105 protein-coding genes and 2 tRNA genes (2 of these 107 running past the window's edge) are annotated in these 110,928 nt (G+C 69.6%); 32 read left to right on the top strand and 75 right to left on the bottom strand.

All coding sequences use genetic code 11. The annotated features are described in order from the left end of the window. The 4 genes in view from tilS to cysS are tightly spaced (at most 2 nt apart) and all read right to left on the bottom strand, a layout consistent with a single transcriptional unit that may run on beyond the window. Positions 1-6, bottom strand: the beginning of a protein-coding gene (tilS, locus tag EOE66_RS15930) for a tRNA lysidine(34) synthetase TilS (RefSeq protein WP_128229682.1). Its footprint begins 1,305 nt before the window's first position; 6 of the gene's 1,311 nt are visible here — the first part of the coding sequence; its start codon is at positions 4-6; the stop codon falls past the left edge of the window. Further along, positions 3-974, bottom strand: coding sequence for an acetyl-CoA carboxylase carboxyltransferase subunit alpha (locus EOE66_RS15925; protein WP_128229681.1), 972 nt, complete (start codon positions 972-974; stop codon positions 3-5). Before EOE66_RS15925 ends, tilS begins: the two co-directional genes overlap by 4 nt. 2 nt (positions 975-976) lie before the next feature. Next, positions 977-1,636: a DNA-3-methyladenine glycosylase family protein gene (locus tag EOE66_RS15920; protein WP_128229680.1), complete on the bottom strand. Its 660-nt coding sequence runs from the start codon at positions 1,634-1,636 to the stop codon at positions 977-979. Between the two features lie 2 nt (positions 1,637-1,638). Then, entirely contained in the window at positions 1,639-3,015 is a 1,377-nt protein-coding gene (gene cysS / locus EOE66_RS15915; RefSeq protein ID WP_128229679.1) for a cysteine--tRNA ligase, read from the bottom strand. 295 nt (positions 3,016-3,310) lie between these two features. Here cysS and EOE66_RS15910 point away from each other — a divergent pair, with 295 nt between their 5' ends. Genes EOE66_RS15910 through EOE66_RS15890 form a run of 5 tightly spaced genes read left to right on the top strand, consistent with a single transcriptional unit; the run spans position 3,311 to position 6,608 of the window. Next, positions 3,311-3,865, top strand: coding sequence for a tetratricopeptide repeat protein (locus EOE66_RS15910; RefSeq protein ID WP_128229678.1), 555 nt, complete (start codon positions 3,311-3,313; stop codon positions 3,863-3,865). Positions 3,866-3,922: 57 nt separating this feature from the next. Continuing rightward, on the top strand, positions 3,923-4,468 hold the full coding sequence (locus EOE66_RS15905) for a peptidylprolyl isomerase (RefSeq protein WP_375137484.1): 546 nt from the start codon (positions 3,923-3,925) through the stop codon (positions 4,466-4,468). Position 4,469: 1 nt separating this feature from the next. After that, positions 4,470-4,973: a peptidylprolyl isomerase gene (locus EOE66_RS15900; protein WP_128229677.1), complete on the top strand. Its 504-nt coding sequence runs from the start codon at positions 4,470-4,472 to the stop codon at positions 4,971-4,973. 14 nt (positions 4,974-4,987) lie between these two features. Beyond that, positions 4,988-5,779, top strand: a complete 792-nt coding sequence (locus EOE66_RS15895) for a UDP-2,3-diacylglucosamine diphosphatase (RefSeq protein WP_128229676.1) — start codon at positions 4,988-4,990, stop codon at positions 5,777-5,779. Between the two features lie 7 nt (positions 5,780-5,786). Continuing rightward, complete coding sequence (locus tag EOE66_RS15890; protein WP_128229675.1) at positions 5,787-6,608, top strand: M90 family metallopeptidase; 822 nt, start codon at positions 5,787-5,789, stop codon at positions 6,606-6,608. Positions 6,609-6,614: 6 nt separating this feature from the next. Here EOE66_RS15890 and clpA read toward each other — a convergent pair whose 3' ends face one another. Then, the gene (clpA, locus tag EOE66_RS15885; protein ID WP_128229674.1) at positions 6,615-8,927 is read right to left on the bottom strand and encodes an ATP-dependent Clp protease ATP-binding subunit ClpA; all 2,313 of its coding nucleotides are present in this window, start codon (positions 8,925-8,927) and stop codon (positions 6,615-6,617) included. Further along, on the bottom strand, positions 8,924-9,286 hold the full coding sequence (gene clpS / locus EOE66_RS15880) for an ATP-dependent Clp protease adapter ClpS (RefSeq protein WP_128229673.1): 363 nt from the start codon (positions 9,284-9,286) through the stop codon (positions 8,924-8,926). Before clpS ends, clpA begins: the two co-directional genes overlap by 4 nt. Positions 9,287-9,563: 277 nt before the next feature. Here clpS and EOE66_RS15875 point away from each other — a divergent pair, with 277 nt between their 5' ends. Continuing rightward, entirely contained in the window at positions 9,564-9,824 is a 261-nt protein-coding gene (locus EOE66_RS15875; protein WP_128229672.1) for a cold-shock protein, read from the top strand. Between the two features lie 26 nt (positions 9,825-9,850). On the opposite strand, the gene EOE66_RS15870 is transcribed toward EOE66_RS15875, so the two are convergent. Next, positions 9,851-10,564 carry a response regulator gene (locus tag EOE66_RS15870; RefSeq protein ID WP_245479059.1) on the bottom strand — a complete coding sequence of 238 codons (714 nt, stop codon included), beginning with the start codon at positions 10,562-10,564 and terminating at the stop codon, positions 9,851-9,853. Next, positions 10,557-11,954, bottom strand: a complete 1,398-nt coding sequence (locus EOE66_RS15865) for an ATP-binding protein (RefSeq protein WP_128229671.1) — start codon at positions 11,952-11,954, stop codon at positions 10,557-10,559. The genes EOE66_RS15870 and EOE66_RS15865 overlap by 8 nt, the downstream gene beginning before the upstream one ends. A 113-nt stretch (positions 11,955-12,067) precedes the next feature. Between EOE66_RS15865 and EOE66_RS15860 the strand changes: the two genes are divergently transcribed. The 6 genes from EOE66_RS15860 to EOE66_RS15835 all read left to right on the top strand — a co-directional run bounded on the left by EOE66_RS15860 (position 12,068) and on the right by EOE66_RS15835 (position 25,119). Then, the gene (locus EOE66_RS15860; protein WP_128229670.1) at positions 12,068-13,324 is read left to right on the top strand and encodes an efflux RND transporter periplasmic adaptor subunit; all 1,257 of its coding nucleotides are present in this window, start codon (positions 12,068-12,070) and stop codon (positions 13,322-13,324) included. Between the two features lie 20 nt (positions 13,325-13,344). Continuing rightward, a complete protein-coding gene (locus EOE66_RS15855; RefSeq protein ID WP_128229669.1) occupies positions 13,345-16,500 on the top strand; it encodes an efflux RND transporter permease subunit in 3,156 nt (1,051 codons plus the stop codon). Then, positions 16,497-17,912 (top strand): efflux transporter outer membrane subunit, encoded by a 1,416-nt coding sequence (locus tag EOE66_RS15850; RefSeq protein WP_128229668.1) that lies wholly within the window; start codon positions 16,497-16,499, stop codon positions 17,910-17,912. The genes EOE66_RS15855 and EOE66_RS15850 overlap by 4 nt, the downstream gene beginning before the upstream one ends. Positions 17,913-18,179: 267 nt before the next feature. Further along, positions 18,180-18,731 (top strand): SCO family protein, encoded by a 552-nt coding sequence (locus tag EOE66_RS15845; RefSeq protein WP_164885125.1) that lies wholly within the window; start codon positions 18,180-18,182, stop codon positions 18,729-18,731. Continuing rightward, complete coding sequence (locus EOE66_RS15840; RefSeq protein ID WP_128229666.1) at positions 18,728-23,536, top strand: AbfB domain-containing protein; 4,809 nt, start codon at positions 18,728-18,730, stop codon at positions 23,534-23,536. Before EOE66_RS15845 ends, EOE66_RS15840 begins: the two co-directional genes overlap by 4 nt. A 56-nt stretch (positions 23,537-23,592) precedes the next feature. Next, on the top strand, positions 23,593-25,119 hold the full coding sequence (locus tag EOE66_RS15835; RefSeq protein ID WP_128229665.1) for a peptide MFS transporter: 1,527 nt from the start codon (positions 23,593-23,595) through the stop codon (positions 25,117-25,119). A gap of 87 nt (positions 25,120-25,206) precedes the next feature. Here EOE66_RS15835 and icd read toward each other — a convergent pair whose 3' ends face one another. The 3 genes from icd to hemN form a co-directional block, all read right to left on the bottom strand. Further along, on the bottom strand, positions 25,207-26,460 hold the full coding sequence (gene icd / locus EOE66_RS15830) for an NADP-dependent isocitrate dehydrogenase (protein ID WP_128229664.1): 1,254 nt from the start codon (positions 26,458-26,460) through the stop codon (positions 25,207-25,209). Between the two features lie 106 nt (positions 26,461-26,566). Beyond that, a complete protein-coding gene (locus tag EOE66_RS15825) occupies positions 26,567-27,289 on the bottom strand; it encodes a sulfite exporter TauE/SafE family protein (protein ID WP_128229663.1) in 723 nt (240 codons plus the stop codon). A gap of 2 nt (positions 27,290-27,291) precedes the next feature. Continuing rightward, positions 27,292-28,704, bottom strand: coding sequence for an oxygen-independent coproporphyrinogen III oxidase (gene hemN, locus EOE66_RS15820; protein WP_128229662.1), 1,413 nt, complete (start codon positions 28,702-28,704; stop codon positions 27,292-27,294). 142 nt (positions 28,705-28,846) lie between these two features. Here hemN and fnr point away from each other — a divergent pair, with 142 nt between their 5' ends. After that, a complete protein-coding gene (gene fnr, locus EOE66_RS15815; protein WP_128229661.1) occupies positions 28,847-29,584 on the top strand; it encodes a fumarate/nitrate reduction transcriptional regulator Fnr in 738 nt (245 codons plus the stop codon). A 12-nt stretch (positions 29,585-29,596) separates the two neighbouring features. Here fnr and EOE66_RS15810 read toward each other — a convergent pair whose 3' ends face one another. Genes EOE66_RS15810 through EOE66_RS15775 form a run of 8 tightly spaced genes read right to left on the bottom strand, consistent with a single transcriptional unit; the run spans position 29,597 to position 37,123 of the window. Next, positions 29,597-29,845: a hypothetical protein gene (locus EOE66_RS15810; RefSeq protein WP_128229660.1), complete on the bottom strand. Its 249-nt coding sequence runs from the start codon at positions 29,843-29,845 to the stop codon at positions 29,597-29,599. Between the two features lie 20 nt (positions 29,846-29,865). Then, complete coding sequence (ccoG, locus tag EOE66_RS15805; protein ID WP_375137483.1) at positions 29,866-31,395, bottom strand: cytochrome c oxidase accessory protein CcoG; 1,530 nt, start codon at positions 31,393-31,395, stop codon at positions 29,866-29,868. Further along, positions 31,337-32,251: a cytochrome-c oxidase, cbb3-type subunit III gene (gene ccoP / locus EOE66_RS15800; RefSeq protein WP_128229659.1), complete on the bottom strand. Its 915-nt coding sequence runs from the start codon at positions 32,249-32,251 to the stop codon at positions 31,337-31,339. Before ccoP ends, ccoG begins: the two co-directional genes overlap by 59 nt. Then, on the bottom strand, positions 32,248-32,433 hold the full coding sequence (locus EOE66_RS15795; protein ID WP_128229658.1) for a cbb3-type cytochrome oxidase subunit 3: 186 nt from the start codon (positions 32,431-32,433) through the stop codon (positions 32,248-32,250). The genes ccoP and EOE66_RS15795 overlap by 4 nt, the downstream gene beginning before the upstream one ends. Positions 32,434-32,454: 21 nt before the next feature. After that, positions 32,455-33,075 (bottom strand): cytochrome-c oxidase, cbb3-type subunit II, encoded by a 621-nt coding sequence (gene ccoO, locus EOE66_RS15790; RefSeq protein ID WP_128229657.1) that lies wholly within the window; start codon positions 33,073-33,075, stop codon positions 32,455-32,457. A gap of 23 nt (positions 33,076-33,098) precedes the next feature. After that, positions 33,099-34,550: a cytochrome-c oxidase, cbb3-type subunit I gene (gene ccoN / locus EOE66_RS15785; protein WP_128229656.1), complete on the bottom strand. Its 1,452-nt coding sequence runs from the start codon at positions 34,548-34,550 to the stop codon at positions 33,099-33,101. A gap of 35 nt (positions 34,551-34,585) precedes the next feature. Next, a complete protein-coding gene (gene ccoS, locus EOE66_RS15780; protein ID WP_128229655.1) occupies positions 34,586-34,777 on the bottom strand; it encodes a cbb3-type cytochrome oxidase assembly protein CcoS in 192 nt (63 codons plus the stop codon). A gap of 24 nt (positions 34,778-34,801) precedes the next feature. Then, positions 34,802-37,123 (bottom strand): heavy metal translocating P-type ATPase, encoded by a 2,322-nt coding sequence (locus EOE66_RS15775; protein ID WP_128229654.1) that lies wholly within the window; start codon positions 37,121-37,123, stop codon positions 34,802-34,804. A gap of 53 nt (positions 37,124-37,176) precedes the next feature. On the opposite strand from EOE66_RS15775, the gene EOE66_RS15770 reads away from it, so the two are divergent. Further along, entirely contained in the window at positions 37,177-37,638 is a 462-nt protein-coding gene (locus EOE66_RS15770; RefSeq protein ID WP_128229653.1) for a DUF192 domain-containing protein, read from the top strand. A gap of 72 nt (positions 37,639-37,710) precedes the next feature. On the opposite strand, the gene EOE66_RS15765 is transcribed toward EOE66_RS15770, so the two are convergent. Further along, positions 37,711-38,292, bottom strand: coding sequence for a superoxide dismutase (locus EOE66_RS15765; RefSeq protein ID WP_128229652.1), 582 nt, complete (start codon positions 38,290-38,292; stop codon positions 37,711-37,713). Between the two features lie 71 nt (positions 38,293-38,363). Further along, positions 38,364-39,659, bottom strand: a complete 1,296-nt coding sequence (gene xseA / locus EOE66_RS15760; RefSeq protein WP_245479058.1) for an exodeoxyribonuclease VII large subunit — start codon at positions 39,657-39,659, stop codon at positions 38,364-38,366. Between the two features lie 433 nt (positions 39,660-40,092). On the opposite strand from xseA, the gene EOE66_RS15755 reads away from it, so the two are divergent. From EOE66_RS15755 to EOE66_RS15725, 7 genes are all read left to right on the top strand, one after another. Next, complete coding sequence (locus tag EOE66_RS15755) at positions 40,093-40,734, top strand: MotA/TolQ/ExbB proton channel family protein (RefSeq protein WP_128229651.1); 642 nt, start codon at positions 40,093-40,095, stop codon at positions 40,732-40,734. Positions 40,735-40,747: 13 nt separating this feature from the next. Next, positions 40,748-41,173: an ExbD/TolR family protein gene (locus EOE66_RS15750; RefSeq protein WP_128229650.1), complete on the top strand. Its 426-nt coding sequence runs from the start codon at positions 40,748-40,750 to the stop codon at positions 41,171-41,173. Beyond that, positions 41,170-42,228: a tetraacyldisaccharide 4'-kinase gene (lpxK, locus tag EOE66_RS15745; protein ID WP_128229649.1), complete on the top strand. Its 1,059-nt coding sequence runs from the start codon at positions 41,170-41,172 to the stop codon at positions 42,226-42,228. Before EOE66_RS15750 ends, lpxK begins: the two co-directional genes overlap by 4 nt. A gap of 2 nt (positions 42,229-42,230) precedes the next feature. Beyond that, entirely contained in the window at positions 42,231-42,422 is a 192-nt protein-coding gene (locus EOE66_RS15740; RefSeq protein WP_205702720.1) for a Trm112 family protein, read from the top strand. After that, positions 42,419-43,195, top strand: a complete 777-nt coding sequence (gene kdsB / locus EOE66_RS15735; RefSeq protein ID WP_128229647.1) for a 3-deoxy-manno-octulosonate cytidylyltransferase — start codon at positions 42,419-42,421, stop codon at positions 43,193-43,195. Before EOE66_RS15740 ends, kdsB begins: the two co-directional genes overlap by 4 nt. Positions 43,196-43,329: 134 nt before the next feature. After that, positions 43,330-43,986 carry an adenylate kinase gene (gene adk / locus EOE66_RS15730; protein ID WP_128229646.1) on the top strand — a complete coding sequence of 219 codons (657 nt, stop codon included), beginning with the start codon at positions 43,330-43,332 and terminating at the stop codon, positions 43,984-43,986. Positions 43,987-44,053: 67 nt separating this feature from the next. Beyond that, entirely contained in the window at positions 44,054-44,812 is a 759-nt protein-coding gene (locus EOE66_RS15725; protein ID WP_128229645.1) for a 3-hydroxyacyl-CoA dehydrogenase, read from the top strand. 137 nt (positions 44,813-44,949) lie between these two features. Here the strand turns inward: EOE66_RS15725 and EOE66_RS15720 are convergent, their stop codons facing one another. Next, positions 44,950-47,952, bottom strand: coding sequence for a TonB-dependent receptor (locus EOE66_RS15720; RefSeq protein ID WP_164885124.1), 3,003 nt, complete (start codon positions 47,950-47,952; stop codon positions 44,950-44,952). Between the two features lie 386 nt (positions 47,953-48,338). After that, positions 48,339-48,414: transfer RNA gene (locus EOE66_RS15715), tRNA-Thr, on the bottom strand. Between the two features lie 222 nt (positions 48,415-48,636). Here EOE66_RS15715 and EOE66_RS21835 point away from each other — a divergent pair. Then, complete coding sequence (locus tag EOE66_RS21835) at positions 48,637-48,894, top strand: VanZ family protein (RefSeq protein ID WP_164885123.1); 258 nt, start codon at positions 48,637-48,639, stop codon at positions 48,892-48,894. A 109-nt stretch (positions 48,895-49,003) separates the two neighbouring features. Next, positions 49,004-50,134 (top strand): hypothetical protein, encoded by a 1,131-nt coding sequence (locus EOE66_RS15705; RefSeq protein ID WP_128229642.1) that lies wholly within the window; start codon positions 49,004-49,006, stop codon positions 50,132-50,134. An 11-nt stretch (positions 50,135-50,145) separates the two neighbouring features. Here the strand turns inward: EOE66_RS15705 and EOE66_RS15700 are convergent, their stop codons facing one another. Genes EOE66_RS15700 through EOE66_RS15660 form a run of 9 tightly spaced genes read right to left on the bottom strand, consistent with a single transcriptional unit; the run spans position 50,146 to position 57,116 of the window. Further along, positions 50,146-50,751 (bottom strand): TetR/AcrR family transcriptional regulator, encoded by a 606-nt coding sequence (locus tag EOE66_RS15700; RefSeq protein ID WP_128229641.1) that lies wholly within the window; start codon positions 50,749-50,751, stop codon positions 50,146-50,148. Beyond that, complete coding sequence (locus EOE66_RS15695) at positions 50,751-51,812, bottom strand: 2Fe-2S iron-sulfur cluster-binding protein (protein WP_128229640.1); 1,062 nt, start codon at positions 51,810-51,812, stop codon at positions 50,751-50,753. The genes EOE66_RS15700 and EOE66_RS15695 overlap by 1 nt, the downstream gene beginning before the upstream one ends. Positions 51,813-51,822: 10 nt before the next feature. Next, positions 51,823-52,359 (bottom strand): 1,2-phenylacetyl-CoA epoxidase subunit PaaD, encoded by a 537-nt coding sequence (paaD, locus tag EOE66_RS15690; RefSeq protein WP_245479057.1) that lies wholly within the window; start codon positions 52,357-52,359, stop codon positions 51,823-51,825. After that, positions 52,356-53,168, bottom strand: a complete 813-nt coding sequence (gene paaC / locus EOE66_RS15685; protein ID WP_128229638.1) for a 1,2-phenylacetyl-CoA epoxidase subunit PaaC — start codon at positions 53,166-53,168, stop codon at positions 52,356-52,358. Before paaC ends, paaD begins: the two co-directional genes overlap by 4 nt. Continuing rightward, positions 53,168-53,476 carry a 1,2-phenylacetyl-CoA epoxidase subunit PaaB gene (paaB, locus tag EOE66_RS15680; protein ID WP_128229637.1) on the bottom strand — a complete coding sequence of 103 codons (309 nt, stop codon included), beginning with the start codon at positions 53,474-53,476 and terminating at the stop codon, positions 53,168-53,170. The genes paaC and paaB overlap by 1 nt, the downstream gene beginning before the upstream one ends. Further along, complete coding sequence (paaA, locus tag EOE66_RS15675) at positions 53,473-54,486, bottom strand: 1,2-phenylacetyl-CoA epoxidase subunit PaaA (RefSeq protein WP_128229636.1); 1,014 nt, start codon at positions 54,484-54,486, stop codon at positions 53,473-53,475. Before paaA ends, paaB begins: the two co-directional genes overlap by 4 nt. Before the next feature lie 18 nt (positions 54,487-54,504). Then, positions 54,505-55,812 carry a phenylacetate--CoA ligase PaaK gene (gene paaK / locus EOE66_RS15670; RefSeq protein WP_128229635.1) on the bottom strand — a complete coding sequence of 436 codons (1,308 nt, stop codon included), beginning with the start codon at positions 55,810-55,812 and terminating at the stop codon, positions 54,505-54,507. Between the two features lie 30 nt (positions 55,813-55,842). After that, a complete protein-coding gene (gene paaI, locus EOE66_RS15665) occupies positions 55,843-56,322 on the bottom strand; it encodes a hydroxyphenylacetyl-CoA thioesterase PaaI (protein ID WP_128229634.1) in 480 nt (159 codons plus the stop codon). A gap of 8 nt (positions 56,323-56,330) precedes the next feature. Next, positions 56,331-57,116 carry an enoyl-CoA hydratase-related protein gene (locus EOE66_RS15660; protein ID WP_128229633.1) on the bottom strand — a complete coding sequence of 262 codons (786 nt, stop codon included), beginning with the start codon at positions 57,114-57,116 and terminating at the stop codon, positions 56,331-56,333. Positions 57,117-57,313: 197 nt separating this feature from the next. Between EOE66_RS15660 and EOE66_RS15655 the strand changes: the two genes are divergently transcribed. Continuing rightward, positions 57,314-58,258 (top strand): tRNA dihydrouridine synthase, encoded by a 945-nt coding sequence (locus EOE66_RS15655; RefSeq protein ID WP_128229752.1) that lies wholly within the window; start codon positions 57,314-57,316, stop codon positions 58,256-58,258. Positions 58,259-58,458: 200 nt separating this feature from the next. On the opposite strand, the gene EOE66_RS15650 is transcribed toward EOE66_RS15655, so the two are convergent. Next, positions 58,459-59,844, bottom strand: coding sequence for a leucyl aminopeptidase family protein (locus EOE66_RS15650; RefSeq protein WP_128229632.1), 1,386 nt, complete (start codon positions 59,842-59,844; stop codon positions 58,459-58,461). 192 nt (positions 59,845-60,036) lie between these two features. Between EOE66_RS15650 and EOE66_RS15645 the strand changes: the two genes are divergently transcribed. Next, positions 60,037-60,408 carry a 2TM domain-containing protein gene (locus EOE66_RS15645; protein WP_128229631.1) on the top strand — a complete coding sequence of 124 codons (372 nt, stop codon included), beginning with the start codon at positions 60,037-60,039 and terminating at the stop codon, positions 60,406-60,408. A 73-nt stretch (positions 60,409-60,481) separates the two neighbouring features. Here EOE66_RS15645 and EOE66_RS15640 read toward each other — a convergent pair whose 3' ends face one another. After that, positions 60,482-61,237 carry a SapC family protein gene (locus EOE66_RS15640; protein WP_128229630.1) on the bottom strand — a complete coding sequence of 252 codons (756 nt, stop codon included), beginning with the start codon at positions 61,235-61,237 and terminating at the stop codon, positions 60,482-60,484. Continuing rightward, a complete protein-coding gene (locus EOE66_RS15635) occupies positions 61,234-62,535 on the bottom strand; it encodes a hemolysin family protein (RefSeq protein WP_128229629.1) in 1,302 nt (433 codons plus the stop codon). Before EOE66_RS15635 ends, EOE66_RS15640 begins: the two co-directional genes overlap by 4 nt. 63 nt (positions 62,536-62,598) lie before the next feature. On the opposite strand from EOE66_RS15635, the gene EOE66_RS15630 reads away from it, so the two are divergent. Beyond that, a complete protein-coding gene (locus EOE66_RS15630) occupies positions 62,599-63,420 on the top strand; it encodes a symmetrical bis(5'-nucleosyl)-tetraphosphatase (RefSeq protein ID WP_128229628.1) in 822 nt (273 codons plus the stop codon). 71 nt (positions 63,421-63,491) lie between these two features. After that, positions 63,492-63,579: transfer RNA gene (locus tag EOE66_RS15625), tRNA-Ser, on the top strand. A 59-nt stretch (positions 63,580-63,638) separates the two neighbouring features. On the opposite strand, the gene cysC is transcribed toward EOE66_RS15625, so the two are convergent. The 6 genes from cysC to EOE66_RS15595 form a co-directional block, all read right to left on the bottom strand. Beyond that, a complete protein-coding gene (gene cysC, locus EOE66_RS15620; protein WP_310733110.1) occupies positions 63,639-64,172 on the bottom strand; it encodes an adenylyl-sulfate kinase in 534 nt (177 codons plus the stop codon). A gap of 156 nt (positions 64,173-64,328) precedes the next feature. Then, entirely contained in the window at positions 64,329-64,976 is a 648-nt protein-coding gene (locus EOE66_RS15615; protein ID WP_205702710.1) for a PEP-CTERM sorting domain-containing protein, read from the bottom strand. Between the two features lie 218 nt (positions 64,977-65,194). Then, on the bottom strand, positions 65,195-65,887 hold the full coding sequence (locus tag EOE66_RS15610) for a hypothetical protein (protein WP_128229626.1): 693 nt from the start codon (positions 65,885-65,887) through the stop codon (positions 65,195-65,197). A 156-nt stretch (positions 65,888-66,043) separates the two neighbouring features. Then, on the bottom strand, positions 66,044-67,720 hold the full coding sequence (locus EOE66_RS15605; protein ID WP_128229625.1) for a GGDEF domain-containing protein: 1,677 nt from the start codon (positions 67,718-67,720) through the stop codon (positions 66,044-66,046). Continuing rightward, a complete protein-coding gene (locus EOE66_RS15600) occupies positions 67,720-69,960 on the bottom strand; it encodes a putative bifunctional diguanylate cyclase/phosphodiesterase (RefSeq protein ID WP_128229624.1) in 2,241 nt (746 codons plus the stop codon). Before EOE66_RS15600 ends, EOE66_RS15605 begins: the two co-directional genes overlap by 1 nt. A 13-nt stretch (positions 69,961-69,973) precedes the next feature. Beyond that, positions 69,974-70,375, bottom strand: a complete 402-nt coding sequence (locus tag EOE66_RS15595) for an Hpt domain-containing protein (RefSeq protein ID WP_128229623.1) — start codon at positions 70,373-70,375, stop codon at positions 69,974-69,976. A 264-nt stretch (positions 70,376-70,639) separates the two neighbouring features. On the opposite strand from EOE66_RS15595, the gene EOE66_RS15590 reads away from it, so the two are divergent. Further along, positions 70,640-72,196 (top strand): sensor histidine kinase, encoded by a 1,557-nt coding sequence (locus EOE66_RS15590; protein WP_205702709.1) that lies wholly within the window; start codon positions 70,640-70,642, stop codon positions 72,194-72,196. 14 nt (positions 72,197-72,210) lie between these two features. On the opposite strand, the gene EOE66_RS15585 is transcribed toward EOE66_RS15590, so the two are convergent. From EOE66_RS15585 to flgB, 14 genes are all read right to left on the bottom strand, one after another. Next, complete coding sequence (locus EOE66_RS15585; RefSeq protein WP_128229621.1) at positions 72,211-72,837, bottom strand: response regulator; 627 nt, start codon at positions 72,835-72,837, stop codon at positions 72,211-72,213. Between the two features lie 18 nt (positions 72,838-72,855). Further along, positions 72,856-76,233 carry a PAS domain-containing sensor histidine kinase gene (locus EOE66_RS15580; protein WP_128229620.1) on the bottom strand — a complete coding sequence of 1,126 codons (3,378 nt, stop codon included), beginning with the start codon at positions 76,231-76,233 and terminating at the stop codon, positions 72,856-72,858. Continuing rightward, on the bottom strand, positions 76,223-77,503 hold the full coding sequence (locus tag EOE66_RS15575) for an EAL and HDOD domain-containing protein (RefSeq protein ID WP_128229619.1): 1,281 nt from the start codon (positions 77,501-77,503) through the stop codon (positions 76,223-76,225). Before EOE66_RS15575 ends, EOE66_RS15580 begins: the two co-directional genes overlap by 11 nt. Before the next feature lie 18 nt (positions 77,504-77,521). Continuing rightward, entirely contained in the window at positions 77,522-78,451 is a 930-nt protein-coding gene (flgL, locus tag EOE66_RS15570; protein ID WP_128229618.1) for a flagellar hook-associated protein FlgL, read from the bottom strand. Positions 78,452-78,474: 23 nt separating this feature from the next. Beyond that, the gene (gene flgK / locus EOE66_RS15565) at positions 78,475-80,424 is read right to left on the bottom strand and encodes a flagellar hook-associated protein FlgK (RefSeq protein ID WP_128229617.1); all 1,950 of its coding nucleotides are present in this window, start codon (positions 80,422-80,424) and stop codon (positions 78,475-78,477) included. Between the two features lie 19 nt (positions 80,425-80,443). After that, positions 80,444-81,364, bottom strand: a complete 921-nt coding sequence (flgJ, locus tag EOE66_RS15560) for a flagellar assembly peptidoglycan hydrolase FlgJ (RefSeq protein ID WP_128229616.1) — start codon at positions 81,362-81,364, stop codon at positions 80,444-80,446. Between the two features lie 5 nt (positions 81,365-81,369). Next, complete coding sequence (locus EOE66_RS15555) at positions 81,370-82,518, bottom strand: flagellar basal body P-ring protein FlgI (protein ID WP_128229750.1); 1,149 nt, start codon at positions 82,516-82,518, stop codon at positions 81,370-81,372. A 44-nt stretch (positions 82,519-82,562) separates the two neighbouring features. Next, on the bottom strand, positions 82,563-83,237 hold the full coding sequence (locus EOE66_RS15550; protein WP_128229615.1) for a flagellar basal body L-ring protein FlgH: 675 nt from the start codon (positions 83,235-83,237) through the stop codon (positions 82,563-82,565). Continuing rightward, positions 83,237-84,019 (bottom strand): flagellar basal-body rod protein FlgG, encoded by a 783-nt coding sequence (gene flgG / locus EOE66_RS15545; protein ID WP_128229614.1) that lies wholly within the window; start codon positions 84,017-84,019, stop codon positions 83,237-83,239. The genes EOE66_RS15550 and flgG overlap by 1 nt, the downstream gene beginning before the upstream one ends. Before the next feature lie 154 nt (positions 84,020-84,173). After that, on the bottom strand, positions 84,174-84,902 hold the full coding sequence (gene flgF / locus EOE66_RS15540) for a flagellar basal-body rod protein FlgF (RefSeq protein WP_128229613.1): 729 nt from the start codon (positions 84,900-84,902) through the stop codon (positions 84,174-84,176). Positions 84,903-84,936: 34 nt separating this feature from the next. Beyond that, on the bottom strand, positions 84,937-86,199 hold the full coding sequence (gene flgE, locus EOE66_RS15535; RefSeq protein WP_128229612.1) for a flagellar hook protein FlgE: 1,263 nt from the start codon (positions 86,197-86,199) through the stop codon (positions 84,937-84,939). Between the two features lie 22 nt (positions 86,200-86,221). Beyond that, positions 86,222-86,881 (bottom strand): flagellar hook assembly protein FlgD, encoded by a 660-nt coding sequence (locus EOE66_RS15530; RefSeq protein WP_128229611.1) that lies wholly within the window; start codon positions 86,879-86,881, stop codon positions 86,222-86,224. Between the two features lie 49 nt (positions 86,882-86,930). Further along, positions 86,931-87,347: a flagellar basal body rod protein FlgC gene (flgC, locus tag EOE66_RS15525; RefSeq protein ID WP_128229610.1), complete on the bottom strand. Its 417-nt coding sequence runs from the start codon at positions 87,345-87,347 to the stop codon at positions 86,931-86,933. Between the two features lie 25 nt (positions 87,348-87,372). Beyond that, complete coding sequence (flgB, locus tag EOE66_RS15520; RefSeq protein ID WP_128229609.1) at positions 87,373-87,771, bottom strand: flagellar basal body rod protein FlgB; 399 nt, start codon at positions 87,769-87,771, stop codon at positions 87,373-87,375. A gap of 218 nt (positions 87,772-87,989) precedes the next feature. Here flgB and flgA point away from each other — a divergent pair, with 218 nt between their 5' ends. The 3 genes from flgA to EOE66_RS15505 all read left to right on the top strand — a co-directional run bounded on the left by flgA (position 87,990) and on the right by EOE66_RS15505 (position 89,613). Further along, positions 87,990-88,757 carry a flagellar basal body P-ring formation chaperone FlgA gene (gene flgA, locus EOE66_RS15515; protein WP_128229608.1) on the top strand — a complete coding sequence of 256 codons (768 nt, stop codon included), beginning with the start codon at positions 87,990-87,992 and terminating at the stop codon, positions 88,755-88,757. 148 nt (positions 88,758-88,905) lie between these two features. Beyond that, on the top strand, positions 88,906-89,193 hold the full coding sequence (gene flgM / locus EOE66_RS15510; RefSeq protein ID WP_128229607.1) for a flagellar biosynthesis anti-sigma factor FlgM: 288 nt from the start codon (positions 88,906-88,908) through the stop codon (positions 89,191-89,193). 9 nt (positions 89,194-89,202) lie between these two features. Continuing rightward, positions 89,203-89,613, top strand: coding sequence for a hypothetical protein (locus EOE66_RS15505; RefSeq protein ID WP_128229606.1), 411 nt, complete (start codon positions 89,203-89,205; stop codon positions 89,611-89,613). Between the two features lie 90 nt (positions 89,614-89,703). On the opposite strand, the gene EOE66_RS15500 is transcribed toward EOE66_RS15505, so the two are convergent. The 9 genes from EOE66_RS15500 to ppsA form a co-directional block, all read right to left on the bottom strand. Further along, on the bottom strand, positions 89,704-90,576 hold the full coding sequence (locus EOE66_RS15500) for a hypothetical protein (protein ID WP_128229605.1): 873 nt from the start codon (positions 90,574-90,576) through the stop codon (positions 89,704-89,706). A gap of 232 nt (positions 90,577-90,808) precedes the next feature. Beyond that, the gene (gene dnaB, locus EOE66_RS15495) at positions 90,809-92,224 is read right to left on the bottom strand and encodes a replicative DNA helicase (protein WP_128229604.1); all 1,416 of its coding nucleotides are present in this window, start codon (positions 92,222-92,224) and stop codon (positions 90,809-90,811) included. 178 nt (positions 92,225-92,402) lie between these two features. Then, complete coding sequence (rplI, locus tag EOE66_RS15490) at positions 92,403-92,855, bottom strand: 50S ribosomal protein L9 (RefSeq protein ID WP_128229603.1); 453 nt, start codon at positions 92,853-92,855, stop codon at positions 92,403-92,405. Between the two features lie 11 nt (positions 92,856-92,866). Continuing rightward, positions 92,867-93,157, bottom strand: a complete 291-nt coding sequence (gene rpsR, locus EOE66_RS15485) for a 30S ribosomal protein S18 (RefSeq protein WP_128229602.1) — start codon at positions 93,155-93,157, stop codon at positions 92,867-92,869. A gap of 19 nt (positions 93,158-93,176) precedes the next feature. Further along, positions 93,177-93,500: a primosomal replication protein N gene (gene priB / locus EOE66_RS15480; protein ID WP_128229601.1), complete on the bottom strand. Its 324-nt coding sequence runs from the start codon at positions 93,498-93,500 to the stop codon at positions 93,177-93,179. A gap of 46 nt (positions 93,501-93,546) precedes the next feature. Further along, positions 93,547-93,909: a 30S ribosomal protein S6 gene (gene rpsF, locus EOE66_RS15475; RefSeq protein WP_128229600.1), complete on the bottom strand. Its 363-nt coding sequence runs from the start codon at positions 93,907-93,909 to the stop codon at positions 93,547-93,549. Between the two features lie 120 nt (positions 93,910-94,029). Next, on the bottom strand, positions 94,030-96,144 hold the full coding sequence (locus EOE66_RS15470) for a VC_2705 family sodium/solute symporter (protein WP_128229599.1): 2,115 nt from the start codon (positions 96,142-96,144) through the stop codon (positions 94,030-94,032). After that, a complete protein-coding gene (locus EOE66_RS15465) occupies positions 96,134-96,427 on the bottom strand; it encodes a DUF4212 domain-containing protein (RefSeq protein ID WP_128229598.1) in 294 nt (97 codons plus the stop codon). The genes EOE66_RS15470 and EOE66_RS15465 overlap by 11 nt, the downstream gene beginning before the upstream one ends. 75 nt (positions 96,428-96,502) lie before the next feature. Next, positions 96,503-98,920, bottom strand: a complete 2,418-nt coding sequence (gene ppsA, locus EOE66_RS15460) for a phosphoenolpyruvate synthase (RefSeq protein ID WP_128229597.1) — start codon at positions 98,918-98,920, stop codon at positions 96,503-96,505. 216 nt (positions 98,921-99,136) lie between these two features. Here ppsA and ppsR point away from each other — a divergent pair, with 216 nt between their 5' ends. After that, complete coding sequence (ppsR, locus tag EOE66_RS15455; protein WP_128229596.1) at positions 99,137-99,961, top strand: posphoenolpyruvate synthetase regulatory kinase/phosphorylase PpsR; 825 nt, start codon at positions 99,137-99,139, stop codon at positions 99,959-99,961. On the opposite strand, the gene EOE66_RS15450 is transcribed toward ppsR, so the two are convergent. The 11 genes in view from EOE66_RS15450 to EOE66_RS15400 are tightly spaced (at most 12 nt apart) and all read right to left on the bottom strand, a layout consistent with a single transcriptional unit that may run on beyond the window. Then, positions 99,955-100,734, bottom strand: coding sequence for a TrmH family RNA methyltransferase (locus tag EOE66_RS15450; protein WP_128229595.1), 780 nt, complete (start codon positions 100,732-100,734; stop codon positions 99,955-99,957). The genes ppsR and EOE66_RS15450 overlap by 7 nt on opposite strands. Further along, a complete protein-coding gene (gene rnhB, locus EOE66_RS15445) occupies positions 100,731-101,354 on the bottom strand; it encodes a ribonuclease HII (protein WP_128229594.1) in 624 nt (207 codons plus the stop codon). Before rnhB ends, EOE66_RS15450 begins: the two co-directional genes overlap by 4 nt. Further along, on the bottom strand, positions 101,326-102,456 hold the full coding sequence (lpxB, locus tag EOE66_RS15440; RefSeq protein WP_128229593.1) for a lipid-A-disaccharide synthase: 1,131 nt from the start codon (positions 102,454-102,456) through the stop codon (positions 101,326-101,328). Before lpxB ends, rnhB begins: the two co-directional genes overlap by 29 nt. 11 nt (positions 102,457-102,467) lie before the next feature. Then, positions 102,468-103,256 carry an acyl-ACP--UDP-N-acetylglucosamine O-acyltransferase gene (gene lpxA / locus EOE66_RS15435; protein WP_128229592.1) on the bottom strand — a complete coding sequence of 263 codons (789 nt, stop codon included), beginning with the start codon at positions 103,254-103,256 and terminating at the stop codon, positions 102,468-102,470. An 8-nt stretch (positions 103,257-103,264) separates the two neighbouring features. Beyond that, a complete protein-coding gene (fabZ, locus tag EOE66_RS15430) occupies positions 103,265-103,708 on the bottom strand; it encodes a 3-hydroxyacyl-ACP dehydratase FabZ (RefSeq protein WP_128229591.1) in 444 nt (147 codons plus the stop codon). Between the two features lie 5 nt (positions 103,709-103,713). After that, on the bottom strand, positions 103,714-104,769 hold the full coding sequence (lpxD, locus tag EOE66_RS15425) for a UDP-3-O-(3-hydroxymyristoyl)glucosamine N-acyltransferase (protein ID WP_245479070.1): 1,056 nt from the start codon (positions 104,767-104,769) through the stop codon (positions 103,714-103,716). A 12-nt stretch (positions 104,770-104,781) separates the two neighbouring features. Next, positions 104,782-105,345 carry an OmpH/Skp family outer membrane protein gene (locus EOE66_RS15420; RefSeq protein WP_375137482.1) on the bottom strand — a complete coding sequence of 188 codons (564 nt, stop codon included), beginning with the start codon at positions 105,343-105,345 and terminating at the stop codon, positions 104,782-104,784. Then, a complete protein-coding gene (bamA, locus tag EOE66_RS15415; RefSeq protein ID WP_128229590.1) occupies positions 105,345-107,663 on the bottom strand; it encodes an outer membrane protein assembly factor BamA in 2,319 nt (772 codons plus the stop codon). Before bamA ends, EOE66_RS15420 begins: the two co-directional genes overlap by 1 nt. Positions 107,664-107,671: 8 nt before the next feature. Then, positions 107,672-109,042: an RIP metalloprotease RseP gene (gene rseP / locus EOE66_RS15410; protein ID WP_128229589.1), complete on the bottom strand. Its 1,371-nt coding sequence runs from the start codon at positions 109,040-109,042 to the stop codon at positions 107,672-107,674. Beyond that, positions 109,039-110,232, bottom strand: coding sequence for a 1-deoxy-D-xylulose-5-phosphate reductoisomerase (ispC, locus tag EOE66_RS15405; RefSeq protein ID WP_128229588.1), 1,194 nt, complete (start codon positions 110,230-110,232; stop codon positions 109,039-109,041). Before ispC ends, rseP begins: the two co-directional genes overlap by 4 nt. Further along, positions 110,229-110,928 carry the 3' portion of a phosphatidate cytidylyltransferase gene (locus EOE66_RS15400; RefSeq protein ID WP_128229587.1) on the bottom strand. It continues 149 nt past the right edge of the window, so only the last 700 of its 849 coding nucleotides appear in the window; its start codon lies beyond the right edge, outside the window; its stop codon occupies positions 110,229-110,231. Before EOE66_RS15400 ends, ispC begins: the two co-directional genes overlap by 4 nt.

Raw genomic sequence — 110,928 nt, 5'->3', positions numbered from 1 at the left:
GTTCAACGTTCCTTGGTGTCGGTGTAGCGGCCGTAGCTGCGCAGGCGCTCGTAGCGCTGCTGCAGCAGGGCGGCGGGCTTGAGGTCGGCGGTGTGGCGCAGCGCATCGGCCAGCGCGCGCTTGAGCTGCGCGGCCATCCAGGGCACGTCGCGGTGGGCACCGCCCACGGGCTCGTTGACGATCTTGTCGATCACGCCCAGCGCCTTCAGGCGGTGCGCGGTGATGCCCAGGGCCTCGGCCGCCTCGGAGGCCCGCTCGGCCGTCTTCCAGAGAATGGACGCACAGCCCTCGGGCGAGATCACCGAGTACACGCTGAACTGCAGCATCAGCACCTGGTCGGCCACGCTGATGGCCAGCGCACCGCCGCTGCCACCCTCGCCGATGATGGTGCTGATGATGGGCACCTCCAGTTGCGCCATCTCGAAGATGTTGCGGCCGATGGCCTCGCTCTGGCCCCGCTCTTCGGCGCCGATGCCGGGGTAGGCGCCGGGGGTGTCGACGAAGGTGAAGACCGGCATGCCGAACTTCTCGGCCAGCTTCATGAGGCGCAGCGCCTTGCGGTAGCCCTCGGGGCGGCTCATGCCGAAGTTGCGCAGCGTGCGCTCCTTCGTGTCGCGGCCCTTCTGGTGGCCTAGCACCATGCAGGCCTGGCCGTTGAAGCGCGCCAGGCCGCCGACGATGCTGAGGTCGTCGGCGTAGTGCCGGTCGCCGTGCAGTTCCTGGAAGTCGGTGAAGATCTCGTTGACGTAGTCCAGCGTGTAGGGCCGCTGCGGGTGGCGCGCGATCTGCGTCACCTGCCAGGGCGTGAGCTGGCTGTAGATGTCGCGCGTCAGCTGCTGGCTCTTCGCGGCCAGGCGTTCGATCTCGTCGCTGATGTCGACGGCCGACTCGTTGTGCACGTAGCGCAGCTCGTCGATCTTCGACTCCAGGTCGGCGATCGGCTGCTCAAACTCCAGAAAGTGCCTTTTGCTCAAGGTCAGTACTCCACGGGGAGAGGGTCCAGGCTGCGCCAAATGTACCAAGTGGCGACCGAGCGGAACGGCGCCCAGGCTTCACCCACCTCGCGCGCCTCGGCGCGGGAGACGGGCTCGCCGCTGAAATAGTTCAGGCTGATGCCCTTGAGGAGGCCCAGGTCGTCCAGCGGCAGCACGTTCGGGCGCAGCAGGTGGAAGATGAGGAACATCTCCGCCGTCCAGCGCCCGATGCCGCGGATGGCCACCAGCTCGGTGATGATGGTCTCGTCGTCCATGCCTTCCCACTGCGCGGGATGAACCTGGCCGTCACGGAAGTGGCGCGCGAGGTCGAGCAGGTACTCGCACTTTCGCGCAGAGAGGCCGGCCTCGCGCAAGCGGGGCGTGTCCACCGCCAGCACTTCGGCGGGCTGCAGCCGCGTGGCGGGGCTGCCGACGGCCAGCGCGAAGCGCTCCCAGACGCTCTGCGCGGCCTTCACGCTGATCTGCTGACCGACGATGCTGCGCGCCAGCGTGGTGAAGGCGTCGCCGCGGCTTTGCAGGCAGGCCTCGCCGAACTTCGGGATCAGCTTCTTCATCACCCGGTCGCGCTTGGCCAGGTGCTTGCGCGCCTCTTCCCAGTAAGCCGGCAGCATGGCAGCCGGCACCGCGGCGGTCTGGGCCATGCTCAAGCCTTGACCCAGGTCGTGCCTTGCGGCCCGTCCTTGAGCTCGATGCCTTGCGCCAGCAGTTCGGCGCGGATGCGATCGGCCAGCGCGAAATCGCGGGCCTGTTTGGCCGCGGCGCGCGCGGCAATGCGTTCGGTGATGGCCGCTTCATCCAGCCCGCTGCCGCCCTGCAGGTAGGCCTGCGGCGCCTGCTGCAGCAGGCCCAGCACACCGCCCAGGGCCTGCAGCAGCGGCGCGTCGGCATGCTCGCCACGGTTCACGCTGCCTGCCAGGTCGAAGAGCACGGCCACGGCGCCGGGGGTGTTGAAGTCGTCGTCCATGGCCGCCTTGAAGGCGGCGGCGCGCGGCTCGGCCCAGTCGATGGCGGCCAGCGCCGGCTGCGGCCCGGCCGCCTGCAGCGCGGTGTACAGGCGCTTGAGCGCCGTACGCGTTTCGTCCAGCAGCTGGTCGCTGAAGTTGAAGGGGCTGCGGTAATGCGTGCGCAGCATGAAAAAGCGCAGCGTCTCGCCGTCGTAGCGCTTCAGCACGTCGGCGATGGTGAAGAAGTTGCCCAGCGACTTCGACATCTTGGTGTCGTCGACGTTGAGGAAGCCGTTGTGCATCCATGTGCGCACGAAGGGCTGGCCGCTGGCCCCTTCGCTCTGCGCGATCTCGTTCTCGTGGTGCGGGAACTGCAGGTCCATGCCACCGCCGTGGATGTCGAAGGGCTCGCCCAGCAGCGCGCAGCTCATCGCCGAGCACTCGATGTGCCAGCCTGGCCGGCCCGGGCCCCAGGGGCTGGGCCAGACGGCATCGGCCGGCTCGTCGGGCTTGGCGTGCTTCCAGAGCACGAAATCCAGCGGGTCTTCCTTGTCGTCCTGCACGGCCACGCGCTCGCCCGCACGAAGTTCGTCCAGGCTCTTGCCACTGAGCTTGCCGTAGCCTGGAAAGCGGCGCACCGCATAGTTCACATCACCGCCCTGGGCCTGGTAGGCAAGACCGCGTTGCTGCAACTGGCCGATGATCGACAGCATCTGCGGCACGTAGTCGGTGGCACGCGGCTCGTGCGTGGGCGGCAGCGCGCCCAGTGCGGCGAAATCGCTGTGCATGGCCGCGATCATCTCGTCGGTGAGCTGGCGGATGCCGATGCCGCGCTCGAGTGCGCGGCGGATGATCTTGTCCTCGATGTCGGTGATGTTGCGCACGTAGGTGACGCGCCAGCCGCTGGCCAGCAGCCAGCGGTAGGCCGTGTCGAAAGACAGGATCATGCGGGCGTGGCCCAGGTGGCACAGGTCGTAGACCGTGATGCCGCAGACGTACATCCGCACGTGGCCGGGCTCGATCGGCTCGAAGGCTTCGAGCTGGCGTGTCAGGGTGTTGTGGATGTGCAGGGTCATGGACGCGGATGGGGCCGAGGGGCTGGGCGGCCGGCTTCCCCAGGTCACCGGCCCAGGTCGCCGGTGCGACCTGCGCCCGTGCACCGCGGGCCGCCCGTTCGCCTTGCAGAGGCAGCACGGCCCGCGTGAAGCGGGCCGGCGCAAGGTGAGAACGGGGTGGAAACGGGGTGGAAGCGGGTCGATAGAATCCATTTCAGTATAGCGGCCATGCCCGGCGCCCCGCCCCGCCCCCGCAACCCCAGACGGAGGCTCGGTGCCCGCCTTGAACGACCTGCCCATGCTGCCCGCGCCCCTGATGTCGCCAAGCCCTCTGCGCCGTCGCCGCCTGCTGCGCCCATGGGCCGGCGGCGTCTGGCTGTTCGCCTGGGTGGTCTGTGCCCCGTTTGCGTGGGCCGACGAGCAGGCAGAGGTGCGCAGCCTGCTGGCGCGTGGCGAACCGGCGGCCGCGCTGAAGCGCGCGGAAGCCGGCGTGGCCGCGCAGCCGCGCGATGCACAGTTGCGCTTTCTGCTGGGCGTGGCCTTGATGGACCTCGGGCGCGACGACGAAGCGCTGGCGCACTTCACGCGCATGGCGCAGGACTACCCAGAACTGCCCGACCCCCACAACAACATCGCGCTGCTCCACGCCCGCGCGGGCCGCCTGGAGGTGGCGCGCCAGTCGCTCGAGACCGCGCTGCGCAACGACCCCGGGCACCGCACGGCACGCATCAACCTCGGCCAGGTGCACCTGATGCTGGCAGTGCAGGCCTTCGAGGCCGCCAGTGCTGACGGTCCGCTGGACGCGCGCCTGCTGCGCCGCCTGGAAGCCGTGCGGGCCCTGTTGGCAGAAGCCCTGCCTGGGGCCCGCTAGACTCGCGCGCCGTCGGCTTCCCGAACTTCCCTTGCCCCCTCGTGTGGAGACATCGCCTTGAAACTGTTGCTGCGCCTGTTCGTCCTTGCCCTGCTGGCCTTCGGCCTCTCGGCCCACGCCCAGAAGGTGCGCCTGGCCACCTCTGAAGGCGACATCGTGGTCGTGCTCGACGCCGAGAAGGCCCCGAAGACCGTGGCCAACTTCGTGCAGTACGTGAAGGCCGGCCACTACGACGGCGTGATCTTCCACCGCATCATCGACGGCTTCATGGTGCAGACCGGTGGCTACAAGCGCGACCTGAGCGAGAAGCCCACGCGCAAGGCCATCCCGCTGGAAGCCGGCAATGGCCTGTCCAACGTGCGCGGCAGCCTGGCGATGGCGCGCACCAGCGACCCCAACTCCGCCACCTCGCAGTTTTTCATCAACGTCGTCGACAACCCGCGCCTGGACACCGCCGGCGGCGGCTACGCCGTCTTCGGCCAGGTCGTCGAGGGCATGGAAGTCGTCGACAAGATCAAGGCCGTGCCCACCCAGGAGCAAGGCGTTTTCAAGAACCTGCCGGTCACGCCCGTGACCATCCGCAAAGCCACGATGGAGAAATGACATGAGCAAATTCGTACAGATGGACACCAGCGCCGGCACCCTGCGCATCGAACTCGACGACGAGAAGGCGCCGCTGTCCACCGCCAACTTCCTGGAGTACGTGAAGGCCGGCCACTACGACGGCACCGTCTTCCACCGCGTCATCAAGGGCTTCATGGTGCAGGGCGGCGGCTTTGAAGTGGGCATGAAGCAGAAGGGCACGCTCGCGCCCATCCGCAACGAAGCCAACAACGGCCTGAAGAACAAGAAGTACACGCTGGCCATGGCACGCACCAACGACCCGCACTCGGCCACCGCACAGTTCTTCATCAACGCCACCGACAACGGCTTCCTCGACTTCACGGCCGAGAACGGCAGCGGCTGGGGCTACGCCGTCTTCGGCCGCGTTGTGGAAGGCACCGAGGTGGTGGACGCCATCGAGAAGGTGCGCACCGGCCGCAAGGGCTTCCACGACGACGTGCCGCTGGAAGACGTGGTGATCACGCGCGCCGTCGCGGTCGACTGAGCCCCGCACTGGCGATGAACGACGAGGCGCGGAACGGCGCGTTCCCGCCCTTCTATGAATTCCCCGTGCCGCCCGCGTGGCGCGCGGTGGACTTCATCTCCGACCTGCACCTGTGCGAGACCATGCCCGCCACCTTCGAGGCGTGGGCCCACCACCTGCAGCACACCACCGCCGACGCCGTGTTCATGCTCGGTGACCTGTTCGAGGTGTGGGTGGGCGACGATGCGCGCCACCGTGCCTTCGAACGCCGATGCGTCGAGACCATGGCCGAGGCGGCCAGCCACCGGCTGCTGGGCTTCATGGCCGGCAACCGCGATTTCCTGGTCGGGCCCGCACTGCTGAAGGACGCCGGCCTGCTGGCCTTGCCCGACCCCACCGTGCTGCTGGCCTGGGGTCAGCCCGTGCTGCTGACGCACGGCGACGCGCTGTGCCTGTCCGACAAGCCCTACCAGGCCTTCCGCGAGCAGGTGCGCGGCGCCGCCTGGCAGGCGGATTTCCTCGCGCGGCCGCTGGCCGAACGCCTGGCCCTGGCTGCCGAGATGCGCCGCGCCAGCGCCGCGCGCTGGCAGATGGATGGCGACGCCAGCACCGATGTCGACCCGGCCGCCGCCGTACGCTGGATGCACGCACTGGGATCCGCCGAGATGGTGCACGGCCACACCCACCGGCCCGGCAGCAACGCACTGGCACCCGGCTTCAAGCGCCACGTGCTCAGCGACTGGGATCTCGATGGCAGAGCCCCCCGCGCCGAGGTGCTGCGCCTGAGCCGCCGCGGCTTCGAGCGCCTGCCGCCGGCCGGCCGCTGAGGCCGCCGTGCTGGCACGGCTGTGGCGGCAATGGCAGCGCCGGCGCGAAGACGCCGCCGTGCAGCGCCGCGCCATCCCTGACGACCTGTGGAAGCGCACGCTGGTGCGCTACCCCTTCCTGCAGCGGCGCGACCCGCAAGACGCCGCCGAGTTGCGCCGGCTGAGCAGCCTCTTCCTCGACCGCAAGGAGTTCCACGCCGCCGGCGGCCTGAAGCTCACCGACGCGGTGGTGGTCTCCATCGCCGCGCAGGCCGTGCTGCCGGTGCTGCGCCTGGGGTTGTCGGCCTACGACGGCTTTGTCGGCATCGTGGTGCACCCCGACCAGGTGCTGGCCCGCCGCGAGGTGGCCGACGAAGATGGCATCGTGCACGCCTACGACGAGCCGCTGGCCGGCGAGGCCATGGACGGTGGCCCGGTGATGCTTTCGTGGCGGGACGTGCGCGCGGCCGGTGTGGTGCCGGGCCCGGGCGGCGAGGCGGGCGGTGCCTACAACGTCGTCATCCACGAATTCGCGCATGTGCTGGACATGGCCGACGGCGTGGCCGATGGCGTGCCGCTGCTGCCGCCCGACCTGCCGCGCGCCGAATGGCTGAACGCGCTGCAATCCGAGTTCGAGGCCTTCGTGCAGCGCGTGGAAGCCGATGATCCCACCACGCTGGACCCCTACGGCGCCAACGGCGAAGAAGAGTTCTTCGCGGTCGCCAGCGAGGCCTTCTTCGTCAACGCCGAGCCCATGAAAAAAGAGCACCCCGTGCTCTACGGGATGCTCTCTCGCTTCTACCGCCAGGACCCGGCGGTGCAGGTGCCGCCAGCGCGCCGGGCGCGCTGAGGTCACTCAGGCCGGGGTGGCCTCGGCGCGCGGCTTGTCGCCGCTCTTGCGCGCGGGCTGGATGTCGAGCTGCACCTCGTCCTTGTCGTCGATGTCCACGCTCAGGCGGCCGCCATCCACCAGGCGGCCGAACAGCAGTTCGTCGGCCAACGCGCGGCGGATGGTGTCCTGGATCAGGCGCTGCATCGGGCGTGCGCCCATCAGCGGGTCGAAGCCCTTCTTCGCCAGGTGCTTGCGCAGCGCGTCGCTGAAGGTGACCTCGACCTTCTTCTCGGTGAGCTGGCTTTCCAGCTGCAGCAGGAACTTGTCCACCACGCGCAGGATGATGTCTTCGTCGAGCGCGCGGAAGTTGACGATGGCGTCCAGGCGGTTGCGGAACTCGGGCGTGAACAGGCGCTTGATGTCGCCCATCTCGTCACCCTGCTCGCGCTTGTTGGTGAAGCCGATGGTCGCCTTGTTCATGGTCTCGGCACCCGCGTTGGTCGTCATGATGATCATGACGTTGCGGAAGTCGGCCTTGCGCCCGTTGTTGTCGGTGAGTGAACCGTGGTCCATCACCTGCAGCAGCACGTTGAAGACATCGGGGTGCGCCTTCTCGATTTCGTCGAGCAGCAGCACCGAATGCGGCTTCTTCGTCACGGCCTCGGTAAGCAGGCCACCCTGGTCGAAGCCCACGTAGCCCGGGGGCGCGCCGATCAGGCGGCTCACGGCATGGCGCTCCATGTACTCGCTCATGTCGAAGCGGATGAGGTCGATGCCGAGCACATAGGCCAGTTGCTTGGCGACCTCGGTCTTGCCCACGCCCGTGGGGCCGCTGAACAGGAAGCTGCCGATGGGCTTGTCGGCCTTGCCCAGGCCGCTGCGCGCCATCTTGATGCTGGCGGCCAGCGCGTCGATGGCGGGGTCTTGCCCGAAGACCACGCTCTTCAAATCGCGGTCCAGCGTCTTGAGCTTGCTGCGGTCGTCACTGCTCACGGTGGCCGGCGGGATCCGTGCGATCTTCGCGACGATCTCTTCCACCTCGTTGCGCGTGATGGTCTTCTTGCGCTTGCTCGGCGGCAGGATGCGCTGCGCGGCACCGGCTTCGTCGATGACGTCGATGGCCTTGTCGGGCAGGTGGCGGTCGTTGATGAACTTGGCCGAGAGTTCGGCGGCCGCCTGCAGCGCGCCCACGGCGTACTTCACGCTGTGGTGCTCTTCGAAGCGGCTCTTCAGGCCCTTCAGGATCTCGACGGTCTGCTCGACGCTGGGCTCGACTACATCCACCTTCTGGAAGCGCCGCGACAGCGCGGCGTCCTTCTCGAAGATGCCGCGGTACTCGGTGAAGGTGGTGGCGCCGATGCACTTCATCGCACCGCTGCTCAGCGCGGGCTTGAGCAGGTTGCTCGCGTCCAGCGTGCCGCCCGAAGCCGCACCAGCGCCGATCAGCGTGTGGATCTCGTCGATGAACAGGATGGCGTTGGGCTGGTCCTTCAGCTGCTTGAGCACGCCCTTCAGGCGCTGCTCGAAATCGCCGCGGTACTTGGTGCCGGCCAGCAGCGCGCCCATGTCCAGGCTGTAGACGGTGGCGTCGGCCAGCACTTCGGGCACGTCTTTTTCGGTGATGCGCCAGGCCAGGCCTTCGGCAATCGCGGTCTTGCCGACCCCGGCTTCACCCACCAGCAGCGGGTTGTTCTTGCGGCGGCGGCACAGCACCTGGATCACGCGCTCGACTTCGTGCTCGCGCCCGATCAATGGGTCGATCTTGCCCTGCAGCGCGTGCTGGTTCAGGTTCTGCGTGAACTGCTCCAGCGGCGAGCCCTTGCCGTCGCCACCGCCCTCTTCCTTCTCGGCTTCGTTGCCTTGCGGGCCCTCGTTGCCCTTGGCAGGCTCGGGCGGGTCGCTCTTCTTGATGCCGTGGGCGATGAAGTTGACGACGTCCAGGCGCGTCACGCCCTGCTGGTGCAGGTAGTAGACGGCGTGGCTGTCCTTCTCGCCGAAGATGGCCACGAGCACGTTGGCGCCGGTCACTTCCTTCTTGCCGCTGCCCGTGCTCTGCACGTGCATGATGGCGCGCTGGATCACGCGCTGGAAGCCCAGCGTGGGTTGCGTGTCCACCTCTTCGGTACCGCCCACGGTGGGCGTGTTTTCCTTGATGAAGGTGGCCAGGCTCTTGCGCAGATCGTCGATGTTGGCGGCGCAGGCCCGCAGCACTTCAGCAGCGCTGGGGTTGTCCAACAGCGCCATCAGCAGGTGCTCCACCGTGATGAATTCGTGCCGCTGCTGGCGCGCCTCGACGAACGCCATGTGCAGGCTGACTTCCAGTTCTTGCGCAATCATGCGGCCTCCATAATGCATTGCAGCGGGTGCCCCTCGCGGCGGGCCGCGGTGAGCACCAGTTCGACTTTCGTCGCGGCGACGTCTTTCGTGTAGACGCCGCAGATGCCGCGCCCTTCGTGGTGAATCTTCAGCATGATCAACGTGGCCGAATCGGGATCACGCTGAAAGTAGTGTTGCAGCACCATCACGACGAACTCCATCGGGGTGTAGTCGTCGTTGAGCATCACCACTTGGTAGAGCTGGGGCGGCTTCGTGCGGGCCGCCTTGCGCTCTGCCACCACGGCACCCTGCCCACCCTCACGGCGCGCGGGCGCGGGCGGCTTCGGTGGCGGTGCTGGCGGCGGCGTTTCGTCGGGCATGAGCCATTCTATCGAGTTGGTCTTGCTTGGCAGCGGGCGCTCGGACACCCCTGCCAGCTTGTCTCATATTGACCGAAGTGGCCGCGATTCAAGGGCCAAGCTGTGCCGGAAATCGGGCTTTCCTCTTTCGGACGACAGCCAGCCAGCCTGCCTGCCTCGCGCGCGGGGTTCTGGCGATGTGTCATCTTTTATTGACAACTCAAGTGAAAACTTAACTTGACACTTTGACCGCCCGAGCGCAAGAATTTCCCCGTAGCAGCCCCCAAGGGGAAAGTCCATGGCGTACGGTACGGTCAAATGGTTCAACGACGCCAAGGGCTTTGGCTTCATAGAACCCGAAGGAGGTGGTGCGGACGTCTTCGCCCATTTCTCCGCAGTGCAGATCGAGGGCTTCCGCACCCTCAAGCAGGGTGGTCGCGTCCGATACGAACTGGTGCAGGGCCCGAAGGGCGACCTCGCGCAGGACATCCATCCGGTGGATGCCGAGGGCCGGCCCAGCAGCCCCGTGCCCGAAGCGCAGCACGCCAACGCTGGCTGAGGCCGCGCCAGCACCCGCTGCGGTGCTCAGGCGTCGTAGTGGTAACCGACGCCGTAAACCGAGCGGATGCGTTCACTGCCGGCGCCCGCCTGTTCCAGCTTGCGCCTGAGGTTCTTCACGTGGCTGTCCACGGCCCGCTCGGTGGCTGCACGCGCGTCACCGTGCAACAGTTCGAGCAACTGCGCCCTCGGGTACACGCGCCCGGGCTGTGAGGCCAGCGTCCGCAGCAGGCGGAACTCGATGGGCGTGAGATCCAGCGCATGCCCCAGCCACCATGCCCGCTGGCTGTCCTCGTCCACCCGCAGGGCCGGTGCCGCCACGGCGCTGGCCGTGCTGACGCGGCTGCGCCGCAAGACGGCCTTCACGCGGGCCATCACCTCGCGCGGGCTGAAGGGGTTCTTGGCAATGTAGTCGTCGGCGCCGAGTTCCAGGCCGGCCAAGCGGTCGCTCTCGTCGGCACGCGCCGTGAGCATCACGATGGGCACCGCACTCTGCGCACGCAACTGCCGGCACAGTTGCAGACCGTCCAGACCCGGCAGCATCAGATCCAGCAGCACGAGGTCGTGCCGACGAGCCTGCCATGCCTGCCAGGCCAGCAGCCCATCGGCGACGCACTCGGCTTCGTGGCCGGCGGCGCGCAGGTAGTCGGCCAGCAGCGCCGCGAGCTTGGGTTCGTCCTCCACCACGAGCACGCGGGCCGGGCCGGGCTCCAGGCTCAGCGGGGGCACCGGCTCAGCCAAGGGCCGGCAACTCCACGCGCAGCCACAGGCCGCCCAGCGGCGACGGCCGGGCCTCGATGCGCCCCTCGTGCGCCTGCACGATGCGCTGGCAGATCGACAACCCCAGCCCGGCGCCTCCGCTGGCGCGGCTGCGCGATGCCTCTGCGCGGAAGAAACGCTCGAACAGGCGCGGCAACTGGTCGCTGCGCACGCCCGGGGCGCTGTCGTGCAGGTCGATCAGCATCTGGCGGCCCTCGAGCCGGGCCTGCAGGCGCAGGGCACCCCCGGCATCGGTGTAGCGGCAGCTGTTCTCCAGCAGGTTGGCGAAAAGCTGGCGCAGGCGGCGCGCGTCGCCGAAGGCGGGCAGAGGCCCGGGCGGCAATTCCAGCTGCAGCGCCAGGCCGCTGCTGCGCAAGCGCTCGCCGAAGGCCCCGGCGGTGTCGTCGATGATCTCGCGCAGATCGAGCTCGGCCTTGCGGTAGGACAGGGCCCCCACGTCGGCCAACGAGAGCTCGTAGAGATCGTCCACCAGCTTGTGCAGCGTGGTCACCTCGGCCTTCAACGAGCGCAAGGCTTGCGCGTCGAGTTGCCTGACGCCGTCTTCCAGTGCCTCCAGTTCGCCGTGCAGCACCCCGAGCGGCGTGCGCAGTTCGTGCGAGACGTCGGCCATGAACTCGCGCCGCATGGCCTCGTTGCGCTGCAGCGTCAGGGCGAGCTGGTTGAAATCGCGCGCCAGGCGGCCGATCTCGTCGTCCTTGTCACTTTCGGGCACGCGGGTGGCGTGGTCGCCGGCGGCCAGGCGGTGGGTGGCATCGGCCACCTGGCGCACAGGCTTGAGCAAACGGCGCGAAGCCCACAAGGCCACGGCCGCCGCCAGCAGCACGGCAGCGCCGCCCACCACCCAACCGGTGCGCGCCTGCGCGTCCGCGAAGCGCTTCTCGGCGCCGTAGCTCACCGATTCGAAGGGCGTCAGGACCAGCCAGCCGACCGTGAGCCCGTCGACGACGATGGCACGCTCGACGGCGTTGTCGGCCGGGCTCGAGAAACCGACGATGCGGCGGCGCTCGGCGTCCAGCAGCGTGAAGCGGCGCGACGCGCCGGTCAGCTCGGCCGGCGTGGCCGATGCGGGCGCGCGCTCGGTCAGGGGCACGCGGCTGTCGTCGGGCGCTGGGCGCAGCAGTCGGAACCAGAGGTCGGGCCGCTCCCGCAGGAAGTCCCAACTGCCCTGCTGCCGGTAGCCGGCGGTGACGCTGGGCACGGCCAGGTCGAGCCGGCTGACGGCCTGCTCGTTGAGATAGCCGAGGAAGTCCCGGTTCAGGTTGAGGTGCGCGCCCACGCCCATGGCCACGGCCACCACCACCGCGGTGCTGAGCACGGCAGCGAACAGGCGCGTGGCGAGGTTCAGTTTCATTGCGGCCCCGGGTGTACACCAACTTGCGCGGCCTTGGCAGCGGCAACGCCTCGTGGCCATCAAGGCCACAGGCTCTTCAAGTTCTCTCCACATTGTGTGGGCAGCATCAGCGCGTGCAGAAATCCGCCCCCACCCCCCGCCTCACCTCGAACACTTTCTCGGCCGCGGCCACCGCGCTGCTGTGCGCGGCACTGCTGGCTGGCTGCCAGGACAAGCCGGCCGCCACGCCCGCCGCGCGGCCAGCGCCCGAGGTGGGTGTGATCACCGTCAGCGCCCAGGACGCTCCGCTGGGCCTGGAACTGCCCGGCCGCCTGAGCGCGAGCCAGCGCGCCGAGATCCGCCCGCAGGTGGGCGGCCTGGTGCAGAAGCGGCTGTTCACCGAAGGCGGCCGTGTGGCTGCTGGCCAGCCGCTTTACCAGCTGGATGCCGCCAGCTTCGAGGCCGAGCGGGCCCGCACCGCCGCCGCGCTGCAGCGTGCCGAGGCCACGCTGGGCGCCGCCCGCGTGAAGGCCGCACGCGACGCCGAGCTGCTCAAGGCCGACGCCATCAGCCGCCAGGCCGCCGACGACAGTGCCGCCGCACTCAAGCAGGCCGAGGCCGACGTGGCCGTGGCCAAGGCCGCCCTGGACGCCGCCCAGGTGCAACTTCAGCGCGCGCGCATCGTGGCGCCGATCAGCGGTCGTATCGAGGTGTCCACCGTCACTCCGGGCGCGCTGGTCACGGCCAACCAGACCCAGGCGCTCACCACCATCCAGCAGCTCGACCCGATGCACGTGGACATCGTGCAGAGCAGCGCCGAACTGCTCTCGCTGCGCAAGCAGTTGCAGGGCCAGAGCGGCAGCCGCCAGGTGCAGCTGGTGCTTGAAGACGGCAGCGTGCACCCGCAGCCCGCCACGCTGCAGTTCAGCGGCGTGACGGTCGACCCCGCCACCGGCAGCGTGACGCTGCGCGCGGTGGTGCCCAACCCGCAGGGCACTTTGCTGCCCGGCATGGTGGTGCAGGCCCGCCTGGTGGCGGGTGTGGACCGTGGCGTGCTGCTGGTGCCGCAGCAAGGCGTGAGCCGCACCGCGACGGGCGACGCCACCGCGCTGGTGGTGGGTGAAGGCAACAAGGTTGAACGCCGCAGGCTCACGCTGGAGCGCGCCGTGGGCAACCAGTGGCTGGTGACCAGTGGCCTGAAGGTGGGCGACAAGCTGATCGTCGAAGGCCTGCAGCGCGCACGCCCCGAGATGGTGGTGACGCCCGTGGCCGCGGGCTCGAAGCCCGCCGGCGGCAAGGGCGGCGGCAAAGGCGGTGGCAAGCCGGAAGGCACGGCCTCTGCGCCTGCAGGCGGCGGCAGCGCCGCCCGCAGCGCCTCGGCCCCGCGCTGAGCGCCGGCAGGAGCCCCGCCATGGCCTCTTTCTTCATCGACCGCCCCATCTTCGCGTGGGTGCTGGCCATCGTCATCATGCTGGCCGGCGGCGCCGCCACGCTGACGCTGCCGCTGGAGCGCTACCCCGACATCGCGCCCACCCGCGTGAGCATCAACACCAGCTACCCGGGCGCCTCGGCGCAGACCATCGAAGACTCGGTGACGCAGATCATCGAGCAGAGCCTCAAGGGCATCGACGGCCTGCTGTCCATCGAAAGCACCAGCAGCGCCGCCGGCAACGCCAGCACGCAGCTCACCTTCGAGGCCGGCACCAACCCCGACACCGCGCAGGTGCAGGTGCAGAACAAGGTGCAGAGCGTCATCAGCCGGCTGCCACAGGCGGTGCAGGCCCAGGGCGTGCGCGTCACCAAGGCGAGCACCGAGTTCCTGATGGTGGCGATGCTCACCAGCGACGACCCGAACGTCACCTCGGGCGACCTGGGCGATTACCTCAACAGCACCCTGATCGACATCATCAGCCGCGTCGAGGGCGTGGGCGACGTCAACGCCTTCGGCTCGGGCTATGCCATGCGCATCTGGCTCGACCCGGCCAAGCTGCAGCGCTACAACCTCGTGCCCGCCGACATCCGCACCGCGCTGCTGCAGCAGAACACCGAGGTCTCGGCCGGCCAGATCGGCGCGCTGCCCGCGCCCGAGGGCCAGCGCCTGTCGGCCATCATCACCGCGCGTTCGCGCCTGACCACGGCCGAGCAGTTCCGCAACGTGGTGCTGCGCGTGCAGGCCGACGGCTCCTCGCTGCGCCTGGGCGACGTGGCCCGCGTGGAACTGGGCCGCGACAGCTACACCACCAACGTGCGCAGCAGCGGCCGCACGGCCGCGGGCATGGCCATCTTCCCGGCCAGCGGCGCCAACGCGCTGACCACGGGTGATGCCATCAAGGCCAAGCTGAAAGAACTGGAGCCCTTCTTCCCGGCCGGCTACAAGGTGACCATCACCTACGACACCACGCCTTTCGTGCGCGTGTCGATCAACGGCGTGGTGAAGACGCTGATCGAGGCCATGGTGCTGGTCGTGGTGATCATGTACCTGTTCATGCAGAACCTGCGCGCCACGCTGGTGCCGGCGATTGCCGTGCCGGTGGTGATGCTGGGCACCATGGGCATCCTGGCGGTGGCGGGTTTCTCGATCAACACGCTGACGATGTTCGGCCTGGTGCTGGCCATCGGCCTGCTGGTGGACGACGCCATCGTGGTGGTGGAGAACGTCGAACGCCTGATGCGCGAAGAGGGCCTGAGCCCCTACGACGCCACCAGGAAGAGCATGCAGGAGATCAGCGGCGCGCTGGTCGGCATTGCCGTGGTGCTGAGCGCGGTGTTCATCCCCATGGCCTTTTTCGGCGGCAGCACGGGCGTGATCTACCGGCAGTTCAGCATCACGGTGGTGAGCGCGATGGTGCTGTCGGTGTTGGTGGCGATGACGCTCTCGCCGGCGCTGTGCGCCACGCTGCTCAAGCCCGTGAAACCCGGTGAACACGCCAGCCACGGCGGGCCTTTCGGCAAGCTGCTCGACCGCTTCTTCGGCGGTTTCAACCGCGGCTTCGACCGCTTCACCGAGCGTTATGTGCGCGGCGTGGGCTGGATGGGCCGACGCGGCGCGCGCAGCTTCATCGTCTTCCTGCTGCTGGTGGGCGCCACGGCCTGGCTCTACAAGGACTTGCCCACCTCCTTCCTGCCCGATGAAGACCAGGGCGGCCTGCAACTGCAGGTGCGCATGGCCCCGGGTGCCACGGCCGAGCGCATGGAACTCGTGGCCACGCAGGTGGAGGCCTACCTCGCCGACCAGCCCGAGGTGCTGTACTACAACGTGGTGCGTGGCGCCGGCGGCGACCAGGGCTCGGGCCAGGGTTTCATCCGCCTGATCGACTGGTCGCAGCGCCCGGCCGCCAACCAGGGCGCGGGCGCGCTGGCCGAGCGCTTCAGCCGCGAACTGGGCCGCCGTGTGCGCGACGCGCAGGTCTTCGTGGTGCAGCCGCCCACGGTGCGCGGCCTGGGCGGCAGCTCGGGCATCCAGCTCTTCCTGCAGGACTTGGGCGGCCTGGGCCAGCAGCAGCTGATCGCGGCGCGCGAGCAGCTCATCAGCCTGGGCAACCAGCGCCCTGAGCTGGCACGCACGCGCACACAAAGCCTGGCCGAGACGCCGCAGCTCAAGATCACCATCGACGACCAGAAGGCCGGCGTGCTGGGCGTGCAGCCGAGTGTCATCAACGACACGCTGTCCATCGCCCTGGGCAGCAGCTATGTCAACGACTTCATAGACCGCGGCCGCGTCAAGCGTGTGCTGGTGCAGGGCGAGGCGGCCTACCGCGCCAGCCCCGACAACCTGAAGCATTGGTACGTGCGCAGCACCAACGGGCAGATGGTCTCGATGGCCGCCTTCGCCACCAGCAGCTGGAGCACCGCGCCGCGCCAGCTGGTGCGCTACAACGGCAGCCCGGCCTTCGAGATCCAGGCCGACGTGCCGCCGGGCGTGAGCTCGGGCGCCGCGATGGCGGCGATGGAAGCGGCGCTGAAGGAGATGCCCCCGGGCATCGGCTACGAGTGGTCTGGCCGCAGCTACCAGGAGCGGCTCTCGGGCTCGCAGGCGCCGCTGCTGTACGCCGTGTCGGTGCTCTTCATCTTCCTGTGCCTGGCAGCGCTGTACGAGAGCTGGAGCGTGCCCTTCAGCGTGATGCTGGTGGTGCCGCTGGGCATCCTGGGCGCGCTCATCGCCAGCCACCTGGGCGGGCAGAACAACGACGTGTTCTTCCAGGTCGGCCTGCTCACCACCGTGGGCTTGAGCGCGAAGAACGCCATCCTCATCGTCGAGTTCGCGGAGACGCTGCGCCTGCAGGGCCTGGGCCTGATGGACGCCGTGCTCAAGGCCTGCCGGCAGCGCCTGCGCCCCATCCTGATGACCTCGCTGGCCTTCGGCATGGGCGTGCTGCCCCTGGCCCTGGCCAGCGGCGCCGGTTCGGGCTCGCAGAAGGCCATCGGTTTCGGCGTGCTGGGCGGGATGATCAGCGCCACCGTGCTGGGCATCTTCTTCGTGCCGCTGTTCTACCTGTGGGTGAAGTCGCTGTTCTCGCGCAAGGGGCCCGCACACGCGGCCGCCGTGAAGCCGGAGGTGTCGGCATGAAGCGCCTGACACGCACACCGCTGGCACCCGCCACGCTGGCCACGCTGCTGCTGGGCGGCTGCGGCAGCCTGGTGCCGCCGGCGGGCCAGCCCGAAGCCCCGCTGCGCGACAGTTTCCGCGTCAGCGCGCCCACGGCCGACGCGCCGCTGAGCGCCGAAGCCTCGGCCGAGGCCGCCCGCGAGTGGGACGGCTTCTTCGTCGACGAACGCCTGCGCCGCGTGGTGGCGCTGGCTTTGGCCGGCAACCGCAGCCTGCGCGCCAGCGTGGCCGCGGTGGAGCGCTCGCGCGCGCAACTCGGCATCACCGAATCGAACCGTTTCCCCGACCTGCGCGCCGGCGTCTCGGCCAACGAACAAGGCAATGACAACGGCGGCCGCAGCAGCACCTACACGGCCAGCCTGGGCATCAGCGCCTGGGAGATCGACCTCTTCAACCGCGTCGGCAGCCTGCAGGGCGCGGCGCTGGCGCGTTACCTTGCGCAGCAGGAAACCCAGCGCAGCGCACGCCTGAGCCTGGTGGCGCAGGTGGCGGACGCCTGGCTCACGCTCTCGGCCGAAGGCCAGCGCCAGCAGCTGGCCGAGGCACTGCACGAAAGCCAGCAGAAGACGCTGGACCTGAACGAACGCCAGTACCGCCTGGGCGCCGCCTCGGGCCTGCAGCGCGCACGCGCGCAGACGGCCTTCGAGGCCGCGCGGGGCGAAGCCGCGCGCAGCGCCGCGGCCGTGCGCCAGGCCCGCCTGGCGCTGGAACTGCTGGCCGGCCAGCCCCTGCCCGATGCGTTGCTGCCGCTGGGCCAGGCGGCGCAAGCCACGGCCCTGCCTGAGCTGCCCGCCGGCCTGCCGGCCACGGTGCTGCTGCAGCGGCCTGACCTTCGAGCGGCCGAACAGCAGCTGCAGGCCGCCGCCTTCGACGTGGGCGCCACCCGCGCCGCGCGCTTTCCGCGGCTGACGCTGACGGCCAGCGCCGGCCTGCGCAGCCCCGAGCTCGACGGCCTGTTCCGCAGCGGCAGCGGCTTCTGGAGCCTGCTGCCCAGCCTGGACATTCCGCTGCTGGACGCGGGCGCGCGCAAGGCCCAGGTCGCGGTGAGCGAGGCCACGCAGCGCGAGGTGCTGGCCAACTACGAGGCGGCGCTGCAAGCTGCCTTCCGCGAGGTGGCCGACGCCCTGGCCGTGCGCGACAGCCTGGCCGAACGCCTGGCCGCGCAGCAAGCCCAGGTGGCCGCGGCCGAGCGCAGCCTGCAGCTGGCCGAGCAGAGCTACCGGCTGGGCGCCTCCAGCCAGCTGGAGCTGCTGGACGCCCAGCGCCAGCTCGCCACCGCCCAGCAGGGGCTGGTGACGCTGCGGCAGACCGAGCAGGCCAACCGCGTGGTGCTGCTGCGCGCGCTCGGCGGGCGCTGGCAAGCCGCCAGCTGACCGGCCCGCGCGCACCGCCGGCGCGCGCTTTGGCGACATCCGTCACGCACTCGCGCGCCACGCGCGCCCGCCCCCCGAAGCGCGGGCTGGGCGCCTGCGGGCGCCACCGACCACACTGTCACAAAACGTAAACAGGTGGCCGTTGGGTGAGGGTGGAACAGGGTTCTGCACCGCGTCAGGGGCTGCTGTCCTGCCGCACCCCCCTGCCCCTGCACTGTGCCTGCGTTCTTCCCCCTGCTGCTGCGCTGCGCTGGTCTTGCTCTTGGTTTGCTGGCCCTCCTCGGTCTCGGCCTGCCGCTGAAGGCCGCGGCCCAGCCGGCCCCGCTGCAAGGCCTGCAGCTGCAAGACCACCGCGGCCAGGCGCTGGCCGCGCAGCAGTTCACCGGCCGCCCGGTGCTGCTGCACTTCGTGTTCGCCGGCTGCTCGCGCGTTTGCCCCGTGCAGGTGCAGGAACTCAAGCAACTGCACGCCGCCTTGCCGGGCCCGGTGCGCGAGCGTGTGGTCTTCCTGTCGGTGACCGTGGACCCGCTGAGCGACACCCCCGCCGCGCTGGCCGCCTATGCCCAACGCCAGGACGCTGACCGCCCCGGCTGGCGCTTCGTCAGCGGCGCGCCGGCGCAGGTCCACCGCCTGCTCGACCGGCTGCAGGTCTTCGACCCCCGCGTGGCGCAGCCCGTGCCCGACGACCACCGCAACGCGATCTATCTCTACGCCCCTGACGGCCAGCTGCTGCAGCGTTTCCGCGGTGAACCCGTGGACCGCAACCGCCTCGCCGACGAACTGACGCGCCTCACACGCACCGACCGCACCGCCTCATGAAGACGCCGCACGCCACCCCCCGTACCGCCCGCCAGCCCCAACAGCGCCCGGCCGCCACCGCCGTGGCGGTGACGCTCGCTGCCCTGCTGCTGGCCAGCTGCGGCGGCCAGGGCGACGAACCCTCGGCCGAGAAACCAGCACCGGCCGTGATGGACCGCGCCCGCATGCTGGCGGCCACCACGCGCCTGGCCGTGGCCCTGCCCAACCCGGCCGACCCGCTGATGAGCGGCCTGACCATCCCCGCCGACGCGGCCACGCGCGGCATGTGGGGCGCGGTACAGAACTGGCCCATGAACGCCATCCACGCCGCGCTGCTGCCCGACGGCAAGGTGCTGAGCTACGGCGCCCCGCAGAACGCCGACGCGCAGGACGGCCGCACCTTCAGCGTCTGGACCCCCGCGCTCGGCTTTGGCACCAACGCCCACGCCGTCTCTTTCGAGGAAGGCCGCGTCAACAGCTTCTGCAGCACCGCCGCCTGGCTGGGCACCGGGCAGTTGCTGATCAGCGGCGGCAACACACCGCGCGGCAGCTCGCTCTTCACCACGGCCACGCTCACCGGCGTGAACGACACCGCGCAGCTGGCCGACGACCGCTGGTACGCCACCATGCTGACCCTGCCCGACGGCCGCGCCGTGATGCTGGGCGGCATCGACCCCTACACCGAGGGCATGTACCAGAACCCCGATGCCGCGATTGCAGCCGGGCAGGTGTCGATGACGCCCGAGGTCTACACCCCGGGCACCGGCTGGCGCAGCCTGAGCGGTGCCAGCAGCCGCCTGGCTTTCGGCCCCGACAACCTGCGCGCCAGCTACCCGCGCGCCTGGGTGGCGCCGAACGGCGAGGTCTTCGGCATCAGCGCCGACCAGATGTGGTGGCTCGACATCAACGCCAACGGCGGCAACGGTGCCCTGCGCTCGGCCGGCAACTTCAAGACCGGCCCCAGCGCCACCGCCCCGGTGAACACCGGCGCCACCAACAGCGCGGTGATGTTCGCGCCCGGGCGCATCCTGCAACTGGGCGGCAATGGCGGCTTCAACGGCGACGGTTTCCCGGCCAGCGACATGGCCACCATCGTCGACATCAACGGCGCTTCGCCGGTGCTCAGCGAAACCGCCCGCATGGCAGCGCCGCGCCGCTTCCCCAGCGCCACCGTGCTGCCCGACGGGCAGGTGCTCGTGACCGGCGGCACACGCCGCGGCAACAACGGCGGTGCCGACGCCGTCTATGCCGCCGAGCGTTGGAACCCGGCCACGGGCACCTGGTCGACGTTGGCCAGCGCCGCGCGCATCCGCGTCTACCACTCGGGCGCGCTGCTGCTGCCCAACGCGGCGGTGCTGTCGCTCGGCGGTGGCACGCCGGGCCCGGTGTTCAACCAGAACGTCGAGGTCTACTACCCGCCCTACCTCTTCCGCAGCACGGGCACGGCCTCGGTGCTGGCAACGCGGCCGGTGATGACGGGCGTGAACGCGCTCACGCACCGCCCCGGTGGCACGCTGCTCGTGGAAATGCAGGACAGCAATGCCATCAGCCGGCTGGTGCTGGTCAAGGGCGGCACCGTCACGCACTCGTTCAACAACGGCCAGCGTTTCGTGGAGCTGGCCTTCACGCAGAACGCCGACCTGCTGAGCGCCACGCTGCCGGCCAGCGGCAACACGCTGCCGCCGGGGGTGTGGCAGCTGTTCGCGCTGGATGCCAACGGCGTGCCTTCTCAAGCCGCGCTGCTGCGCATCAACCCCGCCGACGCCACGCTGCCGCAGAACCTGCCGCTGGCCCTGGCCGCCACGCACGTGGCCGATGCCGCGCTGGCCGTGGATGGCGCCAACCTCGGCGTGCTGGGCGCCCTGCCCGGCCTGCCCAGCGAAGCGCAGCGCAATGCCGCACGCTGGCTGGTGCGCCCGGGCCTCGCCGACGCGGCCTGTGTCTCGCTGGAGCATGCCGCCAACCCTGGCCGCTGGCTGCGCCACGCCGGCTACCGCCTGCAGACGGCCGTCAACGACGGCACCGCACTCTTCGCCGGCGACGCCACCTTCTGCCCCGAGCCAGGGCTGGCCGGGCATTCGCTGACGCTGCGCTCGAAGAACTTCCCCACCTACGTGGTGCGTGAACGCGAAGGCCAGCTGTGGATCGACCCCCAGGCCGACGACACCCGCTTCCGCAACAGCGCCACCTTCACCGTGCGGCAGCTGCCGCTGGTGGCGGCCACGCCGCTGCCCGCCCTGCCGGCCCTGCCAGCGGCTCCGCAGGCCGTGGGCGCGGGCGCCATCGCCTACACGCCGGGCCTGGATGCGCCGGGCCTGAGCTTCAGCTGGAGCTTCGGCGACGGCAGCGCCGCCACCGCCTTCGGCCCGGCCAGCGCCACCAGCAAGACCTGGGATCAGGCCGGCGTCTACACCGTCACGCTGACCGTGCGCAACGAAGCCGGCGAGACACGCAGCACGAGCTTCGTGCAGGCCGTCTACAACGCCCCCACGGCCAACGCACCGCGCAGTTCGTCGATGCTGATGCTGGAGCCGCGCAGCGGCCAAAGCGCGCGCCTGTGGGTGCTGAACCCCGACCAGGACAGCGTGGCCGTCTTCGACACCGCCACCATGGCCCGCACCGCGCTCATCGACGTGGGCGTGGCGCCGCGCAGCATCGCGCAAGCGCCCGACGGCAGCGTGTGGGTGCTCAACCGCGACAGCGCCAGCCTCAGCGTCATCAGCCCCACCACGCTGGCCGTCACGCGCACCGTGGCGCTGCCGCGCGCCTCGCAGCCGCAGGGCCTGGTGTTCGCGCCCAACGGCAGCGCGGCCTGGGTCACGCTGGGCGCGGCGCAGCGCCTGCTGAGGCTGGACGCTGGCACCGGCGCGCAGACCGGCGCCTGGGCCACCGGCGCCGAGCCGCGCGGCCTGGCCATCAGCGGTGATTCGGCACGCCTGCTGGTCTCGCGCTTCATCACGGGCGCACTGCCGGGCGAAGGCACGGCCAGCGTCACCACCACGGGCAACGTGGGCGGCGAGGTCTGGGTCTACAACACCGCCACGATGGCCGCGCCGGCCACCACCTGGCTGCGCCACAGCGACAAGACCGACACCGAGATCCAGGGCAGCGGCATCCCCAACTACCTGGGAGCTGCCGCCATCTCGCCCGACGGCCGCTCGGCCTGGGTGCCCTCGAAGCAGGACAACGTCAAGCGCGGCACGCTGCGCAATGGCGTGAACCTCGACTTCCAGAACACCGTGCGCGCCATCAGCTCGCGCATCGACCTCACCGCGGCCACGCCGGCCGAGGTGGCCGCGCAGCGTGTCGACCACGACAACAGCAGCCTGGCCACCGCCGCCGTGCACCACCCGACCGGCGCCTACCTCTTCGTGGCGCTGGAAACCTCGCGCCAGGTGGCAGTGCTGGATGCCGCGCGCGGCACCGAGCTCGTGCGGCTGGAAACGCAGCTGGCGCCGCAGGCGTTGCTGATGTCGGCCGACGGCCGGCGGCTCTATGTGCTGAACTTCATGTCGCGCAGCGTCAGCGCCATCGACCTCGGCCCGCTGCTGGACAACGGCAGCTTCGCGCTGCCCGCACCGAGCGTAGCCGCCACCATCGCCACCGAAAAGCTCAGCGCCACCGTGCTGCGCGGCAAGCAGTTCTTCTACGACGCGCGTGATCCGCGCCTGGCCCGCGACGCCTACATGAGCTGCGCCACCTGCCATGCCGACGGCACGCACGACGGCCGCACCTGGGACCTGACGGGCCACGGTGAAGGCCTGCGCAACACCGCCAGCCTGCGCGGCCGCGCCGGGCTGGGCCAGGGCCGCCTGCACTGGACGCAGAACTTCGACGAAGTACAAGACTTCGAGACCCAGATCCGCACCCTGGCCGGCGGCACCGGGCTGATGGCCGACGCCGCCTACTTCAGCGGCACACGCGCGCAGCCCCTGGGCACGGCCAAGGCTGGCCAGAGCGCCGACCTCGACGCGCTGGCGGCCTACGTCGGCTCGCTCAACGCCTTCGCGCCCAGCGCAGCCCGTACCAGCACCGGCGCGCTGAGCAGCGTGGCTGCGGCGGGCCGCACGGTCTTCATCAACCAGCAGTGCGCCGCGTGCCACAGCGGCACGGCCTACACCGGCAGTGCGGCCGACAACCGCTTCGACATCGGCACGCTCAAGGCCAGCAGCGGCCGCCGCCTGAACGGCACGCTGGACGGCATCGACGTCCCCACGCTGCGCGACGTGGCGCTCACCGGGCCCTACCTGCACGACGGCTCGGCGGCCACGCTGGAGGCGGCCATCACGGCCCACGCCGGCCTGGCCATCGCGGCGGCCGACCTCACCAACCTGGCGCAGTACCTGCGCGAGATCGGCAACGAAGAAGCCAGCGCCCCGGCCCTGGCCACCAGCGGTGCCGGCCTGCGCGGCGACTACCACCTGGGCGCGGCCAGCTTCAGCGGCCGGCTGCTCGTGTCACGCACCGAGGCGGTCGACTTCGACTGGGGCACCAACCGCCCCGCGGTGGGCGTGCCGGCCGACGGCTACTCCGTGCGCTGGAGCGGCACCGTCACCGTGCCGACCACGGGCAGCTACACCTTCCGCACCGTCTCCGACGACGGCGTGCGCTTGTGGGTGGGCGGCACCCAGCGCATCAACAACTGGACCGACCACGGCACCACCACCAACACCAGCGGCAGCTTCCGCCTCACCGCCGGCCAGCGCGTGGCCGTGGTGCTGGAGTACTACGACCGCAGTGGCGGCGCCACCATGCGCCTGCAGTGGCGCGTGCCGGGCAGCAGCAGCTTCGTGGCGGTGCCCGCCAGCCGCCTGAACCACCCCTGAACCCAGGGCCCGGCATCTCCACGGCGGCCGGGGGTGGGCCGCCACAATGGGCCGCGATGAACACCACCCCCCTGCCCACGGCGCCTGCCCCCACCGCCCCACCCGGCGGCACCTGGTTCGGCCACCCCAAGGGCCTGGCCGTGCTCTTCATGGCCGAGATGTGGGAGCGCACCAGCTACTACGGCATGCGCGCCCTGCTCGTGCTGTACATGGTGGACCACCTCTTCAAGCGCCCGGACGCCGACACCGCGGTGCTGGGCCTGGAGCCGCTGAGCGGCCTGCTCACCGCGGCCCACGGGCCCATGCAGGTGCAGGCGCTGGCCTCGCTGGTGTATGGCCTCTACACCGGCTTCGTCTACCTCTCGCCGCTGTTCGGCGGCCTGCTGGCCGACCGCGTGCTGGGCCGGCGCCGCACCGTCATCGTCGGCGGCCTGCTGATGGCGCTGGGCCACTTCCTCATGGCCAGCGAGGCGATGTTCTTCGTCGCCCTGCTCTTCCTCATCGCCGGCAACGGCTGCTTCAAGCCCAACCTCTGCGCGCAGGTGGGCGAGCTCTACGCGCCGGGCGACCCGCGGCGCGACCGCGCCTACTCCGTCTACTACCTTGGCGTGAACGTGGGCGCCTTCATCGCACCGCTGATCTGCGGCACGCTGGGGCAGACGGTGGGCTGGCATGCCGGCTTCGGCGCCGCCGGCGTGGGCATGCTGCTGGGGCTGGTGTTCTACGTGCTGAACATGGACAAGCTGCCGCCCGAAGCCGAGCGCCCGCCTTCGGTGCTGGCTGCAAAACCCGGCCTCGGCGTGCTGGCCTATGTGCTGGCCATCCCGGCCTGCGTGGGCCTGATGCTGGGCCTGCTGGCGCTGCCGGGCTGGCTGCAGGCCGGCCTGGCCGTGGGCGTGGCGGTGGCCGCCGTGGCCTGGCTGCGCGGCCTGCCCGGCGACGAGCGCCCGCGGGTGATGGCGCTGTGCGCCGCCTGCGCGGTGACGGCACTGTTCTGGGCCGTCTACGAACAGCAGGGCAATACCTTGCAGCTCTGGGCCGACCAGCAGACGGTGTGGCCCACCATCGCCGGCTTCACCATCCCTTCGAGCTGGTACCAGAGCTTCAACCCTTTCATGATCTTTCTCTTCGTGCCGCTGCTGAACTTCTGGTGGGCACGACAGGCCGCGCGCGGCACCGAGCCCGGCAGCCTGGCCAAGCTGGCCATCGGCTGCGCGCTCTGCGGGCTGGGCTTCGCGGTGATGATCGCCGGCGAGCTGAGCGCCACGCCGGGCCAGAAGCAGAGCCTGCTGTGGCTCACCGCCGCCACGGCGGTCTTCACGCTGGGCGAGCTCTACCTCTCGCCCATCGGCTTGTCTTTCGTCTCGAAGGTGGCGCCGCTGCGCCTGGTGTCCACGTTGATGGGCGTGTGGTTCCTCGCGAACTTCTTTGGCAACTACGGCGCCGGCTGGCTGGGCACCTTCTACGAGAAGCTGCCGCGCGAAGGCTTCTTCGGCCTGATGCTGGCCATCGGCCTGGCCGGTGGCGCGCTGCTGTGGGCGCTGCACCGGCCGCTGCAGCGGGCGCTGGGGCAGCGGGTCTAGCGCCGCCATGAAAAACCCCCGGGCTCTGGGGCAGAGGCCGGGGGCAGGTTATCGCAGCGCGCCCGCGCGGGGCGCGATGCACAGGCTTCACATGTGGTCGATCATCACCTGACCGAAACCGCTGCAGCTGACCTGCGTGGCACCTTCCATCAGGCGCGCGAAGTCGTAGGTCACCTTCTTGCTGGCGATCGACTTCTCCATGCTGCTGATGATGAGGTCGGCGGCCTCGAACCAGCCCATGTGGCGCAGCATCATCTCGGCGCTGAGGATCTCGGAACCCGGGTTCACGTAGTCCTTGCCGGCGTACTTGGGCGCGGTGCCGTGCGTGGCTTCGAACATGGCCACGCTGTCGCTCAGGTTGGCGCCCGGGGCGATGCCGATGCCACCCACCTGGGCGGCCAGCGCGTCAGAGACGTAGTCGCCGTTCAGGTTCAGCGTGGCAATGACGCTGTACTCGGCCGGGCGCAGCAGGATCTGCTGCAGGAAGGCGTCGGCGATGCTGTCCTTGACGACGATGTCCTTGCCCGTCTTCGGGTTCTTGAACTTGCACCACGGGCCGCCGTCGATGAGCTGCGCGCCGAATTCCTTCTGCGCCAGCGCGTAGGCCCAGTCACGGAAGCCACCTTCGGTGAACTTCATGATGTTGCCCTTGTGCACGATGGTCACGCTGGGCTTGTCGTTGTCGATGGCGTACTGCAGCGCCTTGCGCACCAGGCGTTCGGTGCCTTCGCGGCTGACCGGCTTGACGCCGATGCCCGAGGTGTTCGGGAAGCGGATCTTCTTCACGCCCATCTCGTCCTGCAGGAACTTGATGAGCTTCTTGGCCTTGTCGCTCTCGGCCTCGAACTCGATGCCGGCGTAGATGTCTTCCGAGTTCTCGCGGAAGATGACCATGTTGGTCTTCTCGGGCTCCTTCACGGGGCTGGGCACGCCCTTGAAGTACTGGATGGGCCGCAGGCAGACGTAGAGGTCGAGTTCCTGGCGCAGCGCCACGTTCAGGCTGCGGATGCCGCCGCCCACGGGCGTGGTCAGCGGGCCCTTGATGCTGACGACGTACTCGCGCACCACGTCCAGGGTCTCTTGCGGCAGCCACACGTCGGGCCCGTAGACCTTGGTGCTCTTCTCGCCGGCATAGACCTCCATCCAGTGGATCTTCTTCTTGCCGCCGTAGGCCTTGGCCACCGCGGCATCCACCACCTTCAGCATCACCGGCGTGATGTCCAGACCGGTGCCGTCGCCCTCGATGTACGGAATGATCGGCTGATCGGGAACGTTGAGCGAGAAGTCCGCATTGACGGTGATCTTCTGGCCACCTTCGGGCACCTTGATGTGCTGGTACATGTGTGGGGGTCTCCGCAGGGCCGGCGCAACACTGCCGGCATAGGTGTAAGTGACTCTCAAATTCTAAGGCACGGGCCCTGTCGGGCCCCTGACGTCCAGCCCTGGTTCAGGCCAGGCCGCAGAAGGCCGCCACCTCGTGCCAGACGCCGTGGCCCAGCGCCCAGGCCGCTGCCGCCACCAGCATGAGGCCGGCTGCGCGCACGGCGAGGCGCTCACGCGCCGCCGCGTTCTGGCCGCGCAGCAGGCGCTGCAAGAGCCAGGGGCCGAAGAGGAGGCCCGGCGCTGAAGCCAGCGCAAAACCGGCCATGGCGGCTGCGCCCGTGGCCGCGCTGCTGCCCAGGGCGGCCACCAGCAGCGCCGACTGCAGCAAGCCGCACGGCCAGGCCACCCACAGCGCGCCAGCAGCGCCGGCTTGGGCCGGGCCTTGCAGGCGCTGCCAGCCGGGGGCCGGCGCAGCGCCGCCCGATGGGCCCGCCGCCACGGTCAGGCCGCCCTCGGCCGCGGGCACGCGCCCCAGGCGCTCCATCCAGGCCGGCTGGCGGGCCTGGATCAACAGCCACAGGCCCAGCGCCAGGGCGCCGGCGTGCAGCAGCACCCACAGCGGGCGCAGTGCCGGGCTCAGTGCCGACCACGCCGCCAGCGCGGCCACGCTCGAAGCCACCACGGCGCCGCCGAGCGCATAGCTGCCCACGCGGGCGAGATGGAACACGAGGCTGTGCCGCGGCTGCCGGCCGGTGGCGGCGGCGCAGGGCGCGCTGCACATCGCGGCGCAGTGCGGCGCGCCGGCCAGACCCAGCAGCGTGGCGCTGACGACGAGGGGGACTTCCACCCTCAGATGATGCGCGAGAAACGCTCGCGCACGCGGTCGGCCTGCAGGTGGCGGTCGAAGACCATGGCCACCGCCCGCACGAAGAACCAGCCGGTGGCCGTGACCTGGATCTCGCGCTCGCCCAGCTCCACCAGGCCCAGGGCCTGCAGCGGCTGCAGCTGCTCGAGCTCGGGGGCGAACACCTCGCGCATCTTCACCAGGTGCGCGAGCTCGATGCTCTCGAACTCCACGCGCCCCTGGCACATCAGCGCCATGATGACGGCGCGGCGGATGAGGTCGTCGCGCGTCAGCGCCAGTCCGCGCACGATGGGGAAGTTGCCCTGGGCCAACGCGTCGTGGTACTCGGGCAGGGTCTTGGCGTTCTGGCTGTAGGTGGCGCCGATGCGGCCGATGGCCGAGACGCCCAGGCTCACCAGGTCGCAGTCGGGCTGCGTGGTGTAGCCCTGGAAGTTGCGGTGCAGGCGCCCCTGGCGCTTGGCGATGGCCAGCGCGTCGCCCGGCAGCGCGAAGTGGTCCATGCCGATGTAGGTGTAGCCGTTGGCCACGAAGCCGGCGAGGCCGGCGCGCAGCATCTGGATGCGCTGCTCGGCCGTGGGCAGCGCGTGGTCGTCGATGCGGCGCTGCGGCTTGAAGCGCTGCGGCAGGTGGGCATAGGCGTACATGGCCACGCGCGTGGGGCGCAGCTCGGCCACCTGTGCGATGGTGCGGCGGAAGGATTCCGGCGTCTGCTTGGGCAGGCCGTAGATGAGGTCGGCGTTGATCGACTCGAAGCGCAGCGCCCGCGCCTCGGCCACCAGCTCGCGCACGCTGTCGAAGCTCTGCACGCGGTGCACGGCCACCTGCACCTCGGGGTCGAAGTCCTGGATGCCGAAGCTCACGCGGTTGAAGCCCATCGCAGCCAGGTTGCGCAGGCGCTCGCGCGTGGCGGTGCGCGGGTCGACCTCGATGCTGATCTCGGCTTCGGGCTGCAGCTTGAAGGCGGCGCGCAGCATCGCCATCAGCTGAGCGAGTTCTTCGTCGCTCAGGAAGGTGGGCGAACCGCCCCCCAGGTGCAGCTGCGAGACCGGCTGGCCGCGCCCCAGCTCGGCCGCGTGCAGCTCGATCTCGCGCTGCAGGTCGAGCAGGTACTCCGCCCCGCGGCTCTTGTGCTTGGTGATGATCTTGTTGCAGGCGCAGTAGTAGCAGAGCTGCTCGCAGAACGGGATGTGCACGTAGATCGACAGCGGCTGCGCGCCGCCGACCACGGCCCCCTGCGCGCGCTGGCGCAGCGCCTGGCGGTAGGCCTCGGCGCCGAAGGCCTCGACGAAGCGGTCGGCCGTGGGGTAGCTGGTGTAGCGCGGCCCGGGCACGTCCAGCCTGCGCAGCAGGTCGTCGGTCAGCAGCGTGTCCACGGGGGCGGTGTCCAGGATGTTCATGAACCCACTGTGCCAAAGCGCCAGCCGGCCGCATTGATCCTGCTCAAGCCCGGGGCTCGGCAGCGCCCGCGGCGCGCCGCTGCGTTGCGGGCGGGGTTTTGGCATGCGCCATACTGGTGGCTCACCAGCTGTACGCCCTGCCATGCAAACCACCCTGCCGCCTGTCCGCCTGGAGCCTTTCAAGGTCGCCTGTTCCAGCTGCAACCTGCGCGAACTGTGTCTGCCCGTGGGCATCGGCGAGGCGCAGATGGAGCGGCTGGACGCCATCGTCGCCACCCGCCGCAGCGTGCCGCGCGGCGACGCGCTGTTCCGCAGCGGCGAGGCCTTCACTTCGCTCTACGCGGTACGCACGGGCTTCTTCAAGACCTGCCTCTCGTCGGAAGACGGGCGCGATCAGGTCACGGGCTTCCAGATGGCCGGCGAGTTGCTGGGCCTGGATGGCATCGGCACCGACCGCCACACCTGCGACGCCGTGGCGCTGGAAGACTCGCAGGTCTGCGTGATCCCGTACCACCAGCTCGAAGACCTCTCGCGCGAGATCAGCGACCTGCAGCGCCACTTCCACAAGATCATGAGCCGCGAGATCGTGCGCGACCACGGCGTGATGCTGCTGCTGGGCAGCATGCGCGCCGAAGAGCGACTGGCGGCTTTCCTGCTGAACCTGACGCAGCGGCTGCGCACGCGCGGCTTCTCGGCCAGCAGCCTGGTGCTGCGCATGACGCGCGAGGAAATCGGCAGCTATCTCGGCCTGAAGCTGGAGACCGTGAGCCGGGCGTTCAGCAAGTTCCAGGACGAGGGCATCCTCGACGTGAAACAGCGCCAGATCACGGTGCTCAACCCCGAGGCGCTGCAGGCGCTGGTCAACGGCAGCCCCTGCTGAGGGGCCGGGCGCTCAGCGCTCCGGCGTGGCCGCGTGGTTGCGGCCCTGCACGGCCGGTTGTTCGGCCTTGCTGTGGGCCTTGGGCGTGGCCAGCACCGGGTCGGGGTGGCGGAGGGCCAGCGCCAGCGTGATGAAGCTGGCCACCACCACGAGCAGCGGCCCGCCGATCACCAGCCACATCATCGGTTCGCGCCACCAGCGGCGCGTGGTGGCACCGCCCGGGGGCAGTGGGTGGCCGGTCTGCAATGTGCTTGTGGTCATGGTGGTCTCCTGCGGTGCCGTCAACGCGGCACCATGAAAGTGGATTTTTCGACGAGCAGGTGGGCACCCTCGCCGGCCTCGGGCAGGCGCTCGATGCTGAACCTCAGCCCGTGCGCGCCCGTGCCGACCTGCTGCGCCACCTCGGGCGGCACGCGCACGGCCACCGGCACCCAACGGGCCTGGGCGGGTTGCACCATCAGTTCAGCCGGCACCTCGATCTTCAACTGTGCCAGGCCTTCGGCACTGACGCGGTAGCGCTGCGTGCGCTCGGTGGCGTTCATGATCTGCAGGCGGTAGACGTTCTCGACCCAGCCGTCGTCCACCATGCGCGCCAACGCGCCGCGGTCGCGCACCACGTCCACGCGGAAAGGCGCGCGCATCAGCAGGCTGGCGAACAGCGCCACACAGATCAAAAGCAACACCGCCGAGTAGCCCAGCACACGCGGCCGCAGCACGCGCTTCAGCACCTGGCTGCGCGTCAGGTGCTGCTGCAGCCCGTTCTGCGTGTCGTAGCGGATCAGCCCGCGCGGCGTGTGCATCTTGTCCATCACACCGTTGCACACGTCGATGCAGGCCGCGCAGCCGATGCACTCGTACTGCAGGCCCTGGCGGATGTCGATGCCGGTGGGGCACACCTGCACGCACAGGCCGCAGTCGATGCAGTCGCCCTGCTTCTTCGCGGCCTGGGCGGCGGCCTCGCTGCCGCGTTTGGCGCGCACGCCGCCGCGCGGTTCGCCTCGCGCCTCGTCGTAGCTGATGATGAGCGTGTCCTTGTCGAACATCACGCTCTGGAAGCGCGCGTAGGGGCACATGTACTTGCACACCTGCTCGCGCATCCAGCCGGCGTTGCCGTAGGTGGCGAAACCGTAGAACAGCACCCAGAAGGTCTCCCACGGCCCGAGGTTGAAGCTCAACACCTCGCTGCCCAGCAGCTGGATGGGCGTGAAGTAGCCGACGAAGGTGAAACCCGTCCACAGGCCGATGGCGATCCAGGCCGCCTGTTTGGCGCTCTTGCGCCAGAGCTTCTCGAAGGTCCACGGGCCCTGGTCGAGCTTCATGCGGCGCATGCGGTCGCCTTCGATGCGGCGCTCCACCCACATGAAGATCTCGGTGTACACCGTCTGCGGGCAGGCGTAGCCGCACCACAGCCGCCCGGCCACGGTGGTGAAGAGGAAGAGCGCGTAGGCGCTGACGATGAGCAAGCCCGTCAGGTAAATGAAGTCCTGCGGGTAGAGCACCAGCTCGAAGATGTAGAAGCGGCGCGCGCCCAGGTCGAAGAGCACGGCCTGGCGGCCGTTCCAGTTCAACCAGGGCAGGCCGTAGAAGAGCAGCTGCGTGGCCCACACCAGGGCCCAGCGCCAGCGCACGAACCAGCCCGAGACGGCGCGGGCGTAGATCTTGTCCTGCGCCTTGTACAGCGAGACGATCTGTTCCTTCATGTCGCCCGAGGGGGCCTCGGGCGACGTGCCTGGCGATGCGCCGGCCGGCAACTCACTGGGCAGCGACACGGGTGCCTTGCGAGAGGCTCCAGACGTAGGCGCCGAGCACATGCACCTGTTCCGGCGTCAGCAGCCGGCCCTGGGCGGGCATGGCGTTGTTCTTGCCGTTGGTGATGATGTTGACGATAGCCTGCTCGCCCCAGCCGTGCAGCCAGATCTTGTCGGTGAGGTTGGGCGCACCGAGCGCAGCGTTGCCCTTGCCATCGGCGCCGTGGCAGCCGGCACAGGTGCCGAACTTGGCCTTGCCCATCTCCGCCGCGATGTTGTTGTGGGCGCTGCCCGAGAGGCTGAGCACATAGTTCGCCACGTTGCGCACGTCTTCGGCACTGCCCACGGCCGCGGCCATGGGCGGCATCATGCCGACGCGGCCCTGCACGATCACCTGCTTGACGTAATCGTGCGTGCCGGCGCCCAGCCAGTCGGTGTCGGCCAGGTTCGGGAAGCCCTTGCTGCCCCGCGCATCGCTGCCATGGCACTGCGCGCAGTTGTTCAGGTACAGGCGCTGGCCGATGCCCATGGCGGCAGTGTCGCGGGCCAGTTGCTCGGCCGTCATCGGCGCGAACTTGGCGTACACCGGCGCCAGCGCGGCTTCGGCCTTCTTCTGCTCGGCCTCGTACTGGCCGGTGCTGCTCCACTTCAGCGTGCCGGGGTGGCTGCCCAGACCCGGGTAGAAGGCCAGGTAGACGGCTGCGAAGACCACGGTGATGACGAACAGCCACATCCACCAGCGCGGCAGCGGGTTGTTCAACTCGCGCAGGTCTTCGTCCCACACGTGGCCGGTGGTGTTGTCGTCGGCCATCACCTTGCGGCGGCTGGCAATGGCCAGCAGCACCAGGCAGAGCACCAACCCCAGCACGGTGGTGGCGGCCACGAAGAGGGCCCAGCCACTGTTGATGAAATCACTCACGACTGCACTCCTCGTTGTTCTGCGCGGGCGGCCGGGTTCTCGGCCTGGTCTTCCAGGAAGGGCAGCTGCGCCGCGGCCTGGTGTTCGCTGCGGTTGCGGCTGCTCCAGGTGCGCACCACCAGCACCAGGAAGAGCACGAAGCCGCTGAGCGTGACGATCACGCGAAGGTCATTGACGTCCATGAACGCTCCTTGAACTGACGTTCACTTGCGCGCGGTGCCCAGCACCTGCAGGTAGGCGATGAGCGCATCCATCTCGGTGCGGCCCTTCACGTCTTCGGCGGCCTTGGCGATCTCGGCATCGCTGTAGGGCACGCCGGCCGTGCGCAGCGCCTTCATGCGCGGGGCCATGCTCTCGGGCTCGACCGTGGCCTTCAGCAGCCAGGGGTAGGCCGGCATGTTCGATTCGGGCACCAGGTCGCGCGGGTTGTAGAGGTGGATGAGGTGCCACTCGTCGCTGTACTTGCCGCCCACGCGGTGCAGGTCAGGGCCCGTGCGCTTGCTGCCCCACTGGAAGGGGTGGTCGTAGACGAACTCGCCGGCCTGCGAGAGCTGCCCGTAGCGCAGCGCCTCGGCGCGGAAGGGGCGCACCATCTGCGAGTGGCAGTTGTAGCAACCCTCGCGCAGGTAGATGTCGCGGCCAGCGAGCTGCAGCGCGGTGTAGGGCTTCACGCCCTCCAGCGGCTGCGTGGTCGAGCGCTGGAAGAACAGCGGGACGATCTCGACCATGCCGCCGACGGCCACTGCCAGCAGGATGAGCACGATCATCAGGAAGTTGCTGGTCTCGATCTTCTCGTGACCGGCAGGGGTGTGGTTCTGAGCCATGGTGTTGTTGCCTCTGGTCGGTTTCAGGCGTGGGCCGGCGACACCGTGGGGATGCGCACTTCGGCCGGACGGCCGCCGCGCACCGTCATCACCGTGTTCCAGGCCATGATCAGCATGCCGCCCAGGTAGAGCGCACCGCCCAGCAGGCGCACCACGTAGTACGGGTAGGTGGCCTTCACGCTCTCGACGAAGCTGTAGACGAGCGTGCCGTCAGGGTTCACGGCGCGCCACATCAGGCCCTGCATCACACCGGCGATCCACATCGCGGCGATGTAGAGCACGATGCCCACGGTGGCGATCCAGAAGTGCGCCTCGATGGCCTTCACGCTGTACATCTGCTTCTGGCCGAAGAGGCGCGGAATCAGGTAGTACAGGCTGCCCATGCTGATCAGGCCCACCCAGCCCAGGGCGCCGCTGTGCACGTGGCCCACCGTCCAGTCGGTGTAGTGGCTGAGGGCGTTGACGGTCTTGATGGACATCATCGGGCCCTCGAAGGTACTCATGCCGTAGAAGCTGAGCGACACGATGAGGAACTTCAGGATCGGGTCCTCGCGCAGCTTGTGCCAGGCACCGCTGAGCGTCATGATCCCGTTGATCATCCCGCCCCAGCTGGGCGCCAGCAGCACCAGGCTGAAGACCATGCCCACGCTCTGCGCCCAGTCGGGCAGCGCGGTGTAGTGCAGGTGGTGGGGGCCGGCCCACATGTAGGTGAAGATCAGCGCCCAGAAGTGCACGATGCTCAGGCGGTAGCTGTACACCGGGCGCTCGGCCTGCTTCGGGATGAAGTAATACATCATCCCCAGGAAGCCGGCGGTGAGGAAGAAGCCCACCGCGTTGTGGCCGTACCACCACTGGATCATCGCGTCCTGCACGCCGGCGTAGGCGCTGTAGCTCTTGAACAGGCCCGCGGGGATGGCCGCGCTGTTGACGATGTGCAGCAGCGCCACCGCGATGATGAAAGCACCGAAGAACCAGTTGGCCACGTAGATGTGGCGCACCTTGCGCGTGCCGATGGTGCCGAAGAACACGATGGCGTAGCTGACCCACACCACCGCGATCAGCAGGTCGATGGGCCACTCAAGCTCGGCGTATTCCTTGCCTTGCGTCATGCCCAGCGGCAGCGTGATGGCCGCGGCCAGGATCACCAGCTGCCAGCCCCAGAAGGTGAAGAGCGCCAGCTTGGGCAGGAAAAGACGCGTCTGGCAGGTGCGCTGCACCACGTGGTACGAACACGCGAAGAGCGTGCAGCCACCGAAGGCGAAGATCACCGCGTTGGTGTGCAGCGGGCGCAAGCGCCCGTAGCTCAGCCAGGGGATGCCGAAGTTCAGTTCGGGCCAGGCCAGCTGGGCGGCGATGACCACGCCCACCAGCATGCCCACCACACCCCACAACACAGCGGCCAGCGAGAACAACCGGACGGTGGTGTCGCTGTAGACGCTGCTGCCGGGGCGGGCAGCGACGTTGCTTGATGCCATTGAACTTCTCCTCTTCGGTGTGACTGATACGACGCTCAGGATTCTTCGCCCGGGGTCGGTTTCTGGCCTTGACGGCTGTCAAGCGCAGGCGCTTCGTCGGTCAGGATGCGTTCAGCTTCGGCATCGATGTCCTCGAACTGGCCGCGGTGCAGCGCCCAGCCGAACACGGCAATGATCCCGAGCACCAGCAGCGCCGACAGCGGGATCAGCAGGTAGAGGCTTTCCATGGCTTGCAGCGCTGTGCGAGGCTTTCAGCGCGCCGCGCGCAGCGCGTTGCCGATGACGAGCAGCGAGCTCAGCGCCATGCCCAGGCCCGCGGCCCAGGGCGGCAGCCAGCCCATCAGCGCCAGCGGGATGCTGGTGGCGTTGTAGGCGGCGGCCCAGACCATGTTCTGGCGCACGATGCGCACCGCATGCAGCGCGCGCTGGCGGGCGTGCACGAGGTCGCCCAGGTCGTTGGAGGTGATCACGGCATCGGCCTGGCTGCGCGCGACCAAGGCGCCCTGCCCCATGGCCAGCGAGACATCGGCACGCGCCAGCACGGGGGCGTCGTTGACGCCGTCGCCCACCATGGCCACCGTGCGGCCTTGCTGCTGCGCCTGCGCCACGGCCGCCAGCTTGTCTTCGGGCGTGGCGCGGGCGCGCACGTCTTGCAGGCCCAGGCGTTGCGCCAGGGCCTGCGCGCGCGCCTGAGCGTCGCCCGTCAGAAGCGTGAGCTGCACGCCGGCGGACTGCAGCGCCTGCACGGCGGCCACCGCGCCGGGGCGCAGGGCTTCGTCCAGGCTGAAGAGCGCCAGCAGTTCGCCTTCACAGGCCAGCGCCACCTGCGAGGCGGCAGCAGCGTCATCCGCCAGCGGCACGCCTGCCGCCCAGGCGGCCTGGCCCAGGCGCCATGTGCGGCCCTGCGCGTCCTGGGCCTGCACGCCCTGCCCGGCCACTTCGGCCACCTGCTGCCAGGCCAGCCCGTCGTGGCCCGGTGTGGATCGCTCGGCCTGCGCCGCCACCAGCGCCTGCGATGCGGGGTGGCGCGACCACGCCGCCAGCGCCGCCGCCGTGGCCAGCGCCGCAGCGTCATCCGCCCAGTGCACGCGGCCCGCGGCCGTGCGCGTGATGGCCGTGAGCTGCAGCGCTTCTTCGGTCAGCGTGCCGGTCTTGTCGAAGAAGACCTGCTGCACGCGGGCCAGGCGCTCCAGCGCGTCCAGCCGCTGCAGCAGCACGCCGTGGCGCGCCAGGCCGCGGGCAGCGGCCACCAGCGTGGCTGGCACCGCCAATGACAGCGCACAAGGGCAGGTGACGATGAGCACCGAAACCGCCACCCACACCGCGCGGCTGGGGTCGATCACGCTCCAAGCGGCCGCACCAGCCGCGGCCAGCAGCAGCACCGTCCAGAGGAAGGGCGCGGCCCAGCGGTCGGCCAGCAGCGCCGCGGCGGGGCGCTGCGCCGAGGCGCTGCGCATCATCGCCACGATGGTCTCCAGCCGCGTGTCGCCACCCACGCGCTGCACGCGCATGAGCACCGGCGCACCCAGGTTGGTGCTGCCGGCCACGACCGGCGCGCCTTCGGGCTTGGGCACGGGGGCGCTTTCGCCGGTGAGCAGCGCTTCGTCGGCCTGCGTGTGGCCTTGCGCCAGCACGCCGTCGGCCGGGAAGGCCTGGCCCAGCGGCACGCGCAGCAGGTCGCCGGGCCGCAGGCGCTGCAGGCTCACGGCCTCGACGCTGCCATCCGGCCCCACGCGCCACGCCGTCTCGGGCAGGCAGGCCAGCTGGCTCTCCAGCGCCTCGGCAGCACGGTGGCGAGCCCGCAGCTCCAGGTAGCGCGCACCGAGCAGGAAGCTGACGAACATCGTCAGCGAATCGAAGTAAACCTCGTGCCCGAACACGCCATCCGGCGAGAAGGTGGCGCCGCTGCTGGCGACAAACGCGATGGCCACGCCCAGGGCCACCGGCACGTCCATGCCGATGCGGCGCTGCCGCAGCGCCAGCCAGGCGCCGCGGAAGAAGGGGCCGGCCGAAAAGGCCAGCACGGGCAGCGAGAGCAGCCAGCTGCCCCAGTTCAGCAGCTGCCGCAGGTCGGGCTCGAGTTCGCCGGGCCCGGCCACGTAGCTGGGGGTGGCCAGCATCATCACCTGCATGGCGCAGAAGGCCGCCACGAACAGGCGCCACAGTGCCTGGCGGTGCGCCTGCCGGCGCAGGGCACGGGCCGGCGCGGCGGCGTCGGGCACGGCGCCATAGCCCGCGCTGCGCACGGCCTGGATCAAGGCCGAAGGCCGCGTGCGCGCCGGGTCCCAGCGCACGGTGGCGCGTTCGCTGGCCGCGCTGACGCTGGCGGCCAGCACGCCGTCCACACCGAACAAGGCTGCTTCGATCAAGCCGCTGCAGGCGGCACAGTGCATGCCCGAGAGCTGCAGCGAGGTTTCGGCGATGCGCGGGCCCTGCGCCCCTGCGCTGCCCTGCACCCACCGGGTGCCGTGGCCGAACTCGACCGGGTCGTCCAGCACGGCGATGCGCGCCTGTGCCTCGGCAGTGGGGTCGGATGGAGCGGCAGGGAGGGTGGCGGCTGGGGCTGGGGACATCGGCTTCGGCGCCAGGGATGCCCATAATCTAGGTGCGTCAACGCCGCCCTTCCATGATCTCCATCAAGCCCACTCAATTCCTTGCCGCCCTCTTGGGAGCGCTGCTGGTGTCTGGCCTCGCCCACGCGCAGAACGGGCCGCAGCCCAAGCTGAAGACCATCGAGCTCACCGCCGGCATGCACGTCATCCAGACCGAGCTGGCCCTCACGCCCGAGCAGCAGCAGATCGGCATGATGTTCCGCCGCAGCATGGGCACCAACGAGGCCATGCTCTTCGTCGAAGAGACACCCGGCGTGCGCTGCTTCTGGATGCGCAACACCTACGTGCCGCTGAGCATCGCCTTCATTGCGGACGACGGCACCATCGTCAACATCGCCGACATGAAGCCGCTGTCGGATGAGTCGCACTGCTCGGCCAAACCCGTGCGCTTTGCGCTGGAAATGAACCAGGGCTGGTTCGCCAAGCGCGGCATCAAGCCGGGCAGCCGCATCCGCGGCGCACCGTTCAGCAAGTAGGCGCACCATGCAAAACGGGCCCCGCGGGGCCCGTTTCTGATGGCGCTGCCGGTATTCAGCCGGCGCCCGCACTCAGGCGAAGTTGGCTTCCGCGAAGCCCCAGTTCACCAGCTTGTCGAGGAAGGTCTCGACGAACTTCGGGCGCATGTTGCGGTAGTCGATGTAGTAGGCGTGTTCCCACACGTCCACGGTCAGCAGCGCCTTGTCGGCGGTGGTCAGCGGCGTGCCGGCGGCACCGGTGTTGACGATGTCGACGCTGCCGTCGGCCTTCTTCACCAGCCAGGTCCAGCCGCTGCCGAAGTTGCCCACGGCGCTCTTGATGAAGGCCTCTCGGAAGGCGGCGTAGCTGCCCCACTTGGCATTGATGGCCGCGGCCAGGGCGCCGGTGGGCTCACCGCCGCCGGCGGGCTTCATGCAGTTCCAGAAGAAGGTGTGGTTCCAGATCTGCGCGGCGTTGTTGTAGATGCCACCGCTGCTCTTCTTGACGATTTCTTCCAGCGAGAGGCTCTCGAACTCGGTGCCCTTCTGCAGGTTGTTCAGGTTCACCACGTAAGCGTTGTGGTGCTTGCCGTGGTGGAACTCCAGCGTTTCCTTGCTGTAGTGCGGGGCCAGGGCGTCGATCGCGTACGGCAGGGCGGGCAGGGTGTGTTCCATGGTGCTGATCCTCTGTCGGTGATGGGGGCCGGGCGGATGCCCAAAGCGGCACGCATTGTAGGCAGCGGGCCTCAGCCAGCCGGGGGCAGGGCTTCCGGCGGCATGCCGCGCTCGTCCACGGGCCGCGGCAGCACCTGGCGCACCTCGGCCAGGGCCTGGCCGTCGGCCCACACGGCCCGCACCGGCTGCCCGGCCTGCAAGGCGTGCACGCTCACCACCGGCCGGCCGTCGGCCGACTCGACCCAGGCATAACCGCGCTGCAGCACGCGGTGCGGGTCGTGCGCCTGTAGGGCCTGCTCGGCGCTGAGCACGCGCTGCCGTTCACCGGCCAGGCGCTGCTGCACGGCGCGCTGCAGCCGCTCCTGCAGCCGCGCGGGCGCGTCGCCCAGGCGCTGCTGGCGCAAAGCCACCGCACGCTGCAGGCGGCCGGCCAGCGCGTCCAGGCGTTGCGCCTGCCCCTGCAGGCGGCGGGCGGGCTGACCCAGGCGCAGGGCCAGGGTGTCCAGGCGCTGCGCGCGCTGCTGCAGGCCGCGCTCCAGCACCCGCAGCAGATTCAGCTGTTGACCTTGCAGGGCATTCAGCGCCTCCTCGCGGGCGGGTGCGGCCATCTCGGCAGCGGCTGTGGGTGTGGGGGCGCGCAGGTCGGCCACGAGGTCGGCAAGGGTCACGTCGGTCTCATGGCCCACACCGCACACCACCGGCAATGCACAGGCGGCAATGGCCTGCACCACGCGTTCATCGTTGAAGGCCCACAGGTCTTCCAGCGAGCCCCCGCCGCGCACGAGCAGCACGGCATCCACCTCGCGGCGTTCGCCAGCCCGCTGCAGCGCGGCCACCAGCGCCGCCGGCGCCTCGGCCCCCTGCACGAGGCTGGGGTAGACCACCAGGCGCACGTGCGGCGCGCGGCGCTGCAGCGTTGTCAGCACGTCGTGCAGCGCAGCAGCCCCCAGCGAGGTGACAATGCCCAAAGCCTGTGGAAACGCCGGCAGTGGCCGCTTGCGCGCTGCCTCGAAAAGCCCCAGCGCCTGCAGGCGGGCGCGCCTGCGCAGGAACTCCTCGTAGAGCGTGCCCGTGCCAAGGCGCTGCAACGACTCGACCACCATCTGCAACTCGCCACGCGCTTCGTAGATCCCGAGCCGCCCGCGCACCTCGACCTGTTGACCGTCTGCCGGCGCAAAGTCGACCAGCACTGCTGCGCGGCGGAACATCGCGCAGCGCAGCAGCGCCGGGGCGCCGTCGGTGTCTTTCAGCGCGAAGTAGCAGTGGCCGCTGCCGGCGCGCGAAAAACCCGAAAGCTCACCCCGCACGGTCACGGCGCCGAAGCGGGCCGCCAAGGCATCGCTGGTGGCGAGCAGCAGCGAGGCCACGCCCCAGGGCAGGCGTGCGCCAGGCTGGCTGCCAGCGCCCGCACCGCCGGCTGCAGGCCGCTCAAACACCTGCGCAGCCCCGGCTGACGCGGGTCAGGATGCCCACAGCCGCGCCAATGCACGCCAAACGGGCCGACATCACCGTCATGGCACAGTCACAATCGTGCAAGTGCTTGATTCGCATGAAGAATTTCTTGCACAAAAAAAAGGCAGCGCCCGATCGAGCCCGGCGCATCGCCATGTCCGTCGGTTGTGCCGGCATTTGCCCACAGAGATATCCACAACTTCGGTGGAGATCCCGATCGGGCCTGTTGTGGAAGGGAAAGCAGGCGCAACGTGCCTTGGCCTGCAGGGTGCATCAGCGATAATCGCCCGCGCGCTGCTGGTCTGTCGCCAGCCCCCGGCCGAGCCGATCTAGCCCCCCAGGACCCCCTTGCTGTCGATCATACAAGCGGCCGGTTGGCCCATCTGGCCCCTCATCCTCTGCTCCATCGTCGCCCTGGCGCTCATCATCGAGCGGCTCTACCACCTTCGGCCCTCTTTGGTGGCACCCGCTACCTTGCTGGATGAGGTCGTGGGCGTCACGCGGGCCAACCTGCCCGCGGCCGACGTCGTCAACAAGCTCGCCGACAACTCGGTGCTGGGCTCGGTGCTGGCTGCCGGGCTGCGCAGCGTGATTGCCGAGCCGCGCATCAGCGAGGCCGCCCTGCGCCAGGCCTTCGAGAACGCCGGCCGTGCCGCGGTGCACCAGCTGGAGCGCTACCTCAACACCCTGGGCACCATCGCCGCGGCAGCGCCGCTGCTCGGCCTGTTCGGCACGGTGGTCGGCATGATCGAGATCTTCGGCTCGCAGGCGCCCACCACCGGTGGCACGGGGGGCAACCCGCAGCAGCTGGCGCACGGCATCTCCATCGCGCTCTACAACACCGCCTTCGGGCTGATGGTGGCCATCCCGGCCCTGATGTTCTACCGCTACTTCCGCGGCCGCGTCGACGAATTCCAGCTCGGCATGGAACTCGCCGCCGAACGCATGGTGCCGCACCTGATGCGCTTTGCCGTGCGCGCACCAGCCTGAGCACGCGCACGCGATGAACTTCAAGCGCCGCAAGCTCGAAGAGCCCGAGATCAACCTCATCCCGTTCATCGACGTGCTGCTGGTGGTGCTGATCTTCCTGATGCTCAGCACGACCTATTCGCGCTTCACCGAGCTGCAGATCAACCTGCCCGCGGCCGACGCCGAGAAGCTGCGCGAGCGTCCGGCCGAAGTGCTGGTGGCCGTGGCCGCCGACGGCCGCTACGCCGTCAACAAGAAGCCTGTGGACGGCCGCAGCATCGAGCTGCTGACCGCCGAACTGGTGGCCGCCTCCGGCGGACGCAGCGATACCGTGGTGATCATCTCGGCCGACGCCACGGCGGCGCACCAGGCCGTGGTCAACGTGCTCGATGCCGCGAGGCGTGCGGGCCTGGCGCGGCTGACCTTCGCGGCGCAATCGGGCGGCGCCGCGCCCCGATGACGGCTCCCCGGCCGCGGGGCCTGGCGGCAAGCATCGAGGCCCGGCTGCAACGCAGCTGGTGGCGCCCGCGCCCGGACGCGCTGGCCTGCCTGCTCTGGCCGGCCACGCTGCCCTACCGCCTGCTCGCAGCCCTGGTGAAGCTGCGCACGCCCGCGGCGCGCGTGCTCCCGGTGCCGGTGCTGGTGGTCGGCAACCACGTGGTGGGTGGCGCGGGCAAGACACCCACTGTGATGGCGCTGGTGCAGGCCCTGCAGGCGCGCGGCCACCGGCCCGGTGTCATCTCGCGCGGCCACGGCCGCAGCGGTGCAGCCCCGATGGCTGTGAACGCTGGCGCCGAGGTCTCCGAGGTGGGCGACGAGCCGCTGCTCATCCAGCGCCAATGCGGCGTGCCGGTGTGGGTGGGCCGCCAGCGGGACGTGGCCGCTATGGCCTTGTGTGCTGCGCACCCCGAAGTGGACGTGCTGGTCTCCGACGATGGCCTGCAGCACCTGGCGCTGGCCCGGCAAGCCGAACTGGTGGTCTTCGATGAACGCGGCATCGGCAACGGCCTGCTGCTGCCCGCAGGGCCGCTGCGCGAGCCCGTGCCAGAGGCCACGCCCGGGAACCGTCGCGTGCTTTACACCGCCGGCCGCGCCAGCACCCGCTTGCCAGGTGCGCTGGCCCAACGGCAACTGCAGTTGGCCTGGCCCCTGGAGGCGTGGCGCACTGGCAAGCGCGAAGCCGCCCTGCCCTTGTCCGCCTTGCGGGGCCGGCCCCTGCTGGCTGCCGCCGGTCTGGCCGCACCCGGCAAGTTCTTTGGCATGCTTGGCGCTGCCGGGCTGCAGTTCACGCCGCTGCCCCTGCCCGACCACCACCCCTACGCCACCCTGCCCTGGCCCGCCGACACGGCAGACGTGCTGGTCACCGAGAAGGACGCCGTGAAGCTGCTGGCCCGGCCGCTGGGTGCCACGCGCGTGTGGGTGCTGCCGCTAGACTTCCAGGTGCCCGAGAGTCTGGTCGCGGACTTGTCGGCCCTGCTCTTCCCTCCCCAACGCCCGAAGCCCACCGCCCCATGAGCCTGGACCACCGCCTGATCGACCTGCTGGTATGCCCGGTGTGCAAGGGCCCCCTGGACATGCAGCGTGACGCGGAGCAGCGCCCGACGGCGCTGGTCTGCCCCGCCGACCGGCTGGCCTTTCCGCTGCGTGATGGCATCCCGGTGATGCTGGAAAGCGAAGCACGCCCCCTCGACGGCCCGGCCGCGGCATGAGCCCGGCCTTCACCGTGCTGGTGCCGGCACGGCTGGCTTCCACACGGCTGCCCAACAAACCCCTGGCCGACATTGCCGGCCTGCCGATGGTGGTGCGCGTGGCGCAACGCGCTGCGGCCAGCGGCGCCGTGCGCGTGGTGGTGGCCGCCGACAGCCCCGCCATCCTCGAAGCCTGTGCCGCACACGGCGTGCAGGCCGTGCTGACACGTGCCGACCACCCCAGCGGCAGCGACCGCCTGGCCGAGGCCTGCAGCCTGCTGGGCCTGGACGGCGACGACTGTGTCGTCAACGTGCAGGGCGACGAGCCCCTCATCGACCCGGCGCTCGTACGGCGCTGCGCCGAGCTGCTGGCCGAGCGCCCCGACTGCGTGATGAGCACGGCCGCGCACCCGCTGCACGAGCGCGCCGACTACCTCAACCCGAACGTCGTGAAGGTGGTGCTGGACGCCGCCGGCCGCGCCCTCTACTTCAGCCGCGCGCCCATCCCATGGTGGCGTGACGGCCTGCAAGACGGCAAACCCGCGCTGCCGCAGCCCGCGCCGCTGCGCCACCTCGGGCTGTACGGCTACCGCGCCGGCTTCCTGCGGCGCTTTCCGCTACTGCAGGCCGCGCCGCTGGAACACACCGAGGCGCTTGAACAGCTGCGCGTGCTGTGGCATGGCGAACGCATTGCCGTGCACGTGGCGGCGCAGGGGCCCGGGCCGGGTGTCGACACCCCGGAAGACCTGGCGCGCGTACGGGCGCTGTTCAGCACTGGCGAAGCGGCGGCTTGAGCCCGGGGCGGCGAGCCCACACCGTCAGTTTTGCGCCGGTATCTGCGTGATATTCTCGTTTGCAGAGACATCGCAGACGGTGGTAACTGCACCGCCCTGCGCCCGCAAGAATTCAAAACCTCCGAAGGCCATCGATGAGACTCATCCTCCTGGGCGCACCCGGCGCCGGCAAGGGCACGCAAGCCACCTTCATCTGCAAGCATTTCGGCATTCCGCAGATCAGCACCGGTGACATGCTGCGCGCCGCAGTGAAGGCCGGCACGCCCCTGGGCGTGGCGGCCAAGAAGGTGATGGACAGCGGCGGCCTCGTCAGCGACGACATCATCATCGGCCTGGTGAAAGAGCGCATCACGCAGCCCGACTGCGCGGGCGGTTTTCTGTTCGACGGTTTCCCCCGCACCATCCCGCAGGCCGATGCGATGAAGGACGCAGGTGTCGTGCTCGACTTCGTGGTCGAGATCGACGTGCCCGAAGAAGCCATCATCGAACGCATGAGCGGCCGCCGCGTGCACACCGCCTCGGGCCGCAGCTACCACGTCAAGTTCAACCCGCCCAAGACCGAAGGCGTGGACGACGTGACCGGCGAGCCGCTGATCCAGCGCGACGACGACAAGGAAGAGACCGTGCGCAAGCGCCTGCAGGTCTACCAGAACCAGACACGGCCGCTGGTTGACTACTACGGCCAATGGGCCGCCAGCGGCAGCCCGGGCGCGCCGCGCTACGCGCGCATCGCCGGCACCGGCAGCGTGGAAGAGATCACCGGCCGCGTGATGGCCGCGCTGCAGGCCTGAGCAAGGCCGGCCAGCTGCAGAAGGGGCGCGCACCGCGCGCCCGGCAGCATTCATTGAAGAGACCGACATGCAGATCGAAGGCAAGGTATTCATCGTCACCGGCGGCGCCTCGGGCCTCGGCGAAGGCACGGCACGCATGCTGGCGGCGGCCGGCGGCAAGGTGGTCGTGGCCGACCTGCAGGTGGAACGCGGCCAGGCCGTGGCGCAAGACATCGGCGGCGTGTTCGTCAAGTGCGACGTCAGCCAGGAGGCCGATGGCCAGGCCGCCGTGGCCGCGGCCACCGCCCTGGGCAAGCTGATGGGTCTGGTCAACTGCGCCGGCATTGCCCCGGCCGTGAAGACCGTCGGCAAAGAGGGCGCGCACCCGCTGGCCACCTTCACCAAGACCGTGACGGTGAACCTGGTGGGCAGCTTCAACATGATCCGCCTGGCCGCCGAGGCCATGGCGAAGAACGCGCCCGAGAGCACCGGCGAACGCGGCGTGCTGATCAGCACCGCCAGCGTGGCCGCCTACGACGGCCAGATCGGCCAGGCCGCCTACAGCGCCAGCAAGGGCGGCGTGGTGGGCATGACCTTGCCCATCGCGCGCGACCTGGCCCGCAACGGCATCCGCAACATGACCATTGCCCCTGGCATCTTCGGCACGCCGATGCTGTTCGGCATGCCGCAGGAAGTGCAGGACGCACTGGCCGCCGGCGTGCCCTTCCCCAGCCGCCTGGGCACGCCCGAGGACTACGCCAAGCTGGTGAAGCACATCTTCGAGAACGACATGCTCAACGGTGAAGTCATTCGCCTGGATGGCGCGATACGGTTGGCGCCGCGCTGATCTGCGCGTCAATACTGGATCGACAGGGCGCCATGGGCGCCCTTTTTCATGGGCCACCCGATTGCCTTGATCGCGTCAGGCGCAAAAAAAGAGCCGCTCCGAAGAGCGGCTCTTTCATGGCGTGGTGAGTTCGGAGATCAGAACTCGTACGCAGCGGTCAGGCGCACCGCACGGGCGGGCTGCAGGCCACTCAGGATCGGACGCTGATAGGTTGGGCTGACGCTGTTGACGGCGTCAGTTTCGCCAACCTCGTCAATCGAGCGAACACCACGTTTGTTCAAAACGTTCAGCACGTCCACCGACAGCGTCAGGCCCTTGACCTGTGCCGGCGTGTACGTGAACTGCAGGCCCAAGTCATAGGTCCAAGGGAGCCGACCCAGCGAACCGCGCGGATTCAGCTTCGCACCGCAATAGAACGATGCTGCACCGTACGCATCAGAGTCATCGCGCTCGAGGGGGCCAGGCGGATAAGGCGCCGGCACAACAGGGTTACCGTTCGCATCACGCACAACCTCGGGGTAGTTGCCGAAGCAGTTCTTCGGGCGGCCGCTGGTAACCACCAGCGTCGCGCCCACGCGGAACTGGTCCGACATGGCGTAAGCGCCGTTGAACTTCAGCGTGTGACGGCGGTCGTTCGGCAGGTAACCTTCGGAGCCTTCCATCAGACCCGGGTGGTCGAAGTCCTGCGTGATGCCGGCGTCGTCCTGACCGTTGTCCGACTTCACGTAGCCTTCGGTGTTGCCCTTGCTGTAGGCCAGCACGTACGAGAACTGGGCGCTCCACTTCTTGTCCCACTGGCGCTCGAGCGTGAACTCGAGGGCGTTGTAGGTGCGCTTGGGCTTGGGCAGGAACAGCGCCGAGGCCGGGATGGTGACCGGGGTGAGCGTGCCATTGCCGTTCACGTCGACGTTGGCGGTCAGGTCTCCACCGACGTTGTACAGGAAGCAACCACCCACAGTGCTGCCAATGCGGCCTGCCTGGGCAGCCGTGTAGCCTTTGGCCAGCGCCCATTCACGGGCCAGCGTGCCTTCGCAGATGTCGTCGATGGCACTCTTCAGCTGCCGGTTCGTGTACTTCACGCCATACGACCAGCGATCAGCCAGGGCCTGCTGGAAACCGACGATGAACTCGTCCTGGAACAGCGGCTTGATGTTGGGGTCCACCACCGTGCGCGGATCCTTGGGCCGGCCGTCGCTGGTCACGACCCGGTTGCCGAGCTGTGCACCGATGTTCGGCACCGACTTGCCGTCGTTGCTGAAACCACCCGCAAAGCGGAAGAAGTCGGTGTAGAAGGTCTCGGCACCCGACAGACGGACGTTGGTGTTGGCGTACACCGGGATGTAGTAGCGGCCGGCATTGCCGTACAGCTTCATCTTCCCGTCGCCCTTGACGTCCCACGACACGCCGGCACGCGGCGCCCAGGTGTTCTTCACCTCGATGAAGGCCTGGCCCTTGTCGTTCTCGTTGCGGAACGACTCGTTGCGCAGACCGAGGTTCACGACCAGGTTCGGGGTGACCTGCCAGTCGTCCTGGATGTACCAGGCCGAGTTCTTGGTCTTGAAGGTGCCGCCGTTCTGGAACACACGACGACGGACATAGTCGATCGGGGCGCCCGTCGTGTTGGTGAAGCCCGCGCCGCCGATGCTGCCACCAGGGGCCAGCGTGAACAGGCGGTCGTAGAAACCACCGGTGTAGACCGAGCCGTCCACCGTCGTGATCACTTCGTTGTCCAGACCGGCGCGCAGGGTGTGCGAGCCCAGCACGAGGTCGGCGTCGAAGCGGAAAGCGGTGCGCTTGTCGTTCGCGTTCGGGTCATCCACGGCCAGACCGGCCGCCTCCGACCAGCAGCCCAAGTATTCGAGTTGCGTGCGGGGCGGACGGCCGTCGTACACAGCCGGACAGGCCGCGGTGGAGATCTTGGTTTCGCGCGAATACTCGCCCGCACCGTACATGGCCGAGAGCGTCAGTGAATCGGTGATGAAACCGGTCCACTGCGCGATGGTGTTGGTGCCACCGGTCGTGTACTCGTCCTTGCCGATGAACGCACCCTTGGCCGTCTGGTACTCGGTCGGAGAGTTCCAGCTGTTTTCGGTGCGCTTTTGCTTGTCGCTGAAGGTGGTCAGTTCGACACGGTGGTTGTCCGTGATCTGCCAATCGAGCTTCAGCACGTACTGTGGCGTACTCGAGGTTTCAGCGGACTGCGTACCTGCGCCGTAGGTCTTGGTCTCGGTGCGCTTGGCCTGGATCAGACCGAAGACGAAGAGCTTGTCCTTGATGATCGGGCCGCCAGCGTAAACGTTGACTTCCTTGGTGTCGGTGCCACCGGGTCGATCGACCAACTCGTATTTACCCGGGGAGGTCTGACGGGCGTAGACAGACGAACCGCGCAGCGACTCAGGCACGAGGCTGACCTTGCCGCCACCCGTCCACTCGTTGGTGCCGCGCTTGGTGGTGACGCTGATCACACCGCCCAGCGAACGGCCGTACTCGGCGCCGTAGCCGCTGTTCTTGACCTGGATTGAACCAATGCCTTCGAAAGGCACTGCGTTGAACGCAATGCCCTTCAGGATGTTGGTGACGTTGAAACCGTTGACGTAGTAAGCGTTCTCAGCCACCGACGCGCCCGAGATCGACGGCAGGTTGCCGAAGCGGCCGTCGCCTTGAACGGCGCCAGGCGACAGCAAGGTCACCGCGGTGATGTTCTGCGCGACCGGGATGCGCTGGATTTCGGCGGCGTTCAGGCTGTAGGCCGTGGCCACGGAGCCGACGTCGATCGTGCGGATGGCCGAACCCGTCACCGTGATGGTGGTAACGGCCTGGGCGAAAGCGGCGTTCGCGCCTTGGCCGGCGGTCACGACGACCTCGATCGTTTCCTTTTTGCCGCCAGCGCGCGTCAGCGTCACTTGGTAGGTGCCGGGCGGCAGTTGCGGGATCTGCCAGGCGCCGTCCGAATCGATGCGGATCGTGCGGTTGACGTTGATGGCCCGGTTCTCGACGGAGACGGTGTCGCCCTTGGCGGCACGGCCGTTGATCGAGCCGGCGCTCTGCTGTGCCATGACGATCGACGCCAGGCACATGCCTGCCGCCGCTGCCACGACCGAACGGCGCCAGGTACGGCGGCCAGACTTGCTGATGAACATTGAAACTCCTCCTGAGTTCAAAACAGACGGGAGAGCTGTCCGCCACCTGAAAGCGATGTGTGTGTCACACGCGTGAAACAACACAGCACTCGCGGGCGCTTTCAGCACACACCGGTTCATTCTGCGCGCAGGTCCCAGGAGGCTTCTGCACGGGTTACCCCCCGGCCTCGGTGCCAAAAAGCCCGTGTTCAACGCCAAGCCAAAGGCGCAGGGCGCCAAGCCCTTGTTTTAAATGGTGTTTTTCTGCGGCACGGCCGATGGACCTGGGCCGGAGCCTCTTCGAAGTCGCGGTGCAAGAACGCAACGCTCAGGTCGCGGGTGTCTGCAAGTTGCAACACTTGAAGCAGAAAGGGGCTGCCGAATCACTTCGGCAGCCCCTGTGTGCATGGTGCCCGGGACCGGAATCGAACTGGTGACCTTCGCATTACGAATGCGCTGCTCTACCAACTGAGCTACTCGGGCGTCGTTCTGAAAAGCATCAGCGGCTCAGAACAGCCCGACACTATAGCGCATTCCATGGCGCTGGCCTGCAAGAATCGCGGCATGCCACGCGCGTCTGTGTTGTCCACCGCCTTCCGAACCCTGTTCGATCCACCGGCGCGCAGCGCATGGCGCTGGTGCTGGGCCCTGTTGTGTGCGGTGGTGGCGATCGCTGCACTGACGCCCGCAGACAGCGCCCCCACCATGACACCGAGCGACAAGATCGACCACTTTCTCGCCTTCGCTGCTTTGGCGGGCGCGGGTGCGCTGTCGATGCCCGACCGGCTGCGCAACCGGCTCATCGTCGCCACCACGATGCTGGCCTTCGGGGCTGGCATCGAGTGGGGCCAGACCTTCGTGCCCGGCCGCTTCGGGGATGTGGCCGACGTGCTGGCCGACGGCGTGGGCGTGCTGCTGGGTCTGGGCGCCGTGTGGCTGCTGCGCCGCCGCCTTGCGGCCTGATTGCGGGAGGCCAGATCGATCGTTTTCAGTGGCTCACTCCTTGAGCCACTGAGCTTCCACACTGCCTGCATCACCTGGGCATGGGGCCCGGGCCGCCCTGGAGATGCAGATGATCCAAGCCACCCTTGCCTTCCCCGCCAGCCAGGCAGCCGTGTCAGGCGCCACCACCACCACGATCGACGACGCCACGGGCTTCGACCTCGGATGGGACCATGCGCACCACGGCCTCGTCCCACCCGCCGAACTGCTGCTGGACACCACTTCCATCGGCCAGGGCTGGCGGGCCGGGCGCGCCGTGTTCGGGCGCCGCACGCTGAACAGCAACCGCCACACCCGAGCCTGGCTCGCGCTGCGGATCCAGGCTTGGCGGGAAGGCGTGCCGTTCGATGCGCAGCAGGTCAATCCGGCCTACCTGGCTCAACTCGACACCCCGCGCTGCCCCGTACGCCGCACCCCGCTGGGCGGACCGCACGGCCATGATGACGCTGCCGTCATCGCGCGCCTGAACCCCCGCGCCGCCTACGCCGCGGGCAATCTGGTGGTGATGAGCCACCGCGCAGCGCAGGCGCGTGCAGGCCTCGATGTGCTGGACACGCTGCGCTGCGGCCGGGCTGCCGAGCGCGGCGGCGAACCGGTGGCGGGGCTGGACGCCGGCGCGTGGTGGCGTCTGGCCACGCTGCAGGCCTGTACGACCCCGCTGCCCTTCCACGAGGCCGCCAGCCTGCCGATGGCAGTGCTGCCGCCCAACCGCGTGCGCGTGCTGAATGCCAGCCAGGGCCTGCAGGCCTGGTTGACACGCCTCTTCCTCGCGCCCGGCTGGAGCGCCCGAACGCGGGCGCTGGCGCAGTTGCTGCCCGCGCACACCCTGCGGACCGATTTCAACCTCTTCATCGGCGCGCTGGCGCCGCGCGTCATCGAGGCCGGTACCGAACCCCTGGCGCTGCGCCACGCGCTGGAAGACGCCTGGCTGCACGAACGTGTGCAGCGCAGGTGGCAGCACTTCATCCTGAGCCTGGGCGAGGCGGGCACCGAGGCGCTGCTGAAGCGCGCTGCGGAAGCCGGCGGGGCAGGCGTGCGGGCGGTCTGTCATCCTTGGGCGCAGGCCACCGAAAACTGGGGCATCAACGCGCGCATCGAATCAAGAGGCGACCCGATGCAGGCCCCGCGGGCCCCAGTTGCACGCCGGTCCGCGTTTCGCCCCGCGCGGGTGCCAGCCACAACCCTGGGGGCTTCGGCCTGAGCTTCTGCGTCTCATGCAGGGCGCGCCGCCACCGCGCCCAAGCCCCCGAAGAAGAGGGCCGTCACGACCGGTGCCAGCGTCTCATGGCTCAAGCGACCGCCTGGCTTCAGCCAAGTGAAGGTCCAGTTGATCATGCCGAAGAGCAGCATCGCCAAGGGGGTGTGCAGGGCCGCGGCCTGCAGTTCGGGGCGGCAGGCGGCCACGGCCTCGGAGAAAGCGGCCACGACCCGGCGCTGTGCGGCCAGCACGGCTTCGCGGGCCTCTTCGTCGAGAAACTTCACGTCTTCGGTGAGCACGCGGTGTTCGTGCTCGGCGCTGGCGTAGGCGCGCATGAATCTTTCGATCAGCGCCTGCAGGTGGGGCTGCGGAGCCAGCGCTTCGGCGCGCACGGCTTCGATCAAGCCTTCCAGCCGCGCCACATGGCCCGCAGTGATCATCAGCAGCAGGCCGTGTTTGTCGCGCACGTAGTGGTACAGCGTGGCCTTGCTGACGCCGCAGGCGGCCGCCACCTCGTGCATCGTCGCCGCGGTGTAGCCGCGCGTGGCGAAAAGGCGCGCCGCGGCGGCGAGGATCTGCTCGCGCTGGCCGTCGAAACCGGCCGACCGGGGGCGGGCCATCAGCGTTCGTCGAACGAGAGCACGACAGGCTCGCCCAGCGGTCGCGCCTGGCAGGCGAGCACGAAGCCGCGCGCCACGTCGTCGGGCTCCAGCGCGAAGTTGCGCAGCATCTCCACAGGCCCGGCCACCACGCGCGCGCGGCAGGTGGCGCACACGCCGCTGCGGCACGAGAACGGCAAGTCCAGGCCCGCGCGCGCAGCAGCGGCCAGCAGGTTGCCATCGGCCGGCAGATAGCGGATGTCGCGCGCCACGCCGTCGCGCAGCACACGCACCGGCACCACCTCACCCACCGCAGCGCCAGGCACAGCCTCGGCCGTTGTGGCGATGGGCGCGCCGAAACGCTCGATGTGGATCTGCGCCCCCGGCAGTCCAGCCTGCAGCAGCACGGCCTCGACTTCGTCGTTCATCGCGTGGGGCCCGCAGACGAAAGCCGCATCCACCGGGCCGCACAGGCGCAGCAGGATCTGCAGCTTCCCGGCATCCAGCCGGCCGGCCTGCAGTGGCTGGTCAACGGCCTCGCGCGAGAACACGGTGTGCACCGCCAGACGCGCGAGATGGCGGTTCTTCAGGTCGGCCAGCTCTTCGCGGAACATCGTGCTGGCCCAGTGGCGGTTGGCGTAGACCAGCGTGCAGCGCGTGTGCGCGTCGCCGTCCAGCGCCGCCTTCACGATGGAAAGCAGCGGGGTGATGCCGCTGCCGCCAGCCACTGCCAGCACGTTCCGGGGCCGCGCCGAAAGAGCCGCACCGAAACGCCCTTGCGGCGGCATCACATCGACCTCCAGCCCCACGTGCGCTTGCTCGTGCAGCCAGGTGCTGAAGGCACCGCCCGGCACGCGCCGCACGCCCACGCGCAGCGGCTCGCCCGGGGCGGCGCAGACCGAGTACGAGCGGCGCAGTTCCTCGCCATTGACGGTGGCGCGCAGGGTGAGGTGCTGGCCCGGCGCGAAGGCGAAGGTCTCGGCCAGCGCGGCAGGCACTTCGAAGCCCAGCACCAGCGCGTCTTCGGCCTCGGGCCGCACGTCGGCCACGCGCAGCCGGTGGAAGGTGGTGCTGGCGCTCATGGCGGCGGCCTCAGATCGGCTTGAAGTGTTCAAAGGGTTCACGGCAGGCCAGGCAGCGGTGCAGCGCCTTGCACGCCGTGCTGCCGAAGGCCGAGAGGCGCTCGGTCTCGAAGCTGCCGCAGCGCGGGCATTCGACGTTGCGCGGGCGCAGGCGCAGCACGGCGGCGCCCGGTGCCACCTCTGCCGACGCGCAGGCGCCGGGCGGCGCGATGCCGTACTCACGCAGCTTGCGCCGGCCTTCCACGCTGATCCAATCAGTCGTCCAAGCCGGGGCGTGGCGGTGCACCACCTCGGTCGGGCCCAAGCCCGCGGCGTCCAGCGCCTGCACCACGCTCTGCGCGATCACTTCCGTGGCCGGGCAGCCGCTGTAGGTGGGCGTGAGCACCACGCGCAGCGTGGGCTCCAGCGGCTGCACTTCGCGCACGATGCCCAGATCGCAAAGGCCGAGCACCGGGATCTCGGGGTCAGGCACGGTGCGCAGCACCGCCCAGGCCGCGAGCTCGCGCGGGTGCAGGCTGTCGCCTTGCACGCTCTCAGCTGCACTCACCAACGGCCCCCGGGGTGCTGGCGCTGCAGCACCTGCATCTCGGCCAGCAGGTAGCCCAGGTGTTCGCTGTGGCGGCCTTGCGTGCCGGTGCTGCGGAAGGGCGTGTCGGGCGGCAGCGTGAGGCCTGCGGCCGCGAAGACTTCGGCCACCTCGGCCTGCCAGGCCGCACGCAGGTCCTGGCGCGCCGGGCCCAAGCCGCTGGTACGCGCGGCTTCGTCCACCGCGTCGTGCTCGAACATCTCGGCCGTGTAGGGCCACAGGCGCTGCACGGCGGCGGCCATGCGGCGTGCCGATTCCTCGGTGCCATCGCCCAGGCGCTGCACCCAGTCGGCGTTGTGCTGCTGGTGGTAGCGCGCTTCTTTCAGGCTCTTCGCGGCGATGCCGGCCAGCGTTTCGTCGCGGCTGGTCTGCAGCGCCGCGCAGGCGGCTTTCAGCCAGCTGGCCAGCACGAAGTTGCGCAGCACGGTGTCGGCGAAGTCGCCACCGGGCGCGTGCGCGCCGGGCTTGCGCAGCGGCTGCTCCACGAGGGTGAGGTTGAAGAACTGGTCGTGCTCGCGCCAGTAGGCGAGGCGGTCTTCGTCCAGGCCCTGCCCTTCCAGCGCGGCAGCGTGCGTCAGCAGCGCGCGCGCCTGGCCCAAGAGGTCCAGCGCCATGTTCGTGAGCGCAATGTCCTCCTCCAGCACCGGCGCGTGGCCGCACCATTCCGACAGGCGCTGGGCGTGCACGAGGCCCGTGTCGGCCAAGCGCAGCACGTACTGCAGTTCGGGCGTCAGGCGCAGTTGCACGGCGGTGGCGGTGGCTGCGTCCATCACAGGTGCCGCACGCCTTCTGGCAGCTCGTAGAAGCTGGGGTGACGGTAGACCTTGTCTTCCATCGGATCGAAGTACATCGCGCGGTCGCCGGGGTCGCTGGCGGTGATGTCGCTGCTCTTCACCACCCAGACGCTGCAGCCCTCCTGCCGGCGCGTGTAGACCTCGCGGGCCAGTTGCACCGCCATCTTCGCGTCGGCGGCGTGCAGGCTGCCGCAGTGTTTGTGGTCCAGGCCCGACTTCGGGCGCACGAACACCTCGAACAGCGGCCACTCATCGCGCGGGCTCTCGGCAGCAGGGGCGCTCATGCCGCCTGCTCCTGCGCCGCCGCGCGCTCGGCCTGCTTGCGCGCATGCGCCAGCGCCGCCTCGCGCACCCAGACGCCCTCTTCCCAGGCGTTCACGCGCGCGGCCAGGCGTTCGCGGTTGCAGGGGCCGTGGCCACCCACCACGCGCCAGAACTCGGCCCAGTCGATGGGCCCGAAGTCATGGTGGCCGCGCTCGGCGTTCCACTTCAGTTGCGGGTCGGGCAGTGTCACGCCCAGCACCGCGGCCTGCTCCACGCAGGCGTCGACGAACTTCTGCCGCAGCTCGTCGTTCGAGAGGCGCTTGATGCCCCAGCGCGCGCTCTGCGCGCTGTGCGTGCTCTCGCCATCGGGCGGGCCGAACATCATCAGGCTGGGCCACCACCAGCGGTTCACGGCGTCCTGCACCATCGCGCGTTGGGCCTCGGTGCCCTCTTCCATCATCACGCGCAAGCTGTCGAAGCCCTGGCGCTGGTGGAAGCTCTCTTCGCGGCAGATGCGCACCATCGCACGGGCATAGGGCGCGTAGCTGCAGCGCGTGAGCGGCACCTGGTTCATGATGGCCGCGCCGTCCACCAGCCAACCGATCACGCCCACGTCGGCCCAGCTCAGCGTGGGGTAGTTGAAGATGCTGCTGTACTTGGCCTGGCCGCTGTGCAGGGCCTGCAGCATCTGGTCGCGGCTCTGGCCCAGGGTCTCGGCGGCGGCGTAGAGGTAGAGGCCGTGGCCGGCCTCGTCCTGGATCTTCGCCAGCAGGATGGTCTTGCGCTTGAGCGTGGGCGCACGTGTCACCCAATTCGCCTCGGGCAGCATGCCCACGATCTCGGAATGCGCGTGCTGGCTGATCTGCCGCAGCAGCGTCTTGCGGTAGTGCGCGGGCATCCAGTCTTTCGCTTCGATGAAACCGCCTTCGCCCACGTGGGCCTCGAAGCGCGTTTCCAGCGCAGCCTCGTCGGCGCTGCGCACGGCGGCGCGGGCCTCGGGCGGGGCGGTGTCCATGGCTTGTGTGTACATGCCGGGTCTCCTGGGGGCTCAGCGCGGGCGCTGATCAATCACGCGGCGGGCCTTACCCACCAAGGTGCGTTCGATGCTGTCGGGCAGGCCCACGTCGACCGTGGCCGTCACGCCGATCAGCGCCTTGATCTGGTGCTGCAGTTCGCGCGCCAGCACTTCGCGGTCAGCGTGCATGTGGGCCGGCGTGAGTTCGCAGCGCACACGCAGTTCGTCCAGCAGCCCGCTGCGCGTGACCACCAGCTGGTACTGGCCCGAGAGCTGGCCGTGGCGCAGCACGATCTCTTCCACCTGCGTGGGGAAGAGGTTCACGCCGCGGATGATGAGCATGTCGTCGCTGCGGCCGACGATCTTGCCCATGCGCCGCATGCCGCGCGCCGTGGGCGGCAGCAGCCGCGTGAGGTCGCGCGTGCGGTAGCGCACCAGCGGCAGCGCTTCTTTCGTCAGGGTGGTGAAGACGAGTTCGCCTTCTTCCCCGTCGGGCAGCACGGCGCCGGTTTCGGGGTCGATGATCTCGGGATAGAAGTGGTCTTCCCACACCACCGGGCCGTCCTGCGTTTCCACGCATTCGCAGGCCACGCCCGGGCCCATCACCTCGCTCAGGCCGTAGATGTCCACGGCCTTCAAGTCGGCGCTGGCCTCGATGTCGGCGCGCATGGCTTCCGTCCAAGGCTCGGCGCCGAAGATGCCTACGGCCACGCTCATCGCGCGCGAGTCTTTGCCCTGGCGGCGGAACTCCTCGACGATCACCTGCATGTAGCTGGGCGTGACCATGATGAGGTCGGGCCGCAGGTCTTCGATCAGCTGCACCTGCTTCTCGGTCTGCCCGCCGCCCAGCGGCACCACGGTGCAGCCCAGGGCCTCGGCGCCGTAGTGCGCGCCCAGCCCGCCGGTGAAAAGGCCGTAGCCGTAGGCCACCTGCACGATGTCGCCCTGGCGCCCGCCCGCGGCACGGATGCTGCGCGCCATCAGGTGCGCCCAGGTGTCGATGTCGGCCTGGGTGTAGCCCACCACCATGGGCTTGCCGGTGGTGCCGCTGCTGGCGTGCAGGCGCACCACCTGTTGGCGCGGCACCGCGAACAGACCGAAGGGGTAGTGGCGCCGCAGGTCGGACTTGGCGGTGAAGGGGAACTTCGCCAGGTCGGCCAGGCTGCGGCAGTCTTCGGGGTGCACGCCGGCGGCGTCGAAGGCTTGCCGGTAGTGCGGCACGTTCTCGTAGACGCGGCGCAGCGTGTCTTGCAAGCGCTGCAGTTGCAGGGCCTGCAGCTCATCGCGGCTGGCGCGTTCGATGGGCTCCAGCTCGTGCGCGGCCGGTTGGAAGACGGGCATGGTTTCAGGTCTCCTGCGGCGGTGCTGCGTTCAGGTGCTGGCGGCCGGCGCCGCCTGCGGGCCGACGGGCAGGCCTTCCACCAGCGCCCGCCCTTTCATCGTGTACGAACGGCCGCGGAACACCGCCACCGCCTCGCCGCGCTGGTTGTGCACGGTCACGTCGTACACCCCCGTGCGGCCAGACTTGCTGAGCTCGCGCGCCTGCGCCGTGAGCAAATCACCCAGGCGGGCGGCGGCCAGCAGGTTGACGTCGAAGCCGGCGGCCACCGTCACCTCGTTGTAGGCGTTGCAGGCGAAGGCGAAGGCGCTGTCGGCCAGCGTGCTGATGAAGCCGCCATGGCAGATGTGGTGGCCGTTGAGCAGGGCCTCGTGCACGCGCATGGTGAGCGTGGCGCTGCCCGGCCCGACGGCCCGCACCTCGATGCCGAGATGGCGCGAAGCGCGGTCGTCGTGCCACATCGCGTCGCGCGAGGCTTCGGCCACTTGCTGGGGGGTGGGGGTCTCGGCCATGGGGCGCTTCAGCGGTCGGTGAAGGTCGGCGCGCGCTTGGCCTTGAAGGCGGCCACGCCTTCGGCGAAATCGTGCGCGTGGCCCAGCTCGCGCTGCAGCGTGGCTTCCAGCGCCAGCGCATCGCCGAAGTCCATGGGCGCGGCTTCGTCCAGCGCGCGTCGCGTGGCGACCAGGGCCTGCACCGGCAGCGCGGCGAGCCGATGGGCCAGCGCCAGCGCGCTGTCCACCAGCGCGGCGTCGTCCACGGCCTGCCAGATCAGGCCCATCGCCACGGCCTCGTCGGCCGGCAGCTTGTCGCCCAGCATCGCCAGGCCCAGCGCACGCGCCCGGCCCACCAGGCGCGGCAGCAGCCAGGTGCCGCCGCAATCGGGCACCAGGCCGATCTTGCTGAAGGCCTGGATGAAGCTGGCGCTGCGCGCGGCCACCACCAGGTCGCAGCACAGCGCGAAGTTCGCCCCGGCGCCGGCGGCCACGCCGTTGACGGCCGCCACCACCGGCACCGGCAGGCTGCGCACACGCCGGGCCAACGGGCGGTAGTGGCGCTCGATGACGGCGCCGACATCGACCTCGCCGCCCACCATGGCCGGGTCGTTGAGGTCTTGCCCGGCGCAGAAGCCGCGGCCGGCGCCGGTGATGACGACGGCGCGAACGGCACTGTCGTCGGCCGCGGTGTTCAGTGCGGCCAGCAGTTGGCCGTGCATCTCGGCCGTGAAGCTGTTCAGCGCGGCCGGGCGGTTCAGCGTCAGCAGGCGCACGGGGCCGTGGGTGGCCTGCAGAACCAGGGCTTCGGACATGCGGGGGCTCCTTGGGCAGCGGGCCCGCAAGCCCGCTACTGCCATTCTTCGACCGGTTGGTCGATGAATTCTGCGGGCCGGCGCCGGCGGGCGGGCCTGGGAGAATCCCGCCCTCGATGCTCTCGCCCCTGCCCCACCCCACCGAAGCCGCTCCCGCCGGCCTGCCCAGCCCGCCGCGCCTCGTGCTGCTGGCACCGATGGAAGGCGTGCTCGACCACGACCTGCGCGACGTGCTCACCCGCGTGGGCGGCATCGACCGCTGCGTCTCGGAGTTCATCCGCGTCACCGACCAGCTGCTGCCACCGCGCGTGTTCTTCCGCCTGATGCCCGAGCTGCGCCACGGCAGCCGCACGCCCGCCGGCACACCGGTGCGGGCGCAGCTGCTGGGCAGCGACCCGGCCTGCCTGGCCGACAACGCCGCGCGCCTGGCGGAGCTGGGTGCCGAGGGCGTGGACCTGAACTTCGGCTGCCCCGCCAAGACCGTGAACCGCCACCGCGGCGGCGCCGTGCTGCTGGACGAGCCCGAGCTGGTGCACCGCATCGTGGCCGCGGTGCGGCGGGCGGTGCCGGCGGCCGTGCCGGTGTCGGCCAAGATGCGCCTCGGCCACCTGGACGAAGCACGCATGCTCGACAACGCTCGCGGCATCGAAGCCGCTGGCGCGGCCGAGTTGGTGGTGCACGGCCGCACCAAGCTGCAGGGCTACAAGCCGCCGGCCTATTGGGACCGCATTGCGCAAATCCGCGCCGCGGTGGCACTGCCCGTCATCGCCAACGGCGAGGTGTGGAGCGTGGCCGATGCCGAGCGCTGCCTGCAGGAGAGCGGCTGCGACGCGCTGATGCTGGGCCGCGGCCTGGTGGGCGACCCGGGCCTGGCGCTGGCCCTGCGCGGCCGTGCCGGCCCGCCCTGGCCGGTGCTGCTGGGGCTGCTGCGCCTGTATGGCCGGTTGATCACGCCGCGCGTCGCACCGCGCCACCGCGGCGGGCGCTTGAAGCAGTGGCTGAACATGCTGCGCAAGAGCCACCCCGGCGCGCAGCAGGCCTACGAGGCGGTGCGCGAACTCAACGACGCGGCGCGCATCGACGAGCGCCTGGCGGCCCTGGAAGCCACGCTGCCTGCCGAAGCCGCAAGCCAGAAAGAATGAAGCCCCTGCGCTGGCGCGCAGGGGCTTCGGTGTGGGTACTTCAGGCGCCGGTCACGGGTTCCGGAACTCCACCCAGTGGTGTGGTCGGTTGCCGCCTGCAGTGAGTGAACTATCGCATGGCTCCGTGACGTTGTCGTGACGATGAGAACGGCCTTTGCCCCCCAGTTCACGGGGCCCGGGCGCGCCGGGCCGGCAATCCGTCACACCACGCCGAAACGCCCTTCCAGGTGCGCCAGCAGCGTGCGCAGCGTCTGCGCCTCGCCGCCGGCCGGGCGGCCGGGGCGACTCTCGCTGTTCCACGCAAACAGGTCGATGTGCAGCCACTCCACGCTGGCCGGCACGAAGTCGTCGAGGAAGAGCGCGGCCGTCACGGCGCCGGCCATCGGGCCCTTGCCGGTGTTGACAATGTCGGCGATGTCGCTCTCGATGCCGCCGTGGTAGTCGTGCCAGAGCGGCATGTGCCACAGCGGGTCGTGCAGTTGCAGGCCCAGGTCCACCAACTCCCGCGCCAGCTCCATGCGGCGCGTGAACAGCGCCGGCAGCTGCGGCCCCAGCGCCACGCGGGCCGCGCCCGTGAGCGTGGCCATGTCGATCATCAGCGCGGGCTGGCTCTCGGCGCCGTAGGCCAGCGCGTCGCACAGGATCACGCGGCCCTCGGCGTCGGTGTTGCCGATCTCGATGTGCAGGCCGGCGCGGGTCTTGAACACGTCGCCGGGGCGGAAGGCGTTACCGCTGATGGCGTTTTCCACCGCCGGAATCAGCAGCTGCAGGCGCACCGGCAGCTTCAGCGCCATCACCATCTGCGCCAGGCCGAGGGCGTTGGCGGCGCCGCCCATGTCCTTCTTCATCAGGCGCATGGCGTCGGCAGGCTTGATGTCCAGGCCGCCACTGTCGAAGCACACGCCCTTGCCGACGATGCACAGGCGCGGGTGCTTGTCGCTGCCCCAGTTCAGCTCGATGAGGCGCGGCGCGCGGTCTTCGGCCGCCGCCCGGCCCACGGCATGGATGGCGGGGAAGTTGCCGGCCAGCAGCTTGTCGCCCACCACCTGCTTGAACTTGGCGCCGTGCTGCTTGGCCACCAGGCGCACGGCCTCGGCCAGGTGGGCCGGGCCCATGTGCTCGGCCGGCGTGTTGACGAGGTCGCGCGTGGTGGCCGAGGCGCCGGCCAGGATGAGCGCGCGCTGTGTGGCGGGCGTGGAGGGCAGGCTCAGCTGCGCGGGCTCGCGCCGCACGGGTTTGTAGGTGTCGAAGGTATAGCCACCCAGCTCCCACGAGAAGGCGGCGGCCCCCAAGTCCAGCGCGAGGCCGAGTTCACCCAGGTGGTAGTGGCCGGGGGGCAGCGCCTTCGGCAGGCTGGCCAACGCCCAGGGGTGGTTGGCGCTGCGCACGCCGGCCCACACGGCCTGCAGGCTGCCATCGGCGGCGGGCAGCAGGGCGTGGGTGTCGGGCGCGCCGGTGAAGCCGGTGGCCTGCAGCCAGCGGCGCGCGGCGGGGTCCAGGGTCTGGGTGAGGGCCGCGAACTGCGCGCGGTCGACGGCGTGGATGGGCACACTGCCGCGCTGCGGCTTGGCGAGATGGACAGTCATGGTTTTGACCAAGTGGCGATGGGGCGCATTGTCCTGCCACCGCGAAAGCGCTGCGGCCACCGGGCCCGGGCCGGTGTCGATTCACGCCGCGCGGGTGCATTTCGTCGCAGCGCGGTGGAGCCGCGGGCCACGGCGCCCGAAGATTCATCCATCGCAACACACCGCGGCCCCCGCGGCCCCCAGGAGCCCGCCATGAACCCCTTCAAGCTGATCACCCGCCCGGTCAAGGATGTCACCGACGCCATCGTGATGCCCTTCCGCGCGCTCTTCGTCATCGGGCTCACCGGCTTCATCAACTACTTCACCTACAGCGGCCACTGGTGGTTCAAGTGGGTCGCCTTCGGCATGGGCATCGCCGTGCTGGTGGCCTGGGCGCGTGCGGCCAAGACGCTGCTGCTGCTGGCCCTGGTGGCCTTCGTCGGCTGGAAGATCTACCAGCGCTACGGCGCCGCCGCGCGCCAGCGTTTCGACGACTGGGTCGCCAGCACCCAGCCGCAGGCCGCACAGGTGATCCAGGCGCTGCGTGCGCCGGCGCCGCCCGTGCCGCCGGCTGCGGGGGCTTGACACGGCTGCGCAGCCCAGCGCCCAGCAAAAAGGCCGCCCGAGGGCGGCCTTTTGCATGGCGCGAGAACAAGCCTCAGGCTGCAGGCGTCTCGGCGGCCGAGCGCTCGACGTGCCAGTCGACCAGGCGGCGCATGTTGCCCATCGACACCCAGTGCAAATGCACCAGGCCCAGCACGCCGGTGCGGTGCAACTCGCCCACCACGTTGTCGGGCAGCTCGGTCATCTTTTTCTCGTCGACGGTGAGGAAGCCGTCCACGGTGTGCTGGCGCCCGTCGGGCAGGGTGGCGTCGAAGCGCATCTCGCGCAGCACGTCCAGCTCCAGCAGCTTCTTGCCGACCAGGCGCGTGCGCTGGATCTCGGCTTCCAGCGTCTCGAGGTAGGGCGTCATTTCCTTGAGCAGGTCGCCTTGTTCACCGGCTTCGGTGAACAGCGGCTGGCCTTCGGTCTCGCTGGCGCCCTTCCAGGCGGTGTCGACACAGATCGCGAAACGGTCGTCGTCGATGCGCGCGATGCAGAAGGGGTAGGCGCGCAGCACCGCGGGGATGTACTGCGCGCGCCAGCGCTCGCCCGTGACGTACAGGTTCTGGTTCTGCACCAGGCCGAAGACGGCGATCGGGGCGATGGCGTCGGTGCCATCGGGCTCCTTGCCGGCCTTCACGAAGACGATGGGGAACTCGCGGCAGACGTCGCCGAACTCGGCGGCGGCCACGAACATCGCATTGAGCTGGTCGGCCACGCGCCAATCGGTCACGGGCATCTGCAGCTTGAGCTTGCGGTGGGTCACACTGTCCAGCGCGGTGGGCTGGCGGTGCAGGTTCTGATTGATCAAGTTTCTTCTCCGGGGGTTTCTGTGCGGCTCACCAGCACCTTGTCGACACGCTTGCCGTCGAGGTCGACGACCTCGAAGCGCCAGCCTTCCCACTCCACCGTGTCGGCGGTGCGGGGCAGGCGGCCCAGCAAGAGCATGATCATGCCAGCCAGCGTGTTGTAGCGGCCCCGGTCTTCCTCAGGGAGTTCCTTGAGTTCGAGGCGGTCCTTGAACTCGGGCACGGGAATCAGGCCGTCCAGCAGCCAGGTGCCGTCGGCACGCTGCACGGCCCAGGCGTCATCGTCGCTGGGCGCGCCAAACTCGCCGGTGATGGCCTCGAGCAGGTCGCGCTCGGTGATGACGCCCTGCACCGCGCCGTACTCGTCGACCACGAACACGAGGTCGGTGCGCGAGACGCGGAAGTGCTCCAGCAGTTCCATGCCCGAGAGCGTTTCGGGCACGAAGACCGGCGGCGCCATGTGGGCGTGGATGTCCAGCGTCTGCCCGCTGGCCAGCGGCTGCAGCAGCTTGGCGGCATTCAGCACGCCCAGCACGTCGTCCAGCGAGCCGCGGCAGACCGGAAAACGCGTGTGGCCGCTGGCGGTGATGGTGGTCAGCAGCGACTCGACGCTGTCGGCCGCATCCAGCCACACGATCTCGGCGCGCGGGATCATCATCGAGCCGATCTGCCGCTCGTCGAGGCGGAAGACGTTGCGCACCATCTGGTGCTCCTGCGCCTCGATCACGCCCGATTCGACGCCCTCTTCCAGGCTGGCGGCGATCTCTTCTTCCGTCACGCTGCGCGTGGGCCCGCCGCTGATGCCCATCACGCGCAGCACGGCATTCGTGCACACGCTCAGCAGCGCCACCAGCGGGCGCGTGGCGGTGCTCAGCCAGTTCATCGGCCGCGCCACCAGGCGGGCGATGGTTTCGGGAAACATCTGCCCCAGGCGCTTGGGCACGAGTTCGCCGAAGATGATCGTCAGGATGGTGATGATCACCACCACCAGGCCCGTTGCACCGTAGCTGGCGGTCGTCGCAGCCACGCCGAAATCGTCGATCAGCCAGGCAGCCAGCGGTGCGGCAAAGGCGTTTTCACCGACGATGCCGTTCAGCACACCGATCGAGGTGATGCCGATCTGCACGGTGGAGAGGAACTTGGTGGGGTTCTCGTGCAGGTCCATCGCGGCCTGCGCACCGGGTTCCTGCCCTTCCACCATCACCTGCAATCGCGCCTTGCGCGATGCCGTGAGGGCCATTTCCGACATGGCGAAAACGCCGTTGAGGAGGATCAGGAAAACAAGGAGGGTGAGGTCCATGCGCGCCGCAGCGTGCGCTTGCGGTGGCCGTTGAAACGGGGCGGAGCGTAGCAGAATCGCCCCATGCTCCATCTCATCGGCGACGTGCAAGGCTGCGCGCAGGCTTTGCAGCGCTTGCTGGCAGAGATCGGCTTTTCGCCTTCGCGCGGGCGCCTCGTGATGCTCGGCGACCTGGTCAATCGCGGGCCAGATTCACTGGGCGTGCTGAAGATGCTGAGCGGCTTTGGCGATGCCGCCACGTGCCTGCTGGGCAACCATGACCTGCATCTGCTGGCCGTGGCCCAGGGCGTGCGCAGCCTGCACAAGGGCGACACTTTCCAGGACGTGTTGGGTGCACCCGAGAGCGCGCACTGGCTGCAATGGCTGCGCCAGCAGCCGCTGGCGCACACCGAGGCAGGCTGGCTGTGTGTTCATGCCGGCCTGGTGCCGCAGTGGACGGGCACCCAGACCCTGGCCCTGGCCGCTGAGGTGCAGGCCGTGCTGCGCGGGCCGGATCTCCCTGGTTTCTTGCGGGTGATGTATGGCAATGAGCCGCGGCGCTGGGCCGACTCGCTGCAAGGCGCGGAGCGCCTTCGGTTCATCGTCAACACGCTCACGCGCATCCGCTTCTGTGCGGCCGACGGCACGCTCGACTTCAAAACCAAGGAGGGCGCCGGCGGCGCGCCGCCGGGCATGCAGCCGTGGTTCGAGGTGCCCGGCCGCCGCAGCGCCGGCGAGCCCATCGCCTTCGGCCACTGGAGCACGCTGGGCCTGGTCAACCGGCCGGACGTGCTCGCCCTCGACACCGGCTGCGTCTGGAGGGGTGCCCTCACCGCGGTGCGAGTGGATGGTGGGCGGCGCGAAGTGGTGCAGGTTGATTGCGAAGCGGCGCAGCGACCCGGCTGAGGGGCGGGCTGGCGGCCCGCGGCCGCCTCAGACGTGGACCTAGAATGCACACCGAGGCCGATGGTCTCCGTGGAAGCTTGGCAGAGTGGTCGATTGCACCGGTCTTGAAAACCGGCAACCCGCAAGGGTTCCAGGGTTCGAATCCCTGAGCTTCCGCCAAGCGCATGCACCTCGCACGGTGGCCAGCCGTCAGGCCTGTTGCCTGCCGAGGCTGGCGTTCAAGGCGGCGGCAGCAGGTCGATCAAGCGACGCGCGGCCGCCTCCACCGGCACCTGCGCCGTGTCGATGCGCAAGGCGGGCTCCAGCGGTGTCTCGTAGGGCGAACTGATGCCAGTGAACGCCGGAAGCAGCCCTTGTCGGGCCTGGCGGTACAGCCCTTTGGGGTCGCGTGCCTCGGCCACGCTCAGCGCCGTGTCGATGTGGATCTCGAAGAAGCGTCCTTCCTCAAACAGCGCCCGCGCCCGCGCGCGGTCTTCGCGGAAGGGCGAGATCAGCGCCACGATGACAACGAGACCGGCATCGGCCATCAACCGGGCCACTTCGGCGGCACGTCGGACATTCTCGGCGCGGTCGGCCTCGCTGAAGCCCAGGTCGCGGGTCAAGCCGCGGCGCAACTCGTCCCCATCCAACACCGCGGCAGCACGACCCTGATCGCGCAAGGCCCGACAGGTCGCCTGGGCGATGGTGGACTTGCCCGCGCCCGAAAGGCCGGTGAGCCACAGCACCGGTGCAGGCCTGACGATCGGCGGCAAAGGTGCGGCTTGCTTCAAGGCCCAGACCTCGGGAAGCAACGGCGGGAAGCAGGGAGCCTCGTGCAGAACGGGGACATGCGGCGGCGTGAAAACGAAAAAGGCTCCGGTGGTGACCGGAGCCTTCGCGGGCCAGCAGCCGAGGCTGCTGTGTCGGAATCAGCCGCGACGGCGGCGGGCCATGAAGCCGAGCACGCCCAGACCGGCCAGCATCATGGCGTAGGTGCCAGGTTCCGGCACGGCACTGGCGAGCACCACGTTGTCAGCCGAGGGCCACAGGAAGCCGGTGGTCGGCTGCACCGAGGCCAGCGTGGCCGAAATGATGCCGGTGGTGGAGACGAAACCCAGGAAGCTGCTCTCGGCAGCATTGACGATGGTCTGCGTGACCGTGCCGCTGCTGTCGGTAGCCGTCAGCACCACGTTCCCGGGGGAGAACAGGCCGCTGATGTTGCTGCCGAAGAAGTTGCCGCCAAAGCCCACGACGCCCGTGGAGAACCCGTAGAACGAAATCGTGTCGGTGGCGGTGTTGGTCGACAGGAAGGGGTTGGCCGTGGAGCCGCCGCCGAAGAAAGTGCCCGCAGGGCCGGCGTCGGCGGTGTAGGTGTAGCTGCCCGCCGTGCGCGTGACCGGGCTGGGCGTCCCGCTGGTGATGCTGAAGCCCGCGAAGGTGTCCGTGCCCGGGTTCGCGGTGGCAGCGTTGAAGGCTGCCAGCGAGGTGTACACGGTGATGTCGGCTTGAGCGACGCCGGCGGTGGCCAGCAAGGCAGCCAGGGCCAGAGGCTTGAGCATGGACGACTTGACGATCATTGAAACCCCTTGTTGTCGGATGGAAGACGCCGCTCCTCCTGGGATGCGGGCGTGAGACTCTTCTAGCGGAGGCCAGTCTCTGCCCCACAGAAGCCAGCGGCAACCCCCGACATGAGGGTCTCACGCCCTGCAAGTGTTCAGCATTGAACGCGACGGGCCAGGAACATGGCCCCGCTGACTCGGCACCGTGCAGCGCAGCGTGGCCGCGCGCACGGAACTCAGGTGTCGAGCACGCGCAGTTGCAGGGCTTCAGCGGGTGCGCGGGCGGCTGGTCGCACGGCCTCGCGTTCGACCACACGCGCCGAAGGCGAGTGCAGTTCGCCCTGCATCTGCACTTCGGCCGGCCCTGCGCCGGGGGCGAGGTGCCCCAGCGCGGCGTAGGCCGCCGCGAGGGCAGCGTCATCACCCGTGTCGGGCTCCGGCTCCTGGGCCAGGCTGGGCGCGTTGTCGATGACCGCGGCCGTCTGGTAGTTCTCCGGGTCACCCGGCGCGCGGTGCTCGCGGTCGATGATGGCCACCGCCATCTTCGAGCGCAGGCTGGCCAGGCCGACGGGCGACCAGTTCGTGACCAGGCCCTCCAACTGCGCCAGGGCCTTTTCCAGCACATCCACCGGCAGCTTGTGCAGCGCCTTCAGCCCCCGCTTGGCGACGGCCTGTTCGACGAACACCAGATGGCGCAGCGCGGATCGGGTCTCGGGCAGCTCGTCGAGCAGCGCGGCGAGCTGCTCGCGCATCACCCGCAGCTCTTCCTTCTCGCGCCTGACCTCCAGCTCCTCGCGCGTGGGCGGCTTCTTCAGCCGCGCCTCGGCCGGCTGCAGGACCAGCTTGACGGTGCCCCCCTCGCGTCTGACGCCGATGTCATGCTTGAAGAAAGCACGCACGCCCGCGCGCACGCGCCGCAGAAGGGCCATCGGGGACGGAAAGGAGCGCGAGGTCATGGTCGGGCGTTGAAACATCGTCGCGGGCCTGAACGCCGCATGACGACATTTTCGGAACCGGGTCGCCCGTCTTGAACCGGCTTTGTGAGCAAAGGCTTCTGGCCCGGCGCCCGTCATGGGCCCGCTGCGTCAGGCGATGCAGGTGCGGTTCTTGCCCGTGCGCTTGGCTTCGTAGAGCGCCTCATCGGCACGCTCCAGCGCGGCCTGCAGGGTCTCGCCTGCGCGCCAAGCCGTCACGCCGCCCGAAAAGGTGACGAAGACCTCGCGGCCATCGTGGAGGAACAGCGCCTCGCTGAGACTGCGCTGCAGGCGCGTCATGACCTGCTGGGCTTCGCCATCCGGCAAGCCGGGCAGCAGCAGCACGAACTCCTCGCCGCCGAAGCGCGCCAGATGGTCCACCGGACGCAGGCGCTCGCGCACCGCGGCAGCCAGAGACTTCAGGGCCTGGTCGCCGGCCGCGTGGCCGAGGCTGTCATTGAGCTTCTTGAAGTTGTCGATGTCGATCAGGCCCACGGCCAGCGCGGCGCCCGCCTCGCGCTCGCAGCGGGCGCGCTCGATCTCGAAGGCCTGGTCGAGCCCCCGGCGGTTGGCCACCTGCGTGAGCGCATCGGTCGACACCTCGTCGGAAAGGCGCCGAAGTTCGCCTTCAAGCTCCCGCACCTTGCCTTCCAGTGCATCGGCCCGCGCGCGGTCGGCGTGCAGACGTTCCTGTGACCGGCCCACGGCCGTCTGCACGGCACGGGTGTCCTGCAGCAGCGCCTGCACCACCTGCGCCAGGCTCTCCAGCGTCTGGGCCTGCTCGATGGCCTGCGCGTGCTGCGCGGTGGCAAGCTGGAAGCGGCCGGCGTGGTCGCCCAGTTCACCCACCTCCACCACCATGTCGTGGATGAGTTGCTTGAGCGCGTCGCGAGCGGCCTGGCGCTCGGCCCGCACCCGCTGCTGGCGCAGGCGCGTTTCGGACAGCAACACACCGGCAGCGCGCACGCCACGGGCCGAGGCCGGGCCCTCTTCCAGCGCTTGCTGCAGCGCCTGGGCCTGGCCGCGGGCCCAGCTCTCGTCTTCGGCAAGTTCCACGAGGCCGGCGGTGAGCTCGCGGCACAGGGCCGAAAGCTCGTCGATCAGGTGGTGGCGGTGGCCGAAGAAGCGCCGGGCCTGCGCGCACAGGGCCTCGCAGGCTGCGGTGAGGTCGGGGGTCGGGCCTTCGCTGGCCAGTGCGTCGGCCAGGCGCTTGAGCTGGTCGGCCAGCGCCTCGGCGCGCGGCAAGGCTGGCGGCAGGGCTGCGCCCAGCGTCTGGTGCAGCGTGCCGAGCACCGGCCGCCAGATCTCGGCGGGAGGCTCGTCACGCCCCTCTTCGGGCGGGCTTGCCTCCAGGCCGGTCTGTGCCGGGTCGGCCGCCTGGTCGCTCTCCCAGGCACCCATCAGCGACTGCAGCCGCTGCAGCAGGCGCTGGGCATCGCTGCGGCTGCCCTCGAGCACGCGCTTCAGGCTGTCCTTGCGGCGCGCAGCCGTCCACTGACGGCCGCCGCGGTCGAGGCCACGCACCACACGTTCGAGCAGGGCGGCCCAGGCCTGCCCCTGGGCCCGCAGCTCTTGCGCGCTGGCGGCGGCAGGCGCCGCGGCCCCGGCCGCACCGCCAGCCGCCGGTGGCGGCAACCCGGCTTCCTCGGCGTAGGCACGGGCATAGTTTTCGGGTGTGGGCTCCAGGTGGGCCTGGGCCAACCTGCGCAGAGCTCCCTTGGCAATGCTGGCTGCAGGCGTGGCGGCAACGGCGCGGCCGCCCGCTGGCGGGTTGGAGGCGCCGTCCATCAGCGCAGGCGGCGGGCGATGCCGGTGCGGACCGGTTCCTCACCGGGAGCTTCCAGCACGTTGTCCATCCACGCCGCTCGGCGGGGTGACTGCAGGTCGGTCAGCCACACTTCCAACTCGGCCGCGCCCACCGGTTTGCTGAACAGGAAGCCCTGCATCACGGTGCAGCCCAGGCGGAACAGCACTTCCTTCTGGCGCAGTGTCTCCACACCCTCGGCCACCACACGCAGGCTCAGCGACCGCGCCAGGGCGATGATGGCCGTCACCACCGCGCTGCTCTGCGGCGCGATGCCGAGTTCGCGCGTGAAGCTGCGGTCGATCTTGAGCTCGCTGATGGGCAGCGTCGTCAGGTAGGCGAGGCTCGAATAGCCTGTGCCGAAGTCATCGATGGAGATCTCGACCCCGATCTCGTTGAGCCGGTGCAGCGTGGGCATCACACCCTGCAAATCGGCCATCAGGCTGTTCTCGGTGATCTCCAGCATCACCGCGCGGTGGGGCATGTTGGCGGCCGTCACGCACTGGTGGATGTGCTCGACCAGGTCGCTGCGCTCGAACAGGCGGCTGGGCAGGTTCACGGCGATGGACTGGTCGAAGCCGAACTTGTCGCGCCAGTCGCGCGCCTGCCACGAGGCCTGGCGCAGCGCCCACTCCGACAGCGGCACGATGAGCCCGGTTTCTTCCGCCAACGGAATGAACTCGCCCGGCGGCACCAGCTTGTTGCCGCGCTGCCAGCGCATCAGCGCTTCCACGCCCACCATCCGCGCGGCACGCACGTCGACCTTGGGCTGGTAGTGCAGCACGAGTTCGTCGCGCTCGATGGCACGGTGCAGCGCGGTCTCCAGTTCCAGCTTCTCGCGGCCCAGGCCGGCGAGTTGGGGGCTGTAGATCGCGCTGGCGTTCTTGCCCTGGGCCTTGACGGAGTACATCGCCACGTCGCTGTTGCGCAGCAGGTCGACGACCGTGGTCCCATCGCGGGGAAAGAGGGCCACGCCCACGCTGGCGGTGACGAAACACTCCTGACCGGCCACGAAGATGGCCTCGCGCAAGGATTCGAGGATGCGTTGAGCCACGCGCTCGGCGTCGGCGTCATCCACCACTTCGGGCAGCAGCGCGACGAACTCGTCACCCCCCAGGCGGCCGACGGCCTCCAGCGAGCGGTGCGAGCGGCTGCCCACCAGTTCCAGTTGACCGTCGGCGATCTCCTCGCTGTGGCGCACGCAGGCACGCAGGCGGCGGCCGACCTGTGTCAGCAGTTCATCGCCGGCACTGTGGCCGAGCGTGTCGTTGATGATCTTGAAGCGGTCGAGGTCGATGAGCAGCAGCGCGCACTGGTGGTTGCCACGGCGCGCGTACTCCAACGCACGCTCGGCACGCGCAATCAGCTGGCGGCGGTTGGGCAGGCCCGTGAGCGAGTCGAAATTGGCCAGTTCCTTGATCTGGTCTTCGGCCTGTCGGCGCTCGGTCACGTCCTGCACGATGCCGGTGTAGCCGATGCCGTGGCCGTGTTCGTTGAACTCGGGCTCGGCCTCGATGTGGATGATGCGCTGGCGCCCGTCGAAGAGCACGATGCGCACGTCCTCGGCCAGCACCGAGGCGTGGCGGATGGCGTCGTGCAGCTTGCGCGAAAGCTGCGCCCGATCGACACGCGGCACCATGCGCAGCAGCATGCGCAGCGTCACGCGCTCCTGGGGGCCGAAGCCCAGCACCCGCAGCGCCTCGGGCAGCAGCAGCAGGCCGCCTTCGGCACGACGCCAATCGAAGCTTCCCATGCGGGCGAGGTCTTGCGCTCGGGCCAGCTTGGCGCGGTTGCGTTCGAGTTCCATCCGCGTGCGCGAGGCACGCAGCAGGTAATGCAGGCGGCCCGACAGCAGGCTCCACTGCGTGGCCTTGACGAAGAAGTCGGTGGCGCCCACCTGGTAAGCCCGCGTGATGGAGGCGTCGTCCTCCAGGCCGGTGAGCATCAGCACCGGCACGTTCTCGAAGCCCGGCGTGCGGCGCAGGCGACGGCAGGTCTCGAAGCCGTCCAGGCCCGGCATCATGGCGTCGAGCACGATGATGTCGGGCGTCCAGTCGCGCAGCAGTTCGAGCGCCCGTTCGCCGCTGGACGCTTCGGTGATGACGAAACCGCGTTCGCGCAGGGCCAGCGCCGTCAGCAACAGGTTGACCTCGTCGTCGTCCACCAGCAGCACTTCGGGCTGGGCCGTGTGGCTGGCATCGGCGAAGGGGTGCGGTGAAGTCATCGGCACAGGCGTCTCAAGCGTGCAGCATAGCCCTAACCGTTGCGAGCGCGCCCTCGCCAGCGGCCAGCAATCGTTCGATATCACCGCCCAGCGAGCCCGGCTCTCCGGTACGCAGGCGCCGCTCGACCTCGGCACAGGCCTGTGCGAGGTCCAGCGCCCCCACGCTGGCCGAGCTGGACTTCAGCGTGTGCGCCACACCGGCCACGACGGCGGCATTGCCGCCCTCCCGCTCGGCGGCCAGTTGCACGAGCATGCGGCTGAGCGAAGTCTCGAAGGCCACCAGCACGCGCTGCAGCACGCCGTGGCGACCGTCGGGGTCGAGTTCGCGCAGCCGCCCCAGCGCCACGGGGTCGAAGCCGCCTGTTGCGGCGGGTGAGGTGGCGCCTGGAGAGCCTTTGGATTGCGGATCGCTCATGGGTGGCGCGGTGGAGGGCCGTCGGGGGCTGCCGCAGAGCTTGGGCCTGGGCCCGCACCGGCTGTCGACAGATCGGACACCCCTGGAGTTTCGGCGCCCTCCCCGTGAACTTGAGCCGGCGCCAGCCGGCCGCTTCGTACAATTCCAGCCATGCTTGTATCGTGCCACGGCCGCCGACCCCGAGCCGCCGACCCACGAGCGGCGGAGACTGGGGTTCACCCAGGGGGCCAGCGTGGTACACACGGGCGCAACGCAGCCGCAGGGGTGGCTGCGGGCTGGTTGCCGTCGCTGGCCGCCGCGCAGGCCCCGGGTGCCGGCCTCGGTGGCGGTTTCGACTGGGGGTTGCCACTGGCCCTTCTGGCAGTGGTGGCAGCGGCGGCCGGGGCCTACGCGCTGGGCCATGCCCGGGCGCGGCTGCGCACCGAGGCGGCGCTGCGCGAAGCGCATGCCCAGGCCCGGCAGATGGTCCAGTTGCAGGCCGAGGCCACCTGGCAGACAGACGCCCTGCACCGGCCGCAGCGCTGGCACGGCGAGGCGCCGACGGCCACGGCCCTGCAGCCGCTGTTCAATGACCCGACGCTGCGGACGAGACTGCAGGCCCAGCGCGCGTTCGCCGGGGTGCGCATCGATCTCCCGCAGCCCTTCGAAGGCAGCCGCAGCTGGCGCGTTCAAGGCGTCCCGCGCCATGACGATCTGGGCGCCTTCAACGGCTACACCGGCACCGCCTGCCCCTTGCATGCGGACGACGTGCTTCAGGCGGGGGCTGCCGCGCTGCTACCGCTGCTGGCCTTGCAGACCGGCCCGGCACTGTGGGCTCTCGACCAGGGCGAAGGCTGGCAGCTCCAGGCCTGCAACAGCGCCGCTCAGGCGCTCTGGCCCGCCCTGTCGCCCGGCTGCCCCTTGCCCGAGGCCCTGCACGACCTGCCGGCGGCGATGGTGCAAGCCTTTGCGCAGGACGAGCCCGGCGCGGCGCAGGCCGATGGGGGTTGGCACGCACAGGCCTGCCTCGGACTGCCCGGCACGCTGCGCGGCCTGGTGCTGCTGCAACGGCCGCCCGAGGCGGCCGGCGGCGGGGCCGAAGCGGCCAGCGCAGCCGCCTCGGAAGCGGCGGCGGCAGCCGCCAAGGCCTCGCAGGCGGCGCTGGCCGCCAGCATGGAAGAGAGCGACAGCTTCAGCTTCACCGTGTCGCACGACCTGCGCGCACCGATCCGTGTGGTCGAGGGCTTCACGCGCATCGTCAAGGAAGACTACGGCCGCCTGCTCGACCGCGTCGGCAACGACCACCTCGACCGCGTGCTCGGCGCCGCCGCCCGCATGAACCTGATGATCGACGCGCTGCTCACGCTGGCGCGGCTGAGCTCGCAACCGCTGGCGCGCCAGCCTGTGAACCTGTCACAGCTGGCCGGTTACGTGATCGACGACCTGCGCCGCAGCACGCCCGACCGCGAGGTGGAGGTCGACATCGAAGGCGGCCTCACCACGCAGGGCGACCCGACGCTGCTGCGCCTGGTGCTGGAGAACCTGCTGGGCAACGCCTGGAAGTACAGCGGCCGCACGCCCAAGGCACGCATCAGCCTGGGCTCGGTGGCACATGGCGGGCGCACCGCCTACGTGGTGCGCGACAACGGCGCGGGCTTCGACATGCGATCGTCGGACCGCCTGTTCGGCCTCTTCCAGCGCCTGCACAGCGCCAGCGAATTCCCGGGCAGCGGTGTCGGGTTGGCCTCGGTGCGGCGCATCGTGCGCCGGCACGGCGGCGACATCTGGGCCGAGGCCGAACCGGGCCGGGGCGCCGCCTTCTTCTTCACGCTCGCCGGCTGAGGCCGGCTGCCGCGTCAAAGCGCCGAGCGCGCCAGCTCTTCCACCGCAGCCAGCAGGCGCTCGGCCTGCGCCGGCAGGCTGACCTTCTGGTCGGCCGCCAGCCGCTGCAGGCGCTGCCAGGCAGCGTCGCGCGAGAGCGAGTAGCGGTGCATCAGCACGCCCACGGCCAGCGGCACGGGGTCTGAGAGGGCAGCCGGCACGAGGGCGGGCGCGGTGGGTGGCAGGGCCGCAGGCGCCGTCGGCGGCGCCACCGCGCCGCCCCGCACGCGCACGAAGGCCGCCTCCACCGCCGGCACGATCTGCCCCACGTCCAGCGGCTTGATGAGGTAATCCAGCGCGCCCAGCGCCTGCACCTGCTGCCGCGTGGCCTCGTCGGCAAAGGCCGAGAGGAACATGAAGGGGATGCTGTAGGCGTCGCGCAGGGTCTCGGCGACGTCGAAACCGCTCTTGCCTTCCATGCGGATGTCCAGCAGCGCCAGCGCCGGGCGGTGCTCGCGCGCCAGCAGGATGGCGTCGTCGCCATTGTCGGCGTCTATCACCTCGTAGCCGGCTGCAGAAAGACCGTGCGTCACCGTGGCGAGCACGAGCCGGTCGTCATCGACGACCAGGATCTTGCCTCGGCTGCTGGCCTCTGCGTTCATCCGCCGGATTGTGGCCCATCAGACCGCATCGCCCGGCCCCGGCACACGCACACCGGGGGGGCGCAAGGCCAGGCGTGCCACCACCCAGTCCCCTTCCTGGGCCAGTGCCAGCGAGGCGCTGCGCCGGGGCAGCAAGGCGCGCACCAAGCCCAGACCTGACACCACACTGCGACGTTGTTGCAGGTCGAAACCTGGCGCCAGCGTGGCCTGGCTGGCGATGCTGATGTCCAGGCCCTCGCCCACCGCCCAGACGCGACAGCGCACCTCGCCGCCGCTGCCGTGCTTGATGGCATTGGTGAGCAATTCGTTGAGCGTCAGCGCCACCGGGATGGACTCGGCCTCGGGCAGCAGGTGCGGCACCTCGCCGTCCATGTCGACGGCGATGGCGCGGCCGAAGGTGCGCTGCACCGAAGCCGCGATGGCGCGCAGCAGGCTGGCCACCGCCAGCGGCCCGCTGGCGCCCACCTGCAGGCCGTAGACCTGCGCGATGGCCTGCACCTGGCCCACGGCCTCGCTGAGGATGTCGGCCATCTCGGGCCTCCGCGCGGCGTTCTGCTGCAGCAAGCCGGCCACGCCCTGCAGGTTGTTCTTGATGCGGTGGTGCACCTCGCGCACCAGCACCTCGCGCTGGGCGATGGCGGCCTGCAGGCGCGCGCGCTCGGCGGCGCGCTGCTCGGTCACGTCGCTGGCCACCAGCAGCAGCTGCAGGCCGCCCGTGTCGTCACCGGCCGCGGCGGCGCCGTCCTGCAGCGTGGTGATGCGGCAGTCCCAGACACGCGCACTGGCTTCGCCGCTGGCAGGCTCGGAGAGCTCTTCACGCCACTCGTGCTGCGCGGTGACGGCGCCGTCCGCCGCAGCGCGCAGCCAGCCCAGCAGGGCCGCGGCCTGCGCCGGGCTGGCGCAGCAGGCCTGCAGCGTGGCACCCTGCAGCCCGGCCAGCGGGCGGCCGAAGAAGCTGGCCGCGGTCTGGTTGAGCTGCTGCACCACCAGGCTGCGTGCATCGAAGAGCGCGATGGCCAGTGGTGCGGTCTCGATCACCCGCTGCAGCGAGGCCTGGGCCTGCGCGATGTGCACCTCGGCCTGGCGACGCCGTTCGATGTCCAGCAAAGCGATGGTCATCTCGCGCGCGGCGCCGCCGGCTGCGCCGGGCGCGCTGGGCACGGCATTGCCCACGACCCAGAACTCGCGCCCGTCGCGCGCCTTGAGCCGGCATTCAAAGGTGTCGTTCTGGCCCTCCCGCAGGCCTTCCAGTTGCGCCAGCTGGCGCAGCGGGTGGTCGGGCTCGGGCGTGGCGACGATGCTGATGGGCTCGCCCACAAAATCGGCCAGTTCGCCGCCGAACATGCGCCGAGCCGAGCGGTTCATCCACTGGATGCCGTGCTCGTTGACGGTGACGATGCCCACCAGCACCGAGTTCAGCACCGCGCGCGTGCGCTCGGCCTGACCGGCCAGGGTCTCGCGCGTGCGGCGGCGCTCGTCGATGTCGATGAAGCTGCAGATGACGGCGCTCTCGCTCTCGTCCTGGTTCACCGGGCGCACCGCCACCTGCACCCAGATCAGGCTGCCGTCGCGGCGGCGCAGGCGGCGCTCGCCGCTGAAACGCCCCTGCTCACGCAGCGCCTGGCCGATGCGGGCTTCGAATTCGACGCACTCGCGCGCGCTCTCGTACAGCTCTGCGGCATCGAGTGTGCTCAGCTCGGGGCTGGCCCAGCCGGTGAGCGCGGCCATCGCCTGGTTGGCCCGTTCGATGCGCGCACCGCGCTGGTAGACGATGCCCACCTCGCTGAGGCTGAACATCAGCTCGCGGTCGCGCAGCAGTTGCTCCAACTCGGCCTGCTGGTGCTTCAGCCGCGTGATGTCGGTCAGCACGGCCACGGCCTCGGGCTCGCCCTCTTCGCCGGTGGCCTGGGCGCGGCGCACCGACAGCGAGTACCACTGCGGCGGCGCGTCGCCCATCGCCAGCGGCAGCTCGGCTTCGAAAGGTTGGCCTTCGTCCAGCCGTTGCAGCGCGGCCAGGGCCTCGCCCGCGCCCTGCAGCGCGCCCATGCTGCGCGCGAAGATCTCGCCCAGCGTGGCACCGGCCGCAGCCCCGCCCTCGAAACCCAGCATGCGCTCGAAACGCCGGTTGCAGCGCGCCACCACCGGCCCGCGCAGGTAGGCGATGCCGGCGGTGCTGCTGTCGAGAATCGTCGTCAGCTCGCGCAGCAGCTCTTCGTTGCGCCGCTGCGCCAGGTGCTGGTCGGTGACGTCGAGCGTCACCACCGAGGTGGTGTGCCGCCCGCCCGACAGCGCGCCCGGCTCCACACGCGTGAGCAGCCAGCGCAGGCCCAGTTCGGGGTGGCGCACGGCATAGCGCACCTCGGTGCGCTCACCGCTGCGCAGCGCGCGCTGCAGGGTCTCGTACTCGGGCAGCGAGGCGGGTTCCACGAGATCGCGATGGATGCCCATCAGTGCGCCCGAGGCCGGCCGGCCTTCGCTGCGACGCGCCGCTGCGCCGCTGCCCTGCGGCGGCTCGGGCGCGAGCCAGCCGCGTGCGGGGTCGTAGGTGGCCACGCCGATGCTGGCGGTGTCCATCAGCATGCCCATTTCCAGTTGGGCGAGATCGCGGGCGTCTTCGGCGCTGCGGTCCTGCACCACGGCCATCACGCGGCGGCCGCCGCCCTCGGTGGCCTGGCACACCAGGCGCGCGCTCAGGCGCCGCCGGCGGCCATCGCCCAGGGCCACCAGCGCCTGCGCTTCCAGCGCGGCGCCGCCGGCGGCCAAGGCCGGCACCAGCGCGCCGCCCTGCCAACCCAGCAAGGCCTGAAGGCCCGGCTCGGCTTGCGCCAGTTCTTCGGGCACCCGCTCCACCAGGCTCTCGAAGGCGGCGTTGCAACGCACGATGAGTCCGCTGTCGTCGTAGACCAGCATGCCGGTGCCGCTGAGCTCGAACCACTGCGCGAGTTCGTCCTGCGCGCGGCGTGCCTGGTCGCGTGCCGCGACCTCGGCCGTGACCTCGTGCCACAGGGTGAGCCAGTAGACGCCACCGCGGCCATCGGTGATGCGGCTGGTGGCGCAGCTGCACCATCGCTCGCGGCCGTGGGCGTCGAGCAGCCGGCGCTGCACCGCGGGCGGCGCGTGGCCGGCGGTGGCCGCAGCGGCCTGGTCCTGGCGCTCGGCGCGGCTGGCGTCCTGCGTGTCGGCGGGCTCCAGCCCCACAGGGTCGCTGCCCAGCAGTACCGCACGTGTGCGGCCGCTGAGCTGGGCGAAGGCCGGGTTCAGGTCGACGATGCGGAAATCGGCCGCCTGCAGCGTGGCCGCCACCGGCAGCACCGCCAGCGAAGGCAGCTGCGTCAGGCCGCGGCTGGGCAGCGCGGGGGCCGCGCGAGTGCCCGGAAAGGTGGGTTTAGCCGTCAAGCTGCCGGGCCGAACGCAGCGCCACCAGAACCGCGCGGTTGACGGTGGTGGGGCCGAGCATCAGCGCATCGGCCTTCTCGCGCAGGTCGTAGACCGTTTCCTGCTCGATGGCGCGCACCAGTTCCAGGTAGGGCTGGTAGGGCCCGCCCTCGCCGCGCAGCGCCTGCGCCACGCGCTCGGGCACGGGCACGTTGGGCAGCAGTTCGCTGAAGGGCTGCTGCAGCAGGCGGTCGAGCAGCGAGAACACGCCGCAGATGAACATCTCGCCGCGCATCTCGGCGTCGCCCTGCTCGCGGCCCAGCTCTTCCATCAGCAGGCCGCGGCGCACGGCGGCGTACATCACCGGCGTGGCATTGACGCCCTTGGCCGACGATGCCAGCAGCAGCGCCAGCCAGCGCTTGAGCCGGGCATAGCCCAGCATCATCAACGCGTGGCCGAAGGAGTTGATCTCCACGCTCAAGCCGAAGGCCGGCGAGTTGAGATAACGCATCAGGCGGAAGGCCAGTGCAGGGTCGCGCTTGAGCACGGCCTCCAGCTCGGCCACGGGGCGCTCTTTCTCGACGCCGCCGATCAGCGTCATCACCGTGTTCACGTCGGGCGGCACCTTGCCCTTGGTGGTGCCCGTGGGCGGGGCGTCGTCCATCGGCCAGCCCAACACCGCCACGGCGCCCCGCTGGAAAGCAGCGTCGACGTCTTCACTGGTGCGCGCGCCGGCCTGGACGGTGGTGATCTGGCGCACCGCCGCCGCGGTGGCCGAGGGCGCGCCAGTGCGGCGGTCTTCGCCCACTTCGACGATGGAGTGGCTGAACAGCGCCAGCACCTCAGGGGCCAGCGGCTGCAGCGGCCGGCCCTTGATCATCAGCAGGTTGCCGGCCTCGTGCAGCTGCCGCAACTGCTGCGCGACGGCGGGGTCGGCCGCCATGAAGGCAGGCACCTCCAGCATGAACTGCGTGGCCGGCTGCGCGGCCATCACGGCACGCAGCAGGCTTTCGCCGGCCAGGTTCAAGGTCACGGGCGGGCGCACACCCGGCGCGCGGGCGCCCCGGGCGGCGGGGTCCAGCGGGCGGGGCGAGAGCTTCAGAGGCTCGCTGCCAGCAGCTTCGGCAGCAGGCCACACCTCGTGCAGCGCCTGCAGCAAGGCGGGCGCGTCGGGCGTGACGTCGGGGCGTTCGGGGAAGACCGTCAGCCGCGTGGCCACCACCTCGCGCTGCTTGTTGATCATGGGCGTGTAGCCCAGGGCCACCTGGCCCAGCACGGGATGGTCTTGCATGGTGGTCAAGGAGCGCGCTCAGGTTTTCATGTAGTCGAAGAGGGACATGCGCTGCACCATGGAATACGTCTTCAGTGCCGCATCGTAGCCGGTCTGCTTGCCCTGGAAATCGGAGATGGCCTCGACCATGTCCAGGTCCTCCGCGGTGCTGCGGTCGCGCTGGGCGTCGAGCTTGGTCTGGCTCAGGCGGCTCTCGATGCCGTCGGCCCGGTTCAGGGCCTCGCCGGCGCGCGCCCGCCAGCCCGAGAAGTTGCCCTGCACGGCGCCCATGCGCTCGATGGCGGTGGCCACGGTCTGGGCCACGGCCGTGGACGGGCGGCCAGGCGTCATCAGCTCGCTGATGGCGGTGTCCATGGCGTCGAAGGCGCTGATGGTGCCGCCGGCGTTGGCCGGGTCGGGTGCACGCAGGAAGACGCCGGCACCGTCGATGCTCAGCGGCGTGACTTCGCCGGCCGCGGCGTTCAACTGGCCCGGTGAGCCGTCGTAGACCACGCCGCCGGCGGCATCGCGCAGCGGCGGCGTGTCGGAGCCCTGGCCGCCGAAGAGGTAGCGCCCTGCGCCGTCGCTGCGGTTGGCCACGGCCAGCAGGTCGTTGCGGATGCCGCGCAGCGCCTCGGCCAGCGACTGGCGTTCGCTGTCGCCATAGGTGCCGTTGCCGGCAGAGACCATCAGTTCGCGGGCGCGCTGCATCAGGTCGCCGGCATCGCCGAGTGCGCCTTCGGTCAGCTGCATGGCGTTGCGGCTGGCGTTGAGCGCGCTCAGGTGCGCCTCGGCACGGGCGTTGGCAGCCAGCGCCCGCTCGGCCGCCGCCGCTGCGGCAGGGTCGTCGCTGGCCTTGCGCACGCGCTTGCCGCTGGTGAGCTGCTCTTGCGCTTCCGACAGCTGCGACTGCCGCCGCTGCAGGTTGGCCAGCGACGTTTCGAAGGCGTAGGCGGAACTGATGCGCATGGGTCAAGGCCTGTTCAGGGGGTTCACTGGCCAGCGGCGTTGAGCAGGGTGTCGAACAGCGATTGCGCCACCTGCAGCACCTTGGCCGCGGCCTGGTAGCTTTGCTGGAACTGGATGAGGCGGGCCGCCTCTTCGTCGAGGTTCACGCCGTCCTGCGAGCTGCGCGCCTGCTCCGACTGCGAGGCCACGGCGGCGCTGATGCTGGCCGACGAGGCGGCGCTCTGCACGCGCACGCCGATGTCGGCGAGCGACTGCGACCAGGAGTCCGACACCGTGCGGCCGCCCACGATGAGCGCGTCGCGCAGCGCCAGCATGGCACGCGCGTTGCCGTTGTTGCTGGCCAGCGAGGCCGCCGGCGTCGGCTCGACGAGGAAGCTGTCGGTGTCGGCCGGCACGCCGTTGATCTGCAGGGTGTAGCCGTTGGCCCCCACCACCGGCTGGCCGGTGCGCCAGGGTGTCGCCACGCCAGTGATGGACGAGACGTACTCGAAGTCGTTGCCATTGACGGGCACGGCCAGGCGGAAGAACTGCAAGGTTTCCGGCGTGCCCGGAAAGGGCTGCGGGCTGGCCGTCACCACCAGGTCGCCGGGCGCGCCGGTACCGGTGTTGCCGCTCACGCCGGTGGCCAGCAGCGGCGAGGCGGCTGCCAGGTCCAGCGGGCTGGTCAGCAGGTTGCGCATGCCATTGGCCATGCGCGCCACGGGCTGCAGCAGGTAGCGGTCACCGGGCTGGGCGTTGCTGATGTCGATGCGCACGCCGTCGACGACATCGCCGCTGTTGACGGTGCGCTCCAGGCCGTCGGACAGGCGTGTCAGCGACCAACTGCCGGGGACGCTGGCGCTTTCGCGCAGGTCGTAGTCGCTGGCCTCCAGCGCGCGGGCGTCGACGATGCTCAGCGTGACATTGCCGATGGGCAGGCCGGTGTTGACATCGCGCAGGTTGCCTTCCTGCGCGAGCGCGCGTTGCGGCCCCATGGCGAACAGCGGCTGCGCCGGGTTCTGCCCCATGGGCTGCTGCAGGCTCAGGCCGCGCGTCTGCTGGTCGTTCAGCGCGCCCCCCACCGCCGCAGCCAGCTGGCCGACGAGGTTGCGCGCCGTGGCGAGATCGACGTTCTGGAACCGGATGAGCCCGGCCATCGAGCCACCCCCCAGGCCGCTGTCGTCGATGCGGCGCAACGTGCCCGTGCCTTCGCGAAGCGCCAGCGCGCTGCGGCTGGGGTCGACGTCGTTGGGCACCACCACGAGCTGGGTGGCCTGGCCGGCCAGCACCAGGCGCTGGCCGCCACCGATGAACAGGCCCACCGTGCCGTCGTCGGCCTCGATGCGCGTGACCCGCAGCTTCTCCGAGAGCTGGCCGATGAGCCGGTCGCGCTCGTCGAGCACGTCATTGGCGGGTTGACCCAGGCCGCGCAGCGAGGCCACGCGCTGGTTGGCGTCGGCGATGGCCTGGGTGAGCTGGTTGACCTCGGACACCGAGGTCTTGAGGTCGGCCGTGACCTCGGCCTGCGTCTGGTCGAGCGTGGTGCCTGCTTCAGAGAAGCGCGCGGCCATGTCGGTGGCCCGCGCCAGCACCACCTGGCGCGTGGCCAGGTCGGTGGGGCGGCTGGACAGGTCGACCATCGCATTGAAGACCTCGGTCACCGCGTAGCCCAGGCCCGACTCGCCGGTCTGGAACACGTTCTCCAGGCGCTTGAGCTGGCCCAGGCGGGCCGCGTCCATGGCCGAGAGCGAGGCCGCGTTGGCAGTCTCGCGCGTGAGGAACTCGTTGTGCGAACGCGTGACGCTGACCACGTCGACGCCGCGGCCGAAGAAGCCCGCGCCCGTGAACTGGCCCTGCGAGGTGGCCAGCACCGTCGACTGCCGGCTGTAGCCCGGCATGTTCGCGTTGGCGATGTTGTGACCCGTGGTCTGCAACGCGGCGTAGTTGGCCGCCATGGCGCGAACGCCCAGCGACATCAGCGGTGAACTGCCCATCGCGCCGTCCTCGGACCGTTCAGGCCAGTGAACGCTGCAGGCGCAGCGTGGTGTTGATGACGCGGCTCAGCTTGTCGGCATACGCGGGGTCGGTGGCATAGCCGGCACGCTGCAGCCCTTGTGCAAAGCCGGCGGCCGCGCGCGCAGACGCACCTGCATCGGCGCTGGCCACGGTGGCGGCGCGCACCACGCCGGCGTAGCGCGGGCTGTCCTTCATGAGACGCGCGTAGTCGGCGAAGCTCTCGGCATAGCTGCCATAGGCGCGGAACTTGGCCATCACCTTCTGCGGCTTGCCGTTGATGTACTCGGTGGTCATCACCTCGGCGGTGGCGCCCTTCCAGTTCGGGCCGGCCTTGATGCCGAACAGGTTGTACGAAGGGCTGCCGTCGCCGTGGCGGATCTCCTTGCGGCCCCAACCCGTTTCCAGCGCCGCCTGCGACACCATGAAGGTGGCCGGGATGCCGGTCTCGCTTTCCGCGCGCTGCGCGGCGGCGGTGTGCTGCTGCACGAAGCCGGCCGCGCCGGTCTGCGGGACGGCCGTGGGCACGGGCTGGGCGCTCAGCGGCGCGGGCGTGTTGTTGGCCGATTTCGTCACCGGGATCGGCCCGGGCGTCATACCCATCTGCCGTTCCAGCTGCTTCATGATGGCTTCGCTCAGGCCGCCGGGCAGGCCGCTCATCTGTGTGGCGAACTGCTGGTCGAGCATGTCGGTGGCCATGCCACCGGCGCCACTGCTGCCGCCCTCGCCATCGGCCTTCAGCGTGGTGGCGCGCATGCTCTTCATCAGCTCGGCCATGAAGAGGCTCTCGAACTGCTTGGCCGCCTCGCGCACCGCGCCCTTGGGGTCGGCGTTGGCACGCGAGCGCAGCGCGTCCAGCGAGCGCGTGTCGGTGGCCAGGCCGGCCGTGCTGCGCTGCAGTTGGGGAGGAATCGCAGCCATGGCGTTCATCCAACCACTTCAATCTCGGCGTGCAGGGCGCCGGCGCTTTTCATGAGCTGCAGGATGGCCTGCAGGTCCTGTGGTGTGGCGCCCAGCGTGTTCAGGGCCTTCACCACATCGGTGAGCTTGGCGCCGGCAGGCAGGTGGATCAGCGCACTGCCCTGCTGGTTGACGGTGATGTCGGAGCGGTCGGCCTGCACCGTCTGCCCCTGGCCCAGCGGGTTGGGCTGGCTGACCATGGGCGTGGTGGTGACGGTGACGGTCAACGAGCCGTGCGCCACCGCGCAGGGCCCGAGCGTGACGGCCTCGTTGATCACCACCGAGCCGGTGCGCGCGCTGATGACGATGCGCGCGGGCGGCTTGCCCAGCACCAGTGGCAGGCCGTTGACGTCGGCCAGGAAGCCCACGCGCTCCTGAGCGGCCTCGGGCATGCGCACGCTGACCGTGCGGCCGTCCAGCGCCATGGCCGTGCCTTCGCCCTTGGCGTTGTTGATGGCCATGGCCACGTTGCGGGCCAGGGCGAAGTCGGTCTTCTTCAGGTCCAGCTGTGCCACCGTGGTTTCGAACACCGGGCTGGGCACGGCCCGTTCCACCGTGGCGCCATCAGGGATACGGCCGCCGCTCAGGTGGTTGATCTGCACCTTCGAGCCGTTGGCCGAGGCGCCCGCGCCGCCCACCACCAGGTTGCCCTGGGCCATGGCGTAGATCTGACCGTCGACACCTTTCAGCGGCGTGGAGATCAGCGTGCCGCCGCGCAGGCTTTTGGCGTTGGCTATCGACGAGACCGTCACCGGCAGCTGCTGGCCGGGCTTGCTGAAGGCCGGCAATTGCGCCGTCACCATCACCGCGGCCACATTGCGAAGCTGCATGCTCACGCCCGGCGGCAGCGTCACGCCCATCTGCTGCAGCATGGCGATGATGCTCTGCGTGGTGAACGGGGCCTGCGTGGTCTGGTCGCCGGTGCCGTCCAGGCCCACGACGAGGCCGAAGCCCGTCAGCTCGTTGCTGCGCGCGCCCTGCACGTCGGCCACATCCATCACACGCACCGAGGCGTGGCCGGGCAGCGGCCACAGCAGCGCGGCGCTGGCCAGCGCGAAGCACAGGGCCACGGCCCAGCGCTGCAGGCGGTCGGAAAAGGTCTCGCGGTCTTGCATGTCGGCCTCGGTACTTCGGCGGGGGGCGGCAGGCGGGGGGGCCATCAGAAAGGTGCCAGGCTCAGGAACACGCGGCCGAGCCAGCCCATGCGCTGGGCCTCGCTCTGCTGGCCGCGGCCGCGCTGCTCGAGCCTCACGTTGGCGATCTGCGCGCTCTGCACGGTGTTGCCAGGCTGGATGGCGCGCGGGTCGACCTGGCCCGAAAAACGCAGCACGTCGACGTTCTCGTTCACGCCGATCTGCTTCTCGCCGGCGATCAGCAGGTGGCCGTTGGGCAGCACGCCGCGCACGACCACGGTGACGGTGCCGCTGAAGTTGTTGCTGCTCTCGGTGGCACCCTTGCCTTCGAAGGCGTTGCTGGAGCTGGCCTCGCCCGTGCCGCGCACGAAGGCCTTGGGGTTGATGCCCGGCAGGGCGCTGATGCCCACGGCCAGGCTGCCCGACTTGTCGACGCTGCTGGTACTGGAGGTGGTGGCCGTCACCTTCTCGACGATCTGCACCGTCAGCGTGTCGCCCACGTGGCGCGCGCGGTAGTCTTCGAAGAGAGGTCGGTAGTGCCCGGCCCGGTAGATACCACCGGGCGAGGCCGGCGCAGTGGCTTCGGGCAGCATGGGTGCAGGCGGCCGGGTATCGGCCACCTCGGCACGCGGGAAGATGGTGCTGCAGCCAGTGGCCAACAGCGTGGCGGCCAGCGCCAGGGGGGTGCGCAGCGCCTTCATCACAGTTGCCCCAGACGTTGCAGCATCTGATCGCTGGTGGTGATGGCCTTGCTGTTCAGCTCATAGGCGCGTTGCGTTGCGATCATGCTCACGAGCTCTTCCACCACGTTCACGTTGCTGGCCTCCAGAAAGCCCTTCTGCAGCCGGCCCAGGCCGTTGCTGTCGGGTGCGGCGGCCTGGGGCGCGCCGCTGGCTGCGGTTTCGGCGAAGAGGTTGCCGCCGCGCGATTCCAGGCCCGCGGGGTTGGTGAAGTTGGCGAGCTGGATCTGCCCCAGGTTCTGCAGCGCGGCCTGCCCGGGGATGGTGGCCTGCACCTGGCCATCGGGCGCGATGTTCACGCTGATGGCGTTGGCCGGCACCGTGATGCCGGGCTGCAGCACGTAACCTGCGTTCGTCACCATCTGACCACCGGCGTCGAGCTGGAAGGAGCCGTCGCGCGTGTAGCCGGTGCTGCCATCGGGCATCTGGATCTGGAAGAAGCCCTGGCCCTGGATGGCGACATCCAGGTTGTTGCCGGTGTTCTGCATCGCGCCCTGGCCGAAGTTGCGCACGCTGGCTGCGGTGCGCACGCCCAGGCCGACCTGCAGGCCGGTGGGCAGCTGCGTCTGCTCGGAGGTGGCCGAACCCGCGGGGCGCAAGTTCTGGTACATCAGGTCTTCGAAGGCGATGCCGCCGCGCTTGTAGCCGGTGGTGCCGACGTTGGCGAGGTTGTTCGAGATGGCGTCCAGCTTGTTCTGCTGGCCTTCCATGCCGGTCTTGGCAATCCACAGTGAGCGGATCATGGTGATGGGTCCTTGGGGGTGATGCCCTGCGGCCATCTTCGCCCGGACTGAAGGCTCGCGAGCGCTGGAAAAGCGGCCCCGCAACCGGCCATCTCGCCCCTGAAACGACGAAGGCGCCCGCGGGCGCCTTGCATCTTGAAATCAAGGGGCGAACTCAGGTGGGCGCGAGCAGCTTCGCCGCGTTCTGCTCACGCTGCTCGGCGCCTTGCAGCGCCTTCATCTGCTGCTCGAACTGGCGGGCCGCCGAGATCATGGCCACCATGGTCTCCACGGCGCTGACGTTGCTGCCTTCCAGCGCACCGCTCTGCACACGCGCCGCGGGGTCCACCGGCGCCTCGCCACCGCCCGGCGTGCGGAAGAGGCCGTCGGCGCCGCGCACCATCGCTTCTTCGGGCGTGACCAGCTTGAGCTTGCCGGCCTGTGCGGGGCGGCGGCCCGGCACGGTGGTGGTGATGCTGCCGTCGGCGGCAATCTCGGCCGAGGCATTGGCCGGCAGCGTGATGGGGCCGCCATCGCCCAGCACCGGCAGGCCCGAGGGCGTGACGAGCTGGCCTTCGGCATTGACCTGCAGCGCGCCGGCGCGCGTGTAGGCCTCGGTGCCGTCCAACGCCTGCACGGCCAGCCAGCTGTTGCCCTGCACCGCCACGTCCAGCGAACGGCCGGTGGTGGTGACGGGCCCGGGCGCGTTGCTGTAGCCGATGGTCGACTCCAGCGCGAACGCGCGTGTGGTGGCGCCGTCGCCGCGGATGGGCACGGAGCGGAAGGCCTGCATCTCGGCGCGGAAGCCCGTGGTCGAGGCGTTGGCCAGGTTGTTGGCCAGCGAGTCCTGGCGCTGCATCGTCGCCTTCGCGCCCGACATCGCGAGATAGATCAGCCGGTCCATGGTTCAGGCCTCCGTGCGGTTGCTCAGCGCGGGATCAGCGGAGGTTCACCAGGGTCTGCAGCACCTGGTCCTGCGCCTTGATGGTCTGCGCGTTGGCCTGGTAGATGCGCTGCGCGGTGATCATCTGCACCAGCTCGCCGGTGAGGTCGACGTTGCTCTCTTCCAGCGCGCCGGCCTGCAGCACGCCGAGGTTGCCGTCGCCGGGCACGCCGGTGACGGGGTCGCCCGAGGCGAAGGTGCGCGCCCACTGGTTGTTGCCCGAGGGCTGCAGGCCCTGCGGGTTGCGGAAGGTCGCCACCTCGATCTGCCCGGCCGGGCGGCTCTGCCCGTTGCTGTAGCGCGCGGTGATGATGCCGTTGTTCTCCACCGCGATGGCCACCAGCTGGCCGGCCGAGAAGCCGTCCTGCCGCAGGTCGGTGACGCTGAACGCCGAGCCGAACTGCGTGGCGCCTCCGGTGTTGAGCGTCACGTCGAGCAGTTCCAGCGTCTCGGCGCCGGCGCTGTTCACGCTGGCCGGGATGGTGAAGGTGATGGGGCCGATCGGGTTGGTGGGCGCGCTGCCGTCGGCAGCGAAGGTGATGGTCGACAGCGGCGCCGGGGCGTCCGGCAGTCCCAGTACCGTTGCGCCGTTGGCGGTGGCGAAGACGTTCCAGGTGTCGGTGCCGGCTTTCTGGAAGTAGTAGGTCAGCGCCACTTCCTGGCCCTTGGCGTCGTACACCGTCAGCGAGGTGGCGTTGTTGTAGGTCGCCGCGTCGTTGAAGTCGATGGCCGCACCGGCCACCGGGACGGTGACACCGGCGCGTGAGTCGAGGTTCATCTCGATGTCCATGCGCGTGGTCGATTTCGGGCTCACGCCACCGGTGGGCAGTTGCAGCGGCACGGCCTGCCCGGGCTGGATGACGCCCAGGTCGTCGGCCGCGTAGCCCATGAGCTGCTTGCCGAAGCTGTTGACGATGAAGCCGTCGCGGTCCACCTTGAACTGGCCGTTGCGCGTGTAGGTGGTCGGGCTCTTGCCGTCGGTCACCTGGAAGAAGCCGGCGCCGTTGATCGCCAGGTCCATCGGGTTCTCGGTGGTGGTGATGGCGCCCTGCGTGAACTGCTGCGCCACGGTGGCCATGTTGGTGCCGATGCCGATGCTGTTGGCGCCGGCACCGTTCAGTGCTGCGGCGTAGACGTCGGCGAACTCGGCGCGCGAGACCTTGGTGCCGAAGGTGTTCGCGTTGGCGATGTTGTTGCCGATGATCTCGAGGTTCTTGCTCGAGGCGTTGAGTCCGGAAAGGCCTTGCTGGAAGCTCATGGCGGAGGGTCCTGGTGGGAAATCAGTTGAAGGCCTTGACCTGGCTGTAGGCCACGTCGCCGCTGTATTGGGTCTGCAGCGAGACACCGCTGCCCGAGGTGCTGACGGCCTGCACGCGGTCGCGCATCAGCGGTGTGCTGGCCACGGCGCTGGCGCCGCTGGTGGCGGTGATGCGGAAGCGGTACTCCAGCGCCGGGTCGGCGTTGCGGGCGTCCCACTCGATGTCCTGGCGGCCGGCCTTGGTGGTGCCCAGCGTCATCGTGTCCACCACGCGCCCGGCCGGGTTCAGCACCTCGATCTTCACCTTGTCGGCGGGGGTGGCCAGTTCGTACTGCGCGGTGCCGGTACCCTCGGCGACGGCCAGGCGGTTGCCCACCACGGTGACCTCGCGGCCCACCAATGAGGCGCCCTGCAAAGCCTGCATCTGCACGAACTGGCCGTTGAGGCCTTGCATCGTGTTGTTGAGCGTCTGGATGCCGCTGACGGTGTTGATCTGCGCCATCTGGCTCGTGACCTGGGCGTTGTCCATCGGGTTGAGCGGATCCTGGTTCTGCATCTGCGTGACGAGCAGCTTCAGGAAACGGTCGGCGCTGGCCGCGTCGCTGTTGTTCGCACTGGCGGCGGCGCTGCCGGCAGTGGCATTCAGCGCCGCGAAGGGGTCGCTGGAAATGGCGGTGGTCATGGCGGGCTCCGGGGGGCGGCGGGCGGTGGGGGCAAGCGGGCCGCGCGGCTCACTGGCCGATCTGCAGCGTCTTCAGCAGCAGGCTGCGGGCGGTGTTCATCACCTCGACGTTGTTCTGGTACGAACGCGAGGCCGAGATCATGTTGACCATCTCCTCCACCGGGTTCACGTTGCTGTAGGTCACGTAGCCCTCGGCGTCGGCGCTCTTGTGATTGGGGTCGTGCACACGGCGGCCCGGCGCATCGCTCTCGACGATGGTGCTCACGCGCACGCCGGCGGTGCCGTTGCGGTGCGCGCCCGCGCCCATCAGTTCGGTCTGGAAGACCACCTGGCGCGCCTTGTAGGCACTGCCGTCGGGGCCGGCCACGGTGTCGGCGTTGGCCAGGTTGCTGGCCACGGTGTTCAGGCGCTGGCTCTGCGCGCTGACCGCGCTGCCGGCGACGTCGAAGATGCGGAGCATGCTCATCGTGGGTCCTTCTCAGCGCTGGGCTTCAGCCCTGGGTGTGGCTCTTCATCGCGTCGAGCATGGTGCGCACGCTGCCGTTGATGAAGCGCACCGTCGATTCGTACTGCACGCTGTTGTCCACGAACGAGGCGCGCTCGCGGTCCATGTCGACGCTGTTGCCATCCATGCTGGTCTGCGAGGGCAGTGCGTAACGCAGCGTCGGCGACGGGCGGCCGCCGGGGCTCATCACGTCGCTGGCGATACCCCCGCCCAGACCGGCCTGGCCGGTGGCGTTGCGCAGGGCATCAGCGAAGTTGAAGTCGCGGGCGTGGTAGCCGGGGGTGTCGGCGTTCGCGATGTTGCCGGCGATGATGCGCTGGCGCTCGGCGCGCAGGCTGAGCGCCTGGGCGTGGAAATCGAGCGATTGGGTCAGGCGAGAGATCATTCGGCGCTCCTTCGGTCAGCGCACCCGCAACAAGCTCGGGTGTGGCCCGGGGCCGGCCTGCAGGCAGGTTCGGGCATGGAGGTCGATTCTGGGCAGCGCACGCCGAAAGATGAGCCCGAACAGAGCCCGCTTCGGCCTTCATTTCCGCCCCTGGCGACGGCACTGCCGGCCTAGAGTGCTGCACTGTGAACCTGCCCTCATTCCGATCCCTGCGGCGCATGCCATGGTCCGGCGTGGCCACGGGCGCATTCGCGCTCGCGCTGGCCGCACTCGGCCCGGCGGCCGCGCAGGCCCAGGAGCCCGCTGCCCCGCTGCCGGCAGCGGCCGTGGCACAGGCGCTGGCCATGCTGAGTGAAGCCGCACGCGCCCTGGCGCCGGCCGGAGCCCGCGTGCTTGCCGTTCCCGGCCAGCCCGACCCGCGCCTGAAGCTCGCCCCGTGCGCGCAGGTGGAAGCCTTTCTCGTGCCGGGCGCGCCCGCGTGGGGCCGCACGCGTATCGGCTTGCGCTGCCAGAAGACCTCGGACGCGGCGCCCACGCCGCGCTGGAGCATCTCTTTGCCGGCCACGGTGCAGGTGTGGGCGCAGGCCGCTGTGTCGGCCGCTGCGTTGCCCGTGGGCGCCACGCTGCAGGCCGACAGCCTGGCACTCGCCGAGGTGGACTGGGCTGCTGCACCGCAGCCGCCCTTCGCCCACCCGTCCCAGTTGGCAGGCCGCGTGACGGCGCGCCCCGTGCCCGCCGGCCAGGCCCTGCGTGCGACCGATCTGCAGGCCCGACAGTGGTTTGCCGCCGGCGACACCGTGCGCGTGGTGGCAGGCGGCCCGGGTTTCTCGATCAGCACCATGGGCCAGGCGGTGAGTGCCGGCATCGAAGGGCAGCGCGTGCGCGTGCGCGTCGGCGAGAATCGGACGGAGGACGGGCGAGCCTTGGGCCCGCGCATGGTGGAAGGCCGCGCGATCGGGCCCCGTGAAGTCGAGGTGGGCCCATGAACAACGCGCCGGGCACGTTTGACCCCCACGTTCAAGGGGGTGCGCAAGAATTTTCGACTTCAAGGCTAAAGTTCTTTGGCGCCGCTTCCGATACAGCGTCTATGTCGTTGGGAAAGCACCCCTGCTGTGCCCCTGACAGGAGTCCAAGATGAAGATCGGTCCTATCGAAACCAAGCCGCCCGGCCCGACCGTGGCCGAACGCAAGGCCGAGGCCGCGCCGACCAAGAGCCCCGTGGCCGTGCCCAGCACGGAGGTGGCCTTGTCGTCGGCCGCCAAGGGCCTGGCCGAGGGTGTGGGCGATCCGGCCTTCGACGCAGCCAAGGTCGAGCGCATCGCGACGGCCATCCGCGAAGGCCAGTTCAAGGTCAATGCCGAGGCGATCGCGGACAAGCTGATCGTCAACGCCGAAGAACTGCTGGGCCGCAAGCTCAGCTGATCGCGCCCCATGATCACCACGCCCAAGGAGCGCCACGCCGTGCAGCAAGCCGCCGAACTTGAGCGCCCCTTGCAGGCCGTGGAACAGGCCCTGGGCGCCCTCAACCTGGCTCTGCAGCAGCAGGATGCCGCCGGCGTCGACCGCGTGGCGGCCGATCTGCACGCCGCGCTCGCCGCGGCCGTTGACCACTTCGCACGTGCCGCCCGCAGCGGGGGCGTGCCACTTCAACTGCGGCAGCGCCTCGCGGCCGCCAGCGGCCAGGTGGCCGCACAGCGCGAGGCCCTGGCCCGCGCCACTGCTTCGCTGGACCGCGCGATGGACGTGCTGATGCCCCGCACCGCCAGCGCCGCTGCGGGCCTGTACGGTGCCCACGGCGCGACAGATCGCCACGCACACAGCGGCGGACCGCTTCTGGCCTGAACGCCCCTTCCCCTTCAAGAACAAAGCCCGGCATGCCGGGCTTTGTTCTTGGTGCCTGCGCTGGACGGCGGCAGCCCGCCGCCGCCGCGCTCAGCGCTTCAGCTTGGCCAGGTCGTTGCGCGCGCGTTCCAGCGCACGGTTGATGTCGTCGCAGTTCCAATCGGGTGAGTTGGTGTCCGGAATCTGCGCGGCCAGCCGGGTGAGCCGCTCGCTCAGCGACTGCAGCGACGCCATCAGTTCCTGCGGGATCGGCCCGGCGCTGACGAAGGCCGCGTAGGCCTGCGCCAGTTCGTTGTATTGCCGCGTGTGGCCCTGCCTGCAGACGGCCGGGGGCACCCCTGCTGGCGCCGGAGGGGCGGATGCCGCGGGCCGAGGTGCGGGCGCGGCCGGTGGCGGCGGCGCAAGGCGCTGCACCGCGGCCTTCTCGGTTTCGATCTCGGCCGAGAGCGCACGGCAGTCGGTCAAGGTCTGGCCGTCACGGTTGACGCCCGGCCGCAATTGGTCGAGCCGGCCTGCAACGGCTTCGAGCCGCGCCGCAGGCACCTTGCCCCCGGCCTGCAGTTCGAGCAGCACCGCCTGCATCTGCCCGTAGGCGGTCTGGTTGGCCGTGGCGCACTCGGCCAGTTGCTCGGGCGTGCCGACGATGCGCTCGAGTTGCTCGCGCCCGGCGTTCAGCGCCTCGGTGGTCTTCTCGCACTCGGCCAGATTGCGTGGCACCCGCGCGGCGTTGGCCTTGAGCTGGTTGAACCCACTGCCCAGCCCTTGCAGACGCGACACCAGCACGGCATGCAGCGCGTGGCGGCGGATCTCGCTGTCGCGCGCCTGCAGCAGGTCGGTGGCGGCCTGCCGGTTGGCGGCGATGCAGGCGGTGAGTTCGGGCGAGGCCTTCTGCGCCCAGGCGCCTGTGCTTGAAAGTGCCAGCACCATGCCGCCAACGCAGGCAGCCGGCCGCAGGAAGGACACCACCGCGCTGCGGTTGACCGCCCCCGTGCCCCCCAGCCTCTTCTTGTGTTCGGAAACCGCCTGCCCAGTCATCCTTCTTGTGGCCCTTCCAAGCCTCTTGCGGCGACGGAGTCTGCCGCGACCCCGCTTTGTACGCTCAGGAACAAACCCTGAGAGCGCGCCGCCCGAACTTGCCCGTCGGCTGCATTGTCACCGCAGGCTGGCGCATCGCGGCGGCAAGGCCGCGCCAGGGTCAGTATTCGTCGCCGCCACTGGCGCCCGGCGCCAGGTTCTCGAAGCGTGTCAGCGGCTTCATGAAAGCCAGCTTCACCGTGCCCACGGGCCCGTTGCGCTGCTTGCCGATGATGATCTCGCTGACACCCGGCTCCTTGCTGTTCTCTTTGTTGTAGTAGTCGTCGCGGTAGATGAACATGATGATGTCCGCGTCCTGTTCGATGGCGCCCGATTCACGCAGGTCGCTCATCATCGGGCGCTTGTCGGTGCGCGTTTCCACGCTGCGGTTCAGCTGCGACAGCGCGATCACCGGGCACTGCAGCTCCTTGGCCAGCGCTTTCAGACCGCGGCTGATCTCACCGATGACAGTGGCGCGGTTCTCTTCGCTCGTGCTGCTGCCGCTCATGAGCTGCAGGTAGTCGATGACGATCAGGCCCAGCGTGCCGAACTGCCGAGCCATGCGGCGCGCCCGGGCACGCAGCTCGCTGCTGGTCAGGCCGGCGGTCTCGTCGATGTAGAGCTGCACCTGGCCCAGGCGCTCCACGGCTTCGGTCAGGCGCTCCCACTCGCCACCGTCCAGGCGGCCGGTGCGCAGGTTCTGCTGGTTGATGCGCCCGAGGCTGCCCACCACGCGCAACGCGAGTTGCGCGGCGCCCATTTCCATCGAGAACACCAGCACCGGCAGGCCTTCCTGCACCGCCACGTGCTCGGCGATGTTCAGCGCGAACGCCGTCTTGCCCATCGAGGGCCGCGCCGCCAGCACGATGAGGTCGCCCTTCTGCAGGCCGGCCGTCATCTTGTCGAGGTCGTAGAAGCCGGTGCGCACGCCGGTCACCTCTTCGGCGCCGTTGTCATGCAGTTCCTGCACGCGGTCGATGAGGTCGACCACGAGCTTGTTGATGCCCTGGAAGCCCTGCTTCTGCCGCGAGCCTTCTTCGCCGATCTGGAAGATCTTGCTCTCTGCTTCATCGAGCACCGTACTGACCTGGCGGCCCGCCGGGTTGAAGGCGTTGGTGGCGATCTCGTCGCTGGCCGCGATCAGCTTGCGCAGGATGCTGCGCTCGCGAACGATTTCCGCGTAGCGCCGCATGTTGGCCGCGCTCGGCACGCTCTGCGCCAGCGCGTTCAGGTAGGCCAGGCCGCCCACGTCCTGCGCCTTGCCCAGGCTCTGAAGCTGCTCGAAGACGGTGATGACGTCGGCCGGCTTGCTCTGCGAGACCAGATCGCCGATGGCCTTGTAGATGAGGCGGTGCTCGTGGCGGTAGAAGTCGCTGTCGGTGAGCAGGTCGCCGGCGCGGTCCCAGGCCAGGTTGTCGAGCAGCAGGCCACCGAGCACGCTCTGCTCGGCTTCCACCGAGTGCGGCGGCACACGCAGGCGCGCCACCTCGTCGTCGCGTTGCGGGGCGGAGTCGCGGGGTTCGAAGACGGTGCTCATCGGTGCGGGTCTGTGGGCTCAGCGGCGATGGTAGGCGCTGCCGGTGTGTTCACCCAAGGGACAGGCTGTGGACAAGCCTGTGGGTTTCGCTGGGGCATCGCGGGACAAGTCCGCACGCCAGAAACGACAAAGGCCGGCATGCGCCGGCCTTTGCGATCAGTGACAGCCGAAGCGGGCTTCAGTCGGCCTGGGCGACCACCTGCACGGTGATCTCGACGACCACGTCGCCGTGCGGCGCCACCGAGACGGCGTGCTCGCCCACGGTCTTCAGCGGGCCGTTGGGCAGGCGCACCTGGGCCTTGGCGATGGCCGTGCCGGCCTTCGTCAGCGCCTCGGCGATGTCGTGGTTGGTGACGCTGCCAAACAGGCGACCGTCCACACCGGCCTTCTGGACGATGCGCACGGTCTTGCCGGCCAGTTGCTCGCCCAGGGCCTGGGCGGCAGCCAGCTTGGCGGCGGCGGCCTTTTCCAGCTCGGCGCGGCGGCCTTCGAATTCCTTGATCGCAGCCTCGGTGGCGCGGCGCGCCAGCTTCTGCGGGATCAGGAAGTTGCGGGCATAACCCTGCTTGACCTTGACGACGTCGCCCAGGTTGCCGAGCTTGCCGACCTTCTCGAGAAGAATGATTTGCATGGTGGGGCTCCTCAGACCTTGTGCTGGTCAGAGTAAGGCAGCAGCGCCAGGAAGCGCGCGCGCTTGATGGCGGTGGTCAGCTGGCGCTGGTAGTAGGCGCGCGTGCCGGTCAGGCGAGCGGGCGTGATCTTGCCGTTCTCGCCGATGAAGTCGCGCAGAACGTCGACTTCCTTGTAGTCGATCTCTTCGACCTTGGCGACGGTGAAGCGGCAGAAACGCTTGCGGCGGAACAGCAGCGACTGGTTGTTGCGCTTGGGGCGCTTGTCCTTGGAAAAACGACCTTTACCACGTGGCGGGGGCATAGTCAGCTCCTACTTGAATTCAATTCTGTTGATCCGGATCGGCGGGCGGGTCGGAGACCACAGCTTCCACCGAGGTGATATGGAACAGCAGGCCGCGTCCGCTGCGAGCGCTGGTGATGAAGCCCGTGTAGAGCGCCATCTGGCCCAGCTCCGCTGCCAGCAGCGCCTTCGTTATCGCCCCGATCGCCACGGCCCGCATCTCCATCGAGACCTTGCGGGCCTGGCCATCTTCGCTGACGGTGGACTCGTGCTTGAGCCCCACGTCGAGCGCCGGTAGCCCGGCCGGGGTGTAACGCAGCGCCGCCCGTTCCACCAGGGTTGCCGTGAGCAGCAGCCTGTTCATCACAGGCGCTGGTCCGCAGCGGGCTGGCGGAGGACGCAGCCCGACCTCAGGCCGAAGCCTCCTGGCGTTCCTTGCGGGCTTCTTCGCGCTCGACGGCCTTCATCATGATCGACGGGGCGGTTTCGGCCTTGGCCTTGCCCACGGTCATGTGACGCAGCACGGCGTCGTTGAAGCGGAAACCCGTCTCCAGCTCGGTCAGCGTCTCGATGCTGCACTCGATGTTCAGGCACAGGTAGTGCGCCTTCACGAGCTTCTGGATCATGTAGGCCAGCTGGCGGCGGCCCCAGTCTTCCACGCGGTGGACTTTGCCGCCGCTGGTGGTGACCAGGTTCTTGTAGCGTTCCAGCATGGCCGGAACCTGTTCGCTTTGATCCGGGTGGATCAGCAGAACGATCTCATAGTGACGCATGAACACTCCTTGTGGATTCCGGCGGCTGGCAGGGTTGCCGAGGCCGCTGGGGGTGGAAGCTGCCCCGATGCGTCAACATGACGGGTGCAGCAAGGAAAGCCCAACAGTATAGCACTGGGGTCAACGCTCCCCGGGGGCCGGGAAGCGCATGCGCTCGATGACCGCCACCTGCGCCGGCCCCGGCGGTTTCGTGAAGCGGCTCACCAGCGCCATCACCAGCAGGCCTGCCGGCACGCCGAAAACGCCCGCCGCAATGGGCTCCACTCCGAACCAGCTGCACTCGGCCAGGGGCCGTGTGACGCCGAACGCGCGGCGCAGCAGCGGCAGGTTGGTCACCATGTACCAGACCGTCACGCCCAGGCCCGTGAGCATGCCGGCCACCACCCCCGCGTGGTTGGCACGGCGCCAGAAGATGCCCAGCACCAGCGCCGGGAAGAAGGCCGAGGCCGCCAGCGAGAAAGCCAGCGAGACGAACTGCAGGATGTCGGTGATCTTCAGCGCCGCGATCAGCGCCGCCAGGAAGGCCACCACCATCACCAGCACCTTGGAGACCACCACCCGCACCGCCGCCGTGGCACGCGGGTTGACGCTGCGGAACCAGACATCGTGCGACAACGCGTTGGCGATGGTCAGCAGCAGGCCGTCGGCGGTGGACAGCGCCGCAGCCAGCCCCCCGGCGGCCACCAGGCAGGTCACCCAGTAGGGCAACCCGCCGATCTCGGGCGCGGCCAGCACGATGATGTCGCCGGCCAAGCGCAGTTCACCCAGTTGCAGCAGGCCGTCGCCGTTGATGTCGCGCACGCTGACCAGCGCCGGGTCCATGCGCGACCAACGCTGCACCCACTGCGGCAGGTCGTCGATCGGCAGGCCCACCACGTGGTGCAGCACTTCGAACTTCACCAGCACGGCGAGCATCGGCGCGGCGATGTAGAGCATCACGATGAAGAGCAGCGTCCAGCCCACCGAGCGCCGCGCCTGCGAGGCTGAAGGGGTTGTGTAGAAGCGCGTCAGCACGTGCGGCAGTGCGGCCGTGCCCATCATCAGGCAGAGCATCAGCGCGATGAAGTTGATGCGTGCGCTGTCGTGCCGTGCGCGGGCCTGCGCATCGCCTTCGGGGTCGCCGCCGGCAAAGGCCAGCGTCTGCGGCGGCATGCCGCCCAGCGGGCGCGCGCCGGCCAGCGCGGCGTCACGCTCTCGCTGGTACAGCGCCCGGGCCTGGGCCTCGGTGCGCGGGCGCTGCGCGAGTTCGCGCTCAGCGCGCTGAATGCGCACCAGCGGTGCGTTCTCTGCACGCAGCGCCGCCACCTGGGCCTGCAGGGCGGCTTCGTCGCGGGCCATCGCGGTGCGCACGTCGCGCAGCTTCAGTTCGGCCTCGGCGGCGCGCTGGCGCAGCAGCCGGATGACGTCCTGCTCGGCCGCATCGGTGGTCAATGCGCGCTCGCGGGCCGTGACCTGCTGCAGTTGCTGGCTGTAGGCCATCACCGGCATCACGCTGCCGGTCTGCTTGACCGACAGCCACAGCAGCGGCACCAGGTAGGCCACGATGAGCACGAGGTACTGCGCCACCTGCGTCCAGGTGACGGCGCGCATGCCGCCCAGGAAGCTGCACACCAGCACTCCGCCCAGGCCCACGAAGATGCCGAGCTCGAAGCCGAAGCCCGTGAGGTGCGAGGTGATCAGGCCCACGCCGTAGATCTGCACCACCAGGTAGACGAAGGACACCGCCACCGTGGCCGCCGCACCGATCAGCCGCGGCAGGCTGCCGCCAAAGCGCGAAGCCATGAAGTCGGGCACCGTGTACTGGCCCAGACGCCGCAGGTAGGGCGCCAGCAGCAGGGCCAGCAGCACGTAGCCGCCCGTCCAGCCCAGGATATAGGCCAGCCCCGCTTGCCCCTGCAGGTAAAGCACGCCAGCCGTACCCAGGAAGGACGCGGCTGACATCCAGTCGGCCGCGGTGGCCAGGCCGTTGTAGAACGCCGGCACGCGGCGCCCGGCGACGAAGTACTCGGCCTCGTTGGAGGTGCGGCAGATGAAGCCGATGCCCGCGTACACCGCCACCGTCAGCACCAGGAAGGTGACGCCGATCCACGATCGCTGCACGCCCGCGCGTTCGGCCAGGGCCATGGCGGCGATCATCAGCCCGAAACACAGCAGGAAGAGCGCGTAGCGCCCCGCCAGCACGCGCGAGAAGTCGCGCGTGCCGGCCACGCCCTGGCCGCCCCGCTCAGCGGCCATCCGACGCTCCAGGGGCGGTGGGTGGCGCATCGGAGGTGGTGCGCAGCAGCGCGGCCTCCAGCCTGTCCATCACCGCCACATAGACGGCGATCAGGGCGAGGTAGATGAACAAGGCCCCCTGCCCCGCCAGCCAGTAGCCCAGCGGGAAACCCAGGACGCTGTAGCGATCGAGTTCGCGGGCGAACCAAGGCACGCCAAGGTTCACCACCAGCCACACCAGCAGCAGCGCAAGCGTCCAGCGCCGCGCCTGCTGCCAGAAGAGGTACCGCGCCCGCTCGTTCATGCGCCGATTCTGGCGCAGGGTCTGCGCCAGATCAGCCGGCAACTACCCGGGCCGCTGTGCCGCGCCCCGGTCCCTTCAGGCCTTGGCCAGGCGCTGCCAGGTATCGACCACCGTGTCGGGGTTGAGCGAGATCGAGACGATGCCCTCCTGCGCCAACCAGTCGGCGAAGTCGGGGTGATCGCTCGGGCCCTGGCCGCAGATGCCCACGTACTTGCCGGTGGCCCGGCAGGCGGCGATGGCACGCGAGATCATGGCCTTGACGGCCGGGTCGCGCTCGTCGAAATCACCGGCCAGCTGCTCGATGCCGCTGTCGCGGTCCAGGCCCAGCGTGAGCTGCGTCAGGTCGTTGCTGCCGATGCTCATGCCGTCGAAGTGCTCGAGGAACTGGTCCGCCAGGATGGCGTTGCTGGGCACCTCGCACATCATGATCAGGCGCAGACCGTCCTTGCCGCCATCGGCCGCGCGCTGCAGGCCGCGTTCGGCCAGCATCTGCTTGACGGTGGCGGCCTGCTTCACGGTGCGCACGAAGGGCACCATGATCTCGACGTTGCTCAGGCCCATGTCGGTGCGCACGCGCCGGAGCGCCTCGCACTCCATCGCGAAGGCATCGCTGAAGTCGCCGCTGATGTAGCGGCTGGCGCCGCGGAAACCCAGCATCGGGTTCTCTTCATCGGGCTCGTAGCGCGTGCCGCCGATGAGCTTGCGGTACTCGTTGCTCTTGAAGTCCGACAGCCGCACGATCACGCTCTTCGGCCAGAAGGCCGCGGCGATGGTGGCGATGCCCTCGGCCAGCTTGTCGACATAGAAGGCGCGCGGGCTGGCGTGGCCGCGGGCCACGCTCTCCACGGCCTTCTTCAGGTCGGCGTCGATGTTGGGGTAGTCGAGGATGGCCTTCGGGTGCACCCCGATGTTGTTGTTGATGATGAACTCCAGCCGCGCCAGGCCGACGCCGCTGTTGGGCATCTGCGCGAAGTCGAAGGCGAGCTGCGGGTTGCCCACGTTCATCATGATCTTGATGGGGCAGTAGGGCATCTCGCCGCGCACCACGTCGCTGACCTCGGTCTCCAGCAGACCGTCGTAGATGAAGCCGGTGTCGCCCTCGGCGCAACTGACGGTGACGAGCGCGTTCTCGCTGAGCTTCTCGGTGGCGTCTCCGCAACCCACCACCGCCGGGATGCCGAGTTCGCGCGCGATGATGGCCGCGTGGCAGGTGCGCCCGCCGCGGTTGGTGACGATGGCGCTGGCGCGCTTCATCACCGGCTCCCAGTTGGGGTCGGTCATGTCGGTGACGAGCACATCACCCGGCTGCACACGGTCCATCTCGGCGGTGCTGCGCACCAGGCGCACCGGGCCCGTGCCCACCTTCTGGCCGATGGCGCGGCCCTCGGTCAGCACGGTGTTCTTGCTGCGGTCACCCTTGATGCGGAAACGCTGCTCGGCCTTGCCGGCGGCCTGGCTCTTCACGGTCTCGGGCCGGGCCTGCAGGATGTAGAGCTGTCCGTCGACACCGTCCTTGCCCCACTCGATGTCCATCGCGCGGCCGTAGTGCTTCTCGATGATGACCGCGTACTTGGCCAGTTCGGTGACCTCGGCGTCTGTGAGCGAGTAGCGGTTGCGCTGCTCGGGTGGGGTGTCCAGCGTCTGCACCAGCTTGCCGGTGGCGGCCTTGTCGGCAGCGCTGGCGAAGGCCATGCGCTGCAGCTTGCTGCCCAGGCCACGGCGGATGACGGCCATCTTGCCCGCCGCCAGCATGGGCTTGTGGACATAGAACTCGTCGGGGTTCACCGCGCCCTGCACCACCAGCTCACCCAGCCCGTAGCTGCTGGTGATGAAGACGACGTCGGGGAAGCCGCTTTCGGTGTCGATGGTGAACATCACGCCGGCGGAGCCGAGGTCAGAGCGCACCATGCGCTGCACGCCGGCCGACAGCGCCACGTCGTGGTGGGCGTAGCCCTTGTGCACGCGGTAGCTGATGGCGCGGTCGTTGTAGAGGGAGGCGAACACCTCCTTCATGCGGTGCAGCACGTCCTCGATGCCGGTGACGTTGAGGAAGGTCTCCTGCTGGCCGGCGAACGATGCATCGGGCATGTCTTCCGCGGTGGCCGAGGAACGCACGGCAAAGCTGGCCTCGGGGTTGCCCGCAGTCAGGCGCGCGAACTGCTCGCGGATGGCGGCTTCGAGGTCGGCCGGCAAGGGCGTGTCGACGATCCACTGTCGGATCTCGGCGCCTGCGGCGCCCAGCGCGTTGACGTCGTCGACGTTCAGCGTGTCGAGCTTGGCCTGGATGCGCTGCGCCAGCCCACCGTGCTGCAGGAACACGCGGAAGGCATGCGCCGTGGTGGCAAAGCCCCCCGGCACACGCACGCCCTTGGCAGCGAGCTGGCTGATCATTTCGCCGAGGCTGGCGTTCTTGCCGCCCACCGCCTCGACATCGGTCATTCTCAGGTGTTCGAACGGGGCGACCAGGGCGGTCGCCAGGTGGCTGGATGACATGGGAAAGCTCCGAAGTGTGAAAAAACCGGTGCTTCCGCCAGCGGCACGGCGGCCCATGCCCACGCGGCGGCATGTTGTTCTGCTTCGGGCAGGCGCGTGGGGTTCATGGTGGGCGGCAGGAGGCCAGACGAGGAGCGGAAAGTTGAGCAGATTCTAAGGACTTCTTCCTTATGATGAACCTCGTCTGTAACCACCTGCGCTCCCCTTGAAAACGCCATGACCGAACGAACCGTGTTCTTTGTCTCGGACGGCACCGGCATCACCGCCGAGACCTTCGGCAACTCCATCCTGAACCAGTTCCCGGCCAAGCCGCGGCATGTGCGCCGGCCCTTCATCGACACGCCCGAGAAGGCCGGCACGGTGATGGAGGAGATCAACGCCACGGCCGAACGCGAGGGCAAGCGGCCCATCGTCTTCATCACGCTGGTGAACGACGACGTGCGCAGCATGATCACCGGGCCGCAGTGCAAGGGCTTGGTGCTCGACATGTTCCGCACCTTCGTCGAACCGCTGGAGGCCGAGTTCGGCGTGAAAAGCAACCACCGGGTGGGTCGCTTCAGCGACGCCAGCGCCAGCCGCGAGTACAACGAGCGCATCGAAGCCATCAACTTCAGCCTGGCGCACGACGACGGCCAGAGCGCGCGCAACCTCGACGTGGCCGACGTCATCCTGCTGGGCGTCAGCCGCAGCGGCAAGACGCCGACCAGCCTGTACCTCGCCATGCAGCATGGCATCAAGGCCGCGAACTACCCGCTGATTCCCGAAGACTTCGACCGCGGCCGGCTGCCCACCCCCTTGGCGCCCTACAAGCGCAAGTGCTTTGGCCTGACCATCGACCCAGAGCGCCTCGCGCAGATCCGCAACGAGCGGCGACCGGACAGCAAGTACGCCTCGCTGCTGAACTGCCGCTACGAAGTGAACGAAGCCGAGAGCATGATGCGTCGTGAAGGCATCAGCTGGCTCAGCAGCACGCACAAGTCCATCGAAGAGATCGCCACCACCATCCTGCGCGACCTGCGGCCGGATCGCCTGATCTACTGAGCCGGCAATCGACGGGCCGATTCGTACAGGCACACCGCCGCCGCGGCGGCGACGTTGAGCGACTCTTCACCACCCGGCTGCGGAATGCTGACCTGCAGCGTGCAGCGCGCCAGCAGATCGGCATGCACGCCCTGCCCTTCGTGGCCCAGCACCCAGGCGCAAGGTTGCGGCAGGTGTGCGCTGGGCAGTTGGTGGCCGGCGTGCGAACTGGTGGCCACCAGGGGCGCGCCCAAGGCGGCCAGGTCTTCAGGCGCCAGCCCTTCCACCAGGTGCAGGCCGAAGTGCGCGCCCATGCCAGCACGCAAGACCTTCGGCGACCACAGGGCCACGGTGCCCTTCAGTGCCAGCACCTGCGGCACGCCGAAGGCCGCCGCGCTGCGCAGGATGCTGCCGACGTTGCCGGGGTCTTGCACACGGTCGAGCACCACGCTGGCCACGCCCTGGCGCAGCGCCACTTCGGCCGGCGCGTCGATGAGAAAGCCGATGGGCGCCGGCGATTCCAGCGTGCTGAAGCCCTTGAACAGCGCCGCCGGCACGCGGGCGATGCGCGGCGCCCAGGCGGCCAGATCGCGCAGTTCGGGCCGCACCCAGGCTTCATCGGCCACCACAGCCTGCAAGGCCGCGCCGCCGCGTGTGCGCAGCGCGCTGCACAGGTGCTCGCCCTCGATCCACACCTGCCCGCCACGGCGGTAGGCCGCACCGTCCAAGGCCAGCTTGCGCAGGCGCTGCAGCAGCGGGTTGTCTTTCGAGGTGATGAGCTGCGGCTCGTTCATGGGCGTTGCAGTGCAGCGCGCACAGGCGCAAAGCTGCGCCGGTGTTCGGGGCAGGCGCCGTGCTGCTGCAGCGCGGCCAGGTGCTCGGGCGTGGGGTAGCCCTTGTGCCCATCGAAGCCATAGGCCGGGTGCCGTGCGTGCAGCGCCTGGCACAGCCGGTCGCGGTGCACCTTGGCCAGGATGGACGCGGCCGAGATCGCCGGCACAAGCGCATCGCCCTTGACCACCGCCGCCACCGGCACCCGCAGCACCGGCACGCGGTTGCCATCCACCACCACGCGGTGCGGCGGCAGGCGCAGAGCATCCACGGCGCGGCGCATGGCCAACAGGGTGGCCTGCAGGATGTTCAGGCGGTCGATCTCTTCGGCACTGGCTTCGGCAATGGCACAGCACAAGGCCTTGGCGCGGATCTCGTCGAACAGCGCTTCACGCTTGCGTTCGCTGAGCGCCTTCGAATCGCCCAGGCCTGCGATGGGCTTGAGGTCGTCGAGGATCACGGCCGCGGCCACCACCGGCCCGGCCAGCGGGCCGCGCCCGGCTTCGTCGACACCGGCCACCAGACCCGGCTCATCCCAGCCGAAGCCGAGCTGCTCAAGCTTGAACGACTTGCGCGAGGGCATCGGCGGCGCAGCGCGCCGTGTCGCGGCGCAGGCTGTGGTGCAGGTCATCGAAACGGCGGGCCAGTGCGGCGGCAGCCGGGCGGTCGTCCAGCCAGCGCAGCGTGGCGCGGGCCAGGGCTTCGGGTTGACAGTCTTCCTGGATCAGCTCAGGCACCACGAACTCGCGGCTCAGGATGTTGGGCAAGCCCACCCAGGGCTGGTAGCGCATGCGCTTCATCAGCTGCCAGCTCAGACCGTGCATGCGGTAGCCAATGACCATCGGCAGCTTGAACAGCGCCGCTTCCAGCGTGGCGGTGCCGCTGGCGATCAGCGTCACGTCGCAGGCCGCCAGCGCGGCGTGTGATTGGCCGTCGAGCAACTGCAGGGGCAGGCCCGGCGCGTGCGCCTGCAACAGCGGTTCGATCATCTCGCGCAGGCCGGGCGAGATGGGCAGCACGAATCGCAACGAAGGGCGTTGGCGGTGCATCAGCGCCGCCGCCTGCAGGAAAGCCGGCGCGATGTACTGGATTTCGCTGCGGCGGCTGCCCGGCAGCACGGCCACCACCTCGTCGGCCTCTGCCAGACCCAGCGCTGCGCGGCTGGCGGCGCGCGGCGGTTGCAGCGGAATGGCATCGGCCAGCGGGTGGCCCACGAACGTGGCGGCCACGCCATGCTGCTGCAGCAGCGCGGGCTCGAAAGGGAAGAGACACAACACGTGGTCGCAGCTGGCGGCCATCTTCTTGGCACGGCCGCCGCGCCAGGCCCAGATGGAGGGGCAGACGAAGTGCACGGTCTTGATGCCGGCCGTCTTCAGGCGCTTCTCCAGGCCCAGGTTGAAGTCGGGCGCGTCGACACCGACGAAGGCCGCCGGCCGCTCTTGCAGCAGGCGCTCGGCCAGCGCCTCGCGGATGCCCGAGATCTCGCGGTAGTGGCGCAGCACCTCGACGTAACCGCGCACGGCCAGCTTCTGGTGCGGCCACCAGGCCTCGAAACCCTGCTCGGCCATGCGCGGGCCGCCGATGCCGTGCGTCTGCAGCGTGGGCCAGCGCTGCTTGAGGCCGGTCAGCAGCAGGCCGGCGAGCAGGTCGCCCGAGGCCTCGCCGGCGACCATCGCGAGTTGCATGGTCTCGGCTTTTAGCGAGCGATGCCGCGCGTGCTGGCGGCGAGGAAGCTCAGCAGCGTGTCGATGTCGGCATCGCCATCCTCCACCATGCCCTTCAGCGCCGCGATGGCTTCGCGCGCCTTCTCCAGCGTCAGGCCTTCGCGGTAAAGCAGCTTGTGCATCTGCTTGACGAGCCCGATGCGCTCGCGCGAGAAGCCTCGCCGGCGCAAGCCCTCGGCGTTGATGCCGGCCACCGACAAGGGATTGCCGCTCACCGTCATGAAGGGCGGCACGTCTTGCGACACGTGGCTCTGGAAGCCCAGGATGGCGTGCGCACCCACCTTGCAGAACTGGTGCACGCCCGTGAGCCCGCCGACGATGGCCCAGTCGCCCACATGCACGTGGCCGGCCAGCGTGGCGTTGTTGGCCAGGATGGTGTGGTGGCCCAGCTGCACGTCGTGCGCCAGGTGCACGTAGGCCATGATCCAGTTGTCGTCACCGACGCGCGTGACGCCGGCGTCCTGCGTGGTGCCGCGGCTGAAGGTGCAGAACTGGAAGATGGTGTTGCGGTCACCGATGTGCAGCTCGGTGGGCTCGCCGGCGTACTTCTTGTCCTGGGGGGCGCAGCCCAGGGCGGCATGCGGGTGCACCACGTTGTCGCGGCCCAGGGTCATCGGGCCTTCGAGCGTGCAGTGCCCGCCGATGCGGGTGCCTTCGCCGATGCGCACGCCGGCGCCGATCAAGGCGTAGGGGCCGACCTGCACCGTCGCCGCCAGCTCGGCGCCGGGGTCGACGATGGCGGTGGGGTGAATCAGGGCCATCGTGCGGTTCAGGGTGCGGCGACGCGGCGCATCGTGCACATCAGGTCGGCTTCACAGACCGTGGCGCCGTCGACGCTGGCCTTGGCCTTGTAGCGGTAGATGCCTGACTTCACGCGGTCGATGGCAGCCTCCAGGATGAGCTGATCGCCGGGGCCCACGGGCTTCTTGAAGCGTGCGTTGTCGATACCGGCGAAGTACACCACCGTGTCGTCGCCCGGGTCGGCGCCCGCGCTCTCGAAACTGAGGATGGCGGCCGATTGCGCCAGCGCTTCCAGCATCAGCACGCCAGGCATCACCGGACGGGCCGGGAAGTGGCCCATGAAGAACGGCTCGTTGAAAGTGACGTTCTTCAGCGCCTTGATGCGCACGTCCTTTTCGAGCTCGAGCACGCGGTCCACCAGCAAGATGGGGTAGCGGTGCGGCAACTTGCGCAGGATGTATTGGATGTCCATGGTGGTCACGTCTTGTTCTCCAGCGCTTTTTCCATCGCCCGCAGCCGCTCTCGCAGCGTGTGCAGTTGTCTCAGGGTGGCAGCGTTCTTTTCCCAGCTGGCATTGTCATCGAAGGGGAACATGCCGCTGTACTGGCCCGGTTTGTGGATGGACCGGCTGATGACCGTGGCCGCCGTGATGTGCACGTGATCGCAGATCTCCAGGTGGCCCAGGATGATGGCGCCGCCGCCAGCGGTGCAGTGCCGCCCGATGCGGGCGCTGCCCGCCACGCCCACGCAGCCTGCGAAGGCCGTGTGCGCACCGACATGCACGTTGTGGCCGATCTGCACGAGGTTGTCGAGCTTCACGCCGTCTTCGAGCACGGTGTCTTCCAGCGCGCCGCGGTCGATGCAGGTGTTGGCGCCGATCTCGACATCGTCACCGATGCGCACACCACCGAGCTGCTCGATCTTTTCCCACCAGGCGCCGGCCTCGTTGCGCGCTGGCGCGAAGCCGAAACCATCGGCACCGATGACCGCACCGCTGTGCACGATGCCGCGTGCACCGATGCGGCAGCCCTCCGACAGCACGACACGTGGCTTGAGCAACGTGCCCTCACCCACCGCAGCGTCGGCGCCGATGTGCACCTGCGGCCCGATCACCGCGCCGGCGCCCACCTCGGCCCCGGCAGCCACGAAGGCCAACGCACCGATGCTGGCCGTGGCGTGGATGCGTGCGCCCTCCTCCACCACAGCGCTCGGGTGCACGCCCACCACCGGCGCGCGCCGCGACCGCGCAGCCCACCATTGGGTCAGGCGCGCGAAGGCGAGGTAAGGGTCGGCGCAGACGAGGGCCGGGCCGCGCGCGACCGCGGCCTCTCGCATCGCAGGGCCGACGATCACACAGCCGGCCTTGGAAGAGGCCAGCTGCGCCTGGTAGCGGGGATTGGAAAGAAAGCTGATCGTCTGCGCGTCGGCAGAGTCCAGCGGGCCGATGCGGCTGACGGTGAGTTCGGCGTCGCCGACCAGCTCACCGCCCAGCAGCGCGCCCAGTTCCCCCAGGCGCACGCCTGCCACGGCCAGGCCCGGCAAGGCTTACTTGCCGGCGGCTGCGGCCGGCGTGGGGGCGTTGAGCTGGCGGATCACCTTGTCGGTGATGTCGACCCGCGCGCTCGCGAAGATCACTTCCTGCAGGATCAGGTCGTACTTCTCGGCTTCGTAGATCTGGCGGATGACGCGGTTGGCGCGTTCCACCACCGCAGCCAGCTCTTCGTTGCGGCGCTGGTTCAGGTCTTCCTGGAACTCGCGGCGCTTGCGCTGCAGGTCACGGTCCTGGTCCACCAGTTCGCGCTGGCGGCGCTGCAGTTCGGCCGGCGCCAGGGTCGGGCCGTCCTTCTCCAGCTTGTCGGCCGCGGTCTTGAGCTTGTTGCCGGCGTCGTTGAGCTCACGCTCGCGTTTGCCGAACTCGGTTTCCAGTTTGGTCTGCGCGGCCTTGGCAGCGTTGGATTCGCGCAGCACGCGTTCGCTGTTGACGTAGCCGATCTTCAGGTCCTGCGCGACGGTGGGTGCCGCGGCGGCCACGGAAACGGCGGCCACGGCGAGCCAGCGAGAAACCTTGGAGGCGGTGGCGGCAGGGCGCTGGGTGGCGAACATCTTCATCAGAAGGCAGTCCCGATCTGGAATTGGAAACGTTGGATTCTATCGTTGCGCTGCAGGCGCAGAGGCTTGCCCCAGCTCAGCTTCAACGGGCCGACGGGCGAGATCCACGACAAGCCTAGGCCGGCCGAGGAACGGATGGACTCGCCCGTGATGGTTTCGTCCTCGCGCCACACGTTGCCGGCGTCGACGAAGGCGAAGATGCGCAGCGAACGGTCGCTGCCGGTGCCAGGCACCGGGAAGTAGAGCTCGGTGTTGACGTTCAGGCGCTTGGCGCCGCCAATGTAGGCCCCGGTGGGGTCGACCACGCCCAGCGAGCTCTGTTCGAAAGCCCGCACGGTGCCCAGGCCGCCGCCGTAGAAGTTCTTGAACACCGGGAAGGGCTTGCCGCCCAGGCCCTTGCCCCAGCCGATCTCGGCGTTGACACCCACCGACATGCGCAGCGGCAACTGCCAGTACTCCTGGTACTGCGCGTTGGTGCGCAGGTAGCGCACGTCGCCGAAGGCCGCCCACTCCAGGTTCACACGCTGGTAGCGGCCAGCGGTGGGCACGAGCACGCTGTCTCGCGCATCGCGCGACCAGCCCAGCGTCAGGGGGAAGGAATTGGTCTTGTCCCCGTACAGCGCGCGGTAGTTCAGGTAGGACAGCGGGATGCCGGCCGCAGTGCCGATCTCGGTGCGCTCGAAGCCGACGCCGAGGAACACGGTGTCGTATTCGGAGAAAGGCACGCCAAATCGCACCGAGGCACCGGGCGTCTTCAGGTCGTAGGTGTCGCCCAGGCTGTTGATGGGGCGCTGCGTGCGGTAGAAGACGTCGATGGCGCGCGAGATGCCGTCCACCGTCCAGTAAGGGTCGACGGTGCTCACCACCAGCGTGCGCTGGTAGCGGCTGGTGTTGAGCTCGATGCCGAGGTAGTTGCCAGACCCGAAGGCGTTTTCCTGCTTCACCGAGGCGGTGAAGGTCAGTCGCTCGGCGTTCGAGTAGCCGGCACCGACGATGAGGTTGCCGGTGGGCTTCTCGACGACGTTGACGATCAGGTCGACCTGGTCGGGCGAGCCCGGCACCTCGTTGGTGTCGATCTCGATGTTTTCCTTGAAGAAGCCCAGGCGCTCCACGCGCTCTTTGCTGAGCTTGATCAGGCCACCGTCGTACCAGGCGCCTTCCAACTGACGGAACTCGCGGCGCACCACCTCGTCGCGGGTGCGCGAGTTGCCGGCCACGTCGATGCGGCGCACGTAGACGCGGCGGCTGGGCTCTGCCGCGAAGACGACCACCACCTGACCGGTGGCGCGGTCGATCTCCGGCCGTGGCTCGATGCGCGCGAAGGCGTAGCCGTACAGGCCGAACAGGTCGGTGAAACGCTTGCCGGTGGCCGTGACCGCATCACCGCGGTAAGGCTGGCCCGGACGCAGCGCCACGAAGGCGCGGAACTCTTCTTCCTTGCCGAGGTAGTCGCCTTCCAGGCGCACCGCCGTCACGGTGTAGGGCTGACCTTCCTTGACCGAGATGGCCACGGAAATGGTCTGCTTGTCGGGGGAGATCGTGACCTGCGTGCTCTCGATGGCGAACTCGAGGTAGCCGCGGTTCACGTAGTAGGCACGCAGCTTTTCCAGGTCGGCGTTGAGCTTGGTGCGCGAGTAGCGGTCGGTCTTGCTGTACCAGGTGAACCAGCCGGTGGGCGTCAGTTCGAAGAGGTCCAGCAGTTCGCGTTCGCTGAACACCGAGTTGCCAACGATGCGGATGTCCTTGATCTTGGCGGCGTCGCCTTCGGTCATCGTGAAGGTCACGTTGACGCGGTTGCGCTCCAGCGGTGTGATCGTCGTGACCACCTCGGCGCCGTAGAGGCTGCGGCCGAGGTACTGGCGCTTGATCTCCTGCTCGGCACGGTCGATGAGCGCGCGGTCGAAGGGCAGGCCCTCGCCGATGCCGGCGTCGCGCAGGCTCTTGGTCAGCGGGTCCTTGTCGAACTCCTTCAGACCGACGAAGGTGACGGCGCCGATGATCGAACGCTCGTCGACGATGACGATGGCGACCTCGCCCTCGATCTCGATGCGCACGTCCTTGAACAGGCCGGTGGCGAAGAGCGCGCGCAGCGCGGCCGAACCCTTGTCGTCGGTGTAGGTGTCGCCGATGCGGAAGGGCAGCGCGGCGAACACGGTGCCGGGGTCGGTGCGCTGCAGGCCTTCGACGCGGATGTCCTTCAGCACGAAGGGCGTGACGGCCAGCGCCGCGGGTGCGGCCAGGGCCGAGGCGACGGCCACGCTGAGCACGGCAACCGGGCCCCAGGGGCCACTCGGCCCGATCGGAAACACAGGGAACATGGGGGGATTCAGTGCAGGCCCAGCAAGCGGGCGACGTCGTTGAAAAGGGCGACCGACATCATCATCAACAAGACAGCGATGCCGCCGCGTTGCAGCCTGGCCAGCCAGAGGTCGGGGACAGGGCGGCCGGTGACGCCCTCGAAAATGTAATACATCAGGTGACCCCCATCGAGCATGGGCAGGGGCAGCAGGTTCAGCACGCCCAGGCTCACGCTGACCAGGGCCAGGAAGCCCAGGTAGTAGGCCAGGCCTTTGGTGACGGATTGGCCGGCGTAGTCGGCGATGGTCAGCGGGCCGCTCAGATTCTTCAGCGAGGCCTCGCCGATCAACATGCGGCCGAGCATCTTCACCGTCAGCACCGAGACTTCCCAGGTGCGCACCACGCCCTGCTGCAGGCCTTCGAAGACGCCGTGCTGCACCGTCAGCATCACCGGCGCACGGCCGGGTTCGACACCCACCCGCGCGAAGGTCTGGCCCTTCTCGGTGACGACCTGCGGCGTGACGTTGAGCACCAGCGTGCGGCCTTCGCGTTCCACCAACCAGGCCTGCGCACTGACCTGCCCGCCACGCAGGTTGCCACGCACCTTCTCCACCACCTGCTGCGCATCGGCCACGGCCTGGCCGTCGATGGACAGCACACGATCGCCGCGCTGCAGGCCCGCGGCGGCGCCGGCACTGCCGGCCTGCACCTGGCCCAGCACGGGCTCGCGCCAGGGGCTGCCCAGGCCGATGCGCTGCGTGAGCGCGGTATCCACTTCGCGGGCCTCGATGCCCGAGAGGTCGAGATCGACGCTGCGCGCGCCGCGGCCGTCGCCCTCGCTCACCTGCAGGCGCAGGCGTTCTCCGCGAAGCGCGGCCTGGGTCACTTCCCAACGCAGGTCGGTCAGCGAGCGCAGTTCCTGCCACTCACCGGTGCCGTGGTCGATGGCCTGCACCCACTGCCCGGCGCGCAGGCCGGCCCGTTCGGCCACGCTGCCGGCCGCAGGCGGGCCGATCAGGGCCTTGGGTTCCTGCACGCCGATCCAGTGTGCGGCGGCGTACAGCAGCACGGCCAGCGCCAGGTTGGCCAGCGGCCCGGCCGAGACGATGGCCGCGCGCTGCCACAGCGTCTTGCGGTTGAAGGCCTGGCTGAGCTGACCGGGGGCCACCGGGGCCTCGCGCTCATCCAGCATGCGCACATAGCCGCCCAAGGGCAGCGCGCAAACCACGAACTCGGTCGCGTCGGGGCTGCTCTGGCGGCGCCAGATCACCTGCCCGAAGCCCACCGAGAAGCGCAGCACCTTCACCCCGCAGGCCACGGCCACGCGGTAGTGCCCGTACTCGTGGATGACCACGAGGATGCCCAGGGTGAGCAGGAAGGCCAGGACGGTGGTGATCACGCCGCGAGTTCCCGCATCAGTTCATGCGCCGTCACCCGGGCCTGGGTGTCGAGCTCGATCAGGTCTTCCAGGGTGTGGGTGGGGCTCAGGCGGGGCTCCAGGCGCTCGATGGTGCGCGCGTTGAGCGTGTGAATCGCCGTGAAGCCGATCGTTCCGTCCAGGAAGGCAGCCACCGCCACTTCGTTCGCGGCGTTGAGCACCGTGGTGCTGCCCTCGGGGCCGCGCAGGGCGTCCCACGCGAGTTGCAGGCCCGGGAAACGGCGGGGGTCGGGGGTCTCGAAGTGCAGCGGCGGCTGCTGCAGGAAGTCGAGCCGTGGCGCACCCGATTCGATGCGCTCGGGGAAAGACAGGCCGTAGGCGATGGGCACCTTCATGTCGGGCGTGCCCAACTGCGCCAGCACGCTGCCGTCGCGGCAGACCACCATCGAATGGATGATGCTCTGCGGGTGGATGACGACGCGGATGTTCTCGGGCGCCAGGTCGAAGAGCCAGCGCGCCTCGATGACCTCCAGGGCCTTGTTCATCATCGTGGCCGAGTCCACCGAGATCTTGCGGCCCATCACCCAGTTCGGGTGGGCCACGGCTTGCGCCGGCGTCACCGTGTGCAGCGTGTCGGGGTCGCGGTGGCGGAAGGGCCCGCCGCTGGCGGTGAGGATGATGTGGTCGATGCGGCGCGCCCAGGCGCTGCGGTCTTCGGGCAGGCACTGGAAGATGGCCGAGTGCTCGCTGTCGATGGGCAGCAGCGTCGCGCCGCCAGTCTTCACGGCCTGCATGAAGAGCGCACCGCCAACCACCAGCGCTTCCTTGTTGGCCAGCAGCAGTCGCTTGCCGGTGCGTGCTGCGGCCATGCAGGGCGGCAGGCCGGCGGCACCGACGATGGCGGCCATCACGCTGTCGACATCATCGGCGGCGGCCAGCTCGCACAAGGCCTGCGCGCCGTGCTGCACCTCGGTGGCCGAGCCGGCCGCCTTCAGCGCGGCGCGCACTTCGGCGGCGCGCTCGGCGGTGGGCAGCACGGCCACGCGGGGGCGGAACTGCAGGCACTGCTGCACCAGCAGGTCGGTGCGCTGGTAGGACGTGAGGCCCACCACCTCGAAACGATCGGGGTGGCGCGCCACCACATCGAGCGTGCTCGTGCCGATGGAACCGGTGGCGCCGAGGATGGCCAGGCGTTGTCGGGGTGCGTTCATGCAAGGCTTCCGAGTGCAACGAGCGCCATCACGGCCGGCAGCACCGGCAGCAGCGCGTCGACACGATCGAGCACACCGCCATGGCCGGGCAGCAGGCGGCTGCTGTCCTTGGCGCCGGCGGCGCGTTTGACGAGAGATTCCACCAGATCGCCGACGACGCTCAAGCCCGCCAGCAACCACAAGGCCGCCAACAAACCCACCACGCCCCAGCGGTCGAAGAGGCGACTGAAGAGGCTGGGGCCGTCGAAACCCACGCGGCCGTCCAGCCAGATCCAGAAGGCCGCCAGCACCGCCACGCCCAGCCAGCCCGACCACACGCCTTCCCAGCTCTTGCCGGGGCTGATGCTCGGGGCCAGCTTGCGGCGGCCGAAAGCGCGCCCGCCGAAATACGCGGCCACGTCGGCCATCCACACCAGGCACAGCGCAGACAGCATGAAGTTGATGCCCACGCCATGCGCGCCGGCCAAGGCCAGCCAGGCCAGCCACAGAGCCGCCAGGCCCAGCACCCAACGCGCCGCCCGCGGCAGTTGCGGCCAGGCGGCCGGCCCGCTGCGCAGCGCCACCGCGCCACCCGCGCCCCAGAGCAGCAGGGCAAAGGCCCACAGCAAAGCCGGCGCCCCTTCCTTCCAGCCCGCGAGCCAGGCCACCGCCCCGCCAGCGGCGACGGCGGCGCCCATCAGCACGCTGAGCCCTGCA

The sequence above is a fragment of the Rubrivivax rivuli genome, assembly GCF_004016505.1.
Classification (GTDB): domain Bacteria; phylum Pseudomonadota; class Gammaproteobacteria; order Burkholderiales; family Burkholderiaceae_C; genus Rubrivivax; species Rubrivivax rivuli.
This window is presented reverse-complemented; position numbering and strand designations above follow the sequence as displayed.

Excerpts from the sequence above, each read along its gene's own strand:
- EOE66_RS15795 (WP_128229658.1), bottom strand. The coding sequence starts at position 32,433 with ATGGACGTCAATGACCTTCGCGTGATCGTCACGCTCAGCGGCTTCGTG.
- clpA (WP_128229674.1), bottom strand. The coding sequence starts at position 8,927 with ATGATTGCGCAAGAACTGGAAGTCAGCCTGCACATGGCGTTCGTCGAG.
- EOE66_RS15840 (WP_128229666.1), top strand. The coding sequence starts at position 18,728 with ATGAAGACGCCGCACGCCACCCCCCGTACCGCCCGCCAGCCCCAACAG.
- EOE66_RS15505 (WP_128229606.1), top strand. The coding sequence starts at position 89,203 with ATGATCACCACGCCCAAGGAGCGCCACGCCGTGCAGCAAGCCGCCGAA.
- paaB (WP_128229637.1), bottom strand. The coding sequence starts at position 53,476 with ATGAGCGCCCCTGCTGCCGAGAGCCCGCGCGATGAGTGGCCGCTGTTC.
- EOE66_RS15705 (WP_128229642.1), top strand. The coding sequence starts at position 49,004 with ATGATCCAAGCCACCCTTGCCTTCCCCGCCAGCCAGGCAGCCGTGTCA.
- EOE66_RS15630 (WP_128229628.1), top strand. The coding sequence starts at position 62,599 with ATGCTCCATCTCATCGGCGACGTGCAAGGCTGCGCGCAGGCTTTGCAG.
- kdsB (WP_128229647.1), top strand. The coding sequence starts at position 42,419 with ATGAGCCCGGCCTTCACCGTGCTGGTGCCGGCACGGCTGGCTTCCACA.
- flgA (WP_128229608.1), top strand. The coding sequence starts at position 87,990 with ATGCCATGGTCCGGCGTGGCCACGGGCGCATTCGCGCTCGCGCTGGCC.
- icd (WP_128229664.1), bottom strand. The coding sequence starts at position 26,460 with ATGTACCAGCACATCAAGGTGCCCGAAGGTGGCCAGAAGATCACCGTC.
- paaC (WP_128229638.1), bottom strand. The coding sequence starts at position 53,168 with ATGGACGCAGCCACCGCCACCGCCGTGCAACTGCGCCTGACGCCCGAA.
- EOE66_RS15585 (WP_128229621.1), bottom strand. The coding sequence starts at position 72,837 with ATGAACGCAGAGGCCAGCAGCCGAGGCAAGATCCTGGTCGTCGATGAC.
- flgE (WP_128229612.1), bottom strand. The coding sequence starts at position 86,199 with ATGAGCTTCCAGCAAGGCCTTTCCGGACTCAACGCCTCGAGCAAGAAC.
- EOE66_RS15420 (WP_375137482.1), bottom strand. The coding sequence starts at position 105,345 with ATGAAGATGTTCGCCACCCAGCGCCCTGCCGCCACCGCCTCCAAGGTT.
- EOE66_RS15725 (WP_128229645.1), top strand. The coding sequence starts at position 44,054 with ATGCAGATCGAAGGCAAGGTATTCATCGTCACCGGCGGCGCCTCGGGC.
- ccoO (WP_128229657.1), bottom strand. The coding sequence starts at position 33,075 with ATGGCTCAGAACCACACCCCTGCCGGTCACGAGAAGATCGAGACCAGC.
- EOE66_RS15700 (WP_128229641.1), bottom strand. The coding sequence starts at position 50,751 with ATGGCCCGCCCCCGGTCGGCCGGTTTCGACGGCCAGCGCGAGCAGATC.
- EOE66_RS15770 (WP_128229653.1), top strand. The coding sequence starts at position 37,177 with ATGATCTCCATCAAGCCCACTCAATTCCTTGCCGCCCTCTTGGGAGCG.
- lpxA (WP_128229592.1), bottom strand. The coding sequence starts at position 103,256 with ATGGCCCTGATTCACCCCACCGCCATCGTCGACCCCGGCGCCGAGCTG.
- EOE66_RS15865 (WP_128229671.1), bottom strand. The coding sequence starts at position 11,954 with ATGAAACTGAACCTCGCCACGCGCCTGTTCGCTGCCGTGCTCAGCACC.
- EOE66_RS15660 (WP_128229633.1), bottom strand. The coding sequence starts at position 57,116 with ATGTCCGAAGCCCTGGTTCTGCAGGCCACCCACGGCCCCGTGCGCCTG.
- rpsF (WP_128229600.1), bottom strand. The coding sequence starts at position 93,909 with ATGCGTCACTATGAGATCGTTCTGCTGATCCACCCGGATCAAAGCGAA.
- EOE66_RS15720 (WP_164885124.1), bottom strand. The coding sequence starts at position 47,952 with ATGTTCATCAGCAAGTCTGGCCGCCGTACCTGGCGCCGTTCGGTCGTG.
- fabZ (WP_128229591.1), bottom strand. The coding sequence starts at position 103,708 with ATGGACATCCAATACATCCTGCGCAAGTTGCCGCACCGCTACCCCATC.
- ccoN (WP_128229656.1), bottom strand. The coding sequence starts at position 34,550 with ATGGCATCAAGCAACGTCGCTGCCCGCCCCGGCAGCAGCGTCTACAGC.
- paaI (WP_128229634.1), bottom strand. The coding sequence starts at position 56,322 with ATGGCCGAGACCCCCACCCCCCAGCAAGTGGCCGAAGCCTCGCGCGAC.
- EOE66_RS15810 (WP_128229660.1), bottom strand. The coding sequence starts at position 29,845 with ATGACCACAAGCACATTGCAGACCGGCCACCCACTGCCCCCGGGCGGT.
- EOE66_RS15550 (WP_128229615.1), bottom strand. The coding sequence starts at position 83,237 with ATGAAGGCGCTGCGCACCCCCCTGGCGCTGGCCGCCACGCTGTTGGCC.
- flgG (WP_128229614.1), bottom strand. The coding sequence starts at position 84,019 with ATGATCCGCTCACTGTGGATTGCCAAGACCGGCATGGAAGGCCAGCAG.
- flgM (WP_128229607.1), top strand. The coding sequence starts at position 88,906 with ATGAAGATCGGTCCTATCGAAACCAAGCCGCCCGGCCCGACCGTGGCC.
- ppsA (WP_128229597.1), bottom strand. The coding sequence starts at position 98,920 with ATGTCATCCAGCCACCTGGCGACCGCCCTGGTCGCCCCGTTCGAACAC.
- EOE66_RS15900 (WP_128229677.1), top strand. The coding sequence starts at position 4,470 with ATGAGCAAATTCGTACAGATGGACACCAGCGCCGGCACCCTGCGCATC.
- EOE66_RS15650 (WP_128229632.1), bottom strand. The coding sequence starts at position 59,844 with ATGACTGTCCATCTCGCCAAGCCGCAGCGCGGCAGTGTGCCCATCCAC.
- EOE66_RS15750 (WP_128229650.1), top strand. The coding sequence starts at position 40,748 with ATGAACTTCAAGCGCCGCAAGCTCGAAGAGCCCGAGATCAACCTCATC.
- EOE66_RS15450 (WP_128229595.1), bottom strand. The coding sequence starts at position 100,734 with ATGAACGAGCCGCAGCTCATCACCTCGAAAGACAACCCGCTGCTGCAG.
- dnaB (WP_128229604.1), bottom strand. The coding sequence starts at position 92,224 with ATGAGCACCGTCTTCGAACCCCGCGACTCCGCCCCGCAACGCGACGAC.
- fnr (WP_128229661.1), top strand. The coding sequence starts at position 28,847 with ATGCAAACCACCCTGCCGCCTGTCCGCCTGGAGCCTTTCAAGGTCGCC.
- flgK (WP_128229617.1), bottom strand. The coding sequence starts at position 80,424 with ATGGGCAGTTCACCGCTGATGTCGCTGGGCGTTCGCGCCATGGCGGCC.
- flgL (WP_128229618.1), bottom strand. The coding sequence starts at position 78,451 with ATGCGCATCAGTTCCGCCTACGCCTTCGAAACGTCGCTGGCCAACCTG.
- flgF (WP_128229613.1), bottom strand. The coding sequence starts at position 84,902 with ATGGACCGGCTGATCTATCTCGCGATGTCGGGCGCGAAGGCGACGATG.
- EOE66_RS15910 (WP_128229678.1), top strand. The coding sequence starts at position 3,311 with ATGTCGCCAAGCCCTCTGCGCCGTCGCCGCCTGCTGCGCCCATGGGCC.
- lpxB (WP_128229593.1), bottom strand. The coding sequence starts at position 102,456 with ATGCAACTCGCGATGGTCGCCGGCGAGGCCTCGGGCGACCTGCTCGCC.
- EOE66_RS15530 (WP_128229611.1), bottom strand. The coding sequence starts at position 86,881 with ATGACCACCGCCATTTCCAGCGACCCCTTCGCGGCGCTGAATGCCACT.
- bamA (WP_128229590.1), bottom strand. The coding sequence starts at position 107,663 with ATGTTCCCTGTGTTTCCGATCGGGCCGAGTGGCCCCTGGGGCCCGGTT.
- clpS (WP_128229673.1), bottom strand. The coding sequence starts at position 9,286 with ATGCCCGACGAAACGCCGCCGCCAGCACCGCCACCGAAGCCGCCCGCG.
- EOE66_RS15920 (WP_128229680.1), bottom strand. The coding sequence starts at position 1,636 with ATGGCCCAGACCGCCGCGGTGCCGGCTGCCATGCTGCCGGCTTACTGG.
- rpsR (WP_128229602.1), bottom strand. The coding sequence starts at position 93,157 with ATGCCCCCGCCACGTGGTAAAGGTCGTTTTTCCAAGGACAAGCGCCCC.
- flgC (WP_128229610.1), bottom strand. The coding sequence starts at position 87,347 with ATGAGCATGCTCCGCATCTTCGACGTCGCCGGCAGCGCGGTCAGCGCG.
- EOE66_RS15835 (WP_128229665.1), top strand. The coding sequence starts at position 23,593 with ATGAACACCACCCCCCTGCCCACGGCGCCTGCCCCCACCGCCCCACCC.
- hemN (WP_128229662.1), bottom strand. The coding sequence starts at position 28,704 with ATGAACATCCTGGACACCGCCCCCGTGGACACGCTGCTGACCGACGAC.
- cysS (WP_128229679.1), bottom strand. The coding sequence starts at position 3,015 with ATGACCCTGCACATCCACAACACCCTGACACGCCAGCTCGAAGCCTTC.
- EOE66_RS15575 (WP_128229619.1), bottom strand. The coding sequence starts at position 77,503 with ATGCAAGACCATCCCGTGCTGGGCCAGGTGGCCCTGGGCTACACGCCC.
- EOE66_RS15875 (WP_128229672.1), top strand. The coding sequence starts at position 9,564 with ATGGCGTACGGTACGGTCAAATGGTTCAACGACGCCAAGGGCTTTGGC.
- EOE66_RS15765 (WP_128229652.1), bottom strand. The coding sequence starts at position 38,292 with ATGGAACACACCCTGCCCGCCCTGCCGTACGCGATCGACGCCCTGGCC.
- rnhB (WP_128229594.1), bottom strand. The coding sequence starts at position 101,354 with ATGCCCTCGCGCAAGTCGTTCAAGCTTGAGCAGCTCGGCTTCGGCTGG.
- EOE66_RS15635 (WP_128229629.1), bottom strand. The coding sequence starts at position 62,535 with ATGGACCTCACCCTCCTTGTTTTCCTGATCCTCCTCAACGGCGTTTTC.
- EOE66_RS15645 (WP_128229631.1), top strand. The coding sequence starts at position 60,037 with ATGAACCCCTTCAAGCTGATCACCCGCCCGGTCAAGGATGTCACCGAC.
- EOE66_RS15775 (WP_128229654.1), bottom strand. The coding sequence starts at position 37,123 with ATGTCCCCAGCCCCAGCCGCCACCCTCCCTGCCGCTCCATCCGACCCC.
- EOE66_RS15555 (WP_128229750.1), bottom strand. The coding sequence starts at position 82,518 with ATGCAAGACCGCGAGACCTTTTCCGACCGCCTGCAGCGCTGGGCCGTG.
- ppsR (WP_128229596.1), top strand. The coding sequence starts at position 99,137 with ATGACCGAACGAACCGTGTTCTTTGTCTCGGACGGCACCGGCATCACC.
- flgJ (WP_128229616.1), bottom strand. The coding sequence starts at position 81,364 with ATGGCTGCGATTCCTCCCCAACTGCAGCGCAGCACGGCCGGCCTGGCC.
- paaA (WP_128229636.1), bottom strand. The coding sequence starts at position 54,486 with ATGTACACACAAGCCATGGACACCGCCCCGCCCGAGGCCCGCGCCGCC.
- priB (WP_128229601.1), bottom strand. The coding sequence starts at position 93,500 with ATGAACAGGCTGCTGCTCACGGCAACCCTGGTGGAACGGGCGGCGCTG.
- ispC (WP_128229588.1), bottom strand. The coding sequence starts at position 110,232 with ATGAACGCACCCCGACAACGCCTGGCCATCCTCGGCGCCACCGGTTCC.
- EOE66_RS21835 (WP_164885123.1), top strand. The coding sequence starts at position 48,637 with ATGACACCGAGCGACAAGATCGACCACTTTCTCGCCTTCGCTGCTTTG.
- rplI (WP_128229603.1), bottom strand. The coding sequence starts at position 92,855 with ATGCAAATCATTCTTCTCGAGAAGGTCGGCAAGCTCGGCAACCTGGGC.
- EOE66_RS15615 (WP_205702710.1), bottom strand. The coding sequence starts at position 64,976 with ATGATCGTCAAGTCGTCCATGCTCAAGCCTCTGGCCCTGGCTGCCTTG.
- paaK (WP_128229635.1), bottom strand. The coding sequence starts at position 55,812 with ATGCCCGTCTTCCAACCGGCCGCGCACGAGCTGGAGCCCATCGAACGC.
- flgB (WP_128229609.1), bottom strand. The coding sequence starts at position 87,771 with ATGATCTCTCGCCTGACCCAATCGCTCGATTTCCACGCCCAGGCGCTC.
- EOE66_RS15605 (WP_128229625.1), bottom strand. The coding sequence starts at position 67,720 with ATGGACGGCGCCTCCAACCCGCCAGCGGGCGGCCGCGCCGTTGCCGCC.
- ccoG (WP_375137483.1), bottom strand. The coding sequence starts at position 31,395 with ATGTGCTCGGCGCCTACGTCTGGAGCCTCTCGCAAGGCACCCGTGTCG.
- EOE66_RS15695 (WP_128229640.1), bottom strand. The coding sequence starts at position 51,812 with ATGAGCGCCAGCACCACCTTCCACCGGCTGCGCGTGGCCGACGTGCGG.
- EOE66_RS15465 (WP_128229598.1), bottom strand. The coding sequence starts at position 96,427 with ATGAACGAGCGGGCGCGGTACCTCTTCTGGCAGCAGGCGCGGCGCTGG.
- EOE66_RS15850 (WP_128229668.1), top strand. The coding sequence starts at position 16,497 with ATGAAGCGCCTGACACGCACACCGCTGGCACCCGCCACGCTGGCCACG.
- lpxK (WP_128229649.1), top strand. The coding sequence starts at position 41,170 with ATGACGGCTCCCCGGCCGCGGGGCCTGGCGGCAAGCATCGAGGCCCGG.
- EOE66_RS15610 (WP_128229626.1), bottom strand. The coding sequence starts at position 65,887 with ATGGCCCTTCTGCGGCGCGTGCGCGCGGGCGTGCGTGCTTTCTTCAAG.
- EOE66_RS15895 (WP_128229676.1), top strand. The coding sequence starts at position 4,988 with ATGAACGACGAGGCGCGGAACGGCGCGTTCCCGCCCTTCTATGAATTC.
- ccoS (WP_128229655.1), bottom strand. The coding sequence starts at position 34,777 with ATGGAAAGCCTCTACCTGCTGATCCCGCTGTCGGCGCTGCTGGTGCTC.
- EOE66_RS15655 (WP_128229752.1), top strand. The coding sequence starts at position 57,314 with ATGGAAGGCGTGCTCGACCACGACCTGCGCGACGTGCTCACCCGCGTG.
- EOE66_RS15600 (WP_128229624.1), bottom strand. The coding sequence starts at position 69,960 with ATGACTTCACCGCACCCCTTCGCCGATGCCAGCCACACGGCCCAGCCC.
- adk (WP_128229646.1), top strand. The coding sequence starts at position 43,330 with ATGAGACTCATCCTCCTGGGCGCACCCGGCGCCGGCAAGGGCACGCAA.
- EOE66_RS15855 (WP_128229669.1), top strand. The coding sequence starts at position 13,345 with ATGGCCTCTTTCTTCATCGACCGCCCCATCTTCGCGTGGGTGCTGGCC.
- EOE66_RS15470 (WP_128229599.1), bottom strand. The coding sequence starts at position 96,144 with ATGGCCGCTGAGCGGGGCGGCCAGGGCGTGGCCGGCACGCGCGACTTC.
- EOE66_RS15595 (WP_128229623.1), bottom strand. The coding sequence starts at position 70,375 with ATGAGCGATCCGCAATCCAAAGGCTCTCCAGGCGCCACCTCACCCGCC.